We start from the raw sequence: 112,630 nt of genomic DNA on the forward strand, positions 1-112,630 counted from the left end.
CGAATCCACCAGGCGCCGGTCATCGGCCTGATCGCCCACGTTCAGGGGCAAGGCGCCGAACACGCTGCCGGCGGATACCCGCTGCAGGCCGTTGATGCGGATGTCGGCGATCCTGAACGGCGCCGCCTGGGCCAGGGAGGCTTGCAGCAGCAGAAGGGAGAGCAACAGTCGCGGGTAGTTCATCGGGGGTTCCAGACGGGCATTGAGGAGCAGCACGGCGGCTGCCAGGCAGCGGGCGATGAGGATAAGGGCGGGCCATGTTTGGCGCGGTTAACCCAGGGTAAAGATGTGTAAAGTTCGCCCACGACCCGGCGCGACGGGGGGATCATGGCGCCTTTGCAGAACCCGGTTACTGACACCATGATTCCCGTACTGCTGGTCGATGACGACCGCGAACTCACCGAAATGCTCGCCCTTTACCTGGCCCGCGAAGGCTTCCAGGCCACTGCAGTGGCCACCGGCGAAGAAGGTGAGACCCAGGCCTTGAGCGGCCTCTATCACATCGTCGTGCTCGATGTGATGTTGCCGGGCATCACCGGTATCGAAGTGCTGCGGCGCATCCGGGCACGCAGCCAGGTGCCGGTGCTGTTGCTCACCGCACGGGGTGACAACATCGACCGCATCGCCGGGCTTGAACTGGGGGCCGATGACTACGTGCCCAAGCCCAGTTCACCGGGTGAACTGGTAGCACGCCTGCGCGCGATCCTGCGCCGGGTCCAGCCGCAAGCGGTGGCCGAAAGCCTGACTGCCGAGTCCATCGGCAGAGGTGCGTTGACCCTCTGGCCGCAGCGCCGCAAGGCTCAGTGGGGCGCTGCGCCGCTGGAGCTGACCGGCACCGAGTTCAGCCTGCTCGAAGCGCTGGCACGCCAAGCCGGGCAGCTGGTCAGCAAGCAGGACCTGTCGCTCAACGCCCTGGGTCGCCCGCTGACTCGCTACGACCGGCGTATCGATGTACACGTCAGCAGCATTCGCCAGAAACTCGGCCCGCGCGCCGATGGCAGCAGCTGGATTCAGAGCGTGCGGGGCATGGGCTACATGCTGATCGTCGAATGATGCGCCGGCGTCTGTTCTGGAAGCTGTTCCTGGCGTTCTGGCTGGCCAACTGCCTGACCTTTCTGGTCGGTGCCGGGGCTTTCATGCTCGACGAACTGCGTGGCGATACCCCAGGCCTGCGCTCGCTGCTGACCACCGAGTTGAATCTGCTGCACCGCTACGGCGAACAGGCCGGCCGCCAGTTTTTGCAGGTATCGCCACAGCCCGCGGATGTGCAGGTCGGGCTCTATGACGGCACCGGCCACTTGCTGGCCGGCAGGGCCGTGCCAGCGCCGCGTTTCGAGCAGGCGCTGCTCGATCAGCGTGGCCAGGCCCTGGTGCTGCGGGCGTCGGTGGCCGCTGACCTGGGTGAGGCACCACGCCCGCGGGGCATGGGCCCGCTGGTCACCGGCACGCTGATGAGCGCACTGTTCGCCATGCTCTGCAGCCTGTACCTGACCCGGCCGTTGGCCTGGCTGCGCGCCGCCATGGGCCAGGTCGCCCAGGGCCGTTTCGACGTGCGGGTAAAACCGCGCCTGGGCAAGCGCCGCGACGAGATCGTCGACCTTGCCGAAGACTGCGACCGCATGGCCGGTCAGCTCAAGGCGCTGGTCGAGGCCCAGCAGCAGCTGCTGCATGATATTTCCCATGAGCTGCGTTCGCCGCTGACCCGGTTGCACGCCGCCATCGGCCTGCTGCGCCAGCAACCCGAACGCCAGGAAATGCTTGGGCGCATCGAGCGCGAATCGCGGCGCATGGATGATCTGATCGAGCAACTGTTGACCTTGGCCCGCGTGCAGTCGCAGCAGGGCGAGGGCGATTGCGCGCAGCTCGATGTGGTCGAACTGCTGGCGCATATCGTTGAGGACGCACGTTTCGAGGCAAGCATGAAGCGGTGCAAGGTTTCGCTGCAGGCGGCCGCCACATTCGTCACCAGAGGCCACGAAGAGTTGCTGTACCGCGCGTTCGAGAATGTGATCCGCAATGCGGTGCGCTACACCGCTGCCGGTACCGAGGTGCGCATCGAGGCCAGCTTGGTGGGCGCGGGAGATTGGCTGCAGGTAGGTATCGTTGACCAGGGGCCGGGCGTCGACCCGGCACGCCTGCAGAGCATCTTCGAGCCATTCGACCGCGGGGGCGACAGTGGTGGCGATGGTTTCGGCCTTGGCCTGGCCATCGCCCAGCGCGCCATTGGCTTGCACCAGGGGCGGATCACCGCGCAAACGGGCGAGGCGGGTGGATTGAGTATCACGATACTGTTGCCGCGCCTTGTTTGAACAAGGGCGGCCGGCCATCAGTAGGCGTAGCGCAAGGTCGTCATGAAGTTGCGTGGCGCGCCATAGAGCCCCGCAGCCGTGGTGGTGAAGTATTCCTTGTCGAACAGGTTGTTGAGGTTGACCGACGCCGACAGCGCCGGGGTGATCTGGTAGCGCGCCATCAGGTTGACCAGCGCATAGCTGCCTTGGGTAGTGGCATAACTGAGGTCATAGCCACTCGCGCTCTGCCAGTTCACCCCGCCGCCCACAGTCAGCTTGTCCAGCTCACCCGGCAGCCGGTAAGTGGTGAACAGCTTGACGCTGTTGCGCGGGATTTCGGTGACGATACGGCGGTCGTCGTCGTTGAAGCTGACGCTGTACGAGTAGCCGCCGGTGACCTGCCAGTCTTCGCTGAGTTGGCCATTGACCTCCAGCTCGACGCCCTCGCTGGTGGTGCCATTTTCTGCCTTGTAGGCCTGGAAGCCATTGGGCTGCAGCAGGTTACCATCGGCGACCGCCAAGTTGTCCTGCTCGACCCGGAACAACGCCAGGCTGGCGTTCAGGCGGCCCTCATCGAAGCCGGCCTTGAGCCCCACCTCGTAGCCGGTGCCTTCCTGCGGATCGAGCGGTGAGCCATTGACGTCGCGGATGTTGTTGTTCTGCGGGTTGAAGATTTGCGTGTAGCTGGCGTAGGCCGTCCAGGTGTCGTCCAGGTCGTAGACCAGGCCGGCGTAGGGGATGACGATGCCGGTCTCGGTGCGCTCTACCTTGGTGGTGGCGCCGCCATTGAGCCAACTCTTGTTCTCGCGGTGCCAGTCGACCACGCGGGCGCCGACGATCAGGCTGGCAGCGTCGGTGAGGTGCCAGCGCGACGTCAGGTAGGCGGCGTACTGGGTTTCGGTCAGGTCGCTGGCGCCGATTTCATTGAACACCGGTTTCGGCGTATGGCCATCCCAGTTGTAGACATCGGCGATGCTGCCTTGATAACCGGAGGAGGGGCGCTGCCAACCCCCGTAGTTAGGGGTGCCGCGCTCTTCGATGCGGGACAGGGTCACGCCACCGATCAGCTCGTGCTCACGGCCGAGAAAGGGAAACATGCCCGTCACGTAGGCATCGAGGTTGTCCTGCTCGGGTGTCGCCTGCCAGCGGGTAGGCATGATGAACGCGCCGGCGCCGGTGGCCGGGTCAATATCGCCGGACATGTAGGCGATCACCGAGTCATAGTCGTTGCGCGCATGGCTGTACTCCAGCTTGCCACTCCAGCCGTTGTCGAACTGTTGCTCCACAGAGGCAAACAGGGTGCTCTGTTTGCGGTCGTAGTAGCTCCAGTCAGGCGAAGGGTTGAACGAGCGCTTGAAGTCGGTTTTGCCGCCATCGGTGGTGAACAGCGGGAAGCCCGTACGCATCGGGGCGTTGGCGTGGGTCACCTGGTGGCTGAAGCCCACGGTCAGCAAGGTGGTGTCGCTCAGGTCCACTTCGGTGATGCCGTAGAGCGTCGACAGTTCCTGGCTGAAGCGGTCGATCCAGGCATGCTGATCTTTCTGCTCGGCGAGGAAACGCCCACGTACGTTGCCGCTGTCCGTCAGCGCCCCGGCAACATCCACCTGCAACCCGTAGCGGTCCCAGCTGCCTGCCTCGGCCGAGAGCAGTACCTGCGGGGTGCTGGTGGGGCGCTTGCGGATCAGGTTGATGGTCGCCGAGGGAGTGCCCAGGCCACTGATCAGGCCGGTGGCGCCGCGGACCACTTCGATGCGGTCGTACAGGGCGGTGTTCTGGGTGTAGTTGTCCATGCGCGACGAGGTCGGCACGCCGTCGATTTCGAAGTTGCTGATGGGAAAACCGCGCGACAGGTACGTGGTGCTGTCGGCGCCGACGCTTTCGCGCACGACGGTGATTCCGGTCGTGGCGTCCAGGGCATCGGTGAGGTTGTCCAGCTTCTGATCCTGCAGGCGCTGGCGCGTGAGCACGGTGACCGACTGCGGCGTCTCTTTGAGTGACAGGTTCAGGCGGGTCGAGCTGCTGGACGACTCGGTGGTGTAGGACCCGGAACCTTCAGTGGTGGCGCCGGGCGCCTTGCCGGAAATGCTCAAGGGGGTCAGTTCCAGCGCGCTGTCTCCCGACGCACTGGCGGGCATCAGCACATAACTGCCATTGCTCTCTCGGCGAGCCTGCAGGCCGCTGCCTGCCAGCAATCGGGAAAGGCTTTCGTCGATGCTGTACTCGCCTTGAAGGCCTTGGCTGGTCAACCCGGTGGTCTGGGCGCTGGCGAACGACAAGGTGACACCCGCTTGCGTCGCAAACTGGCTCAACACAGTGCCCAGCGGGCCGGGTGCTATCTGGTAGCGGCCAAGCTGCTGCTCGGCGGCAAAAGCGGGTGCGCAGCAGGGCAGGGCGATCAGGCCGGCAACAGCCAGTTGGGTGGCCAGGGCCAGGGGAAGACGGGGCATCGAGGGTTTCCTGATTAGCGTGGCAAACATGCGGCAGTTATCGCCGCTTCATGGTTTGGCCGAATGAGAATGCAAATCAGCAACCCCTGATCATGTTTTTTTTCATGCTGCTTCGATGCGCACCCAATAACGCGTCAGGTAGCGCACGCGAATGGGCAGCGAACTCGCCAGGTTCTGCAGGATGATGTCGGTATCGTCCAGCCGAAAGCCGCCGGTCACGCGCAAGTTGGCCACCGCCTCACTGCAACTCAGAATGCCAGGGCGATAACGTTGCAGTTCGCTGACCAGTGCATGCAGCGGCCAGTCCAGCACGCTCAGCATGCCGTGAACCCAGGCGTCGCTGCCTGGAGCCAGCGCCCGTGGTTGGCCAAGCCGCTGGCGATCGAAATCTGCCTGTTGGTCGGCTTCGAGTCGAAGCACCTGCTGGGGGGTCAGCGCTGGGCGCAACTCGACCGCATGCTCCAGCACCCGCACCTGGCAATGCTCGGCGCCGCTACGCACGACGAAGCGGGTGCCCAACGCACGAATGCTGCCTTGGGCGGTATGCACGATGAAGGCGCGATCGCCGGGATCGTGGGCGGTTTCGATGAGGATCTCGCCATGGTACAGGTGCACCTCGCGTAGCTGATCGGTGTAACTGACATCCACTGCGCTATTGGTGTTGAGGGTCATTCGCCCGCCATCGGCCAGTTGCACCACGCGCCGCTCGCCCTTGCCCGTGCGCACCTGCGCCAGGCGCGCCGGCCAGGGTTCGCTGGCATGCAAGCCCAAACCCGTAGCGCTCGTCACCAGTAGCAGGCCCAGCACCTTGACCACCGCCCGCCGACGTGCGCGGGCACCGGCCAGCGTCGGCAATGCAACGTCACAGGGCAGCACGCCCAGTTGCTGCTGAAGCTTCTGCACCCGCGCCCAGGCCTGGGCATGCCGTGCATCCTGGGCCATCCAGCGCTCCCAGCGCAACTGGTTGGCCTGGCTGGGCGCAGCATTGAGGTGCACGTACCAGGTCGCGGCAGCCTCCAGCACCTTGCGATCGAGCACGTCTTCAGTCCTCCATCAACAGCAGGCACTGGGTCATGGCGCGAACCATGTGTTTTTTCACGGTGGTCACCGACACGTTCAAGCGCTCGGCGGTGGCCACGTAGCTCAGGCCTTCCAGTTGCACGGCGAGGAACACGCTGCGGGTACGCTCGCCCAGGCCGTCGAGCATGGCGTCCACGGCAGTCAGCGTTTCGATGATCAACAGGCGGGTTTCCGGGGAGATATCCAGTGCTTCCGGGCGCAGCGCCAATGCATCGAGGTAAGCCTGCTCGAGTGCGCGGCGGCGAAAGCGGTCGATCATCAAGGCCCGGGCGATGGCGGTGAGATAGCTGCGTGGTTCGCGGATGGTGTCCACATTGCGCGCGCTCAGCACTCGCAGGAAGGTGTCCTGGGCCAGATCGGCCGCATCGCTGGAGTTGCCCAGGCGGGCGCGTAGCCAATTGTTCAGCCAGCCATTGTGCGCTTGGAAGAGCTGATGCAGGGAGGCGGATTGGGAAGAAGGCATGGCAATCTTTTTATGCGAATGATTCTCTATATTGTTGGCTTGAATGGCGCTCGAGGACAAGCCCCGAGTTGGCCGCTGCGGCCTTGCAGAGTGTCAAGGCCGCAGCGGGTGCATGGCGTCTAGCGGCCAAGCATCACGGTTTTCAGCTGGGTCTGGGCCTGTTGCAAGGTCTTGCCTTGGGTGTTCAGGTCGGCCAGCAAGGCATTGAGCTCAGCTTGAACCTTGGGGTCCGACACTTTCACGATCGCGCCATTGACCTCGATCTGCGCCTTGTGCGCGTCAACGTAATCGGCCACCTTCAGGCTGCTGTCGAAGGTGCTGTTGATCTGCGGCAACACCTGCAGGAAGGTATCGGCCGGCACGCTTACGGTGCGGTCGTAGGCTTTGTCGTAGACCACCTTGAGGTCTTCCGGCTGTTTGAGCTGGGCGTGTGCGGTGTCCGCTTTGGCCTTCTGCTCCTGCAGCTGACTGCCCATGTCGTTCAGGCCGGTCTGGACTGCCTTGATGTCATCGCGGCGTGAGGTAATGTCGCTCAGCGAGCGCACCGCGCCTTTTTGCAGCAGTGTGCCCAGCGGTTTCACGGCGTCATCCATGGCGCCGTTGAAGTTGCTGATCACTGCGTAATGGTCGCTGTAAGGGCCGAAGGCCTGCGATTCATCGGGTGTCAGCTTGGGTACGTGCACACCCGGCTTGTCGACGATCCGGGTTTGCAGGAACTCGCTGAAGGCAGCGCGCTGCTTGGGTTCGTTGTCACCGCAGGCGGCGAGTGCCAGGGGCAGGGCGAGGGCAAGCAGCCAGCGGGGGCGCAAAGAGACGTTCATGTCGTTGAAACTCCTGAAATAAGGATACGCCGGGGCGGCGTGGGGGTGCTGCGCGGCGAAACAAGGATAGTGCTTCGCGGGAAGGGATCCAACTTTCTTTCGCTACGCTTGCTGGGCGGGCCGCTGTAGAAGCGGCTTCAGCCGCGAACACCGCTGAAACCGGTGCCATCCACCAGCGTCGCTGGCATCGCGGCTAAAGCTGGGCAAGCCGATTCGCGCAGATTATCAGCTCTGCGCCGTACGCAACGGCACCTCCCGCAACAACCACGACAACCCGAATGCCACCCCGCTTACTACCGCAGCCACCAGAAACACCCCATGCATGGCCCCGGAAAACGCCGCGAGATAAGCCTGCTGCAGCGGCGCCGACAAGGCATGCACTGCCGCTGGGGACAGGCTTGCAGCCCCTCCTGCACCCGCGGCGAAATCGCCAGGCAGCCCATCCAGCAAGGCGCGGGAGAACAACGCGCCAAATACCGACACGCCCACCGAGCCGCCGATAGAGCGGAACAGTGTGGCCCCTGAAGTCGCCACGCCCATATGGCGCCGTTCGACGCTGTTCTGCACGGCCAGGATCAACACCTGCATCACCATCCCCAATCCTGCGCCGAGCAAGCCCATGTACAGGTTCATCTGCCACATCGGCGTATCAAGTTCCAGCCGGCTCAGCAGGCCGAGGGCGATCACCTGCAGCAGCGTGCCGATGATCGGAAAGATCCGGTAGCGGCCCCAATGGCTGATCAGCCGCCCGGTAATGGCCGACACCACCAGCAAGCCGCCCATCAATGGCAGCATCTGCAAGCCGGCACTGGTGGGCGAGGCATCCTTGACCACTTGCATGTACAGCGGCAGGAAGGTCACGGAGCCGAACAGCGATACGCCGACGATAAGGCCAATCAGGCCGGCCAGCACGAAGGTGCGGTGACGGAACAGGTGCAGGGGCATGATCGGTTCGGCGGCGCGGCGTTGCTCGAAAACGAAACCGACCAGGCCGATCACGGTAAACAGCGCCAGGCACAGCACATCCAGCGAGGCCCAGGGCAGCAGGCCGCCGCCCAGGCTGGTGATCAGCACCAGCGAGCCGAGCATCACGGTGAGGAAGAACGCGCCGATGTAGTCGACCACATGTTTGACCGGCGCAACATGCGGGCGGAACACGCTGCCGATCACCACCACCGCCAGCAGGCCCAACGGCAGGTTGATGAAGAAGATCCAGTGCCAGGACAGATGCTCGACCAAAAAGCCGCCGATCAGCGGCCCAACGACGGTAGCCAGGCCGAACACCCCGCCGAACAGCCCTTGATAACGCCCACGCTCGGCAGGTGGGATGACGTCGCCGATGGCCGCCATGGCCACGACCATCAGGCCGCCACCGCCCAGGCCTTGCAGGGTGCGGAACAGAATCAGCTGGGTCATGTCCTGGGCCAGGCCGCACAGCGCCGAGCCCAGCAGGAACAAGGCGATGGCGATCTGCAGAACCCGTTTGCGGCCGAACAGATCACCGAACTTGCCATACAGCGGCACCACCACGGTCGATGCCAGCAGGTAGGCGGTGACCACCCACGACAGCCAGCGCAGCCCGCCGAGGTCGCTGACGATGGTCGGCAATGCCGTGGAGACAATGGTCTGGTCCAGCGCGGCAAGGAACATCACCAGCATCAAGGCGCCCAGCAGCAAGGGAATGGAGGCTTGCGTCTGCGGTTCGGCCGGTGAGGTTCGGGGATTGCGTTCGACCAGGCTCACGGCTGCATACCCTGGCTATACAAGCGGCTGCTTTCCCTCAGCCCTGCCAGCGCGAAGCTGTACAGATGAGCTGCGACATCGTCGGCAGGCATGCCAAGAATTTCATGCAGCGCACCGGAGGCGCCACGCGGGCCAATCAACATCATGGCCCAGGGGGCGGTGACGCACAGGATGCAGCGGATGAGGGCGGGGTGCTCGGGGGCAATCGAGGTGATCTCGCTGAACAGGCCTTTCAGCAGCGCCAGCCGTAATGGCGCCACCGCTTGCAGATGTGCCTGCCCGTGCGGACTGGGGGCGAGGATTTCGGCTGCCAGGACGCGCAGGTGCCAGTTATTGCGCCGTTGCGAAGCCTTGTGCACCACCAGCTCGATCAGGGCACGCAACTTTTCTGTTGCTGGCTGCTCGCCGAGGATGATCCGCTGCAGGTCGGAGATGTCCAGAAATCGGCGCCGCGCCTCGTCGAGCACCGCCAGGTACAGGCCGTTACGGCTACCGAAGTGATAGTTGATCGAGGCCAGGTCGACTTCGGCCTTTGCGGCCACCGCCTTGTTGCTGGTTTCGGCATATCCTGAGGCGGCGAACAGCTCGCCGGCGGCCTCGAGAATACGCATGCGGGTGGCTTCGCCATCCTTGCGTGGTTCGCGTGGGGTACTGGCCATGCTGGAACTCCTGGAAACGTGAGCACAGGCTGATTCATTTTTAAATTAAATTCAATTTAAATTTAGGTTTCGCGATGATCGAAATGGGCTGACCGGACAGCGCACACCGCTAGGGCGAGAGGCCCTACCTATGGTATACAAGCCCCTTAACACCACCACCGGCATCGCCTGGCACCCGGATGCGTCCAAGCATGGCTGGTGATTTTCATGCAACTGCTCCTTTTATTGAGAAACGGAGATTCGAAGATGACCGCCACCGACCGTCTGAGCCTGCTGCAGTATGAGCACCTGGGCCTGGACGATGTTGCCGCCGCTGAATTCAAGGTCGCTCTGGGTGAATTGCGCAAGCTGGCGCTGGGTGACCGCTACGAGCACCATGCTGCCCTTTACCTGGGCGATATCGCCGATGCCGATAACCGCCAGCAACTGGATCAGACCAGGAACTGGGGGATTGGCTTCCTGCAGGGGCTGACCTGCGCCCAGGCGCTTTCCGAAGAGCAGATCAAAGCGCTGCGCGGCGTGTTCCAGGCGGCCGCCAAGCGCTCCTTGGAGCGTTTGCCAAGATGATCCCGGAAGGACTGGCGGCCGGCTGATTCTGGTCCAGACTGTGTAGGACATGCGCACAGCATTACAGCAGTCGTCCACTGGATGTGGCAGCCTTTCGCGACCACGCCTGGTCGCTGAAGGGCGCATGCATCGAGGGTTGAGATGGTTGCGCGCGGCTCTGGCCGGTCCTTGCTGCTTTTACTTGGTCTGTTTCTGCTGCCGCAACTCTCGGCAGCAGACGAAGGCTGTCGGCAACTGACAGCTACCGGCAATCCGGAGTATCCCCCCTACCTGTGGCGCGACCCGCGCAATCCCCAGCAATTGGTTGGCGCCAATGCCGATTTGCTCAAGCACCTGGGCGAGGCGCTTGGGCTACAGATTCAGATAATTTACGGCGGCCCATGGTCGCGGGCCCAGGAGGAGGTGCGCAATGGGCGTATCGACCTGCTGGCTGGCTATTTTCTGACCCAGGCACGTCAGCAGGAAGTGGACTTCGTCAAACCGCCATTCCTGCGGACGCCCAGCGTTGTCTGGGTGCGCCAGGACGCAGCCTTTGCCTATCGCAGTTGGGCAGATCTGCAGGGGCACATCGGCGGGACGCTGGTCAGCAATAGCCATGGCCAGCAGTTCGACGACTATGCCGCGGCCAACCTCAAGCTCGAAGCGGTGCCTAGCGCCAGGCAGGCTTTCGAGAAGCTGCTGCACAAGCGTAATGACTACGTGATCTTCGAGCATTACCCCGGTCTGGCGCTGACGCGCACGCTGGGGATGGACAAGCAGCTGAAAGTCCTTGAACCGCCGGTTTCCAGCGAGGGGTTGTACCTGGCGCTGTCCCAGGAGTCGCCGTGCAACCAGCCGGCGCTGCGCGAACAGCTGGCGCAGAAGATGAAGGAAATCGTTTCTGGCCCGTTGCCGGGGCAGCTGCTGGAAAAAAACCTCGAGCGCTGGAAGCAGGAGCAAGTGCGCCTGCAGCATTGAACTGGCACACCCTGTGGGAGCGGCTTTAGCCGCGAAGCAGACGACGCGGTGGATGGCACCGGCTTCGCCGGTGTTCGCGGCTGAAGCCGCTCCCACAGGACCCTGCGCTGTTAATGATGCTGATGCTTAGATCAGGCAACCGGCAATTTAGCGCGGGTTTCTCCGGTGCGCTTGGCCTGGGTCACATTGACCTCGCCGGGTAGCACCACACCATTCTTGATGGCGAGAATCTCGGCCATCACACTCACCGCAATCTCCGCCGGGGTCTTGCTGCCGATATAAATGCCGATCGGGCCATGCAGGCGCTTGAGGGTGGCTTCGCTTTCACCGAAATGCTCGATCAGGCGCGCACGGCGCAGTTCGTTGTTACGCCTCGAACCTATCACGCCGATATAGAACGCCGGGCTGCGCAAGGCTTCGAGCAGGGCCAGGTCGTCCAGCTTGGGGTCGTGGCTGAGGCCGACGATGCAACTGCGAAGGTCAGGGGTGAACGCTCTGACCACGTCGTCCGGCATGCCAACGATCTTCTCTACCCCTGGGACATTCCAGCCGTCCATGTATTCGGGGCGCGGGTCGCACACTGCCACCTTGAAGCCGTTGAACAGCGCCATGGTCGCCAGGTATTCGGCCAGCACCCCGGCACCGATCAGCAGCATGCGGTAACCAGGGCCCAGGGTATTGATCATGCGCTGGCCGTCGAAGCTGAATTGCTCGGGCGTGTGGGTGGTGGTCAATTGAACGTCACCGCTGCCAAGATTCAGCTCGCGACGTACCAGATTGCCGGCGTCCAGGCGTGGCAGCAGCTGCTCAAGGCTCGGCAATGAAGGGCTGAACTCCAGGATCAACTCCAGGGTACCGCCGCAGGGCAGGCCGAAGCGGTGCGCTTCGTCGGCGCTGACGCCATAGCGGACCACTCGCGGTAGGCCCTCTGGCATGCCGTCGCCCTGGTAGGCGGTGGTGTAACGGTGGACCAGATCATCCTCGATGCAGCCCCCGGACACGCAGCCAATCACTCGGCCGTCGCCACGCAGCGCCATCATCGAACCCACCGGCCTGGGCGACGATCCCCAGGTGCGGGCCACGGTGGCCAGCAGCACACGCTGACCTGCCTGAAGCCAGTCGCGGGCGGTGCGCAGGACCAACAGGTCGATGCTTTCCATGGGCAGGGCTCCTTAACGCATATGCAAAATGATCGGGCTGCTGCTGGCCGGGTCGGTATGCTCGCGCAGCTTGCCGACGGCCTGCGCATCCACCGCACCGCCGTGATTGCCCCAGGTGCTGCGGACGAAACTCAGCACCTCGGCAATCTCCTGGTCCGACAACTGCTCACGGAAGGCCGGCATGCGGTAGGCATCCGGCACGCCAGCGGCGACGATCCGTTGCGAGCCATTGAGGGTGATGTTGATCGCCGAGGCATTCTCCTTGGCCAGCGACGAAGTCGCCCCCGCCAGTGGCGGCATCCACTCGGCCTGGCCTTTGCCGTCCAGGCCATGGCAGGTGGCGCAGCGCGTTACGTAGGTGTGGGCACCGGGGGTGTTCAGGCGTTCGCCGGCCGATACGGCTTGATACTGCCAGGGTGCGCCGTCGCGCTGCGGGTCGCCCGGCAATGTTTTCAGGTAGCGGGCAATCGCCACCAAGTCGTCATCGCCCATGAACTGCGTGGAGTTGTTGAACGCCTCGGTCATCGAGCCGTAAACCACCGCATGCTGGTTGCGCCCGGTCTTGAGGAACTGGACGATTTCGGCCTCGCTCCAGCGGCCCAGGCCGGTGTTGTGGTCGTTGCGCAGGCTGGGTGCGTACCAGCCATCGAGCAGCGCACCGGCCAGGAACGGTTTACCCGCTTCATCCAGGGCTTTTTCATTGAACGCCAGCCCGCGCGGGGTATGGCAGCTGCCGCAGTGGCCAGGGCCCTGGACGATGTAGGCGCCGCGGTTCCACAACGCGTCCTGCTCGGGCTTGGCCGCATAAGGTGTGTCAGCCGAGAACAGGCCGTTCCACAGGGCAATCGGCCAGCGCATGTTCAACGGCCAGGGAATGTCGCTGGGGATGTTCGCCTGTTGCGCAGGCTGCACACCCTTCATGAAGAAGGCATACAGCGCCCGCACATCGTCATCGCTGAGCTTGGCGTACGAAGGGTAGGGCATGGCCGGGTACAGGCGCCGGCCACCCGGCGCGACGCCATGGCGCACCGCGCGGTCGAAGTCGGCGAGGCTGTATGTGCCGATGCCGGTCGCAGGGTCCGGGGTCACGTTGGTGGCGTGGATCGCGCCCAGTGGCGTGGCCATTTCCAGCCCGCCGGCAAACGGCTTGCCGTCGGGCAGGCTGTGACAGGCCACGCAATCGCTGAGCCTGGCCACATATTCGCCACGGCTGACCAGCGCCGGGTCGAAATTGCTGTTTTGGTCAGTGACGAATGGCGAGGCAGGCTCGCGGGTGACATACCAGGCCAACAGGCCTGCCGCGACCAGGCACGGCAGCGCCAGCCAGGTTGCGGTTCTTGCGAAGCGACTCTGGGTCATGGGGCAGTCCTTGTCCGGTCAGCTGAAGGTATGGCGGCTCAATGGCAGGCTGCGCACGCGCTGGCCCGTGAGCTGCGCCACCGCGTTGGCAACCGCCGGGGCCACGGCCGGCAGCGGTGGCTCGCCGATGCCGCCCATCTTCGCGCCGCTTTCGACGATGCGCACATGCACCCGGGCCATGCGCGAGGCCGGCAGGATCGGGTACAGGTCGTAGTTGCGCGCGCGCGGTTTGCCATCGATGAACACCGCTTCCTCGATCAGTGTCTGCGACAGGCCCAAGGCCACGGCGCCATTGACCTGCGCTTCGATGATCGCCGGGTTGACGATGCTGCCTGGATCGATCGCCTGCCAGATGTCGTGCACCTTGACTTGGCCACCCTCAAGCGACACCTCGGCGATTACCGCCGCTTCAGAACCAAACGGCGAAGCCATCGCCACGCCGCGCGCCCGCTTGCTGCCGTCTTCGGCAGTGAACGGCCCGCGCTTCCAACCGCCGGACAGTTCGCCGACCGCCTGCAGCAGGGTGGTCAGGCGTGGGTTGTCGCGCAGCAGGTGCAGGCGCAGCTCGAAGGGGTCCTTGCCGCCTTTGTCGGCCAGTTCGTCGAGGAACGATTCATAGAAGAAGTCGTTCAGCGAGTTGCCTACTGACCGCCAGTAACCGAGCATCGCAGGGCCTTTGACGTAGATCTGCGCGATACGCTTGTTGGCGATGGCGTATGACTTGCCCGACAGCCCCTCAAGCGCGGTCGGGTCGATTTTCTCGCCTTGCTTGCCAGCCAGGGCTTCGGTCGGGCCTTCGGTGGCGCTGACCGCTTCGATGGCCACGGGCAGGCCATCGGCATCGAGCCCGGCGCGGAACTTGACGACGGCCACGGGCCGCAGCACATCGCGCAGAAATTCTTCCTCGCGGCTCCAGATCAGCTTGACCGGGCGGCCCACCGCTTTGGCCAGCAAGATCGCCTGCGGGTAAGGGTTGGCCGAGTCATACAGGAAGTGACGACCAAAGAAGCCGCCCAGCAATGGCGAATGCAGGGTGATCCGCGCAGGGTCCAGGCCGGTACGCTTGGCGATGTCGTCGCGGAACATGTCGGGCGCCTGGTTGGGCAGCCACACCTCCAGCGAGCCGTCCGGGTTGAACCGCGCGATGGCCGACGGCGGCTCCAGTTGCGCGTGGTTGAGGTATTGGTTGTGATAGGTGGCCTCGACCTTGGTCTTGGCGTTGGCCAGTGCGCCAGCGATGTCGCCTTCGTTCTCGTCGTCGCGCGCCGGACCCTGCTGGGCGGCCAGGTGGTCGCGCCAGGCATCACTGGAGAAGTCGGCCGGCATCGGCCGCACCTTGCTGTCGGCACCCGGTTCTTGCCAGTCCACCTGGATGGCTTCGACCGCGCGCTTGGCGTGCCACCAGCGTTCGGCCACCACCGCGACGGCGCCCGGCAACTGATGCACCGAGTGCACCCCCTTCATTGCCTTGACCTGGGCTTCGTTGCGCAGGCCGCCGACGGTCATGCCCAGGCGTGGCGCGTGCTGCACCGCGGCATGGAGCATGTCGTCGACCTTGATGTCGATGGTGTACAACGCCTTGCCGGTGGATTTGTCGTAAGCATCGACACGCCGTACCGGCTTGCCGATCCAGCGGAACTGGCTGGGGTCGCGCAGCTTGATGCTGGCCGGGTCCGGCACCGGCAGGTCCATGGCCCGTTCGGCCAGCTCGCCATAGGCCAGCGATCGGCCGGAGGCGGCATGCAGCACCTTGCCAGGCTCGGTGGACAGCTCGCCCACCGGTACACCCCATTGCTCGGCGGCCGCCTGTAGCAGCATGGCCCGGGCCAGGGCGCCGAGGCGGCGCATGGTCGGGTAGCTGGTGCGCACCGACATGCTGCCGCCGGTGATGCGCATGCCATTGTCCATCACCACATAGGCTTCGCCAGGCGGGGCGCTGTCGACCACGAAGATGGCCGGATCGACGTCCAGTTCTTCCCCGACGATCTGCGCCATGGCGGTGTAAGTGCCTTGGCCGCCTTCCATGAATGGGCAAAGAAGACGAACCGTGCCATCAGGGCGGATTTCCAGGAAAGCAGGAACCTGTGTGCCGCGTTCCGCAGTGGCCGCCGCAGCGGCCTGCACCCGACCGGCGCCCAGCGGCAGGCCGAAACCGAGTACCAGGGCGCCCACGGCGGTACCCGCCAAAAAGCGCCGACGCGACAGGTTGACCGTTTCGCCCGCTGGCAGGTCGAGCAGTGCTGCAGCGATTTCGACAGGCGTGTTCATCAGGCCTTCTCCCCTTGGGCAAGCTCGTGCACGGCGGCGTGGATGGCGTTGTAGGTGCCGCAGCGGCACAGGTTGACCATTGCCGCGTCGATCTGCGCATCGCTGGGTTGCGGGGTGTGCTTGAGCAGCGCGGTGGCGGCCATCACCTGGCCGGACTGGCAATAGCCGCACTGGGGGACCTGGTGTTCGACCCACGCCGCCACCACGCGCTTGCCCACGTCATCCGCCTCGATGGCTTCGATGGTGGTGATTTCACGCCCGACCACCCCCGCCACAGGTGTCACGCAGGCGCGCACCACATTGCCATCCACCAGCACCGAGCAGGCGCCGCACTGGGCCAGGCCGCAGCCATACTTGGTGCCGGTCAGGCCCAGGTCGTCGCGGATCACCCACAGCAGCGGGGTGTCGGCGTCGGCCTCGACCTGATAGGTCTTCTGGTTGATTCGAAGTTCCATGGCTCACCTGCTGATCATCGGTTGTCATCATTTGCGGTCAGGTGGGGAATACGTTGTTCCCCAATCCAGAAACGCTAGCACAGCGCTGTGACCGCCGGTCTGGCAGGGGCTGCAAGTTCAGAGGATCAGGCAAGCAATCCGGTGGAATGCGCAATTGTGCGGGGCAGGCTGCTGCCCCCAAGACTTCCCGGCAAAAAAGCCGGATAATGCCCGCCATTCGTTCCGCACGCTTTCTGGTACCCCCGCATGGAAATCAAGGTCAACTTTCTCGACAACCTCCGTCTTGAAGCCAAATTCGACGACTTCACGGTGATCGCCGACCAGCCGATCCGCTACAAAGGCGATGGCTCGGCGCCGGGCCCGTTCGACTATTTCCTTGCCTCGTCGGCCCTGTGCGCCGCCTATTTCGTCAAGCTGTACTGCCAGACCCGCGATATCCCCACCGAGAACATTCGCCTGTCGCAGAACAACATCGTCGACCCGGAAAACCGCTACAACCAGATCTTCAAGATCCAGGTCGAGCTGCCGGAAGACATCTCCGAGAAGGACCGCCAGGGCATCCTGCGTTCCATCGACCGTTGCACGGTCAAGAAAGTCGTGCAGACCGGCCCCGAGTTCATCATCGAAGAGGTGGAAAACCTCGATGCCGATGCCCAGGGCCTGCTCATGCCGGTGGCCGACACCACCACCTACATCGCTGGGAAGGACCTGCCGCTGGAGCAGACCATCGCCAACATGTCCGGCCTGCTCGCCGGGCTGGGCATGAAGATCGAGATCGCCTCGTGGCGCAATATCGTGCCGAACGTGTGGTCGCTGCACGTGCGCGATGCGCAGTCGCCGATGTGCTTCACCAACGGCAAGGGTTCGACCAAGGAGGCCGCGCTGGCCTCGGCGCTGGGTGAATTCATCGAGCGGCTGAACTGCAACTTCTTCTACAACGACCAGTTCTGGGGCGAGGACATCGCCAACGCGGCGTTCGTGCATTACCCCAACGAGCAGTGGTTCAAGCCAGGGCCGAAGGATGAACTGCCGGCCGAAATCCTCGACCAACACTGCCTGGAAATCTACAACCCGGACGGCGAGCTGCGTGGCTCGCACCTGTACGACACCAACTCCGGCAACACCGAGCGCGGCATCTGCTCGCTGCCGTTCGTGCGCCAGTCGGACGAGCAGGTGGTGTACTTCCCGTCCAACCTGATCGAAAACCTCTTCCTCAGCAACGGCATGAGCGCTGGCAACACCCTGGCCGAAGCGCAAGTGCAGTGCCTTTCGGAAATCTTCGAGCGTGCCGTCAAGCGCGAAATCCTCGAAGGTGAGCTGTGCTTGCCGGACGTGCCGCAGGCAGTGCTGGCCAAGTACCCGGGTATCGTCGCCGGTATCCAGGGGCTGGAAGAGCAGGGCTTCCCCGTGCTGGTCAAGGACGCATCGCTGGGCGGCGAATTCCCGGTGATGTGCGTGACCTTGATGAACCCGCGCACGGGCGGGGTGTTCGCTTCGTTCGGCGCCCACCCAAGCTTCGAAGTGGCGCTGGAGCGCAGCCTCACCGAGCTGCTGCAGGGCCGTAGCTTCGAGGGCCTCAACGACTTGCCACAGCCTACCTTCGAAAGTCATGCGCTGACCGAGCCGAACAACTTCGTCGAGCACTTCATCGATTCCAGCGGCGTGGTGTCGTGGCGCTTTTTCGGTGCCAAGGCCGACTTCGAGTTCGTCGAGTGGGACTTCTCTGGTCACGGCGAAGATTCCAACGTCCAGGAAGCCGCCACCTTGTTCGGTATCCTCGAAGACCTGGGCAAAGAGGTGTACATGGCCGTGTACGATAACCTCGGCGCCAACGCCTGCCGCATCCTGGTGCCGGGTTACTCGGAGATCTACCCGGTCGAGGACCTGATCTGGGACAACACCAACCGCGCCCTGGGCTTCCGTGCCGACATCCTCAACCTGCACAGCCTCGACGACCGCGCGCTGCGCGCGCTGCGCCGGCGCCTGGAAAAATGCGAGGTGGATGACTACACCACCATCACCACGCTGATCGGTGTCGAGTTCGACGACAACACGGTGTGGGGCCAGCTGACCATCCTTGAACTGAAGCTGCTGATCTGCCTGGCGCTGAAGAAGTTCGAAGATGCCAAGGAGCTGGTCGAAGCATTCCTGCAGTTCAACGACAACACCGTCGACCGGGGCTTGTTCTACCAGGCGCTGAACGTGGTGCTGGAAGTACTGCTGGACGATGACCTGGAGATGGAAGACTACGAAGCCAACTTCCGTCGCATGTTCGGCAACCCGCGCATGGATGCGGTGTTGGGCTCGGTGGACGGGAGTGTGCGCTTCCACGGGCTGACCCCGACCAGCATGAAGCTCGAAGGGCTGGACCGTCATCTGCGCCTGATCGAGAGCTACAAGAAGTTGCATGCCGCGCGGGCCAAGGCGGTCTGACAGGTTTGCAAGGGGCGCATGTGGGAGCGGCGGTGCGGCGATCCGACTTGTCCCGCGAATGGGCTGCGCAGCAGCCCTATCCAAGCTATATAGCTTGATGATATGCGCCCTATTACTAATCCGTATTGCCATCCATTCCGTATCGCTTGCCCAGTGCGCGGCGCGGCGCTTAGCTATACCCCGCTCAAACCTATCCAACCCACGGCGCGATAGCCGCCAGAAGGACCTCGGCCGCGCGCAGAACGAGAAGGCGCAGACCATGAGCACTCCTTTGGATACCAATGCCTTGAAGACCCGTCAGCAGGCTGCATGGGCCAGTGGTGATTACGCGGTGATCGGCACTACCCTGCAGCTGGTAGGCGAACGGCTCGCCGAAGCCTGCGACCTGCGCTGCGACGAGCAGGTCCTGGATGTCGCGGCAGGCAACGGCAATGTTACGCTGGCTGCGGCCCGGCGCGGTTGCCGAGTCACCTCTACCGACTACGTGCCCGAACTGCTCAAGCGCGGAGAAGAGCGCGCCCGCGCCGAACACCTCAAGGTTGATTTTCAGGTGGCCGATGCCGAAGCCTTGCCGTTTCGCGACGGCAGCTTCGATGCGGTCGTCTCGACCTTTGGCGTGATGTTCGCCCCCGACCAGGCGCAGGCCGCCCGAGAGATGGCGCGTGTCTGCCGGTCCGGCGGCAGGGTTGGCCTGGCCAACTGGACCCCGCAGGGCTTCGTCGGGCAGATGTTCAAGACCCTGGGCCGGCATGTGCCACCACCCGCCGGCGCGTTGCCACCGTCGCGCTGGGGCGATGAAGAACAACTGCGGACGATGTTCGAGGGTGTCATCGGCGCCATGGATGTCAGCCGCCAACACTTCAACTTCCGTTATCGCTCGGCGGCGCACTTCATCGAGGTATTTCGCACCTGGTACGGACCGGTGCACAAAGCGTTCGCGGCCTTGCCGGCGGAGGCAGCAGCAGCGCTGGAAAGTGACCTTACGGCATTGCTGAATGAGAACAACCAAGGTGGGGCGTCATCGCTGGTGGTGCCCAGTGAATACCTGGAAGTGGTGATCATGAAGCGTTGATCCGAGTTAGCATAGTGTGCCCAACCACCGTCAAGGACGTACTGGTGATCAAGCTTATCAAGCGCCTGAGAGACTGCCTCAAGGCCAAGCCAAGCAAAGCTGTGCCCGTCGAACCTGCTTTTGCGCCGACCCGTGTCGAGCAGAACCTGGCCTGGTTGCCACGAAACCGAGTATTGGAACCGCTCGACCTGCCGCTACCGTTGGCCTTGATCGGCGCACCATTGCAACACCGCTATTGCGCATTCATGGCCCAAATCGCGTCATCGTCCGCGCCGCTGGACGATGACATGCTGCGTGAAGCGGGTCGGCGGCTGGCCGCCGAGCTGTTGACCCAGGCAATCACCCTGGGCGGCAGCAAGGCCCACGAGCAGTCGGACGAGGTCTACTGGCTGGTGCAGAGCGCCGCCGTTGCATCCTTGTTTGCCGATGGGGCGCAAAGCGCCGAGTTCGCGAGGTATCGCCAGCATGTTCAGTCTTATGAATCGGCCTCTCGTATGGCTACCCAGGTCAAGGCATTCGAGCGTTACGTGGCTGCCGATGGCCAGCCGGTTGAAGACGAAGAGATGCTGTCCACTTCAGCGGATGATCATTATCGGATTCTGGTGAAGCCGTGGGAAGCGGCAAATACCCATTGGATCTATTCACCACGGATTGTCGATACTCGTGCAGGCACCTGCCTGCTGCGTTTCAAGGATGCTCGTTGGTCATCGGACATCAGCACCTGGCATACCCTGACAACTGTCGAGCTGGTATTGCGCAAATATCCAGGCGGAAAAGAGGCGAGGGTGCTCATCGACTGTGCCAACCGCTGCGCACGGTTGGAAAAGGGCGGCGAACTCGAACTGACGCAACTGGAGTGCGCACTCGACGCTTACCGGGAAAGTGACTAGTTCTTGCACTTGGCCATGACCACCTGGCACGTATTCGGCGTCCCGCCAGACCGCCCTGCATAGCGGATGCAATTGTTCATGGATTTCTGCCGGGCAATGCTCAACGTGTTGCCCCAAGCCAGGCCCCCTTCGCCCAAGCTGGGCACGGCCTTGGCGAAGCAATTCGAGCCAGGTGCCGCGGCGTAGTAGCGCGCCTTGCTGCTCTTGCTCGAACACCCCGCGTTCACCGCCAGGCTGAGGGCCAGTAGGGCATGGGCAGCCCAGAACGCATAGGGCCGTACTGAGTTCGCGCTCATGCCATTGCCTCTGCAGCGGTGGATTAATGCTTTCAGGATAGGTCAATCAAGCCAAGCGGTGAACTTATCGGACGACAGCGTGATCACTTGCATTGCGCACCCCGCGCACGCCTGATGGACCGGGCATCCACGCCAGGTCATCAGTTCCAGGTCACTGACTGATAAGGAGGCGCCGTGACCGCTACTGAGCAAACCCTCTACCGATGCACGCCCAGCCCGCTGCACGCGATTCTGCTGGCCGGCACGGTTCCGCTGTTTCTCGGCGCCTTGCTGAGCGACATCGCCTACTTCAAGAGCTACCAGATCCAGTGGAGCAACTTCGCCGCCTGGCTGATCGCGGGCGGGCTGCTGTTCTGCGGCCTGGCACTGTTGTTCGCCCTGGTCAACCTGATCCGCGCCGAGCGCAAGGGCGGCAGGCCGACGTTGTACTTCCTGTTGCTGCTGGTGACCTGGGTGCTGGGCCTGGTCAACGCGTTCGAGCATGCCAAGGACGCCTGGGCAGTGATGCCGTCAGGCCTGGTGCTGTCGTTGGTGGTGACGGTGCTGGCCTGCGTGGCGGCCTGGTTGGGGATGAGCAATCTGCGTTCGGGAGGTGAGGCATGAAGCCATTGCAGGCATTGCCAGTGTTGAGCGTAGCGCTGTTGTTGAGCGCATGTGGCGGTGACGGTGAGGCCACTCAGGCGCTCGGCCCAGACCCGAAACTCCCCGCCCCGGAACGGGGCCTGTTGCCGAGCATGAAGATTGCCCAGCCGGCGCAGTGGGGCGAGCAGAAACCTACGGTGCCGGAGGGCTACAGCATTACCGCCATCGCCACCGACCTGAAGATTCCGCGGCAGAGCCTGGTATTGCCCAACGGCGACATTCTGGTGGCCGAAGGCCGCGGTGGCAGCGCCGCCAAACTCAAGCCCAAGGACGTAATCGCCAGCCAGATCAAGGCCAAGGGCAACACCCAGGTCAAGGGCGGCAACCGCCTGACCCTGCTGCGTGACGCCGACGGCGATGGCACCTACGAGGTGCAGACGGTGTTCGCCGAAAACCTCAACGCGCCCTACGGCCTGGCCTTTGCCGATGGCAAGCTGTATGTGGCCAACCAGGATGCATTGGTGCGTTTCGATTATCAGGACGGCCAGACAAAGGCCGGTGGCCCGCCGACCAAGGTCACCGACCTGCCAAGCGAGATCAACCACCACTGGACCAAGGCCCTGACCATTAGCCCGGATGGCCGCTACCTGTATGTGGGTATCGGCTCTAACAGCAACATCACCGAGCGTGGCATGGAGGCGGAGGTCGACCGGGCAATGGTCTGGCAGATCGATGCCGCCAGCGGTGCGCACAAGCCTTATGCCACTGGCCTGCGTAACCCGACCGCGCTGGCCATCCAGCCCGGCAGCGGGCAGCTGTGGACCGTCGTCAACGAACGCGATGAGCTGGGCCCGGACCTGGTGCCGGACTACCTCACCTCGGTGCGCGAAGGCGGCTTCTATGGCTGGCCGTACAGCTACTGGGGGCAGAACGTCGATGAGCGAGTGAAACCGCAGAACCCGGACAAGGTGGCTGCCGCGATCAAGCCGGATTACAGCCTCGGCTCGCATGTTGCCGCACTGGGTGTGGATTTCTCGCTACCCGCCATGGGCGAACGGTTCGCCGACGGCGTGTTCGTGGGCGAGCACGGCAGCTGGAACCGGCCGAACCCGGTGGGTTACAAGGTGATCTTCGTGCCGTTCAGCAATGGCAAGCCTGCCGGTGAGCCGATCGATTTTGCCACGGGCTTCCGGGGCGAGGATGGCAAGACTCGCGGGCGGCCGGTCGGGGTGACGGTGGATCCGAAGGGGGCGTTGATCATTGCCGACGACCTGGCCAATACCGTGTGGCGGGTCACGCGCAATCGGTAACTCCAGCTATGGTGAAAGGGCGGCGCGTGAACCGTTCACGCGTCAGTCCGGTCTTGATCACAGGGAAGCAGGCCTATGAATGCTCTTGGTACACTCGCTCGCGCCGTTGCGCTTGCTACGCTCGTTGGCACCGCCAGTTACGCGGTGCAGGCTGCCGATATACCGATTGCCAGCGAAGCGCTGGAAAGCCATGTCACCACTCAGGTCACGGCCATCGACCAGGCTAATCGCCAAGTTACGGTCAAGGGACCGCACGACAAGGACGTGACCTTCCAGCTCACGGAACAGGCCAAGGCACTGCCCAATCTCAAGGTGGGTGACAAGGTCGACATCTATGTAACCCGTGCGGTGGCTTATGTGCTCAACACCAATGTGGGTGGGGCGCCGAAGGCCAGCGAAGAGTCCGGCACCATCCGCGCCACCAAGGACAATCCCAACCCGGGCGGTGAGGCGTTCCGCCAGGTCAGGGTTACCTCGCAGATCAAGAAGATTGACCTGAATACCCATGAAGTGAGCTTGTTGCCGCCGGAAGGCAAGCTGCAGGTGGTCAAGGTCGAGGACCCTGAGCTGCAGGCGCGGATGAAGAACTTGAAGGTCGACCAGACGGTTGATGCGATCTACACCGAAGTGCTGCGGATCGAGACCTCGCGGTGAGTCAATAACGGCCCTTTCGCGGGGCAAGCCCGCTCCCACAGATTTACATCACCGCTCTCAAGGCTATAGGGCAACCCCTGTGGGAGCGGGCTTGCCCCGCGAAAGGGCCGGCACTGACGAGCGCTAATTATCCACGTGGCGAATAATCTAAGTGCAGGTTTTCGATTTCCATAATCACTATCAATGTATAGATCATGGCTCCATTCCATCGATGAATGAGTACCCCCATGCCTAACAAGGCTCTGCTTATCGCATTTCTTCCTCTGGTTCTAGCTCTGCTGGCCGGGATCGTTCTACCGTATCAAGCCGCCAGCAACGCGGCGGTCGGCCGCACGCTCGGGCACTGGTTATGGGGTGCCTTCACATCGTTGACGATCAGTTCTGTGGTGGTCATCGCGGCACTGCTGATTCTGCGGGTACCCATGCCTGACTTGGGCAAGGCGCTGCAAGGCCCCTGGTGGCTGTGGGTCGGTGGGGTGCTGGGCGCTTTGTACGTGGCGGCTGCCGCGGCGTTGACGCCCAAACTTGGCACTGCGGGTTTTCTGGTGCTGGTGGTGGCGGGGCAGATTCTGACGTCGGTAGTCGTCGATCACTTCGGGCTGATGGGCGTGCCCAGCAAGCCGGTGAGTCTGCCGAGGATTGCTGGCGTTGTCCTGATCCTGGCAGGCGTATTTCTGGTCCAGAGCACCTGGGCAGCAAGTCCGGCTGCTGCTCAGGCAACTGTCGTCAAACAGCCGGAAGGCTGATCACTGCCCGGGTTGGCAGCAGGCCCAGACCGTCTCGCGCAGCCAGCGATGACCGGGGTCGCTGTCTTTTCTCGCGTGCCAGGCCTGTTGATAAGCCAGAGAAGGAATCGCCAAAGGCGGTGCGAATTGTCGCAGTGCCTTGTGTTGCCCCATTGGGCCCACTGCGCGCTTGGCCACGGTGAGGATCAGGTCGGTGCCGCCGAGCACCTCCACGGCGGCGCTCCAGTGCGGCAGCGCCAGTGCAATACGTCGCCGCAAGCCCTGCGCGGCCAGCGCGCGTTCGATCTCGTCATGGGCATCCGGGCGCATGGCCATGAGCACATGCGGGCGCAGCAGCCAATCGTCCAGCGTCAGTCCGCCTTTGGGCGGCAGTACCTGGCGGTCGGCGATGCTGACGAAGGTGTCCTCGAACAAGGTCTGGGCCGTGATGTCTGCAGGCAGCTCGGGGAAGATGCCCAAGGCCAGGTCGAGTTCACCATCGAGCAACTGCGCCATCATCGCCTCGCGGCTGGCCTGGCTGATGGCCAGATCGACACCGGGAGCTGCCTGGCGCAGGTGGCGAACCAACGGCGGCAGGATGATCCGTGAAGAGTAATCGGACAACGACAGGCGGAAACGGCGCTGGGCCAGGGCAGGCTCGAAAGAGGGGGCGGCCAGCAGGCTGTTGAGGCTGCCCAGGGCGTCCTGCAGGGGTTTGATCAGGGATTCGGCGCGTGCGCTCAGGGCCATCTGGCCGTTTTTGCGAATCAGCAGGGGGTCGTTGAAGTAGGCACGCAATTGCGCCAGGGCATGGCTCACCGCTGGCTGACTGCGGTGCAGGCGCAACGCTGCACGGGTCACATGCTTTTCACTTAGAAGGGCGTGGAGGGCCAGCAGCAGGTTGAGGTCGATCTTGCGCAGTTCATCCATGGGGCGAATGACCAGGGTGGCTTGATGGGCTGTGTATCAGCCTAACAGATGTACCGACCTGTTCGCGGGCAGCATTGAATGGCCTGCGGCGCTATAATCGCCGCCCGTTTTACTGTAATCCGAGCATTCCAATGGGTCTTTCCACAACCGCCTCACCCGAACCACGCCGCCTGGGCGCCCCCGTGATCGCCCTGGCCCTGCTGCTGTCCGGTGCCTGGTTCCTCAACCTCAACGCCGGCTTCAAGCAGGTGCTGCTGCTGATCGTTGGCGCCGCACTGGGGCTGACGCTGTACCACGCCGCCTTTGGTTTCACCTCGGCCTGGCGCGTGTTCATCAATGAACGCCGTGGCGCCGGCCTGCGCGCGCAAATGGTCATGCTGACCCTGGCCGTACTGCTGTTCTTCCCGGCGCTTTCCGCCGGCAGCCTGTTCGGCAACCCGGTGACCGGTCTGGTGGCCCCGGCGGGTGTGTCGGTGGTGTTCGGCGCCTTCATCTTCGGCATCGGCATGCAACTGGGCGGCGGCTGCGCCTCGGGCACGCTGTTCACCGTGGGCGGTGGCAATGCGCGGATGCTGGTGACCCTGTTGTTCTTCATCATCGGCTCGGTAACCGCCACGCACCATGCCGACTGGTGGTTCGCCTTGCCGTCCTTCCCGGCGACTTCGATTGTCCAGGTTTGGGGCGTGGGGCCGGCGCTGCTGGTGAGTGTGGCCGTGTTCGCCTTGATCGCCTGGGCCACCGTGGTGCTGGAAAGGCGTCGCCACGGCGCCCTGGAAACCCCGGTCAACAGTGAACATCAGGGCCTGCGCCGTTTCCTGCGTGGCCCATGGCCGCTGCTGTGGGGCGCGATTGCCTTGGCCTTGCTGAACTACGCCACCCTGGCCCTGGCCGGTCGCCCTTGGGGCATCACCTCGGCCTTTGCACTGTGGGGTGCCAAGACCCTCTCCAGCTTTGGCGTAGACGTCGGCAGTTGGGTGTTCTGGCAGGCACCCGCGAATGCCAAGGCACTGGCCGCGCCGTTGTGGCAGGACGTCACCACGGTAATGGACCTGGGCATCGTGCTCGGTGCGCTGCTGGCGGCGGGCCTGGCGGGGCGTTTTGCACCAAGCCTGAAGATCCCGCTGCCGTCGCTGATTGCTGCGGTCATCGGTGGTTTGCTGCTGGGTTACGGCTCGCGCCTGGCCTATGGCTGCAACATCGGCGCCTACTTCAGCGGCATCGCCTCGGGGAGCGTACACGGCTGGTTATGGCTGATCGCGGCCTACACCGGAAACCTGATCGGCGTACGCCTGCGTCCGCTGATCTTTGCCGGCGAGCGCCGGCCAGTGGCGTTGACCGGTTGCTAAAAATCCGTAAAAACAGTGGCTTACGATTACTTCTTGACCGTCGACTCACCACGCAATGCCAGGATGAAGATCTGCTGGCGGTGCGTCCTAGAACTGAAATGAAGTATTTTCTTTAAGCCACTGATAGTTATTAAATTTATCGCTTAGCGATTGCGTGCTGAACGCACTGCTCATAGTACGTTTGCTTGATAGCGGCAGGCTTTAGCCGCGAGCTGCTGTTGTAAGTCTGTTCGGTAATACCGAATGCGGTCATGCGCATCCATGGCTTGGCGAACCGGCGCACCTGCAGCTTCTTGCGCGTGGCATACAGAGTCACGCCGGAAAGCTTGGCCTGCTGGGCCTCGGCGGCAATCTGCGAACCCCAGGTACAGGTATGACGATCGTTCTGGCTCAGCGTTCTGGCCTGGGCGCCGAAGGCAGTCGTGGCCAGCAGGCAGCCGGCCACTGTTGCTAGAAATACTCGCATGTTGCTGTCCTAAGCATATGACGGAGAAGGGAGTTTGCCTTCGCTTCAGTTGGCTGGGGGCCAGTACATCAGGGTTCAGGTGGTGGCGATGCGAGGGCTATTTGCCATCTCGCTGCGCAGGCTGTACAGCGCAAGGCCGGCAACCCACATCACCGACACCGCGTAGTTGAGTCGTTGGTACAAGCCGAATAGCTGGCCGTTTTGCGCGGCGTGTGCAAAGCGCTAGCTTCGAGCCACGCCAGCGCCGTGCCAGGCCCCAGGCGAATAGGGGAAAAGCACAGCGAGCGGGAAGTTGTTGAGCCACGGCGACCAGTGCTGGGTCGGTGCGCCCAGCGCGCCGAGCTGGCTCATGGCTTGCTGCAAATGGTCATAGCCAGGGTAGGCGCGTGCTGTGAGCCAGACGCACAGCAGCAGCCAGAACGGGATGAGCAGGCCGCAGGTAAGTAGAAAGCGGTCGAGGGGTTTCATCAGTTGGTTTCCGTCCGTGGAATATCAATTGCGGGACACAATAGCGCATCGGCTACAAATACCGCGTCGGGTGTATGTGATCGTACAACTGCTTGCGCTATCATGACGGCTGTCTTTCAAGGTGAAATACAGGGCATGACAGAGCAGCAGGTACAGGCAAGGACCCGGCGCAAGCCGCGCAGTCTGGCCCAGGAACTGGTCACGGTGCTGACCGAGCGCATTCGCAGCGGCCAGCTCAAGCGCGGCGACAAGCTGCCGACCGAATCGCAGATCATGGCCGAGGAGGGCGTCAGCCGTACCGTGGTGCGTGAGGCGATCTCGCGGCTGCAGGCGGCCGGGCAGGTCGAGACGCGCCATGGCATCGGCACGTTCGTGCTGGACACCCCGGCTACCGGTGGCTTCCGCATCGATCCGGCGACCGTGGTCACGCTGCGTGAAGTGCTGGCGGTGCTGGAGCTGCGCATCGCCCTGGAGATCGAATCGGCCGGCCTGGCGGCGCAGCGGCGCAGCGACGAGGAACTGGCTGGCATGCGCGCGGCGCTGGACGAACTGAACGAAGGTGCTGCCCATGCTACCGATGCGGTGTCGGCGGACTTCCAGTTCCACCTGCGCATCGCCCAGGCCAGTGGCAACCACTACTTCGCCGACATCATCAACCACCTCGGCACCAGCATCATCCCGCGTACCCGGCTCAATTCCGCACGCCTGGCGCATGATGACCAGGCGCATTACATGAGCCGGTTGATGCACGAGCACGAGGCGATCTATGAGGCGATTGCGCGCAGCGACAGCGAAGGGGCGAAGATGGCCATGCGCATGCACCTGAGCAACAGTCGCGAGCGGTTGCGCCAGGCGCATGCGGAGGCTGAGGCGCAAGGGGTTTAAGCTTCCTCGCGTCAGGCCCGGCCTCTTCGCGGGCAAGCCCGCTCCCACAGGTTTCGAAGTCGCCGCAAAACCTGTGGGAGCGGGCTTGCCCGCGAAGAGGCCAGTACTGCAAAAGGAAAGCCCCGCTAGTTGCGGGGCTTTTTGGCATCAGGGCATTCAGATCGCCCCTTCACTCCACTGACCGTTCACCAACCGGCGCAGGCCCAGCGGATTGCTATCGCGCAGCGCTTCAGGCAACAGCGCCTGCGGATAGTTCTGGTAGCACACCGGACGCAGGAAGCGGTCGATGGCCAGGGTGCCAACCGAGGTGCCGCGCGAATCGGAAGTGGCCGGATACGGTCCGCCATGGACCATCGCGTCGCATACTTCCACGCCGGTCGGGTAGCCGTTGACCAGGATGCGGCCGACCTTTTCTTCCAGCAGCGGCACCAGCCAGGCGAATGCCTCGAAGTCCTCCGGTTCGCCAATCAGCGTGGCGGTCAGCTGACCGCGCAGGCCGAGCAGGGCGGCGCGCAGTTGCGCGTTGTCCTGGGCTTCGACGGCAACGGTAGTCGGGCCGAACACTTCTTCTTGCAGCAGTGGATCGGATTCCACCAGCAACCGGGCGTCGGCCTTGAATAGCTGGGCGCGGGCTTGGCTGCCCTCCTGAGGTTGCCCGGCCAGGTGCTGGATTCCGGCGTGCGCCTGCAGGTGCTCCAGGCCGCTCACATAACTGCGCAGTCCACCGGCGTTGAGCAGGGTCTGGCCGGCTTGCTGGTCCAGGTGCTGGCCGAGCTCGGTCAGCAGCTGGCTGAATTGCGGCGATTGCAGGCCGATCACCAGGCCAGGGTTGGTGCAGAACTGGCCAGCGCCCAGGCACACGGAGCCAGCCAGCTCGCGGGCAATGGCTTCGCCACGCTTGGCCAGCGCGCCTGGCAGGATGATCACCGGGTTGATGCTGGACATCTCGGCGAACACCGGGATCGGCTGTGGACGCTCAGCGGCCATGCGGCACAGGGCGTCGCCGCCTTTGAGCGAACCGGTGAAGCCTACGGCCTGGATGGCCGGGTGCTTGACCAGCCACTCACCGACGCCACCGCCGAACACCATGTTGAACACACCTTTGGGCATGCCGGTGCGCTCGGCAGCGCGGACGATGGCAGCGCCGACCAGATCGGCGGTGGCCATGTGACCGCTGTGGGCCTTGAACACCACCGGGCAGCCGGCGGCAAAGGCTGCTGCGGTATCGCCGCCGGCGGTGGAGAAGGCCAGTGGGAAGTTGCTGGCACCAAATACGGCGACCGGGCCGACGCCGATGCGCATCTGGCGCAGGTCAACGCGCGGCAGCGGTTGACGATCGGGCAAGGCCAGGTCGATGCGCGCACCCAGGTAGTCGCCACGGCGCAGCACTTGGGCGAACAGGCGCATCTGGCCGCTGGTGCGCCCACGTTCACCCTGGATGCGCGCGGCAGGCAGGGCGGTTTCTCGGCAGACGATGGCGACGAAGGCGTCGTCCAACTCGTCCAGTTCAGCGGCGATGGCGTCGAGGAACTCGGCGCGGCGCGCCGGGGCCAGCTGGCGGAATTCGGCGAAGGCCGCTGCGGCTGCTTGTGCCGCTTGATCCACTTCGGCCTCGGTGGCTTGGGCGAAGCTGTAGGGCAGGGCCTCGCCGGTGCTGGCGTCCAGGCTCTGCAGGCGTTGTGCGCCAGCGGCGCTACGCTGGCCGGCGATGAAGTTGTGGCCAAGAATCTCAGGCATGGGGTGCTCCTGTAGGGGGTAGTGAAGAATGAATGGCGATTTGGCTCGCTACTGTGGGAGCGGCTTCAGCCGCGAATACGGGCGCAGCCCGTGCCATGCACCGCAGCGCCTGCTTCGCGGATAAATCCGCGCCTACAGGCATCGCGGTGCGCCGGGAAATCGGGTGAGCCTGCGCCATCAAGTAATGGGTGCCGGATTGAACAGGGTGATGTCGTTGTGCAGGCGGTGCTGTTCGGCCCAGGTCTGCTTGCGGCCGCTGGCCACGTCCAGGTAGTAGTGGAACAGCTCCCAGCCCAGCTCCTCGATGCTGGAGCGGCCACTGGCGATGCGCCCGGCATCGATGTCGATCAGGTCGGGCCAACGTTGGGCCAGTTCGGTGCGGGTACAGACCTTGACCACTGGGGCCATGGCCAGACCATAGGGGGTGCCGCGGCCAGTGGTGAATACGTGCAGGTTCATGCCGGCGGCCAGTTGCAAGGTGCCGCAGACAAAATCGCTGGCCGGTGTGGCACAGAAGATCAGGCCTTTGCGCGCGACTCGCTCGCCAGGGCCGAGCACGCCCTGGATGGCGCCGCTGCCGGACTTGACGATCGAGCCGAGGGATTTCTCGACGATGTTGGACAGGCCGCCTTTCTTGTTGCCCGGTGTGGTGTTGGCACTGCGGTCGGCCGCGCCTTGCTGCAGGTAGCGGTCATACCAGTCCATCTCACGAACCAGCGCCTCGGCGACGTCCTGATTTTCCGCGCGCGAGGTCAGCATGTAGATGGCGTCGCGCACTTCGGTCACTTCCGAGAACAGCACGGTGGCGCCGGCACGCACCAGCAGGTCGGCGGCATAGCCCAGTGCCGGGTTGGCAGTGATGCCGGAGAAGGCGTCGCTGCCGCCGCACTGCATGCCGAGGATAAGCTCGCTGGCCGGGACGGTTTCGCGGCGACGTTTGTCGAGCTTTTGCAGGCGGGTTTCAGCCAGGCCCATGATCTGCTCGATCATCTCGGTGAAGCCGAGGCTGGCGTCTTGCAGGCGATACAGCCACGGATCGCTGAGGTCCACCGAGGGGTCGTTGTCGTGCATCACCTGGCCGGCTTGCAGCTTCTCGCAACCGAGGCTGATGACCAGCGCTTCGCCACCCAGGTTAGGGTTGCGCGCCAGGTTGCGCACGGTGCGGATCGGGATATAGGCATCGCGGGCGTTGATGGCCACGCCGCAGCCGTAGCTGTGGGTGAGGGCGACCACATCGTCGACGTTAGGGTATTTGGGCAACAACTCGGCGCGGATGCGCTTGACCGCGTGCTCCAACACGCCGGTCACGCATTGGACGGTGGTGGTGATGCCGAGGATGTTGCGGGTACCGACTGTGCCGTCGGCGTTGCGGAAGCCTTCGAAGGTAAAGCCCTCCAGAAGCGGCAGCGGCGCGGGCACGGCATCACAGCGCGGCAAACTGTCCAGCTCTGGAGCCGAAGGCATGGCCAGCTGGCTTTCCTGCACCCAGCTACCCTGGCGCAGATCTTCCAGGGCATAGCCGATGATCTGGCCGTAGCGGCGCACCGGCTCGCCCTTGGCGATCGGCACGGTGGCAACCTTGTGGCTCTGCGGCACGGCTTCGACCAGAGTCAGGCCGTCAGGGAAGCGGGCGCCTTCGCCCAGGCCGCCGTCGTTGACCACCACCACGACGTTGTCGTCGTCGTGCAGGCGGACGTAGCGGGGCGAGTCGGAGTGTTCGATCAACTGCATGTTCAGGCCCTACTGGTAGGTTCTCAGGCTTTTGTACATCCGCCCGCACAGGTACTCCGGTGCGGGCGTGTTCACTCAGTGACGCGAGCTGGCCAGGTCGCCATTGGCGGCAGGCTCAGGCTGTGGCTTGGGGGCTTCTTCGCGCAGCTCGATACGCTTGATCGGGCCGACGATCACCAGGTAGCTGAACACCGCCACCAGGGCGTTGGCACCCACATACACCAGGGCCCACTTGAACGAGCCGGTGGCGCTGATGATGTAGCCGATGACGATCGGGGTGGTGATCGACGCGATGTTGCCGAAGGTGTTGAACAGGCCACCGGACAGCCCGGCGATCTGCTTGGGCGAGGTGTCGGCGACCACGGCCCAGCCCAGTGCACCGATACCTTTGCCGAAGAACGCCAGGGTCATGAAACCGACCACCATCCACTCGGCCTCGACGTAGTTGCAGAAGACCATGGTGGTCGACAGCATCAGGCCACAGACGATCGGCAGCTTGCGCGAGAAGGTCAGCGAATTGCCACGGCGCAGCAGCCAGTCCGACAGCACGCCTCCCAGTACGCCGCCAATGAAGCCGCAGATGGCCGGCAAGGAGGCGATGAAGCCTGCCTTGAGGATGGTCATGCCGCGCTCCTGCACCAGGTAGACCGGGAACCAGGTGAGGAAGAAGTAGGTGATGGCGTTGATGCAGTATTGGCCCAGGTACACGCCCAGCAGCATGCGGCTGGTCAGCAGCTGCTTGATATAGCCCCATTTCGGGCCGTCGTTGCCGCGCTTCTGGTCCATGTCCACCAGGCCGCCGTTCTGCTCGATGTGCTCAAGCTCTTGCGGGCTGATGCGGGGGTGCTGGCGCGGGTTGTAGATGGTCTTCAACCACACGGCGGAGAAGATGATCCCCAGTGCACCCATCACCACGAACACGTGTTCCCAGCCGAAGCTGAACACGATCCAGCCCATGATCGGGGCGAACAGCGCGGTGGCGAAGTATTGCGCCGAGTTGAAGATCGCCGACGCCGTGCCGCGCTCAGCGGTAGGGAACCAGGCCGCGACGATTCGAGCGTTGCCCGGGAACGACGGGGCTTCGGCGAAACCGACCAGAAAGCGCAGGGTGAACAGGGTGACGACGGCCCAGGCGACCGGCAGGCCACCGACGAACCCTTGCAGCAGGGTGAACAGCGACCAGGTGAAGATGCTGAAGGCGTAGACGTTCTTGGAGCCGAAGCGGTCCAGCAGCCAGCCACCGGGAATCTGGCCGGCAACGTAAGCCCATCCGAAGGCGGAGAAGATATAACCGAGGGTTACGGCGTCAATGCCGAGGTCTTTCTGCAGGCTGGAGCCTGCGATGGCGATGGTGGCGCGGTCGGCATAGTTGATCGTGGTCACCAGGAACAGCATGAACAGGATCAGGTAGCGCACATGCGTCTTTTTAGTCGCTTGCATGCTGGCAATACTCCCACTAGTTATTTTTGTGCGGGCTCACGAGTTGTAGCCGGAGTGGGGGTTTCCCACTCCGGATGCGGCAAGGGCAGGCCGCAGGGGTGCGCTTATTGCGGACCCATCTTGTCCATCAGAGCTGCGAGCATTTCGTATTCTTCAGCGGTCAGGTCGGTCAACGGAGTACGCACCGGGCCTGCGTCGTAACCGGCGATCTTGGCGCCAGCCTTGACGATGCTGACTGCGTAGCCGGCCTTGCGGTTGCGGATGTCCAGGTACGGCAGGAAGAAATCGTCGATCAGCTTGCCAACGGTGGCGTGATCGTCACGGGCGATGGCGTGGTAGAAGTCCATCGCGGTCTTCGGCACGAAGTTGAACACCGCCGAGGAATAAACCGGCACACCCAGTGCCTTGTACGCCGCAGCATACACCTCGGCAGTCGGCAGGCCACCCAGGTAGCTGAAACGATCACCCAGGCGGCGACGGATCGACACCATCAGCTCGATGTCACCCAGGCCGTCCTTGTAGCCGATCAGGTTCGGGCAACGTTCAGCGAGTTTTTCCAGCAGGTCGGCGTTCAGGCGGCAGACGTTGCGGTTGTACACCACCACACCGATGTTCACCGATTTGCACACGGCTTCGACGTGGGCGGCAACGCCGTCCTGGCTGGCTTCGGTCAGGTAGTGCGGCAGCAGCAGCAGGCCCTTGGCCCCCAGGCGCTCGGCTTCTTGGGCGTATTCGATGGCCTGGCGGGTGGAGCCACCGACGCCGGCGAGGATCGGTACGGATTTGGCGCAGGTGTCGACTGCGGTCTTGATTACCTGGCTGTACTCGCTGGCGGCCAGGGAGAAGAACTCACCGGTGCCGCCGGCGGCGAACAGGGCGCTGGCGCCGTACGGGGCGAGCCATTCCAGGCGCTTGATGTAGCCGGCCTGGTTGAAGTCGCCCTGGGCGTTGAAGTCGGTGACCGGGAAAGACAGCAGGCCGTGGGAGAGGATGGATTTCAGTTCTTGTGGAGTCATTGTTGTTGGCATCCTGTGGCGCTTGGGTGAAGGGTGGTGTGCTGCGATGGAGGTAAGTTATCGTACAACTGGAGTGATGACTAGTCCCCTTTGGGAAATTTTTGGTGGCTTGGGGGCTTGGCTGGGGGGTTGAGGGGATGCTGAAATCGAGCGCCGCCCGCGCGGCGCTTCGCGGGGCAAGCCCGCTCCCACATTTGTTGCAACGTGCCATGGCCTGATAGGCCATAGTTGACGGCCTTGTTGGTACGACACACTTACTCGGCTGGCGCTGCAGCCGCCCCACTAGTCTTTAGCCATGCGCCAAAGCGAACAACCATGGCCTGGCAGGCATAGGCACGTTGCAACAAATGTGGGAGCGGGCTTGCCCCGCGAAGCGCCGCGCGGGCGGCGCTCGATCTGATAGGCGATAAATGTGTCAAGGCGAACACCCAGACAGTCATCATATCTCTGACGAGGAAAAGGCAAAAAAACGACCGCGGAGACAGGCACAAGCCCGCCGCCCGCTTCCACGGGAAGTATTCTGGGACCAGCAGAGGGTGACCGGGGAAGCGGGGGCGACCTTGCGCCGCCCCGCGATCAAAACTAACGAAGCTGAGGGTCAGGCGGCCTGTTGGCGCTTGATCTGGGACTTGCGCACCTGGGCGCGGCAGGCATCGCCGAAGGCCTGGAAGATCTTGATCGAGTCAGGGTTCTTCGCCGCTTGCCACTCCGGGTGCCACTGCACAGCGAACAGGAACGGCGAGATGCTCGGGCCATGGATCGCCTCGACCAGGCCGTCTTCGGCGTGGGCGATCGGCTCGATGCCGGCACCCAGGTTACGCAGGCCCTGGCCATGCAGCGAGTTGACGCGAATCTCGTCGGTGCCGAGGGTGTCGCGCAGCCAGCTGCCCGGCTGGATCTTCACCCCATGCACCTGGGCGTACTGCACTTCGACCGGGTCTTCCGGGTTTTCCCGGTGGTCGTTGAAGCCAGGCTCGGCGTAGACCTTCTGGTAGATGTCGCCGCCCAGGGCCACGTTGATTTCCTGCATGCCACGGCAGATGCCGAAGATCGGCAGGCCGCGCTTGAGGGCCGCTTTGACCAGTGGGATATCGAACAGGTCGCGGTTGACGTCCTGGCCTTTGCCCGGCGTCTGGTTTTCCTGGCCGTACAGGCTCGGCTCGATGTTGCTGCCGGCACCGGTCAGGTACACGCCGTCGGCCATGTCCAGATAGGTCTCGAGGTCATCGACGCCACAGCAAGTGGGCACCAGGACCGGGACGCAATCGGCGAAGTCGACCAGCGGGGTGATGTATTTGTGGGTCATGACCTGATAGTCATGGCCTTTGCGCTCTTGGCTGCCCATGGTCATCAGGACGACGGGTTTGCGCAGGGAAGGTTGCTTGTTGCCAATGTTGCTGTTGGACATATGTCACCTTATGACAGGTTCGACCTGCCGTTGTTGTGCAGGTGCACGGCCCGGGGCCTGTTGTGCTACCTGAAGCCCCGAGCACTGCCGGCTCGTCAGAGGCGACGATTCCGGTCGGGGCTTGTAGATAGCTTGCCAGAGCCGTTCGATATGTCAAACGACTGGAAGGGGTAGGGCAAGGTGTAAAGCGCCAGAATTCGGGCGCTAAAACCCTTGCGCGCCATATGCGGCAAGGGCTTGACCGAGGAGAGGGTCAATAATATTTAACGACGCAATCGGGTCATTGCAACCGTGCAATAAGCCTGGCCACTCCTTCTGGCCCAAGCCCGCAACCGGCGGGCTGAACTTGTAACATGTCTATCAAGCCAGGATAATGGCACTTTGGCTCAACTCAGGAAGGCGTTAAGTCTGTCGTATATGAATGGATCTCAAATTTTTGCTGGTTTATCACTGCTTGCATTACTGGGGACGGTGTATGTCGGGGTCGTCACGCAGTCACTGGTAGTGGGTGTATTGCTGGGTGTTATCGGCTGCATGATCCTCTTGATCCTCAGACCCATGCTAATGCCAGCAGGTTATGGGGCAAATAAGATTAGACTTGCCAGCTTGGTAGGGGTGTTTGCTCTGGCGGGGCTATGGGGGGCGTGGGGAGCAGTGTTCGATGCCGCGGTTCAGCGCTTCGCTACAAGTCCCTGGGTAAAAGCCAATGCGCCTTACTTGGCAGAGATTAAATTCTCGCAAGAGCCATCAATATTTATTCTGGTTTTTGTTGCTGTTGTGGTGATTGCGGTAAATTATTTCATCAGGGAAAGAACTATCGATAATGCCCATCCTCGGTCCATCGATAAAGATTTTCCGGAGGAAGGCTTTGGAAAAAAGCTGGAATCATTTTACTCCGTTCTGGATCGCCACTTGGTGCATCTTGATCTTGAGAGTAACTGGAGCCCTGAGTATTATACTGAGCTCAAAGCTGAAGTCGAGATTGTTTCAAATCGCGGCAAGGTAAAAAGTAAAAAAGTTTTAAATCTACAAAATGCAATTTCCATGGACCGGACGTCACAAGCCTTTTTATTGCTCGGTGTGCCCGGTGCTGGGAAAAGCGTGGCCTTGCGCAAGCTGGCTGGCGATATGCTTGCGCAAGCCAGACGCTCGGGACGCATACCCATTTATATTAATTTGCGTGAATGGCGTACCAAGGGTGGAGCGAGTCTGCCGGTTGACGAAATTACAGTTGACGGTTTGATTCAATTTATGGTGCGCAGCCTGGCGAAGCGAGGTGATGTCTACCATGCGACGTTTGTGAAAGATTATTTCTTCAAGTTGTGGCGTCATGGCAGGTTGTTTTTTATATTTGATTCGTTCGATGAAATGCCTAACCTATTAGACGCTGGTGAGGATTCGGCGGTGTTGGCTGAGTTGTCGACAGTCATTTCGAAAGTGATATCCAGTAGCGTTGAATCTCGTGGGATTTTGGCTTCGCGAATTTTCAGGAGTCCTTCTCACTATTATCAGGCTCAAAAAATACTCGAAATAAGGCCGCTCTCCGAAGTTTCCATATCTGAGGCGCTCGAACGGTTCCCTCACGTATCGCTCGAATTGAAGTCAGAGATCTTCAGGGCTCGCAACGATTTGGTGCCGTTAGCCCGAAATCCATTTTTGATGACCCTGCTAGGCGAGTGGATCAGCGACAAGCAGGTATTGCCAAAAAGTCAGGCGGAAATTTACGAATTTTATTTGCGCAAGCGGCTCGCCTCCTGCGCTGATAAGCTCGATGAAGTTGGCATGGGTGTGGAAGAAGTCTTGGAGGCCACGCGAAAGATAGCGTATTCTGTTTTTTCAACGCCCGCGTTAGGTCTGGAAGCGCCCATTTCTGTGCTGGATAAAAGGCTTCCCTCCGAAAACGTCGAAAAAGTAGTTGATATCCTAAACTATGCCAGAATTGCCAGAGTCAGCGATGGCCCGCAGAAGTCATTTGCATTCGTCCACCGTCGATTCCTCGAGTATTTCGTTACCTTAAGTTTATTGGGCCGTTCGGCTGTCGTTCCGGTTGATCATATTCCCACCGACTCCAGAGGAAGGGATGCGGTGGTCTTATACGCCCAGCATTGTTCTGATGAGGAGGCACAGCGGTTAGCTGAGCTCTGTTGGGCAGAGGTGGAAGAAAATTTCGAGCAGCCAGAAACGCGGATGCGGGCCATTCATTGCCTGCGCTTTATCGTGGAGGCATTCTGCTCCAGAAAGCGAGCCGTACTCACTATCTCCGACCAGTTGGAACGATTCATTGAACATCACTCGGCTGTTGGAGCAGATATCATATTGGCCAAAATTTGCCTGGAAGGAACCGGGCTGATTTCCGAGGCCGGCTCTGTAACGGTGCTGACTCGCGGAATCAGGTATGCAGATGCTTGGCTTCAGGAAACCGCATTTAGAGCATGCAGAGTGTTGCCGAGGTTAGCCTCGGATCTTGAGGCGGGGATTGTTGAATATGTCAAGGAAATACCCATAGTAAATTTCTTTTCATCCTACAATGTACTTTCACGAAGTCTGCTTTTGTCGGACTCGATGGGAGTGGTGTCTCGCGTGGCCAGCGTTCGATGGGTAAATGCGTGGTGTGCGATTGTCAGTTTAGTACTAATCGCGCTGTTATCGCCCGCAGTGGTGGCTTTGGCGTTGGTTTCCAGTTCGGTCGCCATGGTATTTTGTCTGTACGTGTTCTGGGGCGATAGCTTTAATAAGCATTTTGCCGGGTCAATGGCTGCGGCGCTCATTGATTGGAAAATTAAAGTGTTCCGTTTTTTTGTTTTTCTGGCGGCGGTGGCGAACGTAATTAATATGTCGGGCACTGACGGTGGCAAGAAAATAGTGCTAACGGTAGGCGCGGGTGATTGGGTGAGCGCTGGGTATTTTGAAACAGTGTTGAGAGCATTTTTCATTGAAGTTCAGCATGCCTTTCCCGCCTTGTGGGGGGTGTTTGAAGGCCCTCCATTCTTAGTGGCGGTAAGCACGGCGTGCCTGTCCATGCTGGTGTTGGACTGGTTAGGCGTTGTTGATTACTTCAAGAATTTCTGGCAATCGCTTCAGGGCAGGTCGTTTAATCTTCGCTCTGCGTGTTATATTGTGGCAATGGCTGTTATTGTTACGCTTTTTGCCTGGCTGTTAATTGAGTATGAGTTGATAGCCTGGGTTTTCTATTTCATCGTCGTCATGATTGTTTTGATGCTTTTTTGTTATATGGTCGCTGTATCTATTTGGTTGGTTCAATTAACGCTGGATTATTTCTATATGCGTGGTGTGGCTATTCGACCTCAGATGGCGCGCCAGCGAATAGCCGAAGTGATGAAATCGCTAAGAACTCAAAGCGCTAAAATTCGCTTTGTACAGCGTTTGGATGCCGCGAGGACGGAACCTGCCGGCACATGGCCCGACGACTTCAAGCTGAGGGTAGGAGGTGGCGCAGGGTTGTCACAACTGGCTAGGCTGGAAGCGAGGTGGCTCAAACTTGATAGATAAGCAACCCGCTTAATGCTGCCTAGTGTGATAAATCAATTCCAACAAAGGAGCTTCAGATGCCTGCACATCCCGTCCATGCCGCGGTGCGAGTACCCTTTGCTGAACTCCAGGGCCTGCTGCAAACGATCTTTCGGCACCATGGCTGCAGCGAAGCGGTGGCCATGGTGCTCGCCCACAACTGCGCTAGCGCCCAGCGCGATGGTGCCCACAGTCATGGCGTGTTTCGGATTCCCGGCTATGTGTCGACCCTGGCCAGCGGCTGGGTGAATGGGCAGGTGACACCGCGAGTGACCGATGTGGCGGCGGGGTATATCAGTGTCGACGCAGGTGGCGGCTTTGCCCAGCCGGCGTTGGCGGCGGCCCGTTCTTTGCTGGTGGAAAAGGCCCGCAGCGCCGGGATAGCGGTGCTGGCGATCCACAATTCGCACCACTTCGCAGCGCTGTGGCCGGACGTCGAGCCGTTCGCCGATGAAGGCCTGGTGGCGCTGAGCGTTGTCAACAGCATGACCTGCGTGGTGCCGCACGGCGCACGCAAGCCACTGTTCGGCACCAACCCGATCGCTTTTGCCGCGCCCTGTGCGGGGCATGACCCGATCGTCTTCGATATGGCGACCAGCGCCATGGCCCATGGTGACGTGCAAATCGCCGCGCGCGCCGGCCAGCCGCTGCCTGAGGGCATGGGCGTGGACGCTGATGGCCAGCCGACCACCGACCCCAAGGCCATTCTCGAAGGTGGCGCCTTGCTGCCGTTTGGCGGGCATAAAGGCTCGGCGCTGTCGATGATGGTCGAACTGCTGGCGGCGGCGCTGACCGGTGGGCATTTCTCCTGGGAGTTCGACTGGTCGAATCATCCAGGCGCCAAAACACCCTGGACCGGGCAGCTGATCATCGTCATCGACCCGAGCAAGGCCGAAGGCGATCGTTTTGCCCAACGCAGCGCTGCTCTGGTCGAGCAGATGCAGGCCGTGGGCTTGACGCGCATGCCCGGCGAGCGGCGCTATCGGGAGCGGGAAATTGCCGAGCGGGAGGGGGTGGCGTTGACGGCACAGGAGCTGCAAGGCCTGAAGGAACTGCTTGGCTGACAGCGCTGTGCAATCTTGCATAGACAACCTGCACATCAGGTGATGTTCCTTGCCGCCGACTCCGGGTATCCTCAGGGCAGCCATTCCGAACTGTCCTGATCCAAGGAGCTGCACGCTGTGTTCAAACATGTCGATGCCTATGCCGGCGACCCGATCCTCTCGCTGATGGAAACCTTCAAGGCCGACCCGCGCGCCGACAAGGTCAACCTGAGTATCGGCCTGTATTACGATGAGGCCGGCGTGGTGCCGCAGTTGGCGGCCGTGGATGCGGTGGAAAAACGCATCGCCGGCGTTGACCACGAAGCCTCGCTGTACCTGCCGATGGAAGGCCTGGCCAGCTACCGCCAGGCCATTCAGGCGCTGCTGTTCGGTGCCGACCACCCGGCCGTGACCGGCAAGCGCGTGGCCACCGTACAGACCGTTGGCGGCTCCGGCGCGCTCAAGGTCGGTGCCGACTTCCTCAAACGCTACTTCCCGCAGTCCGAAGTCTGGGTCAGCAACCCGACCTGGGACAACCACCGCGCCATCTTCGAAGGTGCCGGGTTCAAGGTTCATGCCTACCCGTACTTCGACCAGGCCACCCGTGGCGTCGACTTCGACGGCATGCTGGCAACCCTGCAGACCCTGCCGGCCAACAGCGTGGTACTGCTGCACCCGTGCTGCCACAACCCCACCGGTGCCGACCTGACCCAGAACCAGTGGCAACACGTGGTGGAAGTGGTCAAGGCGCGCCAGCTGATCCCGTTCCTCGATATCGCCTATCAGGGCTTCGCCGAAGGCCTGGTGGAAGACGCCTACGCCATCCGCGAAATGGCCCGTGCCGGCGTGCCGTGCCTGGTCAGCAACTCGTTCTCGAAAATCTTCTCCCTGTACGGAGAGCGGGTAGGGGGCCTGTCGGTGGTCTGCGACGATGAAGCCACCACCCAGAGCGTGCTCGGTCAGCTCAAGGCCACCGTGCGCCGCAACTACTCCAGCCCGCCCAACTTCGGCGCACAGCTGGTGGCCGGTGTGCTCAGCGATGCTGCCCTGAATGCCCAGTGGGCGGCTGAAGTGGAAGTGATGCGCAAGCGTATCCTCGACATGCGCCAGGCGCTGGTCGACGCCCTGGCCGTGCTGCTGCCGGGCCAGGACTTCCAGTTCTTCCTGCGCCAGCGCGGCATGTTCAGCTACACCGGTTTCAGCGTCGAGCAGGTGCGTCGCCTGCGTGACGAGTTCGGCGTGTACCTGATCGACAGCGGCCGCGTGTGCATGTCCGGCCTGCGTCCTGCCAACCTGCAACAGGTTGCCGAAGCGTTCGCAGCTGTTCAGAAGTAATGTGACACAGGGGCCGCTTCGCGCCTGGTAGGAGCGGCTTCAGCCGCGATCACCGGCGGAGCCGGTGCCATCCACCGCGTCGCGTGCTTCGCGGCTAAAGCCGCTCCCACATGTTCTGAGTTGTACCTGTGGGAGCGGCTTTAGCCGCTCCTTAGGTTACACCTAATTGTCATGACAAGTGCAACCGTCCCTCGGACGGGGCTTCGCAACCGCCCACTTTCAGTGCACAATCGCGCCCCTCTTTTCTGGTTGGGGTAAGCGAAGCGTCTGTTTCGCCACTCCCAGCCCTGTTGCAGTCTTGCGAGTGGAGTTACACCCGGAATGAATGAGCAGGTCCCAAGCGTTGAACAACAATATGAACAATCGACCACGACAGACCTGGGCAGCTGGTCACGTCAAGACACCACCTGGATGCTGGGCCTGTTCGGCACCGCCATCGGCGCAGGCACTCTGTTCCTGCCAATCAATGCCGGCCTCGGCGGTTTCTGGCCACTGCTGATTCTCGCCGCACTGGCGTTCCCGATGACCTACTACGCCCACCGTGGCCTGACCCGCTTCGTGTTGTCCGGGCGCAGTGGTGGCGACATCACCGAAGTGGTCGAGGAGCATTTCGGCATCAAGGCCGGTGCCCTCATCACCGTCCTGTACTTCTTCGCCATCTTCCCGATCCTGCTTATCTATAGCGTGGCGCTGACCAATACGGTCACCAGCTTCATGGAGCACCAGCTGCACATGACGCCGCCGCCACGGGCGCTGCTGTCGTTCGTACTGATCCTCGGCCTGCTGGCCATCGTTCGTTGCGGCGAGCAGGCCACGGTCAAGGTCATGAGCCTGCTGGTCTACCCGTTCATCGTCGCCCTGGCGCTGCTGGGCCTGTACCTGGTGCCGCACTGGACCGGCGGTATCCTCGACAGCGCTAGCCAGCTGCCAACCGGTTCGGCGTTCCTGCACACCGTGTGGCTGGCGATCCCGGTCATGGTCTTCTCGTTCAACCATTCGCCGATCATCTCGGCCTTCGCCGTTGATCAGAAGCGCCGCTACGGCGAGCACGCCGACGAACGCAGCGGCCAGATCCTGGCCCGCGCCCACCTGCTGATGGTGGCCATGGTGCTGTTCTTCGTATTCAGCTGCGTGCTGACCCTCGACAGCGCGCAACTGGCAGAAGCCAAGGCGCAGAACCTGTCGATCCTGTCGTACCTGGCCAACCACTTCAGCAATCCGACCATTGCCTTCGCCGCGCCGTTGATCGCATTCATCGCCATCGCCAAGTCGTTCCTGGGTCACTACATCGGTGCCAGCGAAGGCCTCAAGGGCATCATCGCCAAGACCGGCGCACGCCCAGGCGCCAAGGCGCTGGACCGCGTGGTCGCGGCGTTGATGCTGGTGGTGTGCTGGATCGTCGCCACTCTCAACCCGAGCATCCTCGGCATGATCGAATCGCTCGGCGGCCCGATCATCGCCGTGCTGCTGTTCCTGATGCCGATGTACGCCATTCGCCGTGTCCCCTCGATGCGCAAGTACAGCGGGGCGCTGTCCAACGTGTTCGTGGTGTTGGTCGGGCTGGTTGCGCTGACCTCCGTGGTGTACGGCCTGCTCAGCTGATTTGTTAACTGCTGTAGGAAGTGTCCGGGTCGCTTGTCGCCACCCGGACATTTTTTTGTCCACAGAAATTTGTCCGGCAATGGAACAATTTCACCGTACCCCATAGGCACCCGGCCGCCTTCATGCTTAACTCAGGGTCCTTTTCAAACCCCGCATAAGGATTTCGTCCATGGCTCAAGTGACTCTCAAAGGCAACCCGGTTCAGGTCAAAGGCGAACTGCCGAAAGCCGGTGCCCAGGCGCCTGCCTTCACTCTGGTCGCTGGCAACCTGGCTGATACTTCGCTGAAAGACTTTGCCGGCAAGCGCAAAGTGCTGAACATTTTCCCGAGCGTCGACACGCCGACCTGCGCTACCTCCGTGCGCAAGTTCAACGCCCAGGCCAGCGACCTGGCCAACACCGTGGTGCTGTGCATCTCCGCCGACCTGCCATTCGCCCAGGCGCGCTTCTGCGGCGCTGAAGGCCTGGAGAACGTGCAGAACCTGTCGACCCTGCGTGGCGGCGAGTTCCTCGAGAGCTACGGCGTTGCCATTGCCGACGGCCCGCTGACCGGCCTGGCTGCCCGCGCCGTGGTGGTGCTGGACGAAAACGACAAAGTGCTGCACAGCGAGCTGGTTGGCGAAATCGCCGACGAGCCGAACTATGAGGCGGCGCTGGCTGTTCTGAAGTAAGGATTGCGGGAGGCAGGCCACGGAACTCGCCCCCCTTCAATCCCTCCAAGCAACACCCTGTAACGGCCCGGAACACTTTCCGGGCCGTTTTCATTTAAAGTTCAACCTTTTGGCAACGTCAGGCAATGGTAAACCTCTGGTAAAGGCCCTTTGCTAAAACGATGCCAGTGCTTATCGTTCACCCTTCCCAAGCCGTCATTCCGAACAAGGTTCGTTCAACCCATGCAAGCTTCTGTCTCCCGATCCCCCCGTCGCTGGCTCGTCGGCCTGTTGATCCTGCTGCTGGTGGCCCTGCTGGCCTGGTGGCTGTGGCCCGCCGCAACGCCTGCCCATAAAGAGGCTGGCGGGGGGCGCCCGGGCAAAGGCGTGGGCATGGGCGGGCGCCCGGGCTTTGGTAATTCCACCGAGGCGGTGCCGGTGCGTGTCGAGCCGGTACGCGTCGGCGACTTCCCACTCTATTACAAGGCCCTGGGTACGGTCACCGCGACCAACACGGTCAACGTGCGCAGCCGGGTGGCCGGTGAGCTGGTGAAGATCCACTTCAAAGAAGGCCAGCAGGTCAAGGCCGGCGATCTGCTGGCCGAGATCGACCCGCGCCCTTATCGCATCGCCCTGCAGCAGGCCGAAGGCACCCTGGCGCAAAACCAGGCGCAGCTGAAGAATGCCCAGGTCGACGTGGCGCGCTATAAAGGCTTGTATGCCGAAGACAGCATCGCCAAGCAGACGCTCGATACCGCCGAAGCCCAGGTGGCGCAGTTCCAGGGGTTGGTGAAAACCAACCAGGCCCAGGTCAACGATGCCCGCCTGAACCTCGACTTCACCCAGATCCGCGCGCCCATCAATGGGCGTGTCGGCCTGCGCCAGCTCGACCTGGGCAACCTGGTGGCCGCCAACGACACCACCGCGCTGGTGGTCATCACCCAGACCGAGCCGATCAATGTCGCCTTCACCTTGCCGGAAACCGAACTGAGCACCGTGCTCGAACGCTACCGCAGCGGCGCCAGCCTGCCGGTCGAGGCCTGGGACCGCAACGACAGCAAACTGCAGTCCAGCGGCGTGCTGGGCAGTATCGACAACCAGATCGACACCACCACCGGCACCCTGAAGTTCAAGGGCCGCTTCGAGAACAAGGACTTAGCCCTGTTCCCCAATCAGTTCGTCAACGTTCGCCTGCTGGCCGATACCCTCAAGCAGGTGGTCATGGCCCCGGCGGCGGCCATCCAGTTCGGTAACGATGGCACCTTCGCCTACGTGGTCAATGCCGAGAACACGGTCAATGTGCGCAAGCTCAAGGTGGGCGCCAGTGACGGTGAAAACAGTGTGATCCTCGAAGGCTTGAAGGCAGGCGATCGCCTGGTGCTCGAAGGCACCGACCGCCTGCGCGAAGGCACCCCGGTAGAGGTGGTTGACGACAGCTCGCAAGTGCCAACCACCCCCGGCCAGCACTTGCAGGGCCAGGATGCCAAGGGCTCGGCCCGGGCCGGTGAAGTACAGCCCGGCGAAGCGGCAGGCAAGGCGGGCGCATGAACCTGTCGCGCCTGTTCATCCTCCGCCCGGTCGCCACCACGCTGAGCATGCTGGCCATCGTCCTGGCCGGCATGATCGCCTATAAACTGCTGCCGGTATCGGCCTTGCCGCAGGTCGATTACCCGACCATCCGCGTCATGACCCTGTACCCGGGCGCCAGCCCACAGGTGATGACCAGTGCGGTCACCGCGCCGCTGGAGCGCCAGTTCGGCCAGATGCCGGGCCTGACCCAGATGGCCTCGACCAGCTCAGGCGGCGCTTCGGTGCTGACCCTGCGCTTCAATCTCGACATGAACATGGACGTCGCCGAGCAGCAGGTACAGGCCGCGATCAACGCCGCCAGCAACCTGCTGCCCAGCGACCTGCCGGCGCCCCCGGTATACAACAAGGTCAACCCGGCCGATACGCCGGTGCTGACCCTGGCGATCTCCAGCAAGACCATGCCGTTGCCCAAGCTCAACGACCTGGTCGACACCCGTGTCGCGCAAAAACTCGCGCAGATCGGCGGCGTGGGCATGGTCAGCATCGCTGGCGGCCAGCGCCAGGCCGTGCGGATCAAGGTCAATGTCGATGCGCTGGCCGCCAATGGCCTCAACCTGGATGACGTGCGCACCCTGATCGGCGCCTCCAACGTCAACCAGCCCAAGGGCAACTTCGACGGCCCGACCCGGGTATCGATGCTCGACGCCAACGATCAGCTGCGTTCTCCCGAGGAATACGCCAACCTGATTCTGACGTACAACAACGGAGCCCCGCTGCGCCTGAAGGACGTCGCCGAAATCGTCGACGGCGCCGAGAACGAACGCCTGGCCGCCTGGGCCAACCAGAACCAGGCAGTACTGCTGAACATACAACGCCAACCGGGCGCCAACGTCATCGAAGTGGTCGACAGCATCAAGCAACTGCTGCCGTCGATCACCGACAACCTGCCAGCCGGCCTCGATGTCTCGGTGCTCACCGACCGGACCCAGACCATCCGCGCCGCAGTCAAGGACGTGCAGCACGAACTGTTGATCGCCATCGTGCTGGTGGTGATGGTCACCTTCGTCTTCCTGCGCCGGGTCAGTGCCACGATCATTCCGTCGATTGCCGTGCCGCTGTCGCTGATCGGCACCTTCGGCGTGATGTACCTGGCGGGTTTTTCGATCAACAACCTGACGCTGATGGCCCTGACCATCGCCACCGGTTTTGTGGTCGACGACGCCATCGTCATGCTGGAGAACATTTCGCGGCATATCGAAGAGGGTGAAACGCCGATGCAGGCGGCGCTCAAGGGCGCCCGGCAGATCGGTTTCACCCTGATCTCGCTGACCTTCTCGCTGATCGCCGTACTGATCCCGCTGCTGTTCATGGCTGACGTGGTCGGGCGCCTGTTCCGCGAGTTCGCCATCACCCTGGCGGTGGCGATCCTGATTTCTCTGGTGGTGTCGCTCACCCTGACGCCGATGATGTGCGCGCGCCTGCTCAAGCGCGAGCCCAAGGAAGAAGAACAGGGCCGCTTTTACCGCGCCAGTGGCGCCTGGATCGACTGGCTGATCGAACACTACGGCCGCGGCCTGCAGTGGGTGCTCCGGCACCAGCCGCTGACCTTGCTGGTGGCCGTGGCGAGCCTGGGGCTGACCGTGGTGTTGTACATGGCAGTGCCCAAGGGCTTCTTCCCGGTGCAGGACACCGGAGTGATCCAGGGTATTTCCGAAGCGCCGCAATCGACCTCGTTCGCCGCCATGAGCGAACGCCAGCAGGCCCTGAGCAAGGTGATCCTGCAGGACCCGGCAGTGCAGAGCCTGTCGTCGTACATCGGTGTGGACGGTGACAATGCCACGCTCAACAGTGGCCGTTTGCTGATCAACCTCAAACCCCACGGCGAGCGCGACGTGACCGCCGGTGAAGTGATCAGCCGCCTGCAGCCGCAACTCGATAAACTGGTGGGCATTCGCCTTTTCATGCAGCCGGTGCAGGACCTCAGTATCGAGGACCGGGTCAGCCGCACCCAGTACCAGTTCAGCCTGTCGTCGCCGGACGCCGATCTGCTCGCGCAGTGGAGCGGCAAGCTGGTCAACGCGCTGCAACAGCGGCCGGAATTGCAGGATGTGGCCAGCGACCTGCAAGACAAGGGCCTGCAGGTGTACCTGGTGATCGACCGCGACATGGCCAGCCGCCTGGGCATCAACGTTTCGCAGATCACCAACGCCCTGTACGACGCTTTCGGCCAACGGCAGATCTCCACCATCTACACCCAGGCCAGCCAGTACCGCGTGGTGCTGCAATCGCGCGATGCGGCGAGCATCGGCCCGCAGGCGCTGGAGTCCATCCACGTCAAGGCCAGTGACGGCGGCCAGGTACGCCTGTCGGCCCTGGCGCGCATCGAACAGCGCCAGGCGCAGCTGGCGATCTCGCACATCGGCCAGTTCCCGGCGGTGATGATGTCGTTCAACCTGGCCCACGGTGCCTCCCTGGGCGAGGCGGTCAAGGTGATCGAGCAGGTGCAACAGGACATCGGCATGCCGATCGGCGTGCAGACCAAGTTCCAGGGCGCCGCCGAGGCCTTCCAGGCATCGCTGTCGAGCACCTTGCTGCTGATCCTCGCCGCGGTGGTGACCATGTACATCGTGCTCGGTGTGCTCTACGAGAGCTACATCCACCCGGTGACCATCCTCTCGACCCTGCCGTCGGCGGCGGTCGGCGCCTTGCTGGCGTTGATCATCAGCGGCAACGACCTGGGCATGATCGCCATCATCGGCATTATCCTGTTGATCGGTATCGTCAAGAAGAACGCGATCATGATGATCGACTTCGCCCTGGAAGCCGAACGCCACCAGGGCATGAGCCCACGGGATGCGATCTACCAGGCAGCGTTGCTGCGCTTCCGGCCGATCCTGATGACCACCCTGGCGGCGTTGTTCGGCGCCGTGCCGCTGATGCTGGCCACCGGCTCCGGCGCTGAACTGCGTCAGCCGCTGGGCCTGGTGATGGTGGGCGGCCTGCTGGTGAGCCAGGTACTGACCCTGTTCACCACCCCGGTCATCTACCTGTACTTCGACCGCCTGGCACGCCGCTGGCGCCCGGCCACTGACGTGAAGCAGGCCGAGGCATGAACCTGTCCGGTCCCTTCATTCGCCGGCCCGTGGCGACCATGCTGCTGAGCCTGGCGATCATGCTGCTCGGTGGCGTCAGCTTCAACCTGCTGCCCGTGGCGCCCTTGCCGCAAATGGACTTCCCGGTGATCGTGGTGCAGGCCAACCTGTCTGGCGCCAGCCCCGAGGTGATGGCGTCCACGGTGGCCACGCCGCTGGAACGCAAGCTCGGCAGCATTGCCGGGGTCACCACCCTGACCAGCAGCTCGAACCAGGGCTCGACCCGGGTCATCATCGGCTTCGAGCAAGGCCGCGACATCGACGGCGCGGCGCGCGAAGTGCAGGCGGCCATCAATGCCACGCGCAACCTGCTGCCCAGCGGCATGCGCAGCATGCCCACCTACAAGAAGATCAACCCGGCGCAGGCGCCGATCATGGTGCTGTCGCTGACCTCGGACGTGCTGCAGAAAGGCCAGCTGTATGACCTGGCCGACACCATCCTGTCGCAGAGCCTGGCCCAGGTGAGCGGGGTAGGGGAAGTGCAGATCGGCGGCAGTTCGCTGCCGGCGGTGCGCATCGCGGTCGAGCCGCAACTGCTCAACCAGTACAGCCTGGCATTGGATGACGTGCGCACCGCCGTGGCCAACGCCAACCAGCGCCGGCCCATGGGCTTTGTCGAAGACGGTGAGCGCAACTGGCAGGTGCGCGCCAACGATCAGCTGGAAAAAGCCAAGGACTACGAGCCGATCGTGATCCGCCAGCAGAACGGCACGATCCTGCGCCTCTCCGACGTGGCAACCATCACCGACGGCGTCGAGAACCGCTACAACAGCGGCTTCTTCAACGACCAGAGCGCGGTGCTGCTGGTGGTCAACCGCCAGACCGGCGCCAACATCATCGAAACCGTCGACCAGATCCACGCGCAGCTGCCGGCCCTGCAGTCGCTGCTGCCGGCCAGCGTGCAACTGAACGTGGCCATGGACCGCTCGCCGGTGATCAAAGCCACCCTCGCGGAAGCCGAGCACACCCTGTTGATGGCCGTGGTCCTTGTGATCCTGGTCGTCTACCTGTTCCTTGGCAGCTTCCGTGCCTCCCTGATCCCAAGCCTGGCGGTGCCGGTGTCGCTGGTGGGCACGTTCGCAGTGATGTACCTGTGTGGTTTCTCGCTGAACAACCTGTCGCTGATGGCGCTGATCCTCGCCACCGGCCTGGTGGTGGACGATGCCATCGTCGTGCTGGAGAACATCTCGCGGCACATCGAGGATGGCCAGCCGCCGATGCGCGCCGCGTTCCTCGGGGCCAAGGAAGTCGGCTTCACCTTGCTGTCGATGAACGTCTCGCTGGTGGCGGTGTTCGTCTCGATCCTGTTCATGGGCGGCATCGTGCGCAACCTGTTCCAGGAGTTCTCGATCACTCTGGCGGCGGCGATCATCGTCTCGCTGGTGGTGTCGCTGACCCTCACGCCGATGCTCTGCGCCCGTTGGCTGAAGCCGCACCGCGCCGAGCAGACGCGCCTGCAGCGCTGGAGTGACAAACTGCACAAACGCATGGTCGAGGGCTACGACCGCAGCCTGGGCTGGGCGCTGCGCCACAAGCGGCTGACCTTGATCAGCTTGCTGGTAACCATCGGCATCAATATCGCCCTGTACGTGGTGGTGCCGAAAACGCTGATCCCGCAGCAGGACACCGGCCAGCTGATGGGCTTTATCCGCGGTGATGACGGGCTGTCGTTCAGCGTGATGCAGCCGAAGATGGAAATCTACCGCCGCGCCTTGCTCGCCGACCCGGCCGTGCAGAGTGTCGCCGGTTTCATCGGCGGCAACAGCGGTACCAACAACGCCATGGTTCTGGTACGCCTGAAACCGATCAGCGAGCGCAAGATCGATGCGCAGCAGGTTATCGAGCGTTTGCGCAAGGAAATGCCGAAAGTGCCCGGTGGGCGGCTATTCCTGATGGCTGACCAGGACTTGCAACTGGGCGGCGGTGGCCGCGACCAGACCTCCTCGCAGTATCTTTACACCCTGCAGAGCGGCGACCTGGCGGCCCTGCGCGAGTGGTTCCCGAAGGTGGTCGCGGCGCTGCGCGCATTGCCCGAATTGACCGCCATCGACGCCCGCGACGGCTCCGGCACCCAGCAAGTGACCCTGGTGGTCGACCGCGACCAGGCCAAGCGCCTGGGTATCGACATGAACATGGTCACCACGGTGCTGAACAACGCCTACAGCCAGCGGCAGATCTCGACCATCTACGACAGTCTCAACCAGTACCAGGTGGTGCTGGAGATCAACCCCAAATACGCCTGGGACCCGAGCACCCTGGAGCAGGTGCAGGTGATCACCAGCGACGGCGCTCGCGTGCCGCTGTCGACCATCGCCCATTACGAGAACAGCCTGGCCAACGACCGGGTCAGTCATGAGGGCCAGTTCGCCGCCGAAGACATCGCCTTCGACGTCGCCGAAGGCTACAGCCCGGACCAGGCCATGGCGGCCGTGGAGCGGGCGGTGGCCAAACTCGGCCTGCCCGAAGAAGTGATCGCCAAGCTTGGCGGCACCGCCGACGCTTTCGCCAAGACCCAGGAAGGGCAGCCGTTCATGATCCTCGGCGCACTGGTGCTGGTGTATCTGGTGCTGGGCATTCTGTACGAGAGCTACATCCACCCGTTGACGATTCTCTCGACCTTGCCTTCAGCGGGGGTCGGTGCCTTGCTCGCGCTGTACGTCACCGGTGGCGAATTCAGCTTGATCTCGCTGCTGGGGCTGTTCCTGCTGATCGGCGTGGTGAAGAAGAACGCCATCCTGATGATCGACCTGGCGCTGCAACTGGAGCGCCACCAGGGCATGACCCCGGAAGAGTCCATTCGCCGCGCCTGCCTGCTGCGCCTGCGGCCCATCCTGATGACCACGCTGGCGGCCATTCTTGGCGCCTTGCCGCTGCTGCTCAGCCGTGCTGAAGGCGCGGAAATGCGCCAGCCGCTGGGCCTGACCATCATTGGCGGCCTGGTCGTCAGCCAGGTGCTGACCCTTTATACGACGCCGGTGGTGTACCTGTACCTCGACCGCCTGCGTCACCGATTCAACCATTGGCGCGGCGTGCGTACCGATGCCGCTCTGGAAACTCCGCTATGAACTTCGCCCAGACTCCACTCCACCACGCCCTGCAGCTGCTGACCCGCGGGCGCGGCTCGCGTTTGATCGGCGCCGGGTTGTGCGTGGCGCTGCTCAGCGCCTGTACCCTGAGCCCGGACTACCACCGCCCCGAGCTGAGCACGCCCGCCCAGTTCAAGCAGGCTGAGGGCTGGACCCAGGCCAACCCGTCCGATGCCATCGCTCGTGGCGCCTGGTGGGAGGTCTACGGCGATGCCGGGCTCAATGCGCTGGTCGAGGAGCTCAACCGCAGCAACCAGACCGTTGCCCAATCGGCCGCCCAGTACCGCCAGGCCCAGGCGCTGGTGCGCAGCAGCCGGGCTTCACTGTTCCCAAGCCTCGACCTGACCACCAGCAAGAACCGCTCGGCCCAAGGTACCGGCAGCTCCAGTTCGAGCCTGTCCAACAACAGCAGTGGCATCCGCAACACCTACAACGCTCAGCTCGGCGTGAGCTGGGAAATCGACCTGTGGGGCAAGTTGCGCGAGACCATGAACGCGAACGAGGCCAGTGCCGAAGCGAGCTTCGCCGACCTCGCCGCGATTCGCCTGAGCCAGCAGTCGGAGCTGGTGCAAAACTACCTCCAGCTGAGGGTGATCGACGAGCAGAAGCGCCTGCTGGAGGCGACCGTCGCTGCCTATGAGCGATCGCTTCGCATGACCGAAAACCAGTACCGCGCGGGCGTCTCCGGCCCTGACGCGGTAGCCCAGGCGCGCACCCAGCTAAAGAGCACCCAGGCCGACCTGATCGACCTGATCTGGCAGCGCGCCCAGTTCGAAAACGCCATCGCCGTGTTGCTGGGCAGGGCGCCTGCAGATTTCGCCCTGGCCGACAGCAAGACCATCCCAGGCTTGCCGCAAATTCCGGTCAGCCTGCCGTCGCAGTTACTCGAACGCCGCCCGGACATCGCCTCGGCCGAGCGCAACGTGATGGCGGCCAATGCCAACATCGGCGTCGCCCGCGCGGCTTACTTCCCCGACTTGAGCCTGAGCATGAGCGGCGGCTATTCCAGCAGCACCTTCAACAACTGGATTCAGCTGCCAAACCGCTACTGGTCGGTAGGGCCGCAACTGGCATTGACCCTGTTCGATGCCGGCAAGCGCAGCGCCGAGGTGGACCGCACCGTCGCGGTGTATGACCAGACCGTGGCGCAGTATCGCCAGAGCGTGCTCGATGGCTTCAAGGAAGTCGAGAACTACCTGGTGCAGCTCAAGGTGTATGCCGATGAAGCCGTGGTGCGCCAGGAGGCGCTGGACGCTGCTCGCGAATCACTGCGCCTGACCGATAACCAATACCGAGCCGGGTTGATCGGCTACCTGGATGTGGTCAACGTGCAGACCACCGCGTTGAGCAACGAGCGTAGCGTGCTGAACCTGTTGCAGGGGCGGCTGGTCGCTAGCGTCCAGCTGATCGCCGCGCTGGGCGGTGGATGGGAAACCGAGCAGGCATTCGCTCAGCAGGAGTGAAACCGACAAGTGGCTATTTGATGTCAAATGATGTGGCGAAGGCTCTGATACAGGGCTTTCGTCGCGTTATACAAGGGTTTGGATCCATTCCCATTCGCAAAAAACCCCGTGCGTTTCGGCAACGCTTGAGTACAATCGTCAGCTTTTTCGGGCCACCCTGTCCCGTCGCTGGAACTCCCAATGTTGACCGGAAGCTACTCCCTTTCGCTGGTGTTGATTTCGCTGTGCGTGGCCATCCTTGCGTCCTACACCGCATTGGATCTGACCGGCCGCATCGCCACGGCCAAAGGCCGGGCCATCTACCTATGGATGGGCGGAGGCGCGCTGGCAATGGGCATCGGCGTCTGGTCGATGCACTTCATCGGCATGCTCGCCTTCAGCTTGCCGATCGACCTGGGCTATGACATTGGCCTGACCGCCTTTTCACTACTGATCGCCGTTTTGTCATCGGGTTTCGCCCTGTGGCTGGTCAGCCAGCCGAGCCTGCCTGGGCTGCGTTTGGCCTTTGGCGCGCTGATCATGGGTGCGGGCATCAGTTGCATGCATTACACCGGCATGGCGGCGCTGCGCATGCTGCCAGGCATCGACTATGACCCGACCTTGTTCGGCGCTTCGCTGGCCATAGCGGTCGGCGCTTCGGCAGCCGCCTTGTGGATTGCCTTCCGGCTGCGCAGACACACGCCGTACGTACGCCAGATCCGCGGCCTGGCCGCTGTGCTGATGGGCGTTGCCATCGTCGGCATGCACTATACCGGCATGGCGGCGGCGAACTTCCCGGCGGGCAGTTTCTGCGGTGCGTTGGCGGGTGGGCTGCAGGGGGAGGGGCTGGTCTACCTGGTGCTGATCACCACTTTGGCGGTGCTTGCGGTGGCCTTGCTGACGTCGGTGCTGGATGCGCGTCTGGAAGCGCGTACTGCAGAGTTGGCGCGTTCGCTGACCCTCGCCAATCAGGAACTCACCCAACTGGCGCTGCATGACACCCTGACCGGCCTGCCCAACCGTACACTGCTGTCCGACCGCATCGACCAGGCGATCGGCAAGGTGGCGGAGCAGGGCGGCTGTTTCGCGCTGATGTTCATCGACCTGGATGGCTTCAAGCCGGTCAACGATGCGTTTGGCCATCACGTCGGCGATCTGCTGCTCAAAGCGGTGGCTTCCCGCTTGCGCGGCCACTTGCACAGCCAGGACACCCTGGCGCGGATCGGTGGTGACGAGTTCGTGCTGCTGGTGGAGCTGCAGGAACCGGCTGACGCCATGGATGTGGCGGTCAAGCAGGTCAACCTGGTGTCGCGGGCGTTCCGCGTGGCCGAACATGACCTGCAGCTGACGGCGAGCCTGGGTATCGTCCTGTATCCCGGTAACGGCCAGGACCAGCTCGAACTGCTGCGCAACGCCGATGCGGCCATGTACCACGCCAAGAGCGCCGGCAAGAATGGTTATAGCTTCTTCGACGTGTCGATGAACAGCAATGCGCGCCAGCAGCTGCAACTGTTGCAGGACTTGCGCGTGGCCCTGGAGCAGCGCCAGTTCTGCCTGCATTATCAACCCAAGTTCGACGCCCAGGCCTGCCAGCCGATCGGCGCCGAGGCCTTGGTGCGCTGGCAGCACCCCCAGCACGGACTGCTGCCGCCTGACCGTTTCATCGGTTTGGCGGAGAAGACCGGCCTGATCATTCCGATTGGCGAGTGGGTGCTGGACGAAGCCTGCCGGCAGATGCGCCTGTGGCTAGACCAAGGGCGTAGTGACTGGCGCATGGCGGTCAACCTCTCGGCCATCCAGTTTTGCCATGCCGGCCTGGTCGACAGTGTCGCCCGCGCTTTGCGCGTCAACGGCTTGCCGGCCAATTGCCTGACCCTGGAAATCACCGAAACCACGGCGATGCACGATGCCGATGCCAGCCTGACGGTGCTGCAGCGCCTGTCCGACATGGGGGTGGATCTGTCGATCGACGATTTTGGAACAGGCTATTCGAGCCTGATGTACCTCAAGCGCCTGCCGGCCAACGAGCTGAAGATCGACCGCGGCTTCGTCCGCGATCTGGAGCAGGACAGCGATGATGCGGCCATCGTCTCGGCCATCGTCGCCTTGGGCCAGGCGCTGGGCCTGCGGATCGTCGCCGAAGGTGTGGAAACCGATGGCCAGCAGGATTTCCTGACCCGCCTGGGCTGCGACTCGCTGCAGGGTTATCTGCTCGGCCAGCCTGTGCCGGCTGAACAGTTCATGGGCAAACTGCAGGCGCTTCAGCGGAGCGCCGAAGCGGTAGCCTAGACGGCGTCGCGCAGGGCAAAGACTGGCACGAACGCATCCATCTCGGCCTCGACCGCCTCAATGATGCGTTCGACGTCCGCCGCTGCCATGATGGCGGTGCAGGGGATACCAGCAATCGCCAGCAGGGTTTCTCCAGTGGCGCGGTCGAACAGGCGGGCGATCATGCTGCGCGGCGCATCCATGCTGGCTTCGAAGCCCAGTGGATGGAAATGCCAACGCATCACCTGGCAGGCGTTGGGGAACGTCATCTTGTTCAAGCCAGCCTCCTTGTCCTTGCCTGGACGTGGTGAACGAGGGCCGGGAACACGGCCGCCGGGAAGCTAACGATAGCACCGGCCACGTTACCGTTCTGCGGAAAATACGACAGATGTGCTAATGCATGATCCCTGTCACATAGGCGTCATGCGCACCGTCTGGCGGCAAATGGCCACGCAAACGTTTTCCCTGCCCCAGGTTGGCAGAGGCGCCGGTGGATTCTGCTACTTTTAAGTCCAATCGGCGCACGACGTTTTCGGACGAGCGGTGCGAGCTGGGCAGACAGGGAGACAGTCATGCGCTATTCCACGCTCACGCAACGCATCGCCGGTGAAGCTGCCGCTGCCTGGGATATCCATTATCAAGCGCAGGCTTTGCGCCGCGAAGGGCGCGAAATCTTCCTGCTGTCGGTGGGCGACCCTGACTTCGACACGCCAACGCCCATCGTCGATGCAGCGGTCAGCAGCTTGCGTCGTGGCGATACCCACTACAGTGATGTGCGCGGCAGCCTGGCACTGCGTCAGGCGGTTGCTCGGCGCAGTGGTGCGCAGATCGGCACCGAGCAGGTGATGGTGCTCGCCGGTGCCCAGTGCGCGCTGTATGCCATCTGCCAATGCCTGTTCGAGGCAGGCGACGAAGTGATCGTCGCCGAGCCCATGTACGTGACCTACCCCGCTGTGCTGGGTGCCTGTGGCGCGCGGCCGGTGCAGGTGCCGGTCAGCCCGGAGCAGGGCTTTCGCCTGAACCCGCTGGAGGTGGCCAGGGCCATTACCCCGAGCACCCGTGGGCTGCTGCTGAACACCCCGCACAACCCGACCGGTGCGGCCATTTCGCCCCAGGACATGGCGCAGCTCGCCAAGCTTTGCCGTGAGCATGATCTGTGGCTGATTTGCGACCAGGTCTACAGTGGCCTGCTCTATGACGGCGAAGCGGCAGACCCGGCGAGCCTGCCGGGTATGAGCGAGCGTTGCGTGATCATCGACAGTGTGTCCAAGTCACATGCCATGAGCGGATGGCGGGTGGGGTGGGTGATAGCTCCGCCGATGTTGATCGGACACCTGGCCAATCTGGCCATGGCCATGCTGTTCGGCCTGCCGGAGTTCGTCATGCAAGGGGCCTGTGTGGCGCTTGAGCAGGACCTGGCTGCGGTGCGGCAGATGCGCGAGGCCTATCGGCAACGGCGCGATCGGGTGTGCGCGGCGTTGGCCGATTGCCCTGGGGTGCGCGCCCATCGTCCGGCGGGCGGCATGTTCGTGATGCTCGATATACGGGCTACCGGGCTCAGTGCCCAGGCTTTCGCCCAACGGCTGTTGATGGAGGAGGGTGTTGCGCTGCTGCCAGGGGATGCATTCGGGCCCAGCGCAGCGGGGCATGTGCGCATGGGATTGGTACTTGCGGCCGAACAGCTGGACGAGGTGTGCCGGCGCATCCGCGCCTGTGCCCGACGCGTACTAGCCGAGCAGGCCGGCGGCGATATTGATGGTAAAGCCGAGAATCGCCGTGTTGAACACGAAACCTACCAGTGAATGCGCCAGTACCACCCGGCGCATCCCGCGCCCGCCCACGCCAATGTCGGAGGTCTGCACCGCTACGCTGATGGTGAAGGAGAAGTAGTGGAAGTCCCAGTAATCCGGGTGGCGTTCACCGTCGGCGAAGCGCAAGGCAGGTTCATCCTCGTTGCAGGTATAGAACAAGCGGGCATAGTGCAGGCTGAAGATACAACCGATCAGCAGCCACGAACCTGCGATGGTCAATCCGGTGTAGAGGTAGTGCAGGGCCTGGTCAGTGCCCTGGAGGCCGCGACTGGACACCAGTTGCAGAGTAACCGCAGCAAGGCTGGCGATGGCGGCGATGCACACGGTGAACAGCACCAGGCCGGCGTTTTCATCCTCGATACGTGCAACTTTGCGTACCTTTTCCGGGGACGCTCGCCAGGTCAACCACAGGACCAGCAGGAGGTACGACCAGACCCCAAGGTTCCAGCCGGCAAGAACACGTTGCACGGTGTCGCTGGCGGGGATCAACCATGCCCCAAGGATGCCGACCAGCGCGGCGAAGCTCAGGCGGGGGTGGGTGCGGGTCAGGCGGTGGAAAACCATGGAGGCTCGCTAGCAAAGAATCATGCATACCACTCTAGACCACGGATCACCCCGGCATCCCGTCAACGCGCGGGCGCAGCAGCATCGGCAGGTAATGCCACAGGAACAACAGCAACGCCGCGCTCCAGCACAGCACCGAAACGTCGATGCCGATCGGCGTGACCAGGGTCAACCCGACGCGCGCCAGCGCGGCCAGTTGCATCAGCGCAAAGGCCCAGGCGATACAAGGCGGAACCTGCAACGACCGGCCCGTATGGCCAAGGCTGACCCGTGCCATCATCGCCACGATCAGCCCAGTCATGGCGCCGATCGTAAGCGCGTGGATCACCAGGCTGAGGTTCAGCGTAACCCCAGCATGCCACAGTGCCATGCCCAGGCACGCCAGTGCCATCCAGGCATAGGCGAGGTGCAGCGACCACAGCAGTGGCAGCCGCCACAGGCCACGGTCATGCCACAGCAGCAGGCGCGCGCCGTGCAGCACAAACAGCCCGGCAAACAGCGCAGCCAGGGCTGGCTGAGGGCTATCGGCGAAACCAGCGGCGTAGCTCAGTGGCACGGCCACGCTGAGCAACAGGCACGCCCGGTCCAGCCAGGGCCGCACGGGCGTGGGCGCCAGGTTGCCCAGGCCACGGCGGGTAAAGAAGGGGATCACCCGGCCACCGAGGATGGTCATCATCGCCGCTACCAGCCACAGGCCGGCGAAAATCCCGCGGCGCTGCCAGATTTCATCCTGACGCAGCCAACCCATCAACGTCAGCCATTGGCAGCCGGCGATCAGCAGCAGCAAGCCGACAATCGGGTAATTATTGCGCAGGCGTCGCTGTACGATCGGGCGGGCGAGGGCGACGGCGACCAATGGCAGGAAGCTGCCCTGCAGCGCGATCAGCACACCTGCCGGCAACGGCAGAAACCAGCTTGCCCGACCCAGCAGCCAGAGCAGGAACAGCCCCTGCAGCGGCCGCCCGCTGAGGCCGGGCACGCCGCTCCAATTCTGCACGGCGGTGAGCAGGAATCCCGCGATGATAGCCACGGCAAAACCATAAAGCATTTCGTGTCGGTGCCAGGCGAGCATGCCCCCGGGTGGTGTCGTATGCAGCACTCCCGCCAGCATCCCGGCCCACACCAGCAGGGCGACCAGCGCGAAGATGCTACCGCCTAGAAAGAACGGGCGAAAACCCAGGGCCCAGACGGGCTGGCGTGGACGTGAGGCGATCGGTTGCACGAGCATAGGCAGGCCTTCGGTTCGATCAGGTGGCTTTAATTGAGTTACCATCACGATCCGTGCCATCTACAAAAACCTTGTATTTCAAGGTAATGGCATTGCGCTGGGTCCTAATGACCCTTTAGTAATGTTGTCATTGAGACTTGATGGTGAGTCGATTTGACCTGCTTTACGCTTTGAGTGCTTGTTAAATGGCCCCGAAGCTTTGCTACAGGATTCACGTTTTGTCCGACCTTTCGCAAAATCCGTTGCTGCAGTACCTCGCTCGGCTGGCGCCCTCCAGCCAGCAAACCATGCGCTATATCCTCCAGGACGCTGCCGACCGATTGGGTTTCGTCGAATGCAATCTGGCCGATGTGCCGTGGCACCGGCTCGAACCTGGCCATGTGATCGGCTTGGTGGCGGCACTGCGCACCGATGGCTATGCGCCCAACAGTTCGTCGCTGTACGTCAACGCCATTCGCGGGGTAATGAACGAAGCCTGGCGCCAGGGCCTGATCGACCACGAGCAGTTATTGCGCATCCGCGAGGTGAAGCCTGCGACCGGCAGTCGCCTGCCGCCTGGGCGCAATCTGCGCCGCAGCCTGATTCGCGAGTTGATGGACGTGTGCGCCGCCGATCCACGCCCGCAAGGCGTGCGTGATGCGGCGATCATCGCGTTGCTGTACGGCACCGGCATGCGCAAGTCGGAGTCGGTGGACATCGATCTCGATCAGGTGGATTTCGAGGCACGCAGCCTGCAGGTGCTGGGCAAGGGCAATCGGCAACTGATCAAATACGCCCCGGTGTGGGCCTTCGAGAAGCTCCAGGCCTGGCTTGAGCTGCGCCGCCAGGCCCTACCCGAAGGCGCGTCGGACGACCCATTCCTGTTCAACCGCATCCGCCGTGGCAACCACATCACCCGCGCGCGCATCACCAAGCATGCGATCTACTACATCGCCCGCCAGCGGGGTGCCCAGGTGGGGGTGAAGATCATGCCCCACGATTTTCGCCGGGCGTTCATTACCCGGGTGATCGAAGAGCACGACCTGTCGATTGCGCAGAAGCTCGCGCACCATGCGAACATCCAGACCACGGCCAGCTATGACCGGCGCGATGACAACGAGCGGCGGCGCGCGGTGGACCGGTTTGATTATTGAGGCGCCTGTACCAGCCTCTTCGCGGGGCAAGCCCGCTCCCACAGATCGAGTTGCCATCAAACCTGTGGGAGCGGGCTTGCCCCGCGAAGAGGCCAGAGAACGTTAGTGAATACTCGACGCCAGCTCGAAGATCGGCATGTACATCAAGATCACGATCAGCCCGATCAGCAAGCCGATAAATGTCATCAGCAGCGGCTCGAACAGCTTCACGAACCATTCGACCCAGCGCCCGATCTCCTGGTCATGAAAGTCCGCGCAGCGTTCGAGCATTTCCCCAAGATTCCCTGATTGTTCCCCCGCCCGCAGCAGGCGCAGCGAGACTGGCGTGACCAGTTGCCCGGCTTCCAGCGCCTCCGACAGCGGCAGGCCTTCCCCCACCCGCCGGCTCGCTTGCTCCAGCCCTCGCGCCGCAGCGCTGCCCAGCAGCCCCCGGGCCATGCCCATGGCCGTCAGGATGGGAATGCCGCCTTGCAGCAAAATGCCCAACGAACGATAGAAGCGCGCAAGCTCATACATCATCAATCGTTGATGCAGCGCCGGCATCCGCCGTATCTGGCGAGAGATCCAGCGCCGCAGCAGTGGGTTGCGGCGCAGCAGCACCAGTGCACCGATGCCTCCCGCCGTCGCTAGCAGCAACGGCAATTGATGGGCATGCAGGAAAAGGCCGATCTGCATCAAGACGCGTGAGAGCCACGGCAGCTCGCTGCCCATACCCTCGAACACCAGGCTGAAGCGTGGCACTACATAGCCGAGCAGGAACAACACCACACCACCGCCCACCAGCAGCAACAGCAATGGGTAAACCGACGCCCCCACCAGCTTTTGCCTGACCAGGTCCAGCCGCTGGCGATAACCGATGTAGCGATGCAGGGCGTCGCCCAGGGCGCCGGTGCGCTCGCTGGACTGCACCAGTGCCACGTAAAGCGGTGGGAACACGCGCGGCTGCTGGGCCAGCGCCTGGGACAGCGAGCGGCCTTCGTAGAGCTGGCGAACCAGCGCCGCCAGGACCTTGCGCGCAGCCCCAGCCGGGGCTTTTTCCGCCAGGCTTTCCAGCGCATCGATCAATGGCAGGCCGGCATGCAGCAGCGTGGTCAGCTCCTGGCTGAACAGCACCAGGTCGAACGCTGCCTGGCGGCGCCAGGCCATACCGCGCAAGGCGCCGCCCTGGCCACGTACGCTGACCACCCGCAAACCTTGATCTTCGGCCTGGCGGCGTGCCTGCTCGGCATCCTCGGCATCGATCTGCAATTGCACCACGCCCTGTCTGCCCAGGGCCTTGAGGCTATAGCGCATGCTCGTGCTCCTCATTGCCAGCTGGTGATTTCGGCGTTTTCACCTTCGCCACCGGGTTGGCCGTCCTTGCCCATCGACAGCAAGTCGTACTCGCCGCCATTTTCGCCCGGCTGCCGGTAGATATAAGCGCGTCCCCAGGGGTCCTGTGGCACGGCTTTCTGCAGGTAGGGGCCGGACCAGCGTGCCTCGCCACTGGGTGCAGCCACCAACGCCTGCAAGCCCTGTTCGCTGTTGGGGTAGTGGCCGACTTCCAGTCGATACAGGTCCAGCGCCTTGCCCAGGCCTTCGATCTGCGCACGGGCGACCTTGGCCTCCGAGCGGCCGAGCTGGCTGAAGTACTTGGGTGCGACGATGCCGGCCAACAAACCGAGCACCACCAGCACCACCAGCAGTTCGAGCAAGGTGAAGCCGAATTGATGTTTGCGTTTGCGCTGCATGGTGAAGCCCTCCTGCATGGGGACATGCTTGCCCAGGGTATCGCTGCACCATGCAACAGCCGTGCACGTCTGCCTCGGGGCCTTGCGCCATGGGCCATGGCAAGCGGCACAGTGCTTGCGTCGTTAGCGCAAAGCCCGGGTTTTCCGGGGCATTTCCCCCCACATCGGGGGCACGGCGGGGAGGCGACCGACATGCGTGGGATTATCCTGGGACTGATCTGGCTGGCAGGGGCAAGCGCCCACGCCGATGTCTACATCTCAATCGATGCCAAAGGCGGCTACGTGCTGACCAACGTCCATCGGCCCGGGCGCCACTATGAACGGGTGATCAGCGAACCTATTGCCAAGGCCGGCCCGGCCAATGCGCAACTGATCACCGGTCGGCCATACGCTGACCTTGTGGCCACTGCGGCGCGCAAGCACGATGTGCCCCAGGCGCTGTTGCATGCACTGATCAAGGCCGAGTCCGGCTACAACCCCAAGGCGCGCTCGGCGGCTGGGGCAGTAGGGCTGATGCAACTGATGCCGGGTACGGCAAAAGAAATGGGGGTTGAGGATGCCCTTGACCCTGAGGACAACGTGCTGGGTGGGGCGCGCTACATCAAACGTATGCTGACCCTGTTCGACAACGACATCACCCTGGCCGTGGCGGCCTACAACGCCGGCCCCGATGCTGTCCTGCGCCGTGGGGCGGTCCCGCCGTTCGCCGAAACCCGACGCTATGTGCCCAACGTGTTGCGTGAATACCGCAAGTTACAGGGGCTGGCGGCAGATTCGCCGTTGTGATGACGACGCGCCTTGCATCGGCATGATAAAAATCAGCGCCATGCAATCCCCAACTCTGGGCTATAACCTTTCACAGGTGCTCAGCAGTGGAAGCCGCCATGGACATCGTCCCCCGTTCCGACACACTGGAGACGCTTGCCAGTCCTGACGCCGGCTCCCCGCGCAAGCCTTTCGACCTGCTGCGTTGGTACGCCTGGGTCAGCCTGGCCTTCATTCTGTCAGTGGCGGTCGGGCTGGGCCTGATCTCCAGCCGCTTCATCATCGATGAAAGCGTCGAGCGCGACGCCTTGCTCACCGCCCAGTTCATTACCTCCATCGCCGATGCCGAAGTGCGCCATGTGGCCATCCCCAATGTGCGTACCATGGGCGAGCTGCTCGACCCGCGCACCGACCACGCCGCCTTGCCCGGGGTGTCCCCGCAAGCACGACGCAAGGCGCGCGGGGAGTTTCTCGACCATATCGCCCACCTGCCTGACATGCTCCTGGCCAATATCTACGCCCCGGACCGCACGGTGATCTGGTCGAGCAACCCGGCGTTGATGGGCAAGCTGATCGAAGGTGATGATGACCTGGACCGGGCTTTCGAATACAAGATGCGGGTCTCTGCCAGCTATCACAACTTCGACCAGGCACGCGCCGAGCAAAAATTCGTGACCCCGCCCGAGCATTTGTTCATCGAGAACTACATTCCGTTGTTCGACGCCGATGGCGAACGGGTCACGGCAATGGTGGAGATCTACAAGGAACCCCACGACCTGATCGTACGCATCGAACATGGCCTGATCCGTATCTGGCTGGCCATCATCCTCGGCGCCGGCCTTGTCTACCTTGGCCTCTACGGCATCATGCGCCGGGCCGCCCGGTTGATGGCGGTGCAGCAGAAGCGGTTGATCAGCAACGAAACCTATGTGGCGTTGGGCGAGGTGTCTTCGGCCGTGGCGCATAGCCTGCGCAATCCGCTCGCAAGTATCCGCTCCAGCGCCGAGCTGGCCCAGGTGTTCGACGAGGGCCCCGCGCAGCGCAACATCGATGAAATCATCAGCCAGGTCGACCGCATGTCGCACTGGATTCGCCAGCTGTTGCAATCATTGCGGCCTTTGAATGACGAAGCGGTGGCCGTGGACCTGCTCCAGGCCTTGCAAGACAGCTTGCAGAGCTTTGCCGTGCCACTGGCACGTGGCGGCGTGACCCTGGACCTGCAACCCATGCCAGCAGTGCAGGTACTCGGCCAGCCGGCGCTGCTCGGACAGATTTTCAACAGCCTGATCGACAATGCCCTGGAGTCGATGGAGCAGGGGGGGAGGCTGCGCGTCGAGGTGGTCAAGCAGGATCGGCGCAGCGTCACCCTGCGCCTGTCCGACACCGGTAGAGGCATGAATGAGCGCCAGCAGCGCATGGCCTTCAGGCCTTTCTTCACCACCAAGCAGGGCGGGTTGGGCGTGGGGTTGGTGCTGGTGAAACGCATCATGGAGCGCTTCGGCGGGTCCGTGAGATTGAGCAGCAGCGAAGGGCGTGGCACCCGGGTTTCACTCCATTTCAGGTTGGCTGAGGCTTGCTAATTCTTATCGGGTAAATTGGGTAACGAATACCCAAATGTGGGGGAGTAATCTCGAATCATATACAGGAAAACTCATTAACCTAATGAAATTTATGAGTTTGTATTTTGTATTTTGTTGTGGCTGATTTCTTGCAGCTATCGAAAGCAATCACAGGGCGGGAACGACGCGATGCAGACGTTGGATACCGATGTTTTCGACAAGACTTCTGCGCAAGCCGGCAGCGGCTTGGCCGCTCCCCTTCGCGAGTTCAATCTGCTGCGCTGGTTTTCCGTGATCAGCCTGTTGATCATTGCCTCAGTGGCGGTTGGCCTGGGTTATGTTTCGACGCGCTTCGTGGTGCGTGACAGTGTCGAGCGCGACGCCATGCTTACCGCCCAATTCATCCAGGCCATGGCCCAGGCCGAGGTGCGTCATTCGCAGCTGCCGCCCGGCACCACCCTCGGCGAGTTGCTCGACCCACGGCTGGATCAGCAACACCTGCAGTTCAGCCCCGCGCTGGCCAAGTCGACCCGGGTCGAGTTCCTCGACCATGTCGAGCACCTGCCTGACACCCTGCTGGCCAACGTGTACGCGCGAGACCGTACCATCGTCTGGTCCACCAACCCCGAACTGATCGGCAAGCGTATGGAGGCTGACGGCGACCTGAACCGCGCATTCCGTTCCCGCGAGGCTGTGTCTGCCAGCTACCACAAGGCCGAGGAAGACCGCGAGGAACAGAAATTCCTGCGTGAACCCCAGTACTTGTTCATCGAAAACTATATCCCGTTGTTCGACAGCCAGGGCGAGCAGGTAATGGCGATGGTCGAGATCTACAAAGAGCCACAGGACCTGATCCGGCGCATCCAGCGCGGTTATGTGCTGATCTGGGCTTCAACCTTGGTGGGTGGGGCGCTGATCTACTTCGGCCTGTTCTGGATCGTTCGGCGTGCGGCCTCGATGTTGAGCCATCAGCAGGAGCGGCTGGTGGCCAGTGAAACCTATGTCGCCCTGGGCGAGATGTCATCTGCGGTGGCGCACAGCATGCGCAATCCGCTGGCCAATATCCGCTCCAGCGCGGAACTGGCGCAGGAAATCGCCAGCCCGCAGGCTCAGCAGAACATCATCGACATCATCAGCCAGGTCGACCGCATGTCGCGCTGGGTGCGCGAACTGCTGGTGTCGTTGCGCCCGACCAGCGACAGCGCCGAGGCGGTGGACCTGGTGGCTGCCATTGACGACACCCGCCTGGCGTTCGCCAGACAGATCGAACGCAACAGCGTGCGTTTTGCCTTCCAAGGGCCGCCGGTGCAGTGGGTGGCCAGCCAGCCGCTGCAGTTGTCGCAGATCCTCAACAGCCTGTTCTCCAATGCCATCGAGGCCATGCCTACAGGGGGTGAGTTGCGCGCCCATGTCAGCGTCCAGGATGGCCAGCGTGTCGAATTGCTGCTTACAGACACTGGCAAAGGCATGACCAAGCAGCAGGAACGGATGGTCTTCAAGCCGTTTTTCACCACCAAACAAGGCGGCCTGGGCGTAGGCCTGGCGCTGGCCAAGCGGATCATGGAACGTTTCGGTGGCTCGGTCAGCCTGAGCAGCCGTGAAGAGGAAGGAACCCGCGTCAGCCTCACTTTCAATATCGCAGTGGGAGGGGAACATGGAGCACAGCATCCTGGTAGTCGAGGATGATGAAGTCCTTGCCAACAACATTTCCACCTATCTGAGCCTCAAGGGCTTCGAGGTGACCGTTTGCAGCACTGCGGAGCTTGCGCTGGAGCAGATCAAGCGCGTCCAGCCCGATGCGGTGCTCACCGACAATTCGTTGCCGGGCATGAACGGCCACGACCTGTTACGCACGCTGGTAGTACAGGCACCGGAGCTCAAGGTCATCATGATGACGGGCTACGGCAACGTCGAAGATGCCGTGCAGGCGATGAAAGAAGGCGCTTTCCATTACCTGACCAAGCCGGTGGTGTTGGCCGAGCTCAAGCTGACGCTGGAAAAAGCCCTGGCCACCGAGCGGATGGAGCGCACGTTGACCTTTTATCAGGCGCGTGAGGCGCAGAAGTCCGGGCTGCAGGCGCTGATCGGCGAGTCGCCGGCGATGCTGACGCTCAAGCACACGCTGCGCCAGGTACTCGATGCCGAACGGCGCATGGCCAGTGACGACCTGCCGCCTGTGCTGGTCGAGGGTGAGACCGGCACCGGCAAGGAACTGGTCGCCCGTGCGCTGCACTTCGATGGCTTGCGCAGCAAGGGACCGTTCATTGAGTTCAACTGCGCCTCGATCCCGGCCAACCTGCTGGAGGCCGAACTGTTCGGCCATGAGAAGGGCGCTTTTACGGATGCCAAGGAACGCCGCGTGGGGCTCGTCGAGGCGGCCGATGGCGGCACACTGTTCCTCGACGAGATTGGCGAGATGGACCTGGTGTTGCAGGCCAAATTGCTCAAGCTCCTGGAAGACCGCAGCATCCGCCGGATCGGCGCGGTCAAGGAGCGCAAGGTCGATTTGCGGGTGATCAGCGCCACCAACTGCAACCTGGAGCAAATGGTGCAGCAGGGCAAGTTTCGTCGCGACCTGTTCTTCCGCCTGCGCATCATCGCCCTGAAGGTGCCACGCCTGTATGCGCGTGGGCAGGACATCCTGTTGCTGGCCCGGCATTTCCTCGCCCATCATGGTCGCCGGTATGGCAAGCCTAACCTGCGCTTCAGTGCCGACGCCGAGGCCTTGATGCTGAGTTACAGCTGGCCAGGCAACGTGCGCGAGTTGCGCAATATGCTGGAGCAGACGGTACTGCTGGCGCCGAACGAGGTGATACAGGCGCATCAGTTGAACTTGTGCATGACCTTGGTCGATGAGCCATTGGCCCAGCCGACGGCCACGGTGTATGAAATGCCAAGGCATGAGCCGGAGCCAGGCACCAGCTTGCCGGACATGGAGCGGGACCTGGTGTGCAAGACGCTGGATCGTACGGATTGGAACGTTACCAAGTCGGCGCGGATGCTCGGGCTTTCGCGGGATATGCTGCGCTACAAGATCGAGAAGCTGGGGCTGACCCGGCCTGACAAGCGGCAGTGGTGATGTTGTCTGCACCGGCCTCTTCGCGGGGCAAGCCCGCTCCCACATGTCAGCTCTTGCATCCAGACTTGTGGGAGCGGGCTTGCCCCGCGAAAGGGCCGGCACTGATTACCGCTGTCCGCCGTCCGACCCAGCACCATCACCTTCCGACCCGCTGCCATCCATCCCCGGCAAATCGCGGTTGTCATTCTGCTTGGCTGGCGGACTGTCCGGGTCATTCCCCTGGAGGCGCGGGTCAGTATCCCGTGGCATGGGCTTTTCGATCGGGTTGAGGGTACTGTCCACACCCGGTTTGGGCGCCGGGTTGTGTGGATCGTCGGGATAGGTGGTCCCCGTGCCGACCGCCAGGGCCATCGGCGCGGCGAGCATGGCGGCGAGCAACACACTGGAACGAATCATGGGCAGGCTCCTTTGCGAGGTAGGGCTTGTACTTCTGTTCGGCCCTACCCCAAGCGCCAAGGTGCGATCACCCCGATGAGCGGTCACACCACCGTCGACAGCGCCATGATGAAGATGATGCCCACCACCGACAGGATGGTCTCCATCATGCTCCAGGTCTTGAACGTCTCGGCCACGGTCATGTTGAAGTACTGCTTGACCAGCCAGAAACCGGCATCGTTGACGTGGGACAGGATCAGCGAACCAGCACCGGTGGCCAGCACCAGCAGTTCCCGGTTTACCCCAGGCACCAGGTCGATGACCGGGGCGACGATACCGGCACCGGTGATGGTGGCGACGGTCGCCGAACCTGTGGCAATGCGGATCACCGCCGCCACCAGCCAGGCCAGCATGATCGGGGAAATTTCCGCCTGCACGGCCATTTGCCCGATCACGTTGCCGACACCGGTATCGACCAGCATCTGCTTGAAGCCGCCGCCCGCGCCGACGATCAGCACGATGGCTGCGGTGGGTGCCAGGCTCTGGTCGAGCATCTTCATGATCTGCTGGCGGCTGAAGCCCCGCGCCGAGCCGAAGGTGTAGAAGGCCAGCAGCAGGGCGGCGAGCAGGGCAGTGATCGGGTGGCCGATCAGGTCCATCCACTGGCGGACGATATGCTCGGCCGGCAGCACCACGTCAGCGAAAGTCTTGAGCAGCATCAGCACCACCGGCAGCAGCACGGTGACCAGGGTGATGGTGAAGCTCGGCAGGTTGCTTTGGTCGGACTCCTTGGCAATCTGATCCATCAGTTCCTGCGACGGATTGCCGGGGATGTAACGGGAAATGAAGTTACCGAACAAGGGGCCGGCGATGATTGCCGTTGGCAGCGCCACCAGCAGGCCATAGAAGATGGTCTTGCCGATGTCGGCCTTGAAGATGCCGATCGCCAGCAGCGGGCCCGGATGCGGGGGCACCAGCCCGTGCACCACGGAGAGGCCTGCCAGCAGAGGGATGCCGATCTTGATCAGCGATACGCCCGAGCGCCGGGCCACGATGAACACCAGCGGAATCAGCAACACGAAGCCGATTTCGAAGAACAGCGGGATGCCGACCAGGAAGGCTGCGAACATCATGGCCCAATGTACGTTCTTCTTGCCGAAGGCGCGTATGAGGGTCTGCGCGATCTGGTCGGCGCCACCGGAGTCGGCCATCAGCTTGCCGAGCATGGTGCCCAGGGCAAGGACGATGCCGACGAAACCGAGCACACCACCGAAACCGTCCTGGAACGACTTCATCACCTTGGCCACCGGCATGCCGGAGGTGAGGCCGAGAAAGCCCGCGGCAATGGTCAGGGCGACGAACGGGTGGACCTTGAAATGGGTGATCAGCAGGATCAGCCCGATGATGGTTACCAGGGCATCGAGCAGCAGGTAGGTATCTGTAGCCAGTCCGAACATGGTTTTAAGGCCTCGGTCTTATCGTTGTTTTTGGCGTTGCTTTAATTGAACTTTCGCCGTTTTCAGGCGTCGAGACAGCGCTGTCTTTGGTGAGCTGGAAGAATCGCCGGATTCAGGCGGTTCGCGCCAGGCTCCGCTCACCGCAGGTCTTTAGCCAGTCGTCGACCAAGCCCGCGAGCTTTACGATTGGCTGCGTGGCATCCAGGGCCAGGGTCAGTGGTTCGCCGCGCGGCGACTCAAGGGCGGCGAACTGGCTGTCGATCAGGCTCGCTGGCATGAAGTGGCCAGGGCGGGCGAGTACACGCTTTTCCGCTTCAGCGGGGGTGAGTTCGAGAAACACGAACACCAGCCCCGGCATCGCATCGCGCAGCGTGTCGCGGTAACTGCGCTTGAGTGCCGAGCAGGTGAGGATCGGGCGCTCACCGGCCTTGACCGTAGCTTGCAGTTCCTGACCGAGGCGAACCAGCCAGCCAGCCCGGTCGTCGTCATTCAGGGGCGTGCCGGCACTCATCTTGCGAATGTTTTCGGCAGGGTGGAACGCGTCGCCTTCGATCAGGCGGCCGCCGCTTTTTTCAGCGATGGCGGCGCCCATGCTGCTCTTGCCGCAACCGGCTACGCCCATCACCACAATGGCGGACAGGGGAGAATTCATCAGTACCTCCTGCGGGATGAGATAGCGCTGTCTCGTCGCTGACGAAACGCCACCTCTCCGGTGTTATTGATCTTGTCGTTACGCAGTATGGACGCTTGGCAGAGGGCGTGTAGTGGCCACTACCAAAGATTACATTGCCTGCGTCCTGAGACAGCGCTACCTTAGTGGCCGTTCCCCTCCCTTGCAAGTAGTAAAATTACAACATTCATGTCTCGATCAGGCTCCCGCACCACCGGTCGTCCCACCCTGGCAGAAGTCGCCAGGCTTTCCGGGGTCTCCCCGATTACTGCCTCCCGCGCACTGCGCGGTGTCAGCACCGTTGCCCCGGATCTGGTGGAAAAGGTAGCGGCCGCTGCGGCCAGTCTCGGTTATGTCGCCAACCCGGCGGCGCGGGCGCTGGCGTCGGCGCGCAGCCAGTCGGTGGTGGTTCTGATTCCGTCGCTGTCCAACCAATTGTTCATCGACACCCTGGAGGCCATCCACGAAGTGATGCGCCCTCGTGGGCTGGAAGTGCTGATTGGCAACTACCACTACGATCTTGACGAAGAAGAAAACCTGATCCGCAATTATCTGGCTTATCAGCCGTGCGGCATGCTGCTGACCGGCTTCGACCGCAGCGATGCAGCGCGGCAGATGCTGGCGGCCAGTGGGGTGCCTTGTGTGCACATGATGGAGCTGGGCGGGCAGGCGGGCGCGTTGTCGGTCGGCTTTTCCCAACAACAGGCCGGGCGCGCCGCAGCGCGGCACTTGCTCGAGCGCGGTCGGCGGCGCCTGGCGTTCATCGCCGCGCAGCTCGACCCTCGCGTGATGCAGCGCGCCGAAGGGTTTCGCCAAGCCTTGGCCGAAGCCGGCATGGCCGACACCAAGCTGGAAATCCTGTCGCCGCAACCCTCGTCCATCGCCCTGGGCAGTGAGCTTTTCAGCCAGTTGCTGGCGCAGGCGCCGGACGTGGATGGCATTTTCTTCTGCAACGACGACCTGGCCCAGGGCGCAGTGTTGCAGGCGCTGCGCCAGGGCATCGAAGTGCCACGGCAGGTGGCCATGGTCGGTTTCAATGATTTGCCAGCGTCGGCACATATGGTCCCGCGCCTGACCTCGATACGCACGCCCCGGGCTGCCGTTGGACGGGGCGCGGCCCAGGCTTTGCTGGCTTTGCTCGACGGCAAGCGGGTGGCTATCGAGCAGCAGGATCTTGGGTTCGAGTTGATGGTGCGGGAAAGCTCCTGACTTTTCTTTGTCACTAATGACTAAGTGATAGCAGTGTGCTTGCACGCTAGCAGCGCCGATCTATGCTCAGGAAACCCCGCGCATAAAGGACCCCGGCGCCATGTTCGACTTTCATCGCAAGTCTGATTTGATCGAAATTCAGCGCACTCGCCAAGCCCTGGCCGACACTCAGGCCAAGCTTGCGGCGATCAGTCGTGGCATGGCCATGATCGAGTTCGCGCCTGACGGTACCATTCTCGATGCCAATGCCCAGTTCTGCCAGGCCATGGGTTACAGCGTCGAAGAGCTGCGCGGCAAGCACCACCGGCTGTTCTGCGATCCGGCTTATGCCAAGACCGCCGAATACCAGCAGCTGTGGCGCGAGCTGGGGGAGGGCAAGGCAATCAGCGGCACGTTCGAGCGTCTCGACAAGGACGGCCGCGAGGTGTGGCTCGAGGCGAGCTACATGCCGGTGTTGGACGAACGCCAGCAGGTCACCAGTGTCATCAAGGTGGCAGCCGATATCAGCCAGCGGGTCAAGGATGAGCACGATAGCCAAAGCCTGCTCAAGGCCATTGGCCGTTCCATGGCCGTGGTCGAATTCACCCCCCAGGGCCGGGTCATCAAAGCCAACCAGAACTTTCTCGCAACCATGGGCTATCGCCTGGAGGAGGTGGTTGGCCGCCATCATGGGTTGTTTTGCCTGGCCCATGAGCGTGAATCTGCAGGCTACCGCGAATTCTGGGCTTCGCTGAACCGGGGCGAGTACCACTCGCACCGGTTCGAACGCATCAACAAGCAAGGCCAGACGGTGTACCTGGAAGCCTCCTATAACCCGATCTTCGACAGTAAGGGACGGTTGTATAAAGTGGTCAAGTTCGCCAGCGACATCACTGCGCAAGTCAGCACCCAGCAGAGTGCCGCTGATGCAGCCCATGCCAGTTCAGTACAGACCGATGCCTGCGCCCGCAAGGGCACTGAGGTGGTGCAGCAGACGGTGGAGGTGATCGAGCAGATTTCCCAGGAGCTCAACGACGCGGCGCGCAGCATCGACGCGGTAAGCAAGCAGTCGGATGTGATCGGGCAGATCGTCCTGACCATTCGCGGCATCGCCGACCAGACCAACTTGCTGGCCTTGAACGCAGCTATCGAAGCCGCCCGTGCTGGCGAACATGGTCGCGGCTTCGCGGTGGTCGCCGACGAAGTGCGCAGCCTGGCAGCCCGAACCAGCAAGGCCACGTTGGAGATCGTCGATGTCGTGCGGCAGAACCACGACCTGTCACTCACTGCGGTGGCCAGCATGCAGTCGAGCCTCACCCGCACGGGGCGAGGCGTCGCCCTGGCCAATGAGGCAGGCACGGTGATCATGGAGATCCAGCAGGGCTCACGTCACGTGGTCGATGCGATCAGCCAGATCAACTCGACGCTGCAATTGCACTGAGCGCTTCGTTCAGATCGCGCTGCAAGTGCTGCAGGCTGGTTTTCAGCTGCAGCCTTAACGCGTCGGTGGGCAAACCCTGGGCCTGGGCCTGCTCGATGGCCTCGCAATCGCGCACCACGCCGCGCATCTTGAGCATCTTGGCGCCACCCTTGATGCGGTGGGTGACGGCGCGTACTGCGTCGATGCCCGGCGCCGCGCCGAGGGCGTGCAGGGCGGCGAGGTCTTCGCTCGCGCTGTGTATCAGTTGTTCAAGCAGGCGTCGTACCAGCTGATCGTCGTCCTGGGTCAGGTGGCGCAATTCACTCAGGTTGAAATCGCTTACCGGCTTCAATGGCTTCTGCTCAGGGCTCGCGTGTGGCACGTGGGCGTTGAGTGTCCGCAGGCCAATCGGCTTGAACAGGCAGTCGTCCATGCCACTGGCGAGGCACCGGGCACGCTCCTCGGCCTGAGCGTTGGCGGTGACACCAAGCACCCTGCAAGCGGGCAGTGAGCCCGCACGCTCCAGTTGGCGGATTCTGCGGGTCAACTCATGGCCATCCATCACCGGCATGCTGCAGTCGGTGATGACCAGGTCGAACTTTGCGGCTTGCCACAGCTCCAGCGCCGTTTGGCCGTTTTCGGCCAGGGTTACCTGATGGCCCAGACTGCTCAATTGTTTTTCCAATAGCAGCAGGTTGGCCGGGTAATCGTCGACTACCAGTATATTCAGCGGCTTGCTGGTGCTTTCCTGGAGCGGCGAGGCAGCTTCGACGGGCACGGGGGCTGCACCGACGGGCAGAACCAGTTGGACCAGCACCTTGGTACCCACTTCTTCGACGCTTTGCAGGCTCAGGGTGCCGCCCATCAATTCGGTCAGGGTGCGGCTGATCACCAGGCCCAGTCCAGCGCCCTGGCGTGCCCGGGGGCCATCAGCCTGGGCGAAGGCACTGAACAGCCTCGCCTGGTCCTCAAGGCCGATGCCGATACCGGTGTCGCGCACGTTCAGTTCCACCTGAACACGATTGCCAGTCGTGGCGGGCTTGAGCAGCAGGTCGATCTGGACCTCGCCCTGGTCAGTGAACTTGATGGCGTTGCTGAGCAAGTTGGAGAGGATCTGCTTCAGACGCGTAGGGTCTGCCAGTACCCAGACAGGGCCGTCTGGCAGCTCGCTCTGCAGGCGCAAGCCTTTGGTGCGAGCGTTGCCTTCGAACACTCTCATGGTGCCGCGGACCAGCTCTACCAGGTCGGTGACCACCGGCTGCAGTGTCATGTGACCGGACTCCACGCGCGAGATATCCAGAATATCGCCGATCAGCCCCAGCAGGCCCACGGCGCAATCGTGCGCGGTCTGCAGCGCCAGGGTATCGCTGCGACCGTCCCGGCTATCTTCCAATGCCATTTCGAGCAGGCCGATCACGGCATTCATGGGGGTGCGGATCTCGTGGCTCATGGTCGCCAGGAACGTGCTCTTGGTCTGGCTGGCTTGCTCGGCATCGTCTTTGGCCTGGCGCAGTTGCTCGAGCAAGCCGCGGCTGAGCGCCAGCTGCGCTTGCAGTGCGTGCTGGGCTTCGGTGCGCTGGTGGATCAGCTTACGCAAGTAGCTGTTCCAGAACACCACGCCAGCCAGCAGTAACGCGGCCAGTACCAGTACTTGCAGCGCCAGCGTGCGGTAATTGCGCCAAGGGCTGTCACTGACCAGGGTGCTGGTACGCCAACGGTTTATCAGTTGGTCCAACTCTTCAGGTGGGATGCTCAGCAGGGCCTTGTCGAGTATGGCCTGCAGTTGTGGTTGGTCGGGGGCGACGGCGAACGCGGCAATGGCTGGGTCATCACCCAGCACGCTGGCAATGCGCAACTGGCCCTGGAAGACGTGGTTGATGTAGTACGTCGCATTGATGTGGCTGCTGAAGGCGACATCCGCATCACCGTTGGCCACAGCCTCCATCAACCCCAGCGGATTGTTCACTTCGATTATTTTGGCCAGCGGGTACTGGCGTTGCACATCGGCCCTCTGGGGCGAACCGCGCAGCAGGGCGATGCGCTGCCCGTCCATGCCTGTGGTCTGCAGTGGCCAGGTGGCCTGGCTGCGCGTGACCAGTACTCTGGGGCTGACCAGATAGGGGCGGGTGTAGCGCACGTGCCTGGCGCGCTCGGCGCCATAACCTAGCGCACCGATCATGTACGCCTCGCTGCGGGCCACCTGTTCGACCATGGTCTGCACGGCGTTGCGTTCGATCAGCTTGAACTGCAAGCCTGTACGCAGGGTGATCTGCTTGAGCAGCTCGATGGTGATACCGCTGGGGCGCTGCTGGGCATCGTTGAAGGTCAATGGCGCGAGTGCGGGGTCCATCAATACGCTGACAGTGGGATGGTTGTCTATCCAGGCCTGTTCTTCAGCGGTCAGGGCGGACAGGTGGCGTTCCAGAAGCAGGCTGGTATTGCCGCTGGTCCAGCGGCGCAGGATGCTTAGCCGCTCGCTGTCGTTGATTTTGCCCAGCGCCGCATCGATCAGGCGCCGCAGGCGTGGATTGTCCCTGGCTAGAGCAAAGGAGAAAGTGGCTGCCGGGACTTGGCAGAAATGGTCGATCTTCACCGTGCCCTGGTAGCTTTTGCCGATCAGGAAGTCGGTACTGATGGCGTCGCCCAGGTAAGCGTCCGCCTCGCCCAATTCGACCGCTGCCAAGCCAGCGAGGGTCGAGCGATAGAAGCTCAACTGTGCTTTGGGATAAAGCCTGCGGACCGTTTCGCCCGGCAGGTAGTGATCGACCATGGCAAGGCGCAGGCCCGCCAGGTCTTTGTTCTGTTTCAGAGTGCGCCCTTCGCGGGTGACGATCACTGGCAGGTCGTCGGCATAGGGCAGGCTGAGGCTCAGCTGAGCATCCGCGGCTTCGAATGCGTTGGAACTGCCCAACAAGTCGATGCTACCCGCGCGCAGGGCGGCGATTGCTTCATGGCGGCTGGTAAAGCGCCTGACTTCAACCGGTATGCCCAGCTGCTCGGCGATCAGCCCGGCGTAATCGGCGCTCAGGCCTTCATAGTCGGCCGGGCTGATGTTGATCTCGAACGGCGGATAGTCGGGGCGCGAACTGCCCAGCAGCAAGACCTTGCGCTGCTGCAGCCATTGCCGGTCCTGAGCGTCCAGCTGCAAAGGGGGGGCGGCACTGACGGCTCGCGCCAGCAACTGACGTGGTTCTGCATCGGCCAGGGTCATGGCAGGGCAGCAGGCCAGGCCGATGGCCAGGAGCAGGCCTGTCAGCGCGTGAATCATGGCAATCGCGCTCAGTTGACGTTGTTGCGCTTGGCCAGATCGACCATCTCCACCAGTGACTCGGTCTTGAGCTTGTCCATGATGCGGCCTCGGTAGGTGCTGATGGTCTTGGCGCTCAGGTTCATCTGGGAGCCGATATGCTTGTTGTTTTCACCGTTGGACAGCCGGCGAAGCACTTCCATTTCCCGGTTGGACAGGCTGCCCAGCCGAGTCGGCTCGCTGTCCAGCGTATTACTGTTGACTGCCATTTGCGGAAAGGTGGAGTACCCCTTGACCAAGGCTTTGATCGCAAAAATCAGGGCGTCGAGGTCTTCACTCTTGGTGACGAATGCGCCAATGCCGGCATCCAGGCAGCGACGTACATACAGGTCGGTGGCTTGGCCGGTCAATACCATGATCTTGGGGGCGTGTTCGAGCTGCTGCAGGCGCTTGATCACTTCCATGCCGTCCAGTCCAGGTAGGCCGATGTCCAGGACCACCACATCAGGTTGCAGCTTGCGAGCTACCTGAGCCACTTCGCTACCGTTGTCGACTTCACCAATGACTTGAAAGCGCTCGCGCTCAAGCAGCATGCGTACGGCAAATCGAACGGTAGAGTGGTCGTCGACGATCAGCACGGTTGTCATGAAGATAACTCCTGTCGGAATGTGGGCCAATTCCCTGAGCTAATCAGGAATACGTCTGCAAGATCTTTCTGCAGCGCAGCACGATACGACCATTCCGACGCCTTGGTAATGGCGAGTATAGATCTGTTGACTAATGATGTTGGCGTTGTTGAAAAATCCTACAAAAATGCCTGAAAACAGGCATCTTTGGATCGACTTCGATGTTATCTGCAATGATTGGTTACTTGCAGGCGGTGTGGGATTTCAGAACGCGCTGAGTAGAAGCGGGATTGTTGTGCAACGCCTGGCCGACGCGGGCGGGGCGTTGCAGCAGCTGGCCGGTACAATTGGGGCAGCGGCCGTGGAAGCGGGTTTCGGCACAAAGGCGGCAGAACGTGCATTCGAACGAGCAGATCAGCGCATCAGGGCTATCGCCCGGCAGATCAGCATTGCAGCATTCGCAATTAGGGCGTAGCGCCAGCATGGGCATGACTCCAGTCCGTGGTCAGGAACCTGGAGTCTGCTCCGGCCATTGGGCACTTGGCAACGGTTAGTCGGCTGGCCGATAGAGGTGTGCATGGCCGGCGCGATACAGGGCGGATGCGGCGAACGGCGCGTCTCCCAACACGTGGCCAACGAGGATCAAGGCGGTGCGACGAAAGCCCTTGGCGGCGACTTGCTCGACGATGTCGCCGAGGGTGCCGCGCACCCAGTCCTGGTCCGGCCAGGTCGCGCGGTGCACCACGGCCACAGGGCAGCCGCTGCCGTAATGGGGCAGGAGTTCGTCGACGATGCGTGCCAGGTGCTTGACCCCGAGGTGGATGGCCAAGGTGCTGCCATGCCGGGCAAGATCGCCCAGTTGTTCCCCGGCAGGCATCGGTGAGCTGTCGCCGTAACGGGTGAGGATGACGGTCTGCGCCACCTCGGGCAGGGTCAGCTCGCAGCCCAGCAAGGCGGCGCTGGCAGCGGTGGCCGTCACCCCAGGGATGATCTGGTAGTCGATACCCAGCTCGCGCAGGTGGCGGATCTGCTCGCCGATGGCTCCATACAAGCTGGGGTCGCCACTGTGCACGCGGGCCACGTCCTGGCCTTTTGCATGCGCTGTGCGCATGGCGTCGATGATCTGTTCCAGATGCAGTTCAGCACTGTTGATGAGCGTTTCGGCCTGGTGGCCTTCGAGTACAGCGGCGGGTACCAAGGAGCCGGCATAGATGATCACCGGGCATTGACGGATCAGGCGTTGCCCTTTGACCGTTATCAGCTCGGGGTCACCGGGGCCGGCGCCAATGAAGTAGACCGTCATGAAAAATCCTTGGATGTTGCGATTATTCGCCGCAGGCGAGGGCGAGGGTAGCGGCGCCGAGCGTTTGCCGTGGCACCCGCAGCTGGGTACTGCCGTGATTGAGCTGCGCCAGCGCCAGCGCCGTGCTCTCCGCAACGCCCCAGCAGCCACTGTGGGCAAAGGCTTGCGCGGAGCGATGGCTGAGCAAGGGCTCGAACGCCTGGAGCTGGTTGGCGTAGAAGATCACCAATGGCAGGTTGTGACGTTTGGCGAGTTGTAGCAGGCCAGGCTCGTCGGCTTTCAAGGCGATACTGGCGATGCCCTGCAAGGCTGACAGCGCCAGGCCATGGTTGTCCAGTGCTTGGCGCAGCAGGGTGTCGAGAATGTCCACCGGGCAGCCCCGGCGGCAACCGAAGCCGGCGTACAGCGCCAGCTGCGGTTGTTCGCTGGCCATCACGCCTGGCTGGAGCGGCGATACAGCCAGGCACTGAGCAGCCCCAGGGCCAGCCAGAAGGCGGCATTGGTCAGCCACGAAGCGATCTTGAACTGAGTTTCCAGGGCTTCGGGGGCCAGACTTGCGTGAACTTCGGGCTGTGGTGCGCCGATGACATGGGGCATCACCAGCAATACCACGCCCAGCGCCTTGAGCAGCCAGTGCCGGGCAAATACCAGCAGGGCCAGGCCGGCAGCTGTGCTGGCAGCAGTACCGATCCACCAACTCTGACGCAGGCCGAGGTCGGCGGCGGCAGTACCGGGCAGCTCGGGCGGCAGGCCCAGCGTGGGCGCCAGGCAGAACACGGCGAAGCCAGCCAGGCCCCAGAGCGCACCGGTGCCAACGCGGCCAGGCTCGCGCAGGCTGTAAAGGGCAGCGAGTATCAGTGCGAAGCCGACGGCGACGACCAGATTGCCACCGGTGGTGGAGAGGATGCGCTGCCAGCCGTCTTCTGGCGACCAGGCCTCTTCGCTGTGTTCATGCCCGGCGGCATGTTCATGGGCAACGGCTGCTTCACCGTCATGGCTGTGCTGCTCGACGGCAGGCGCCGCCGATTCGTAGGTTTCCGCCTGCAGAATCAACGGAGCCACCCAGAAACTTTGCAACAGGGTAAGCAGCAAGGCTGCAAGCAGGCCGCTGAACCCGGCGGTGCGGGCAATACGCTTGATCATGGGGCGGTCTCAGTGGCAGGGGAAGGCGGCGCTGTGGCGGGTGTCATGCGCGGCATTGTGCACGGCTTCGAGGTGCGAAAAACCGGCGAAGTAGACCAGGCACAGGCCCAGCAAGCTGGCGGCGGCGGCGATGACCACGCGCTGGCTGAGGGTGACGGGAGTGGCGATAGCGTGCTTGGTGCTGGTGATGGGCATGACGCGTTCCTCTGCTTTGCTTTTGTATGGGCAACGGGGCACAGGCGAGCGCGACAACCCCGGACCTCAAGGCCCAGGGGAATGCGACAGCGCCCGCCCACCGCGGGGTGTTCATGAACGCCAGGCCGGTCTCCGGGCTTGCGAGGAGGAGCAGGGCTCCTGATAAAGCGTCACCTTCCCATGCCGTACTGCGTGGCACAGTGGTCCAGACGTTTCACTCGCTTACCGTTGCGGGGGCAGCACCGGGTTTGTCGCGCCCTGGTGGGGGCCTGCGACGCACCGGTTTCCCGTTTCACCCCCGTGGGGGCACCTGAACGCGAGGTGTAAGGAGAGCACGGGGGAGGGTTTGCGTCAATTGGTTGGGGGCGGTGTGTTCGCTTGAGATTTGTATTGCCCTTGAGATCGAGCGCCGCCGCGCGGCGCATCGCGGATGAATCCGCTCCTACGGTCTACCCACGGCCATTTGTGGCAACGGCGGCCGTGGTGGCCTGTAGGAGCGGATTCATCCGCGATGCGCCGCGGGCGGCGCTCGATCTACAGACCAATACAAATCTCAAGCCATGAGTTGACCATCCCCACCCCCCCGCGTAGCCTTGCCGCTTCGAGGTTCTTCGGCCACGCCGAAGCTAAGACGGGAACGCGGTACAAGCCGCGGCTGCCCCCCGCAACTGTAAGCACCGAAACGGATCGACACAGCCACTGCGCCCAGACGCGGGAAGGCGTCATCCCGCCAGCCCTGTTCAAAGAGGGGCCGGAACGGTGCAAGCCAGGAGACCTGCCTCGCAACGTTTTCGACTTTCAACCGGGCGGGGTGATCCGGTGGCGAACGAGCCCGGCCATCTGGCCCGCGGCTTTCGTCCCGCATGCCCGCGCCATCCTGCCAAGGGCAACGCGACATGAAAACACTGGCCAAGCTCCCCGTCACCATCGTCACCGGCTTCCTCGGCTCGGGCAAGACCACCTTGCTCCGGCACATGCTCGACAACGCCCAGGGCCGCCGCATCGCAGTGATCGTCAACGAATTCGGCGAACTCGGCATCGACGGCGAAATCCTCAAGCAGTGCAGCATCGGCTGCACCGAGGAAGAGGCGAGCGGCCGCGTCTATGAGTTGGCCAACGGCTGCCTGTGCTGCACCGTGCAGGAAGAGTTCTTCCCGGTGATGCGCGAACTGGTGGCGCGCCGCAGCGACCTTGATCACATTCTCATCGAAACCAGCGGTCTGGCCCTGCCCAAACCGCTGGTGCAAGCTTTCCAGTGGCCGGAAATCCGCAACGCCTGCACCGTTGATGCGGTCATTACCGTCGTCGACAGCCCAGCCGTAGCCGCCGGCACCTTCGCCGCCTACCCGGACCAGGTCGATGCCCAGCGCAAGCTCGACCCCAACTTGGACCATGAATCGCCCCTGCATGAATTGTTCGCCGATCAGTTGGCCAGCGCCGACCTGGTGGTGCTGAACAAAGCCGACCTGATCGGCGCCGAGGGCCTGGCCAAAGTACGCGCTGAGGTTGCTGAAGAACTGCCGCCAGCGGTCAAGGTGATCGAAGCCAGCAGCGGGCGCTTGCCGCTGGAAGTGCTGCTGGGCGTGGGCGCCGAGTCGGAGGCGCACATCGATGGCCGCCGTACTCACCATGACTCGCACCACGACGGCGACGATCATGACGATCACGACCATGACGCCTTCGATTCCATTTCCATCGACCTGCCTGAAGCTGACGAAGCCCTGTTGCTCGATGCGCTGACCCAGTTGGTGGTGGAGTTCGGCATCCTGCGCGCCAAGGGCTTCGCGGCCATCCCCGGCAAGCCGATGCGCCTGCTGGTACAGGGTGTGGGCACCCGCTTCGACAAGCATTTCGACCGCGCCTGGCGCGCCGACGAGCCGCGCATCACCCGCCTGGTGCTGATTGGCCAGGACCTCGATGCCGCGCAACTGGAAGCGCGCCTGCGCCAAGCCCTGGGCGCCTGACCCATGCACCTGCTGCGGACCCAGCCCGGCGGCTTCGTGCCGGACGACAGCATCGCCGACCTCGGCCAGACGCCCGCCGAACTGGTGATCCTCTGCAGCGGCGATTCGCACCTGGCCCTGCTCGCCGAAACCGCCGAGCAACTGCCGGATGACTACCCCAGCCTGCGCCTGGCCAACCCCATGCAAGTGCAAAACCACGCCTCGGTCGACTTGTACGTCGACGAGGTCCTGCGCCATGCCAAGGTGATCCTGGTGTCGTTGCACGGCGGCGTCGGCTACTGGCGCTATGGGGTCGAGCAATTGGTCGAACTGGCCTCGCGCGGCGTACAGTTGATCCTGGTGCCCGGTGACGATCGTCCCGACCCCGAGCTGACCGGCCTTGGCACGGTCACGGGCGAGCCGGCCGAGCGCCTGTGGCATTACTTGCGCCAAGGTGGCAAGGCCAATGCCGTCAACCTGTTCAAGTGCCTGGCCAATCAGTGGCTGGGCCGCGATTACAGCTGGGATGCGCCGCAGCCATTGCCACGCACCTCGGTCTACCATCCGCACATCCCCGCAGCCGCCCTGGAGGACTGGTACGCCCAGTGGCACCCGGAACATCCGGTGGCGCCGCTGCTGTTCTACCGCTCGCACCTGCAGGCGGCCAACACCGCGTTCATAGACGTTTTCTGCGAACGGCTGCTGGCCGCTGGGCTCAACCCGTTGCCGATCGCCGTCGCCAGTCTCAAGGAAAGCGCCTGCCTGGAGCAGGTTGAAGGTTGGCTGGATGAAGTAGGCGCCGAGGTGCTGATCAACACGACAGGCTTTGCCCTGTCCAGCCCGGAATGTCCCAACCTGCGACCGTTCCGGCGCGACATCCCGGTGCTGCAGGCGATTTGCGCGCAGGACAACCAGCCCGGCTGGGAGGCCAGCGAGCAGGGCCTTGGTGCCCGCGACCTGGCCATGCACATTGCCCTGCCAGAACTGGATGGGCGCATCATCACGCGCCCGGTGAGCTTCAAGGACATGGCCTGGCGCAGTGAGCGCAGCCAGTCCGACGTGGTCTGCTACCGCGCCCATCCCGAGCGCATGGACTTCGTCGCCGAACTGGCACGGCGTTGGGTCGAGCTGGCGCGCCTGCCCAATGGGCAGAAACGCGTGGCGCTGGTGCTGGCCAACTACCCGACCCGTGATGGGCGCATCGGCAACGGCGTTGGGCTGGATACCCCTGCGGCGGCTCTGAATATCCTCAAAGCCCTGCAAGCCGAAGGCTACCCGCTGGCCGAACTGCCCAGCAGCGGCACGCAGCTGATTCATCAGCTGCTTGGCGGTGTCACCAACGATCTCGAACACCTCGACCAGCGCCCCTGCGCGCAGAGTCTGAGCATGGCGGATTACCAGGCCGCCTTCGACCGCCTGCCCGAAGCGAACCGCCAGGCTGTTCTGGAACGTTGGGGCCCGCCCGAGCAGGACCCGATGTACCGCAGCGGCCGTCTGATGGTCGCCGGCCTGCGTTTTGGCCTGACCTTCGTTGGTATCCAGCCGGCGCGTGGCTATCAAGTGGACCCCAGTGCCGTGTACCACGACCCGGACCTGGTGCCGCCACATGGCTACCTGGCGTTCCATTTCTGGCTGCGCCATGCCTACGCCGCCGATGCGGTCATCCATGTCGGCAAGCACGGCAACCTCGAATGGCTGCCCGGCAAGGGCGTCGGCCTGTCCGCCCAGTGCTGGCCCGATGCGCTGCTGGGCCCGCTGCCGAATATCTACCCGTTCATCGTCAACGACCCGGGCGAGGGGGCCCAGGCCAAGCGCCGCACCCAAGCGGTAATCATCGACCATCTGATGCCGCCGCTGACGCGTGCCGAAACCTACGGGCCACTGCGCCATCTGGAGCAACTGGCCGATGAATTCTACGAAGCGCAGATGCTCGACCCACGGCGCGCCCGGGAACTGCAGGGCGACATTCTTGACCTGGTGAAGGCCAACCACATCGACCGTGAACTGCAGCTGGAAGGCCAGTTGGATGATGCCGCCGTGTGGCTGCCGCGCCTGGATACCTACCTGTGCGACCTCAAGGAATCGCAGATTCGCGACGGTTTGCATGTGTTCGGCGAGTCCCCACAAGCGCGCTTGCGCATTGACACCTTGCTCGCCCTGCTGCGGGTCGAACGCGGCGATGGCCGCGGCGGCAATGCCAGCTTGCTGCGCTCGCTCGCCAAGGCCATGGCGCTGGGCTTCGACCCGTTGGACTGCGACCTCGGGCAGGCCTGGGCTGGCCCACGTCCTGCACTGCTGCAAACCATCAGCGAAGCCGCGTGGCGCACCTGCGGTGACACCCGCGAGCGCCTTGAGTTGCTGGCGCTGCAGATTATCGAGCAAGCGCTCAACGGTACCCTTCAGTTGCCCGTCGAGACCCACTGGCAGCCAGTACACGAGGTGGTGCAAGCCTTGCTGGAGCAGGTAGCGCCCAACCTGGACGCTTGCGGTGCGGCTGAAATCAACGGGCTGCTTGCAGCCCTGGCCGGGCGCTTCGTGCCGGCCGGCCCCAGCGGAGCACCTAGCCGTGGGCGCCTGGATGTACTGCCCACCGGCCGCAACTTCTATACCGTGGATGTGCGCAACTTGCCCACCACCACAGCCTGGCGCCTGGGTTTCGCCTCGGCCAACCTGATCCTCGAACGCCATCTGCAGGACCACGGCGATCACTTGCGCCAGCTCGGCCTGTCGGTGTGGGGCACCGCGACCATGCGCACGGGCGGCGACGACATTGCCCAGGCCATGGCGCTGATGGGTGTGCGGCCAGTGTGGGCCACCGGCAGCCAGCGCGTCGACGATTTCGAGATTCTGCCGTTGAGCCTGCTCGACCGCCCACGGGTGGACGTGACCCTGAGGGTATCGGGCTTCTTCCGCGATGCCTTCGGCAACCTGATTCGCCTGTTCGATGCGGCCGTGCAGGCGGTGGCGGCGCTGGACGAACCGGATGATGCCAACCCACTCGCCGCGCGGGTGCGCAGCGAGCGTGCAGCCCTGCAAGCGCAAGGTGTGGAGGCTGAACAAGCTGCACGCCAGGCCGGTTGGCGTGTATTCGGGGCCAAGCCCGGTGCCTATGGTGCCGGGGTGCAGAATGCCATTGATGGTCGCCTGTGGCACAGCCGTGATGACCTGGCCGAGGTGTACCTCAACCATGGCGGCTACGCCTATGGCGCCAGCGACGAAGGCACACCGGCGCGGGCTCAGTTCGCCCGGCGCCTGGGGCAAGTGCAGGCGGTCCTGCAGAATCAGGACAACCACGAGCACGACCTGCTCGACTCCAATGACTATTACCAGTTCCAGGGGGGCATGCTGGCCGCCTCCGAGACCTTGTCGGGCAGCGCAGTGGCCAGTTATCACGGCGATCACAGCCAGGTGGACCGGCCACGCATCCGCACCCTGAAGGAAGAGCTTAACCGCGTCATCCGCGCCCGCGCCTTGAACCCCAAGTGGATCGACGGCGCCAAGCGCCATGGCTATAAAGGTGCGTTCGAACTGGCGGCTACGGTCGACAACCTGTTCGCCTTCGACGCGACCACGCACCTGATCGACGACCATCATTACCAGTCGCTGGCCGATGCCTATGTGCTCGACCCGGCGACTCGCAATTTCATGCGCGAGCACAACCCCGAGGCCTTGCGTGACCTCACCGAGCGTCTGCTCGAGGCCCAGCAGCGCGGCCTCTGGGAAGCCCCTGGCGAATACCGCGAAGCCCTGGAAGAGCAATTGCTCGACGGCGAGGAACAGGCTTGAAATGAGTGAACCCGTGCAGTTTCCCCTGGCGGCCGTGGTCGGCGCCGAAGCGCTCAAGCTTGCCCTGTGCCTGACCGCCATCGATCCGAAGATCGGCGGGGTCCTGATAGAGGGGCCGCGTGGCATGGCCAAAAGTACCTTGGCTCGCGGCCTGGCCGACCTGCTGGGCGAGGGGCCGTTCGTGACCTTGCCGCTGGGCGCCAGCGAAGAACGTCTGGTCGGCACACTCGACCTCGATGCCGCGCTGGGGCAGGGCAAGGCGCAGTTTTCACCGGGCGTACTGGCTCAGGCCGATGGTGGCGTGCTGTATGTCGATGAAGTCAACCTGCTGCCCGACACATTGGTCGATCTGTTGCTGGACGTGGCTGCCAGCGGCACCAACCGCGTCGAGCGTGATGGCATTTCCCATCGACACAGTGCGCGCTTCGTCCTGATCGGCACCATGAACCCCGAAGAAGGCGAATTGCGCCCGCAACTGCTCGACCGTTTTGGCCTGAACGTTGTGCTCGAAGGTTTGCCCGAACCCGCTGCGCGTCAGCAGATCATTCGACGTCGTCTGGCCTTCGACACCGATCCGCAGGCCTTCTGTGAACAATGGGCCGAGGCTCAGGCGCAGTTGCGGGGGCGCTGCCAGGCAGCCCGGCAGGCCCTGGCGGCGATTGCACTGGATGATCAGGCCCTGGCCTGGATTACCGAGCGTTGCTTTGCCGCCGGGGTCGACGGTTTGCGTGCCGACCTGGTCTGGTTGCGTGCCGCGCGTGCCCACTGCGCCTGGCGCGGCGGCGAGGCCATCGAAGAGGGTGATGTCGAGGCGGTGGCGGAGTTCGCCCTGCGCCATCGCCGTCGTCACTCACCTGCCATCGAGCCGCCTTCGGCGCCACCTCCGGCAGGCGGGCAGGATCAACCGGGTCAGGGCGGGCAGGGCGATTGGGGCGCGCTGCCCGCCCAGCCAGTCGCCAGTGGGGCCCGGCGCGAGGTGCCGAACTGGGCAAAAAAGCCCTGAGCATCCGCCCTCCCGGCAACAAGGTGGCGGATGCCATGCCCATTATCGGTAAAGCGTCTGGCGGCAGCCGTGGCCGTGCGCGTGCGGCGCAAACGGGGCGGGTGGCCTGGCTTGCGACCTTGCTCAAAGGGCGCCCGCGCCTGCGCCAGGACCTTTGCTGGCAGCAGCGCCAGGTTCAGAGCGCAGAATTGTGGCTGGTCATTGTCGATGCCTCGGCTTCTACCCGTCGCCATCAGGCGCTGGCACAGAGCAAAGGCGTGTTGGCCGAGTTGTTCGACCAGGCCTACCGACAGCGTGCTCGACTGGCGTTGCTGACCGCCAGTGGCGGAGCGCCGCAGTGGCAACGTCATGGCCTGAAAGCCTCGGCTTCACTGCAGCCTTGGTTACAAGCCTTGAGTGCCGGTGGCGGGACACCGTTGATCGCTGCTCTGGAGCAAGCCAGGCGCTGGTTGCATGCTCGGCAAAAGGCTCATCCACATGAATTGCAGCGTTGCCTGGTGTTTACCGATGGCCGCTTGCAGCGCTGGAATGCCGTGCAACCCATGCCCTGCGCGACAGTGCTGATAGACATGGAATTGGCGCCAGTTCGCCTGGGCAGAGCGCGGCAATTGGCCACCGCGTTACAGGCCGATTACCAGCATCTTGAGCAATGCAAGGTAAAGGAATGAGTCACGTCGCCCATGACTGCCGCGACACTATGTCGCAATTGAAAAGTTGCCATGAAGGCAACGAAAAAGTTGCAAAAGTGCGTGCTCGGCACGCACTTGCAGGCAGTCATTGATATTACTTGGGCATCGACCAGGGTTGCAGGTCATAGCCTTTCTGGCACAGTTCGGCACGCACTTCCTCGATCAGACTGGCCCATTGTGCCGGGTCGGAATAGATATGCGAGGACACTTGCTTGCTGCCGATACGGGTGCTGGTCCGGTCGATCACTGCCAGGCTCAACTCACCGGTACCATTGGGCGCATCCCAGGCGACGCACTGGAAGGGTTCGAAGGCGTGGTCGGCGATCAGCAAGGCTTCGTTGACACGGAGCGGTGCATTCATGGTTCGGTCTCTCTATGGTCCCAAACATCGAAATTCAAGTCCGCTTTACTGCAACGTCGCTTCAAGGTATCGCGATCTGCAGCGCGGGGTTATTTGTACTGATGCTCCAAGTTAGGGGTGAAGTCACACAGCCTTTGTAAATTTTTAGCGGCGAGACGATTTTTTATTGCGTCACGCCGCCTGTGACGCTGATTGAATTCAAAAATTCCTGACCCACCGAAATGCGACAGCATTGGGCAGACAGACGGTAGTGGGCGCCATCATGTTCGTTGCTACTGTTAAACAGGCGCCGCAACTTGCTGTTTTCACGTAAAAAACCACAATTTGGCGCCAAGGAACGGTCATGCACGAAACCGCCTCCCTACGCCGCTTGCTCATCGTCGATCCCTGCGACGATTGCCACCGTCTGCTGCCGGGCCTTGAAAGTGCCGGCTGGGATGTTCACAGCTGTAGCCTGGACCTGGCCTTGGAGCATCGCTGTGATATCGGCTTGCTGCGCTTGCAGGAGTCGCACCTGCGCCATCCGGATGCGGTCAAGGACATGATCAAACGCAGCAATACCGAATGGATCGCGGTGCTCAATGGTGAGCAACTGCGGATGCAGAACGTCGGTGACTTTGTCTGTGAGTGGTTTTTCGACTTCCATACCCTGCCGTTCGACGTTTCCCGTGTGATGGTCACGCTCGGTCGGGCCTTTGGCATGGCGCGCCTGCGGGGCAAAGGGACGGTGCCGATCGATGGGCTGGAGGACGAATTGCTGGGTGACAGCCGGCCGATTCTCGAATTACGCAAGCTGCTGGGTAAGTTGGCACCCACTGAATCGCCGGTGTTGATCCGCGGTGAGAGCGGCACCGGCAAGGAGTTGGTCGCACGTACCCTGCACCGGCAGTCACAACGCTGCGAAAAGCCGTTTATCGCGATCAATTGCGGCGCGATCCCCGAACATCTCATACAGTCGGAGCTGTTCGGCCATGAAAAGGGGGCGTTTACCGGTGCGCATCAGCGTAAGGTCGGGCGGATCGAAGCGGCCCATGGCGGTACCCTGTTCCTCGATGAAATTGGCGACCTGCCGCTGGAGTTGCAAGCCAATTTATTGCGTTTTCTTCAGGAAAAACACATCGAGCGGGTCGGTGGCAGCCAACCGATCCCGGTCGATGTGCGGGTACTGGCAGCAACGCATGTGGACCTCGAGCGCGCCATCGAACAAGGGCGCTTTCGCGAGGACCTGTATTACCGGCTCAACGTACTGCAGGTGGTGACTGCGCCGCTGCGTGACCGGCATGGCGACCTGTCGATGCTGGCCAACCATTTCTCGCACTTCTACAGCCTGGAGACAGGCCGCCGGCCACGCACGTTCAGTGACCATGCATTGGCCGCGATGGGCCGCCACAACTGGCCAGGCAATGTGCGGGAGCTGGCCAACCGGGTGCGCCGCGGGTTGGTGCTGGCCGAGGGCAGACAGATCGAGGCTCAGGACCTCGGCCTGCATGTTTTGGAGCAGGAAGAACAGCCCTTGGGCACGCTCGAAGACTACAAGCACCGTGCCGAGCGCCAGGCGTTGTGTGACGTGTTGGACCGTCATAGCAACAACATGAGCATCGCCGCCAAGGTGCTTGGGGTGTCGCGGCCTACCTTCTACCGGCTGCTGCACAAGCACCAGATTCGCTGACCCCTCCGAGCAGAGGCAGGCAACGCCTGTCGGTCAGCTCGATTGGGCGATGTGCCCGTCCGACAATTCTTCAACGGTTGCCTCCTCATCCGGCAACGCCGTAATTACGCTGAAATCGCTGATCTCGACCTGACCGCCGCCATACCCCAGCAGGTGGAAGGAAAACGCTTTGCGTACCGTCGGGTTATCGAAACCGAACTCGAGTTCCAGCGGCATGTCGGTGGTTACCCGAATCTCCTCGGGCAAGCCCAGCGGCACGTCCTGTTCGCGCTCCTTGGCCTTGAGCTGGATATAGGCGGCGTGTTGCGGATCGAGTGCGCGTACCTTGACCCGCACTCGGGTGCGTGTGCCTTCTGGCATTTCCATGTACTGCGCGCCAATCAGGTTATCTGCCCAGTCGTCGCGGATCCGTGCCTGGAGCTGAATGGCCGAGGGGCCGCCGAACTGGTAGCGCAGGTTCAGAGGAGTCTGCAACAGGGACTGGTCAAGGACGGCAGCGAGGGCGCCCAGCTGTGGGCCCAGGTTGCGGTCACCGGCACCCAGGAACTTCGCCTGATCGGCAATGAACCCTTCGCTGGCATAGCGGCGGCAGCGTTGCTGGAAGTCGCATTCGGTGAACACACCTTGGCCATTGTGATAGCGCAGCATGCCGTTGGTGTAGGCGATCATCTCCCGGCCAGTGTCGTAGTCGCGGAACATCGAACGCCCGGCCAACGCCATCGGTATCGGCAGTGCGAAGTAGTCGAGCAGAGAGTTGGCCAGATCAACGTGGCCATAGGTGCCGCGTTTGATCTGCGGCAGTTGCGCCTGTTCGGGCGCCAGGGTCAGGTTGAAGCCCCAGGACGATGCCAGCCGTACACCGTCGATACCGTGGGATTCATCTGAAGTCACCACCACCAGCGTGTCTTTGAGCACCCCCTGGCGCTCAAGGTTGTCGAGGAACGTGCCGATCGCATCGTCCAGGTAAGCCACCGCTGCCTGCTTGGCGGTGTCGTAACGTTGCAGGTACTCGGTAGGCGCAGAGTAGGGTTGATGCGTGCCCACGGTCAGCAGCGTGAGCATCCATGGACGTTCCTGCTGCCGTAGATGGCCCACGTAATCCAGCGCCCCTTCGAAGAATGCCCGGTCATCCTTGCCCCAAGGGAACTCCAGGTAATTTTCATTGCTGAACCACTCCAGACCATGCACCGAATCGAAGCCGATGTGCGGCATGATCCGGTCTTTGGCCATGAAGCGCAGGCCCGCACCCTGGAGGTAATGGGTGGTAAAACCTGCCTCGCGCAACTGAGCTGGCAAGCACGACTGGTTGCGCTGCTGCTGGGTGAGCAGCTCCATGCCTTTGGGCGTGCCATTGGCCAGTTTGTCGTAGTCGCCGCACAACATGGCGTACAGGCCACGGATGGTCTGGTGGGTATGCAGCACGTAGTCAGGGGTGTTCATGCCGCGCTCGGCCCAGCGGCTGAGGTTGGGCATCAGGTCTTCGTCAAAGCGGCTGTGCAATGCCTGACGGTTGGGCCTTACATAGGCGCCGGGAATGCCTTCTACGGTAATCACCAGCAGATTGCGCGCGCTACCGGGGGCATCGAGCAGCTTCTGGCCATGCAGGTCGGCTTGGGTCAGCCCGCCGCTGGGTAGCGGGGTGACCGGGGGCGTTTGCCCGGCCCAGTCCAAGGCCCGCTGCTGCAGGACCGTGGCACCGGCGGAGAGGAGTTGGTGGGGGAGGTTGTACTGTCGCCATTGGTCGGCATCGGACGGCGCAAGGTTTTGGCTGCCCCAGTGCACGGCGAACAGTGCCAGCGTGCAGGCCAGAGTCTTGAGCCCTACCGGAATGCCGCGATGGCCTCGGCTGTGCCAGGCCGCCATCGCCCAGGCCAGCAAACCAGCGCCCATGACCCAGGGCAGCCAGGCATGGGCCAGGCTGCCGCCGGTGGAGTTTTCCATGAATTGCGGATCGAACAGGTAACCCAGGTCAGCACTGTTTGGCAGCCGGCCGACAGCGCTGACCAGCTCGGCCGACGCCACCCACAACGCAGCCCACGCCAGCAGTACCGGCAACGCCAGCCACCAGGGGCGACGGTGCAGCAGTAGAACCAGCAGGCCGCCAATGGCGAGGTCGGAGAGGTAGCCCAACGGGTTGGACCAACCCAGCAGGGCGCGCGCAGCCAGGGGAATCACCAGCACCAGGGTCACCAGGGCGACGAGCCGGGCATGCGGGTGGCCAAGCAGGTTCTTCACGAAAACTTTCCTTAATTGCCGTTAAACCGTCACATATCTGTGCGCGATGATAACAGGCTGATTCCAGGAAAGCGGTCGGCTACAAGGTCTGTTACCAAATGCCGGGCCCGCTTGGGGCCCGGCTTCTGGAAGGTTAGAAGTAGTAGGGGAATTTCAGGCTGAACGAGAAGTCCGGAGCATCGTCGGTCAAGCCGATCGCAAGGTTTGGCACGATGGTCAGGTTGTTGGAGGCCGCGAAGGTCATGCCGATGTTGAAGTTGGCAGCGTTGTAGTCGCTGTTGGTGATCGACTGCCAGTCGCCGCCGTCGGGTTTGATCTTGCTCTTGCGTGAGAATTGGTCGGTGACCGAGAACGACATACTCATTTTTTCGTTCAGGGCGAACGCGATACCGCCACCAATCTGCCAGGAGTCGCCCAGTTTCACGTCACCCGGCACCTTGGTGTTGACCTGCGGGCTGATGTCGCTGAACGAATCCTCCATGTTGTAGGTGTAGGACAAGCTACCGAACAGCACGGCCGGGTCGAAGGTCTTGACCAGCGAGATACCGGGGGTGATCGCCCACACGCCGTTGCCGGTGGGGAGGTCTTCGGGGATCGCCAGGTTGTCGTTGCCGGCGACCTGGACCAGTTTGATCCCATAGGGGTCTTTACCGGTCGGTGCCTTGACCCGCAGGGTAGCAACGGCATCAGGCCAGTTCTCCGACTCGTCGATGAACTTGTAGGCCACCCCGAAGTTGATATCGCCAATGGTCGGGTCGCGCGTCACCGTACCGTCCGAACTCACGCCGGCCGCACCGCCCGCGCCACCGGAAGAATAGGTCGACTCGCGATACACGATCGGCACGTTGATGTCGAACTGCCAACGTTGGTCGACGTTGTAGCGGGCCGTGAGGTCCAGCGTCCAGTTGTCGGCCTTGATGCGGTCGATGTTGATATTGCCGAGGAAAATCGAGTCCAGCGCCAGGAAGCCGTTGAGGGTCAAGGCGCGGGTGTCGTAGTGGGTATAGGTCAGGCCGGTTTCGACACTGAATTTGCCGCCGCCGAAGAAGCCACTGGCTTCGTCGTACAGGTTGGACACGCTTTGCGCCGGTTCAGAATTGTCCTGCAGCGATTGGCCGTAGGAACTGCCCGTGGTGCCGGGTGCGCCGGCGGCGACGGTCTGGCCACCTTTGACGCCCTCGGCGGGCGACTTGGTCAGACGCTTCGGTGCCGGTGCCGGTGGGGCTTCCTCCACCTGGCGCAGCCGTTGTTCCAGCACCATCAGTGCGTTCTGCTGCGCTTCGTAGCGCTCCTTGAGCGCGATCAGCTCCTGTTTGAGTGCTTCGACCTGAGGGTCGGTTGCCGCCTGTAGCAGAGTGGCCGGGGCCAGGGTGGTCAAACAAACGATAGCTCTGAACGTCAACAAACGGTGCATGGATTAGCCGTCCCTTCTGACTACTTGTGCGATGAGACTGAGCGTAGATCAGTATCCCGAATTGCGGAGGCCTTTGAGTTGATCGAGGTTGGCATTCATCGAGCCAGCCGACGCCGGGGCATCGCGCAGTACCACATTGAGCTGGGTCAGGTTGCGCACCTGGTTGCTGGCGCCGAGCAGGGTGGTGTTCTGCATCAGGCCGCCCTCACCCAGGCGCTGCAACGTGCTGCCCTGGTTGTTGTTGGCGACGATGCCCAGTTGTACGCCGGTACCGTTGGCGGTAACGCTCAGCGAACCTGCGCCATTGGCGCCGACCAGCGTCGTGCCTGCCGCCAGGGCCTGGCCCTGCGGTTGAGTGGCGGGCGCTTCATTGCCCTTGGTGACATTGATGCCGACGTCGTTGTAGGCGGTGTTGTAGTCCCCGGCGGCGCGCACCACCTGGGTGACGCCTTCGGTGGTATTGAGGCCGCTGCCGCCGGTCACCATACCGGTGCCCTGGTTCTGCTGCCCTGCGCCCATGCCTTTTTCATTGATCATCGACACATAGAACTGCGGTTTGATGGTGTTTTGCTGGATCTGCATCGCAGACGTGGCGCCGATCACTTCACCATTGGCATTTTGCCAGGTGCTGGTCATGACGATGCCGAAGCTGACGATCCGCCCAGGCAGCACGTAGCGCCCACGCAAGTTGTCCAGCTCCTGATCCTTCAGTTCGATGGGTTTGAACGTCTGTGCCTGGGTTGGCAGGCTGGCGGCCAGGCAAAGGGCGGCCAGCCAGATTGAAGTCTTCATGGGGTGCTCCCGGAGCGTCATGCCCACTGTCGTCATTTAGAAGAAGTCGCTTTGGATGAAACCGAAGTCCATCAACTCGGCGTCCTGCACCGGGGTGAAGTTGCTGATGCGGTTCTTGGCGCTCAGCGGCAGCGGCGGGTCGAGCAGGGCATTGGCCTTGTCGTACCCTTGGCCGATCACGGCGAAGATGATGCCGTTCCAGCCTTTGATGAAATCATCGAGTTTGAAGCGTTTGTGGCCAAGCACTGGATCACCGATGTACACCCAGCCCCGGTCGACCTTCTGCATGACCACGAAGTGCTTGTAGCCACGGATGTCCATCAGCACGACCACGGGTATGCGGATGCTGTGTAGCGTATCGGCGGCGACCTTGTAGCCGCGTGCGCGCATGCCGAGGCTTTCGACGTAGCGCTTCATGTCGAGCATCGAGAAGCCTTGGGTGCGAACCAGGTCCTGGTTGGCGTGCTCGAGCATGCCTTCGATCACCTGGTGTTCGTCCACATCCAGCCAGTAGGCCTGGCGCAGGATGGTTGCCAGCGACGCCGCGCCGCAACTGAAATCGGTTTTCTGCTGGACCAGGTCGGCGAACTTGCGCTCGCGGATGCTCTGGATGGGCTTGTAGATCACCGCACCACCCGGCAGGACGGACAACGGCATCTGGGCTGCTTCGCTGACACTGGCCATGCACAGCAAAAACGCCAAGGCGATAATGCGCATGTTCGACGCCCCCCTGCTTTTTCTTGTTAGAAAGAGGCCCCCCGAAGGGGGCCTCAGGCCGCGCGTGTTACATCGAGGTGTTGGAGATGGCCAGCGAGTTGCTTTGCTGGTTGCCGACACCCGCTGCCACGTTGACGCCCAGGTTGCCGCTGCCGCCGTTCACCGAACCACTCAGGGTAGCGGTGTTGGTCACAGGGTTGGCCCAGCCGGTCGGGGTCAGCACTTGGAACGACACGGTGTTGCTCAGCGCATACTCGCTAGACTCGCTGAAGCTCTTCGAGATCGAGTCCGACGATTCAGACGCTTTCTCGCCAGATTTCGCGTAGTCCGAAGCGCTGGCTTTTTCCCACGCAGAGTCGTGTGCCTTCTCGTAGGAGGTATCGCGCGCCTTGTCATAGGACGAGTCGCGGGTACGGTCATACGAAGAGTCATACGCCTTGTCGAAGGACGAGTCGAAGGACTTGTCGAACGACGAGTTGCTGGCCGACTCGTGCGAACGGTCGATCGATGCATCGAGGTTTGCACTGAGCGATGCGTCGAAGTCGGAGCTGCGCGAGCGAGTGAAGTTGCCGAAGGTTTGCGACGACGATGCGCTGCCATTGGCGTCGGCATCGAGCGAAGCGCTCAGCGTAGTGTTGGACGAAGAGCTGTGGTCACGGCTAGCCGAACCACTGGCGTCCCAGCTGTTGGAACCACTGGCGGTCATGCTGTTGGTGCCACTGGCGCTGCTGCTGTTGGAGCCGCTGGCGGTCATGCTGCTCGAACCGCTGGAGCTGCTGCTCTTCGACCCGCTGGCGTTGCTGCTTTGCGAGCCCGCTACGCTGAAGCTCGAGCTGGAGCTCTTGTCGACGCTTGCATCGTACGCACCGCTACGCGAGGCCGAGCCACTTTTCGAAGTGGTGAAGGTCAGCGTGTCGATGGTGTAGGTGCGGTCAGCGCGGTTGTTCACTTCCAGGCCAGGTCCATTCTGGTCAGCCGAAGCACTGGCGCTGGAGTTACCAATAGCCGCGGCATTGTTGGCAATGGCCATGGTATTTTTCTGCTGGTTCAGGTCGCCACCAGCGATGTTGATACCAATGTTGCCACTGGCACCATCAGCCGAGCCACTCATGACTGCGGAGCTTTGAGTCGACCAGTTGTTGACGACGTTGTTGTTGCTGCGCTGGACGACCTCGGCGCTGGCGGTGGCGGTGCCGAAGACGAAGCTGTTGTCGATATCGGCGTTATCGGACGAGGTGTTGGCGATTGCCGCGGCGTTGTCCTGCTGGTTGCCGTTACCGGCTGCCACGTTGACGCCGACGTTGCCGCTGGCGCCTGCCCCGGAACTGCTCATTTCGGCTTCGTTGATGGTGCCTTCGTTGCGGATGGAGTTGCCAGTGCTCCGTTGGGAGTCAGTGGCAGTGGCCTCGGCGGTGGTGTAAACCGCCCGGTCCATCTGCTGGTGGTTGTTGTTACCGTGGCCGTGGCCACCCCGTCTATCGTTCTGATCCGCTTGTGCAGCAACAGCCATGACCGCAGCAATTGCGAAAACCAGAGGCTTGATTGCCATCGAAGGTTTCATGGTGTTTCTCCGTCTTCTTTAGGTTAAGTGTTGTTCTTACCTTCATCGGGTCAATTGGCGACCCGCACGCTCAGGGTGTTTGCCGTCTGGTTGCCCACCCCGGCGCTCTGATTCAACTGGATGACCCCGCGGCTACCGGTGAATGCCTGGTCACCGGTGGTGACCTGGCGATAGCCGGGGGAGCTGTCAGTTGGATCGGAGCTGTTGACCAGCGCCACGTTCTGTTGCAACAGGACGCTGTCATCGATGCTTTGCGGTTGTGTACTGAGACTGATGCGCAGGGCATTTGCCTGCTGGGTACTGGCGCCCGCGCTCTGGTTGACGCCCAGTGCGCCGCTGCCATGGCTGAAGGCATTGCCCTGGATGCTGGCGCTGGCCCCCATGTTGGGGTCGACGATGGACAGTTGGCGTTGGCGGATCTGCGTGGTGGCGGCCGCCTCGTGGCCAGTGGCGATGGCTCGGGCGTTGGCCTGCTGCTGTTGGTCGCCCGCCGCCTGGTTGACGCTGAAGTTGCCTTGATATTGCGCGCCGGAATTGTCGATGTTGGCGTTGTTGATCACTGGAACGGGAGATTGGGCGAGGGCCGATGCACTGCACAGCGTGGCGAGGATGAACAGCGTCTGCCTCATGTCATTTGCCTCCGGTCAGGATCTGCAGGGGCGCAAGGCCGCGCTGCACGCTGGAGTTGACCATGTTGGAAATGCCGTTGCCGGACCCTGTGCCCCGGCCTGCTGCCATGTTGGGCAGCTGGTTCTGGTTGCTGATGTTGCCGCCGAGGTTGTCGGTCTGCTGGGTGATCAGCGAAGAGATGCCGGTGCCGCTGGTGATGTTGGCGAAGTCACCGTCACTCAGCTCGTTGGTTTGCTTGATCACGTAAGCGGACGGGTTGGCGTTGGCGGTGGTCGGATTGGGGTCGGGCGCCAACGGTGCGCGGATGGCCATGCGCGGTTGCACATCGCGGGTGATCACGATGATGCCATCGGCAGCCTGGGCTGACAGGCTTAAACCGGTGCTCAGTGCGCAACTGACCAGCAGGAGGCGAGTGATGCCTTTGTCCGTTTTCCTCATGATGGCAATTCCTTCTTCGAGCGCTGGCCGGGTGCAGCGTTGCGAGGAGGAGAGCAGGAGGCGTGCCGCTTTTGGATAATGCTTTGCATTCAGCAGCTTGCCGAATCTGGCGGGATGCGGCTTGAAGTTGGTGTATCAGTGCTGAGACAGATCTGGTGCAAATCGCCGTTTTGCCCGTTGTAGACGCTGCCCGAGGCGCTTTTCTCAGTGCTGTATCACGGCTGTGACACTCACCCGGGAATCGGTGGAGGAGCGCGCAAATACGGGGGTCAAGGCTTGGCGGGGTGTGTCACCGGCTTAACACTCGGTGGGGCAAACCGGTATTTTTCCTTGCAGTAGACACTGTACGGCCGACAAGGCGGCCGCGCTGCGTTGCGGCCAGTCGCCTTCGATGATTTGCAGCGTTTGCTGGTGATGTTGCAGCCACAGCAGGCTGTCATCGAAGAATTTTTGACGGTCTGCCAGAGCCGGTTGGCAGCGCAGAGGGTCGGCTACCCAATCGACCCCCTGCGGGCTGAGCAACAGGTGCAGGTCGTAATGACGGGATAGCAAGGCCTGCTCGAGCCATGCGGGGCAATCCTGGAACAATGCGCGGCTCCAGAGCATGTTGCTGAGCAAGTGGGTGTCGAGGATCAGCAATTGCGGCGCCTGCCCCCGGGCCTGGTCCTCCCAGGCCAGCTGGCCACGAGCGATGGGGGTGATATCGGCGTAGCAGGTATCGCGGCCCACCTGGTCAATGAAGTGGCGCACGTACTCGCTCACCACCACGCCGCCGAAGTGCGCCTGAATTTCGCCGCTGAGCCAGCTTTTGCCGCTGGACTCGGGGCCGCACAGTACCAACACCTTCATGCTTGCACCTTTGCGGCCTTCAGGGCCGGGTCACGGTGCCACTCCAGCCAACCACGCACGGCGATCAGGGTAAGCACGACGAAGAAACCGGCCGTGAAGTAGAGCTGCTGGTGCAGGTACTGGCCGACGTAAGCCACATCCACTACCAGCCATAGTGGCCAGCATTGAACGCGTTTTTGCGCCATCCACAACTGCGCGACCAGGCTGAAGCCAGTCAGCGTGGCGTCGAGCCAGGGCAGGGCGGCATCGGTCCAGTGGGCCATGGCCGCGCCGAGGGCGACGCTGAGCACCAGCCCCGCCGCCAATCCGCGCAACACAGCTCGCCCTGGCAGGCGCGACACCACGCGCGCATCCTCGGTGCGGTCCGGACGCTTCCATTGCCACCAGCCGTAGAGCTGCAACACCGCGTAGGCCATCTGTAGCAACATCCCCGAGTACAGCTTCACTTCGAAGAACAGCCAGCCATAGATAAGCACCATCACCAGGCCGATCGGCCAGCACCAGGCGTTCTGCTTGACGGTCAGCCACACGGCGGTGACGCCGAGCACGGCAGCGATGAGTTCGAGGCCGGACATCGGCGATCCTTGGAAAGGGGAAGGGCCGCGATTGTAGCGTGTGAGCAACGTGGGTAACAGCTATGTCACATTTCATGCGCGCGTGCACTCATACGCGAAATTGCCGCAACAGTTGCTCGAGCTCTTCGCTCAACTGCCCCAGCGCCACCCCGGCGTCGCTGGACTGGCGCGCCGCCTCTGCGGTCTGCTGTGACAACCCGGCGGTATCCAGCACATTGCGGTTGATCTCCTCGACCACATGCGACTGCTGCAGGGTGGCGCTGGCAATGGTGGCGTTGAGCAGGGTGAGCTTGTGCAGCGCCTGGCTGATGGCGTCCAGGCTGGAGCCAGCCTCGCGTGCCTGTTCCACGGTCTGGCGCGACGCTTCGCTGCTGGTGTCGATGGCCTTGACCGCCGCATCCGATTGCCCCTGCAGGTGCTCGATCATGGTGTGGATCTCGGCGGTGGACTGCGCACTGCGCTGGGCCAGCAGCCGCACTTCATCGGCCACTACCGCGAAGCCGCGGCCCTGCTCGCCGGCACGGGCGGCTTCGATGGCGGCGTTGAGCGCGAGGAGGTTGGTCTGCTCGGCGATGGAGCGGATGACGTCCAGCACCCCGCCGATTTTCGTGCTGTGCCCGGCCAGGCCGCGGATCACCTGCACGGCCTGGTCGATGGTCGCCGAAAGCCGGTCGATCTGTTGCAGGCTGCCGTGGATGGCTTGCTGGCCATGTTCCACCTGCTGCTGCGCCGCACGCATCTCGCCAGCGGCCTGTTCGGCCGTCTTGGCCACGTCCTGCACCGCATAGGTCACTTCATTGACCGCCGTTGCCACCTGGTCCATCTGCAGCGACTGCTGGGCGCTGTGCTGCTGCGCGGCACCTGCGTTGTCACCGACCCGGCCAGCGGACTGCGCCAACGAATGCGCCGCACCTTGCAGTTGGCCAACCACATCCTGCAATTTGCCGTTGAAGCGGTTGAAGTGCTCGCCCAGGTAGGTGATTTCGTCGTGGCCATGGGTGTCCAGGCGCCGGGTCAGGTCGCTCTCGCCACTGGCGATGTTGCCCATGGCCTGCACCGCCTCCTGCAACGGCTGGGCGATGCTGCGGGCAATGAGCATGACCACCAGGGCCATCAGCAGGGCGATACCCAGGCCGACCAGCGAGGCATCGCGCAACTGGCGGGCGAACTCGGCCTGGACGTCGTCGATGTACACGCCGGAGCCGATGACCCAGCCCCAGGGCTTGAACAATTGGATATACGAGGTCTTGGCCACGGGCTCGCTGGCGCCTGGCTTGGGCCAGCGATAGTTGACCGGGCCTGCGCCCTGGCTGCGGGCGAGGGTGGCCATTTCGTTGAACACGGCAAAACCGTCGGGGTCGCGAATGGCCGAGAGGTCCTGGCCGTCCAGTTTGGGGTTGGCCGGGTGCATGATCATCTTCGGCCCGAGGTCGTTGATCCAGAAGTAATCGTTCTGGTCATAGCGCAGCGCCCGCACTACCTGAAGGGCCTGTTGCTGCGCGGCCTCGCGGCTGAGGGTTCCGGCGGTTTCAAGGCCTTGGTAATAGGCCAGCACTCCGGCAGCGGTCTGCACCACATGGCGGGTTTTCTCCGCCTTGGCCTGGTACAGGTCGCCATGGATCTGAGGCAGCATCAGCAGGCCAAGAATCGCCAACATGGCTACGGCCACCAGCAGAATCAGCCACAACCGGCGACTGATCGACATCGACCTCAAGGTCTTCATGAACGGCACTCCCGCATTGTTCTTTTTATTAAGGTGCATCGAAGCATGCTTTGGCGCTGGCGACCTACCCGACTAATGGCTAAGTGCTAGTTGCCGTCTAGTCTGCAACATGCCGCGCAAGCGATTGCAACGCCGCTTTGCTAGGATCTCGGCCGCGCAAGATGAAACCTTTAGGCTGGCTGAACTTTTCTGCTGGCATTGGTCCCAGCAGTCGCTGTAAAAATGCCGCGCCGCGTGCGGCAATCACAAGCAAATCAAGAACAAGGGGCCTGCAAGCAGCAGCGCTCCAACCGGGGGAATGATGGATTTTTGGACTGCCTTCCAGGCAATCATCTTAGGCGTGGTCGAGGGGCTGACAGAGTTCTTGCCGATCTCCAGTACCGGCCACCAGATCATCGTCGCCGACCTGATCGGTTTTGCTGGCGAACGGGCCATGGCCTTCAACATCATCATCCAGCTGGCGGCGATCCTGGCGGTGGTGTGGGAGTTCCGGCGCAAGATTCTCGATGTGGTGTTCGGCCTGACCAGCCAGCCAACCGCGCGGCGTTTCACGGCCAACCTGCTGCTGGCGTTCCTGCCGGCCGTGGTGCTGGGTGTGCTGTTCGCCGACCTGATCCATGAATACCTGTTCAACCCGATCACGGTGGCGGCGGCCCTGGTGGTCGGTGGGGTGATCATGCTGTGGGCCGAGCGCCGCACGCACCGCGTGGAAGTCGACCACGTCGACGACATGCGCTGGTCGCATGCGCTGAAGATCGGCTTCATTCAATGCCTGGCGATGATCCCGGGCACTTCGCGCTCCGGCTCGACCATCATCGGCGGCCTGCTGTTCGGCCTGTCGCGCAAGGCCGCCACCGAGTTCTCGTTCTTCCTGGCGATGCCGACCATGGTCGGCGCGGCGGTTTACTCGGGCTACAAGTACCGCCATCTGTTCGAGCCGAGCGACTTGCCGGTGTTCGCCATCGGCTTCGTGACCTCGTTCATCTTCGCCATGATCGCCGTGCGCGCGCTGCTCAAGTTCATCGCCAACCACAGCTATGCCGCATTCGCCTGGTACCGCATCGTCTTTGGCCTGCTGATCCTGGCGACCTGGCAGTTCGGCTGGGTCGACTGGTCGACGGCGCACGGCTGATATGGCACGGGTGCAAACGGCAAGGGAGGAGGGCGTACGCAATGTGCGCCTGAAGCTGCTGGCGCTGGGCTTGCTTTGTCTGCTGCCGCTGGCAGGTGCCGCGCAGATGGCCTGGCGCGGGCAGTCCTGGCTGCCACTGGGAGTCTATCCGGCGATGAGCCTGATCACCCTGCTGCTGTACTGGCAGGATAAGCACCAAGCGCGTAATGGCGCCTGGCGCACCCCCGAGAAAGTGCTGCATGCCGCTGAGCTCCTCGGTGGCTGGCCTGGAGCACTATTGGCCCAACAGCTGTTTCGGCACAAGACCCGCAAGGTTTCGTATCAGCTGGTGTTCTGGGCCATCGTGATGGTGCACCAGGTGTTCTGGTTTGATCAGCTGATTTTGGGCGGGCGCTTTCTGCCGCTGAGCTGACAACTCAAATCAGCAACCCCAGCTGCAATCGCTTAGCCAGGCGCCGCACCACCAGTTGGTGCGAGCGCTGCAGCAGATCGCACAGTTCTTCCCCGCCCATGGGGTAGGGGGCCACCATGCTGATCCACCGCGCCCGCGCCAGGTAAGGCGCCGGGCGCACGCCGGGACGGTCGCAGTAGCCTAGAAACAGCTCATCGGCCACCTTGAACGACAACCCCGCCCCGGCCAGGTCGAGCACCGCGAACATCTTGTTGCCGGCCACCGAGAACACCCGGATGCCGCCCCATTTGTAATCTTCTCGTGCCCCGGGAAGGCTCAGGCAGAACGCCGCGACCTGCTCCTCGGTCATCTTCTGTCTAGACATAACGTTCTCCACACGCCTCGAACGACGCTGCCAGATGGTCGATCCATACCCGCACGGCCGGCAACAAGCCCCGCCGATGAGGGTAAACCGCCTGCAAGTAGCCACCTGGCAGCGACCAGTCCGGCAGCAGCCGCACCAGTTCGCCCCGTTCCAGTTCTTCCTCGCAGAACATGCTCGGCAGCGCGGTAAACCCCAGCCCTGCCTTCACGGCCGCATTGCGCACGACGAAATCATCGATGGCCAGGCGCGGCTCCAGGGCGATGTCCTGCTGGCGGCCATCCGCCCCGAGCAGGCGAAAATGCACCAGCCGATCGGCTTCGGCGGCGCCCAGCACAGGTAATGCAGCCAGCTCGGACGGCTCGCGGACATGGTCGGCAAACCCCGGTGCGGCCACCAGCTGCATCTGCGCCTGGCGCAGCCGACGAGTGACCAGCGCCGGGTCTTCGTCGCCCAGGTCGCGCACGCGCAAGGCAACGTCGATACCCTCGGAAATCAGGTCGACACGGCGGTTGAGCAGCACCATGTCCAGTTGCACCTGCGGGTACTGCTGCAGAAAGCGGCTGATCACATCCGGCAGGAACGCATGAGCCAGCGCCACCGGGCACGACACCCGCAAGCGCCCGCGCGGCTCGCTGCTCATGCTCGCTACCACCTCGTCGGCAGCCTCGGCTTCCAGCAGCATGGCCTGGCAGTGGTGCAGGTAGCGCTCGCCCACTGCGGTCAGTTTGAGTTGCCGGGTGGTGCGCTGCAGCAGCCGGGTGCCCAGGCGCTCCTCCAACTCGGCAATGCGCCGCGACAAGCGTGATTTGGGAATGCCCAACTGGCGCCCGGCGGCGGCGAAACCACCGGCTTCGACCACCTGGGCAAAGTAGAAGAGGTCGTTGAGGTCTTGCATGGCGCTGTCTCACTGTTCTATCTGTGGGACAAACTAACGCATTTTTGCCGACTTATCAGCTATTCGCCGCCCCGGTAGGATTCTCCCCATCGTGATCGCCCAACGCTGCGGTCTTCATTCACAGGAGAGTCCCATGAAACTGTTGCATATCGATTCGAGCATCCTGGGCGACAATTCCGCCTCCCGCCAGCTGAGCCGCGAAGTGGTCGAAGCCTGGCAAGCCGCCGAGCCAGGCCTTGAAGTGGTCTATCGCGACCTGGCCGCTGATGCCATCGCCCACTTCTCGGCCGCCACCCTGGTCGCCGCCGGCACCCCGGAAGACGTACGCGATGCAGCCCAGGCGTTCGAGGCCAAGCTGAGCGCTGAAACCCTGGAAGAATTCCTCGCCGCTGATGCGGTAGTGATTGGCGCGCCGATGTACAACTTCACCGTGCCGACCCAACTCAAGGCCTGGATCGACCGCGTCGCCGTGGCTGGCAAGACCTTCCGCTACACCGAAGCAGGCCCGGAAGGCCTGTGCGGTGACAAGAAAGTGGTGCTGGTATCGACTGCTGGCGGCCTGCACGCTGGCCAGCCGAGCGGCGCTGGCCACGAAGACTTCCTCAAGGTGTTCCTCGGCTTCATCGGCATCACCGACCTGGAAATCGTCCGTGCCCACGGCCTGGCCTACGGCCCGGACCATCGCAGCAAGGCCATCGATGCCGCCCAGGCGCAGATTGCCAACGAACTGTTCGCCGTGGCCTGATCGGCTGGCGTAAATAAACCGGCTGTCGCCTGTGCGCCAGCCGGTTTTTCATCCAGTTTTCATCTGCACCTACCGGGTCTGGTTCTATCCTGACGCTATCCACTCGCTGCGCGTGGGATAGTGGCCAATGAACATCTCCCGTTACATGCTGGCACTACTCCTGCTCGGTGGCCTGATGGCCCACGCCGAGGCGGCGTCCTGGGTCGCGGGCCTGCACCCTATGACATTGACCGACCCTGTCGATGCCCGCCCTATGCAGGCGCTGGCGTTCTATCCGGCACAAGGTACCACCCACGGCACGCGGATCGATGGCTACCCCGTCGATGTCGCCGAAGAAGCCCCTGTCGCGCTCGGCCAATTCCCGCTGTTGGTGCTGTCGCATGGCAATACCGGCAGTCCGTTGGCGTTGCACTACCTGGCAACATCCCTGGCCCGCGAGGGGTTCGTGGTGGTGGCGGTGGTGCACCCAGGTGACAACGCGCGGGACCACAGCCGCCTGGGCACCCTGAGCAACCTCTATGGCCGACCCTTGCAGATCAGTGCGGCGATTACGGCCGCCCGCGATGACGCCTTGCTCGGCCCTTATCTGAACAGCGGCAAGGTTGGCGTGATCGGCTATTCGGCCGGTGGTGAAACGGCGTTGATCCTCTCCGGCGCCCAGCCCGACCTTGATCGCTTGCGCCGGTATTGCCTGGAGCGCCCGACCGATGTCGATGCCTGCAAAACCCACGGCGTGCTGATCGCCGACCGCAGCGAGTTGGCGCCCAAGGCAGATTCCAGGGTGGGCGCTGTGATGCTGATGGCCCCGTTGAGCCTGATGTTTGGCCGCCACGCCTTGGCCAGTGTCAAGGTGCCGGCACTGATCTACAGCGGCGACAATGACCAGTTGCTAGCCGTGGACCGCAATGCCGAGGCGCTGGCACGCAAGCTGCCAGTGACGCCGGATTACCGTCTGCTGGCAGGCGCCGGTCACTTCGTGTTCATGGCCCGTTGCGACGAAGAACAATGGGCGCGCATGGCGGCGCTGTGCAAGGACGCAGCAGGCGTCGATCGCCGGCATATCCATCACTCGCTGCAACGCGACACTGCGGCCTTCTTCAGCCAGGCCCTTGGCGCGCCGGAGCACGCCGAACGTTCAGCCGCGACGGCTGCGCCGCGCCAGCAGTAACGTCAGGCCAACCCCGGCCAACGCCAGCAGGGCCGCGACGCAGAAGATCGAGGCATAGCCCAAATGCACCGCCACGGCCCCCATCAGTGGGCCGGCGACTGCCAATGCCATGTCGAAGAACACCGCATAGGCACCCAGCCCTGCGCCGCGGCTGCTGCTGGGTACCTGCTTGATCGCCTCGACGCCCAGCGCCGGGTAAACCAGCGACAGGCCGAAACCGGTGAGGCCGGCGCCAAGCAGCGCCCACACGGGCGAGGGCGCCAACCACAGCAGGCTCAAGCCGAGCACTTCCGTGGCCATGCAGGCGACCGCCACGTTGTAGCCGCCAAAACGGTTGACCGCATTGACGAACAGTAGCCGTGAAATGATGAAGCACAGCCCGAAAGCACTCAGGCACCAGGCTGCGCCCATCCATCCGCGCTCCAGGTAATACAGGGTGACGAACGTGGTCAGGGTGCCGTAGCCGATCGACGCCAGGGTCAGGCCCAGCCCGCACGGCGCGACGCGGCCGAACGCCGACCAGAACGGTAGCCGCTCACCGCGTACCACCACCACATCCGGCCGTTGGCGCAGTACCAGCAAGGCCAGCAGGGCCAGCACCAGTAGCGCCGGGCCGAGAACTGCGAAATCCAGGCTATCGACCGCCAACACGCCAACGGGTGCACCGATGGCGATCGCGCCGTAGGAAGCGATACCGTTCCAGGAAATCACCCTGGCAGTATGTTCAGGCCCCACCTGGCTGATGCCCCAACTCAGGGTGGCAACGCCAATCAGACCCTGGGCAAGCCCCAGCAGCAAGCGTCCACCCAGCAACAGCGCCAGGCTCAGCAACGGCGCGCTCACGGTCCAGGCCGAAGCGAGTGTCAGCACACCGCAGGCAGCGATACCCAGCAAGCCATAGCGGATCGCCTGCTTGCCGCCCAAGGTATCGGCCACGCGTCCGGCGAATGGCCGGCTGAGCAGGGTGGCCAGATACTGCAGGCCGATGGTCACCCCGGCGATCACCGCGCCGAAGCCCAACTGGTCATGGACATAGCTGGGCAGCACCGCGATCGGCAGGCCGATGCAGAGGAAGGCAATGAAGGTATAGAAGACGATCGACAGGATCTGCAGGGTGATACTGAAGGTGCTGCTGGAGGCGGGCTGTTGCGCGGTCATGGGCTCGTTCGCGGGCGGGCGGTTGGGCGTGGCCTCATCATGGGCGTTGTGCGAAGGAAATGAAAGCAGGCTAACGAATTATTCGTCGGTGGCCTGGCCATCCGAAGATGGCCAGGCCGGGTCAGCTAACTCAGACCAACACACCCTGGCTGCGCAGGTAGTCGTCATAAGTGCCGCTGAAGTCCACCACACCGTCCGGCGACAGTTCGATGATGCGGGTCGCCAGCGACGACACGAACTCACGGTCATGGCTGACGAACAGCAGCGTGCCCGGGTAGTTCTCCAGCGCCAGGTTCAGCGCTTCGATCGATTCCATGTCCAGGTGGTTGGTGGGTTCGTCCATCACCAGCACGTTTGGCTTCTGCAGGATCAGCTTGCCGAACAGCATGCGGCCCTGCTCACCACCGGAAATCACCTTCACCGACTTAAGGATCTCGTCGTTGGAGAACAGCATGCGCCCCAGGGTGCCACGGATGATCTGCTCACCGGAGGTCCACTGGCCCATCCAGTCGAACAGGGTCAGGTCGTCTTCGAAGTCGTGCGCATGGTCCTGGGCGTAGTAACCCACCTCGGCGCTGTCGGTCCACTTCACCGAACCTGCATCCGGCTTCATCTCGCCCACTAATGTGCGCAGCAAGGTGGTCTTGCCGATACCGTTGGGGCCGATGATCGCTACGCGCTCGCCGGCTTCGACGGTAATGTCGAAGTTCTTGAACAGCACCTTGTCGTCGAAGGCCTTGGCCATTTTCTCGACGACGACGGCCTGGCGGTGCAGCTTCTTGGTCTGCTCGAAGCGGATGAACGGGCTGACCCGGCTCGAAGGCTTGACCTCGGCCAGCTGGATCTTGTCGATCTGCTTGGCGCGCGAAGTGGCTTGCTTGGCCTTGGAGGCGTTGGCCGAGAAGCGGCTGACGAAGGTCTGCAGCTCGGCGATCTGGGCTTTCTTCTTGGCGTTGTCCGACAGCAGTTGCTCACGCGACTGGGTGGCCGCGGTCATGTACTCGTCGTAGTTGCCCGGGAACAGGCGCAGCTCACCGTAGTCCAGGTCGGCCATGTGCGTGCACACACTGTTGAGGAAGTGACGGTCGTGGGAAATGATGATCATGGTGCTGTTACGCGCCGTCAGAATCGTTTCCAACCAACGAATGGTGTTGATGTCCAGGTGGTTGGTCGGTTCGTCGAGCAGCAGTACGTCCGGATCCGAGAACAGCGCCTGGGCCAGCAGCACACGCAGCTTCCAGCCGGGTGCCACTTCGCTCATCGGGCCGAAGTGCTGTTCCAGCGGAATGCCCAGGCCCAGCAGCAGTTCACCGGCGCGCGATTCGGCGGTGTAGCCGTCCATTTCGGCGAATTCGGTTTCCAGCTCGGCGACGGCCATGCCGTCTTCCTCGGTCATTTCCGGCAGCGAGTAGATGCGGTCACGCTCGGCTTTGACCTTCCACAGCTGGCCGTGGCCCATGATCACCGTGTCGATGACGGTGAATTCCTCGTAGGCGAACTGGTCCTGGCGCAGCTTGCCGAGGCGGGTGTTCGGCTCGAGCATGACCTGGCCACCGGACGGCTCCAGGTCGCCACCGAGGATCTTCATGAAGGTCGACTTGCCGCACCCGTTGGCGCCGATCAGGCCGTAGCGGTTGCCGTTGTTGAATTTGACCGAGACGTTTTCGAACAGCGGCTTGGAGCCGAACTGCATGGTGATGTTGGCGGTGGAGATCAAAGGGCTTACCTATCAGTAACTTACGACGCTGGATTGTCAGCTGATACCGATTTGATACCAATCTAGAGTTTTTCCAGCTCGCTCCAGTTGGAGCTTGAGTTGAGCCAACGGGCATACGTCGACAGCAGCATCTGCACGCTGTGACCCAGCTGTTGGGCGATAAATGCGGGGTTGAGGCCGGACATTAAGCATATTGTCGCATAGGTGTGACGGCAGTTGTATGGGGGACGACGCCTGATCCCCAATTCGTTCAGCACTGGCACCCACTGCTTGTGCAGATCAGACGTCTGTTTCACGTGCTCAGCGTTCTTCGACGGCGGGAACACGAACGGCGTTTCGGTCACCACTCCCTTCCCATGCCTGCGGCGATCCGCGTACTCCCTTGCGAACTGGATCGCCCTCAAGGCCCGATCATTCAGCGGGACAAACCGGTCCCTGCCGGTTTTCGTCCTTTCTTCTGCCTTGCCCAGCGCACCAGCAGGGGCGTCTCGATCTTGCCGAAGCTGATCGCGCGCTCTGATCAGGGCCTTGATTGCGGTTGAAATGTTGCGGGGCCCCTGCTCGATGGTGATGGCGACGCATATAATGCGTCAGGGATCACCTCAGCCCGGCTTTTGGCCGAGCCAAACCCGCCTGGAACGGCACCACGCCGGACGGGCTATCACTCAGGGAAATGAGAACAATGAAGACCGCTATCAAGGCCGGTATCGCAGGCGCGGTGCTGGTAGTAGTGGGCCCAGCCCGCGCCGAGCTGCACGGGGAAGAAGCAGAGATTGCAGCACGGGATGCAGCGGTGCGTCAGTACGCGGCGAAGCTGGAGGCCGATTGGCAGCAGTGCTTGAGGAAGCCGGAGACCAAAACCACTCAGGATTCAGGTCTTTGCGCATATGCAATGCGCGAGGCAGCCAAAGACGCGGTGAAAGAGAAGTACCAGAAGGCCCTGGCCTCCGCAAAGGGGTACGCCGATGAAGGCTCGCTTCCGAAAGATGTGCCGGACATGATGCCCCAGGCGCAGGCAGCGTGGGAGAAGTTCGTAGAGGCAGATTGCGGTGTGGTCGGTGCTCTGACCACTGGGACCGCGAGCGCTACCTATCAGATACTCTGCGAGTACAAGCACCAGATACAACGTCTCCACGACCTGGACGAATGGTGATTTTGATGGTGATTGATAGGCGCAGGTCTTCGCAGTCAGGCCGGTCGCTCGATTTCGCCGCCTCGATGATTTCTCCGACAGTTTTCATGGCTTGTCTCCAGCGGCCAGGGCCTCAGCCTTCAGTGAGGCGTACGCCACGCCATCCAGCGCGCTGTCCTCGTGGTATTTGTCGGGGTTCTGCCACTGGCGCACGTCCTTGACGATCTGCATCAGCAGCCAGCCTTCTGCTTCGGTGAGATCGCGGCCGGTTATGGCGTTGAAGGCTTGGACCGTCTTCACCATGCTGCGAGTGCCGTCCGGTGCGTCGTACTGCTTGCCGCGCTCGGCCTGCATCTCGATGGCGGCCTGCAGGAAGTAGGTTGAGTTCTTGGCTACCAGGCGGGTTGACCAGGAGTCGACCGCCGCCGCCCCACCCAGCGCAGCGTTTTCAGTCCGTAGCTGCTCAATGACGGCCTTGTAGTGCTCGATTTCGCGGCGAAGTGCGGCGTTTTCCATGCACTTGTCCATCTGAGCTGATACCTCTCATCAATCCAGCGCCCAGGCGCCAGTGCGGGTGTAGGTTCGGGTTGTGTTTCGTGCGGGGAGAGCTGGCGCTGGTTGCCGGCCTGCAGCTGGCTGTCGGGTATGCAGCTGATGCCGACCCCGTTGAGCAGGTAGCAGGTGACGCCGCGCTGGCTGTCGTGCTGCACGTCGATGACGTTCTCGGTTGCGCTGGCGCCGGTGGCCAGCAGCAGGAGGCAGAGGGCGAGGCGGGTCATTGCTGGATCCTCTTGAACTCGATGGCCCAGACCCACGGATTAGCGTCCCAGCTTTCTGGGCCATTGATGGATCGCCATAGGCCCGCGAAAGCTTTAGAAGCATGGGTTTCTAGCGGAGTCTTGCCATCATCCGGGTCAGCCATGTACCCGGTGCAAATAGGCCACCCGTCATCAGGACGGAATGGCACGCCAACAATCCCCTCGGCAATTGCCTGCTGTTCGCTGATGTCCTGCAGTCGCTCGACGCGCACATCGGTGATCTCCAGCAGGATGCGGCTAGCCCAGCGGGGCATGTGGATCGATGGACGCCCTCGGCCCTGCGAGACCATTGCGCATCCTGTCTGCCGGACGCTTCCATCTGCTGGATACATGATTGGCTCGCCCTGGCTCAGGTTGCGCGGCACGATCGAATCGAGTTGAGCATCTGCCAACCAAGCCTCGCGCACCCACAGACGGTCACCTGGCCGGCCATAAGGGCAGGCCTTGCCCAACTGTGCAGCATCGGAGGTTATGTCTATCGAGCCACTGCCTTTCGGCTGGGTCGCTTCCCAGCCCGACCTAAAATACGAGGCCTCGACGACGTTCTTGGCTGCACGCCTGGTTACCGTCTTCCGGCCTTCCAGAATGGCGCGGACCATTGGCCCGCTGAACAAGATCGGGCGTTCCTTTGCTTCAGACATAGCTTCGCCTTGGCAGCCATATCGCGGCAGTGAATAGAGGGGAGAGGGGTTACATCTGAGTGGAGTACAAATGTACTCTGATCAAAAAACGTACAAATTAATGCGGGCGATGTTCTAGATCCGGTATTCTCGGTTGTCACCAATCAAAGAGAGGTGGTTATGAAATATCGAATCAAAGAGTTGAAGCTGGATAACGACGTAACCGTCGAGTACGTCGAATGCGTGAAGCAAGAAGGGAGGGTCAGCATGTGTCAGCTCATCCACCTTCGGCGCTTTACCGAGGAGCAGATCCAGTCGATACGCGCCACGGGCGCGATCTAGACCTGCTGGCCGCCGGCCACGTCAGCTTTTCGTTGGTCGGCCGGCCGCCCCAAATCCAGTAGCGGCCCTATGGGAGTCACTGGCAGCCCTGTCGCCGCCGCATCCCGCTCTGCCTCTTCTTTGGTCCACCAGAAGGCAGTACCAACCATCCACGCTATAGGCTCGGCGTGGGGGTGCGGGGCTGGCTGTTGAAAAACAGCCTCTGCAATCAGCTCGCAGCCCAAGTCATGCAGACTCTGCACCTTATCCAAGGAAGCGGAAAGAGAGCTTTCGGTGAAGGTCAACGTCATCTCGGTGTTGCTGGATCGGTTTTCTGTGGGCATGGGGAACCTCGGCGCGTATGATTTCGGCGTCTTGAAAGGGGGGGAAAGATGCTCAACGAACATGGGAAGAGCCTGTTTAAGCCATGGCTTTCTGTCCAGAACGTGGTACTAGGTCTTGCAACCCTGTTTTGTGCAGCCCTAACGATTCGCATTTATTCGCTGAATAGCTCTGAAATAGCGAGCTGGGTTCAGGCGTTCGGCTCCATAGCTGCAATATTGGGTGCATTCGCTATTAGCAACAATCAGGCTAAACACCAGAGAGATCTCGCCTCAGCCGAGGAACAGAAAAAGAGGGATAGATTCAAATCTCTGCTCGTCCTCTTGGCCCTGGGGCACTACGAAGGGATCAGGTCTCTTAAGAGGGCGGTGCAAAAGGCGAACTATGAGACAGGAACTTTAAGGCCATATTTTGAAGGCGGGCTCGATTTGAAGTGGCCGAGCCACCTTGAGGCGCTTAAGAGCATCGATGTAAATCAGCTTGATCCCAACCATTTGAGCGTGTTGATGGAGATGCAAGTTGCTGCTCAGTATGCGTTGAAACTATGCGATTCTGTCGGGGCGGACTGGAGCCCATTCGGAGAGGGCGAAACAAGGATAATGGAGCGTCTAGAGCATTTCAGTACCGAAGCTAAAGATAATTTAGCCTACCTCCAATCGAGCAAATGGGATTTGTGATCCTGACTTAGTCGCCGCAAAAGCAGTCGACGTCTTCTGCCAGGTAGTCGAAATCAAAATCCGTCTGCCTGGCGCGCTGATCCGCTGACCAGGCCAGCGCTCGATAGTTGGGCCGGTCCTGCCGGAAACCCCTGACCGAACCGCTCCTCGGTGCCAGACCACCAGATCACCCGCGCCGGGTCTTCCTGGGTGGTCCTGATCAGCTTGGCCTCGTTCTTCTTCCAGCACAGGTCGCAGTTGCCGTAGTCCGAGCCCATGCCCCGGTCGAATGGCTGTGCGGCCCAGAAGGCCGACACGTCCTCCTTGATGATGCCCGCTACGTAGGAGGGGCAGACGCTGTCCCAGCGGGCATTAACTCGCTCCTTGGCGGTCATCATCCGGCTGTAGCGGCGGGGCTCGTCGTAGCGGATGCCGACGATGCAATCCCAATTGTCGTAGCCCAGGGCGCGCATGTGCTTCTCGCCGATCTTCACCTTGAGGTAGGCGGTGCACATGTTGTTGCTGAAGTTCGGCAGCACCGCCGGCAGGTTCTTCTCAGCTTTCCGGTATTCCTGGTAGTACTCGAGCATCATCGTGAACGGCTCGCCGTTGCGGCTGGCTGTCTCGAAGTCGACGATCTTATACCAGGGCGCGTCGTCCGGCTGGCCGTACACCCGGCACCACTCCATCCATACGATGTTTACGCCCCAGTGCTTGGCCATGGCGTCGATGAAGATCAGCGTTTCCTCGCGCTCTTTACCGGCGTTTTGGAAGAAGGCGTGCACGTCTGCCGGTAGCTTGCCGCCGTGGGCCTCAAGGATCTTCCAGAGCATGTGCCCGCTGGTGCGGCCACCACTGACGCCTATCTGCGCCGGCCCAGTGATCTGGTAGGGGTTCATGGCAATCTCCCTTGCAGGCGCCGCCCTCGCCAGGGAGGCGCGATTCTGATTGGGCTAGAGTTGAGTTGTTGAGAGGAGGGCGGCTAATGCTTAAGAGCGGTGAAGACACAACATGGATGGGCGAGTACTACGACTACATTCGCGACGGGTGCGCAAAAGAAGCGTACGCACTGCTGATCGGAACCCTCGTCTGCATGAAATCCGTCTCCTGCTACCGGAAGCCTCAGGGTGAGGTCCGATCCGTAGGAATCCACGTTGACGGAGAGTGCGGATTCGCACTTATGCCTACCCAGAAATGGCTGACATTCCAATGGCGGCCTCCGGTGACCAGGGCACAAAGGTACAGCGCCGATCATGTTCGATCACGATTTCCGGACAGCTTCATGCTCCCCCAGCATGAGCACTGGGCGGTGCGGATCAAGACGATCGAGGATGCTTTGCTTTTGCTTCTGATCCTTGATCTATCCTGACGCCGAATTGGTGTCATCTTTGAATAGGGGAAGGCGCTGGCGGGCAGCGGGTAGTGATATCATTTGCCGCCTACCAAACAAGGAGTGTGGGAATGCGGTTGAAGGGAATAATCGAAATGCTGCCGGGATGGCTCACACCGCGACGGATCCGCTACACCGGCTTCACGCTCTTTGGCATCTGGGGAGGTTTGTCGTCGATGTACTCTGGCGGCTCCCTCATCTGGCTGGCCGTTGTCGCCTCGTGCATCTTGGCCTTTTCGTTTATCGCTGAGCCGAAAAGGCATCGCTGAGCCGGTGGCGGGCAGCGCCGGGGTCAGGCGGCGTATCGGGTTCGTAGTGCGGCGGCGATACGAGGGTCCGACTGAGTCTCCGCATAGGCAATTGCAATCCGGCGCTTGTGCTCTCGCCACGCCTGGTGAGCTTCAGGCCCTAGGCTCTGTATGAAAAGTTTTGTGGGAGCGGCGGTGCGGCGATCCGACTTGTCCCGCGATGGAGCGCGAAGCGCTCCCAAATCAGCGTAAGCGTCTGTAGAAGTCACCTTGCTCCTTCAATGGATGCCCCGCTGACCTGCGGTAGAATTTTGCCCATAAGCTTACGGTGCGGGTGACGCTA

General features: G+C 62.6%; 96 protein-coding genes, 6 pseudogenes and 2 riboswitches. Of the genes and pseudogenes, 46 read left to right on the forward strand and 56 right to left on the reverse strand.

Annotation, left to right across the window (positions count from 1 at the left end; all coding sequences use genetic code 11):
• Positions 1–183: pseudogene (locus tag ACIPZF_RS21790) on the reverse strand (outer membrane assembly protein); the annotation flags it as partial.
• Between the two features lie 177 nt (positions 184–360).
• Here ACIPZF_RS21790 and ACIPZF_RS21795 point away from each other — a divergent pair.
• Positions 361–1,053 carry a response regulator gene (locus ACIPZF_RS21795; RefSeq protein WP_400803303.1) on the forward strand — a complete coding sequence of 231 codons (693 nt, stop codon included), beginning with the start codon at positions 361–363 and terminating at the stop codon, positions 1,051–1,053.
• The gene (locus tag ACIPZF_RS21800; protein ID WP_400803080.1) at positions 1,050–2,309 is read left to right on the forward strand and encodes an ATP-binding protein; all 1,260 of its coding nucleotides are present in this window, start codon (positions 1,050–1,052) and stop codon (positions 2,307–2,309) included. Before ACIPZF_RS21795 ends, ACIPZF_RS21800 begins: the two co-directional genes overlap by 4 nt.
• Positions 2,310–2,326: 17 nt before the next feature.
• Here ACIPZF_RS21800 and ACIPZF_RS21805 read toward each other — a convergent pair whose 3' ends face one another.
• From ACIPZF_RS21805 to ACIPZF_RS21830, 6 genes are all read right to left on the reverse strand, one after another.
• Positions 2,327–4,735 carry a TonB-dependent siderophore receptor gene (locus tag ACIPZF_RS21805; protein WP_400803083.1) on the reverse strand — a complete coding sequence of 803 codons (2,409 nt, stop codon included), beginning with the start codon at positions 4,733–4,735 and terminating at the stop codon, positions 2,327–2,329.
• A gap of 102 nt (positions 4,736–4,837) precedes the next feature.
• Positions 4,838–5,773, reverse strand: coding sequence for a FecR domain-containing protein (locus ACIPZF_RS21810; RefSeq protein ID WP_400803086.1), 936 nt, complete (start codon positions 5,771–5,773; stop codon positions 4,838–4,840).
• A gap of 4 nt (positions 5,774–5,777) precedes the next feature.
• On the reverse strand, positions 5,778–6,278 hold the full coding sequence (locus ACIPZF_RS21815) for a sigma-70 family RNA polymerase sigma factor (RefSeq protein ID WP_400803089.1): 501 nt from the start codon (positions 6,276–6,278) through the stop codon (positions 5,778–5,780).
• Positions 6,279–6,397: 119 nt separating this feature from the next.
• Positions 6,398–7,099 carry a DUF3053 domain-containing protein gene (locus ACIPZF_RS21820; RefSeq protein WP_400803091.1) on the reverse strand — a complete coding sequence of 234 codons (702 nt, stop codon included), beginning with the start codon at positions 7,097–7,099 and terminating at the stop codon, positions 6,398–6,400.
• A gap of 225 nt (positions 7,100–7,324) precedes the next feature.
• Positions 7,325–8,842 (reverse strand): MDR family MFS transporter, encoded by a 1,518-nt coding sequence (locus ACIPZF_RS21825; protein WP_400803094.1) that lies wholly within the window; start codon positions 8,840–8,842, stop codon positions 7,325–7,327.
• Positions 8,839–9,501, reverse strand: coding sequence for a TetR/AcrR family transcriptional regulator (locus ACIPZF_RS21830; RefSeq protein ID WP_400803097.1), 663 nt, complete (start codon positions 9,499–9,501; stop codon positions 8,839–8,841). Before ACIPZF_RS21830 ends, ACIPZF_RS21825 begins: the two co-directional genes overlap by 4 nt.
• A 246-nt stretch (positions 9,502–9,747) precedes the next feature.
• Between ACIPZF_RS21830 and ACIPZF_RS21835 the strand changes: the two genes are divergently transcribed.
• Both ACIPZF_RS21835 and ACIPZF_RS21840 read left to right on the forward strand, forming a co-directional pair.
• Positions 9,748–10,068, forward strand: coding sequence for a hypothetical protein (locus ACIPZF_RS21835; protein ID WP_400803100.1), 321 nt, complete (start codon positions 9,748–9,750; stop codon positions 10,066–10,068).
• Between the two features lie 141 nt (positions 10,069–10,209).
• A complete protein-coding gene (locus ACIPZF_RS21840) occupies positions 10,210–11,025 on the forward strand; it encodes a substrate-binding periplasmic protein (protein ID WP_400803103.1) in 816 nt (271 codons plus the stop codon).
• Between the two features lie 131 nt (positions 11,026–11,156).
• On the opposite strand, the gene ACIPZF_RS21845 is transcribed toward ACIPZF_RS21840, so the two are convergent.
• The 4 genes from ACIPZF_RS21845 to ACIPZF_RS21860 are packed head-to-tail and all read right to left on the reverse strand — an operon-like array spanning position 11,157 to position 16,267.
• Entirely contained in the window at positions 11,157–12,185 is a 1,029-nt protein-coding gene (locus ACIPZF_RS21845) for an XdhC family protein (protein ID WP_400803105.1), read from the reverse strand.
• A 12-nt stretch (positions 12,186–12,197) separates the two neighbouring features.
• Complete coding sequence (locus tag ACIPZF_RS21850) at positions 12,198–13,544, reverse strand: c-type cytochrome (RefSeq protein WP_400803108.1); 1,347 nt, start codon at positions 13,542–13,544, stop codon at positions 12,198–12,200.
• A gap of 18 nt (positions 13,545–13,562) precedes the next feature.
• The gene (locus ACIPZF_RS21855; RefSeq protein WP_400803110.1) at positions 13,563–15,812 is read right to left on the reverse strand and encodes a molybdopterin cofactor-binding domain-containing protein; all 2,250 of its coding nucleotides are present in this window, start codon (positions 15,810–15,812) and stop codon (positions 13,563–13,565) included.
• The gene (locus ACIPZF_RS21860) at positions 15,812–16,267 is read right to left on the reverse strand and encodes a (2Fe-2S)-binding protein (protein WP_400803113.1); all 456 of its coding nucleotides are present in this window, start codon (positions 16,265–16,267) and stop codon (positions 15,812–15,814) included. The genes ACIPZF_RS21855 and ACIPZF_RS21860 overlap by 1 nt, the downstream gene beginning before the upstream one ends.
• 246 nt (positions 16,268–16,513) lie before the next feature.
• Between ACIPZF_RS21860 and ACIPZF_RS21865 the strand changes: the two genes are divergently transcribed.
• From ACIPZF_RS21865 to ACIPZF_RS21875, 3 genes are all read left to right on the forward strand, one after another.
• Complete coding sequence (locus tag ACIPZF_RS21865; RefSeq protein ID WP_400803115.1) at positions 16,514–18,700, forward strand: OsmC domain/YcaO domain-containing protein; 2,187 nt, start codon at positions 16,514–16,516, stop codon at positions 18,698–18,700.
• A 259-nt stretch (positions 18,701–18,959) separates the two neighbouring features.
• Positions 18,960–19,772 (forward strand): class I SAM-dependent methyltransferase, encoded by an 813-nt coding sequence (locus tag ACIPZF_RS21870; RefSeq protein ID WP_400803117.1) that lies wholly within the window; start codon positions 18,960–18,962, stop codon positions 19,770–19,772.
• A gap of 44 nt (positions 19,773–19,816) precedes the next feature.
• The gene (locus ACIPZF_RS21875) at positions 19,817–20,662 is read left to right on the forward strand and encodes a hypothetical protein (RefSeq protein ID WP_400803120.1); all 846 of its coding nucleotides are present in this window, start codon (positions 19,817–19,819) and stop codon (positions 20,660–20,662) included.
• Here the strand turns inward: ACIPZF_RS21875 and ACIPZF_RS21880 are convergent.
• On the reverse strand, positions 20,659–20,958 hold the full coding sequence (locus tag ACIPZF_RS21880; protein ID WP_400803122.1) for a hypothetical protein: 300 nt from the start codon (positions 20,956–20,958) through the stop codon (positions 20,659–20,661). The two genes, ACIPZF_RS21875 and ACIPZF_RS21880, sit on opposite strands and share 4 nt — an antisense overlap.
• A 174-nt stretch (positions 20,959–21,132) precedes the next feature.
• Here ACIPZF_RS21880 and ACIPZF_RS21885 point away from each other — a divergent pair, with 174 nt between their 5' ends.
• The 4 genes from ACIPZF_RS21885 to ACIPZF_RS21900 all read left to right on the forward strand — a co-directional run bounded on the left by ACIPZF_RS21885 (position 21,133) and on the right by ACIPZF_RS21900 (position 24,250).
• Positions 21,133–21,561, forward strand: coding sequence for a DUF2231 domain-containing protein (locus ACIPZF_RS21885; RefSeq protein WP_400803124.1), 429 nt, complete (start codon positions 21,133–21,135; stop codon positions 21,559–21,561).
• Positions 21,558–22,850, forward strand: a complete 1,293-nt coding sequence (locus ACIPZF_RS21890; RefSeq protein ID WP_400803127.1) for a PQQ-dependent sugar dehydrogenase — start codon at positions 21,558–21,560, stop codon at positions 22,848–22,850. Before ACIPZF_RS21885 ends, ACIPZF_RS21890 begins: the two co-directional genes overlap by 4 nt.
• 75 nt (positions 22,851–22,925) lie before the next feature.
• A complete protein-coding gene (locus ACIPZF_RS21895) occupies positions 22,926–23,504 on the forward strand; it encodes a hypothetical protein (protein ID WP_400803130.1) in 579 nt (192 codons plus the stop codon).
• A gap of 227 nt (positions 23,505–23,731) precedes the next feature.
• On the forward strand, positions 23,732–24,250 hold the full coding sequence (locus tag ACIPZF_RS21900; protein ID WP_400803133.1) for a DMT family transporter: 519 nt from the start codon (positions 23,732–23,734) through the stop codon (positions 24,248–24,250).
• On the opposite strand, the gene ACIPZF_RS21905 is transcribed toward ACIPZF_RS21900, so the two are convergent.
• A complete protein-coding gene (locus tag ACIPZF_RS21905; protein ID WP_400803134.1) occupies positions 24,251–25,159 on the reverse strand; it encodes a LysR family transcriptional regulator in 909 nt (302 codons plus the stop codon). It abuts the gene before it with no gap.
• Between the two features lie 131 nt (positions 25,160–25,290).
• Between ACIPZF_RS21905 and ACIPZF_RS21910 the strand changes: the two genes are divergently transcribed.
• Positions 25,291–26,505: a YeeE/YedE family protein gene (locus ACIPZF_RS21910; protein WP_400803136.1), complete on the forward strand. Its 1,215-nt coding sequence runs from the start codon at positions 25,291–25,293 to the stop codon at positions 26,503–26,505.
• Between the two features lie 136 nt (positions 26,506–26,641).
• On the opposite strand, the gene ACIPZF_RS21915 is transcribed toward ACIPZF_RS21910, so the two are convergent.
• Positions 26,642–26,971 (reverse strand): hypothetical protein, encoded by a 330-nt coding sequence (locus tag ACIPZF_RS21915; protein ID WP_400803138.1) that lies wholly within the window; start codon positions 26,969–26,971, stop codon positions 26,642–26,644.
• 75 nt (positions 26,972–27,046) lie between these two features.
• Positions 27,047–27,439 (reverse strand): annotated as a pseudogene (locus ACIPZF_RS21920) (DUF998 domain-containing protein).
• A 135-nt stretch (positions 27,440–27,574) separates the two neighbouring features.
• On the opposite strand from ACIPZF_RS21920, the gene ACIPZF_RS21925 reads away from it, so the two are divergent.
• Positions 27,575–28,324 (forward strand): FadR/GntR family transcriptional regulator, encoded by a 750-nt coding sequence (locus ACIPZF_RS21925; protein WP_400803141.1) that lies wholly within the window; start codon positions 27,575–27,577, stop codon positions 28,322–28,324.
• A 156-nt stretch (positions 28,325–28,480) separates the two neighbouring features.
• On the opposite strand, the gene ACIPZF_RS21930 is transcribed toward ACIPZF_RS21925, so the two are convergent.
• The 5 genes from ACIPZF_RS21930 to ACIPZF_RS21950 all read right to left on the reverse strand — a co-directional run bounded on the left by ACIPZF_RS21930 (position 28,481) and on the right by ACIPZF_RS21950 (position 35,656).
• Complete coding sequence (locus ACIPZF_RS21930; protein ID WP_400803143.1) at positions 28,481–30,061, reverse strand: aldehyde dehydrogenase (NADP(+)); 1,581 nt, start codon at positions 30,059–30,061, stop codon at positions 28,481–28,483.
• A 177-nt stretch (positions 30,062–30,238) separates the two neighbouring features.
• Positions 30,239–31,792, reverse strand: coding sequence for a galactarate dehydratase (gene garD, locus ACIPZF_RS21935; protein ID WP_400803146.1), 1,554 nt, complete (start codon positions 31,790–31,792; stop codon positions 30,239–30,241).
• Positions 31,793–31,867: 75 nt separating this feature from the next.
• A complete protein-coding gene (locus tag ACIPZF_RS21940) occupies positions 31,868–33,232 on the reverse strand; it encodes an MFS transporter (protein WP_400803149.1) in 1,365 nt (454 codons plus the stop codon).
• Between the two features lie 104 nt (positions 33,233–33,336).
• Complete coding sequence (gene kdgD, locus ACIPZF_RS21945; RefSeq protein WP_400803151.1) at positions 33,337–34,248, reverse strand: 5-dehydro-4-deoxyglucarate dehydratase; 912 nt, start codon at positions 34,246–34,248, stop codon at positions 33,337–33,339.
• Positions 34,249–34,846: 598 nt separating this feature from the next.
• Complete coding sequence (locus ACIPZF_RS21950) at positions 34,847–35,656, reverse strand: gamma-glutamyl-gamma-aminobutyrate hydrolase family protein (protein WP_400803152.1); 810 nt, start codon at positions 35,654–35,656, stop codon at positions 34,847–34,849.
• Between the two features lie 381 nt (positions 35,657–36,037).
• Between ACIPZF_RS21950 and ACIPZF_RS21955 the strand changes: the two genes are divergently transcribed.
• From ACIPZF_RS21955 to ACIPZF_RS22000, 10 genes are all read left to right on the forward strand, one after another.
• Entirely contained in the window at positions 36,038–39,166 is a 3,129-nt protein-coding gene (locus tag ACIPZF_RS21955; protein WP_400803154.1) for an NACHT domain-containing protein, read from the forward strand.
• 56 nt (positions 39,167–39,222) lie between these two features.
• On the forward strand, positions 39,223–40,248 hold the full coding sequence (locus ACIPZF_RS21960; protein ID WP_400803155.1) for an Ldh family oxidoreductase: 1,026 nt from the start codon (positions 39,223–39,225) through the stop codon (positions 40,246–40,248).
• Between the two features lie 117 nt (positions 40,249–40,365).
• On the forward strand, positions 40,366–41,562 hold the full coding sequence (locus ACIPZF_RS21965; protein ID WP_400803158.1) for an aromatic amino acid transaminase: 1,197 nt from the start codon (positions 40,366–40,368) through the stop codon (positions 41,560–41,562).
• 321 nt (positions 41,563–41,883) lie between these two features.
• Positions 41,884–43,164 (forward strand): serine/threonine transporter, encoded by a 1,281-nt coding sequence (locus ACIPZF_RS21970; RefSeq protein WP_400803161.1) that lies wholly within the window; start codon positions 41,884–41,886, stop codon positions 43,162–43,164.
• A gap of 169 nt (positions 43,165–43,333) precedes the next feature.
• Positions 43,334–43,834: a thiol peroxidase gene (gene tpx, locus ACIPZF_RS21975; protein WP_400803163.1), complete on the forward strand. Its 501-nt coding sequence runs from the start codon at positions 43,334–43,336 to the stop codon at positions 43,832–43,834.
• 222 nt (positions 43,835–44,056) lie between these two features.
• Positions 44,057–45,361 (forward strand): MdtA/MuxA family multidrug efflux RND transporter periplasmic adaptor subunit, encoded by a 1,305-nt coding sequence (locus ACIPZF_RS21980; protein ID WP_400803166.1) that lies wholly within the window; start codon positions 44,057–44,059, stop codon positions 45,359–45,361.
• Positions 45,358–48,456, forward strand: coding sequence for an MdtB/MuxB family multidrug efflux RND transporter permease subunit (locus ACIPZF_RS21985; protein ID WP_400803167.1), 3,099 nt, complete (start codon positions 45,358–45,360; stop codon positions 48,454–48,456). The genes ACIPZF_RS21980 and ACIPZF_RS21985 overlap by 4 nt, the downstream gene beginning before the upstream one ends.
• The gene (locus ACIPZF_RS21990) at positions 48,453–51,560 is read left to right on the forward strand and encodes an efflux RND transporter permease subunit (RefSeq protein WP_400803169.1); all 3,108 of its coding nucleotides are present in this window, start codon (positions 48,453–48,455) and stop codon (positions 51,558–51,560) included. The genes ACIPZF_RS21985 and ACIPZF_RS21990 overlap by 4 nt, the downstream gene beginning before the upstream one ends.
• Positions 51,557–53,044 carry an efflux transporter outer membrane subunit gene (locus ACIPZF_RS21995; RefSeq protein ID WP_400803171.1) on the forward strand — a complete coding sequence of 496 codons (1,488 nt, stop codon included), beginning with the start codon at positions 51,557–51,559 and terminating at the stop codon, positions 53,042–53,044. The genes ACIPZF_RS21990 and ACIPZF_RS21995 overlap by 4 nt, the downstream gene beginning before the upstream one ends.
• Before the next feature lie 180 nt (positions 53,045–53,224).
• Positions 53,225–55,312, forward strand: a complete 2,088-nt coding sequence (locus ACIPZF_RS22000) for a putative bifunctional diguanylate cyclase/phosphodiesterase (protein ID WP_400803172.1) — start codon at positions 53,225–53,227, stop codon at positions 55,310–55,312.
• Here ACIPZF_RS22000 and ACIPZF_RS22005 read toward each other — a convergent pair.
• The gene (locus ACIPZF_RS22005; RefSeq protein WP_400803175.1) at positions 55,309–55,569 is read right to left on the reverse strand and encodes a DUF1652 domain-containing protein; all 261 of its coding nucleotides are present in this window, start codon (positions 55,567–55,569) and stop codon (positions 55,309–55,311) included. The genes ACIPZF_RS22000 and ACIPZF_RS22005 overlap by 4 nt on opposite strands.
• A 294-nt stretch (positions 55,570–55,863) precedes the next feature.
• Here ACIPZF_RS22005 and ACIPZF_RS22010 point away from each other — a divergent pair, with 294 nt between their 5' ends.
• Positions 55,864–57,093 carry a pyridoxal phosphate-dependent aminotransferase gene (locus ACIPZF_RS22010; RefSeq protein ID WP_400803178.1) on the forward strand — a complete coding sequence of 410 codons (1,230 nt, stop codon included), beginning with the start codon at positions 55,864–55,866 and terminating at the stop codon, positions 57,091–57,093.
• Here ACIPZF_RS22010 and ACIPZF_RS22015 read toward each other — a convergent pair.
• Together ACIPZF_RS22015 and ACIPZF_RS22020 are read right to left on the reverse strand one after the other, a co-directional pair.
• Positions 57,019–57,666 carry a DUF1345 domain-containing protein gene (locus ACIPZF_RS22015; RefSeq protein WP_400803180.1) on the reverse strand — a complete coding sequence of 216 codons (648 nt, stop codon included), beginning with the start codon at positions 57,664–57,666 and terminating at the stop codon, positions 57,019–57,021. The two genes, ACIPZF_RS22010 and ACIPZF_RS22015, sit on opposite strands and share 75 nt — an antisense overlap.
• A gap of 46 nt (positions 57,667–57,712) precedes the next feature.
• On the reverse strand, positions 57,713–58,894 hold the full coding sequence (locus ACIPZF_RS22020) for an NnrS family protein (RefSeq protein WP_400803183.1): 1,182 nt from the start codon (positions 58,892–58,894) through the stop codon (positions 57,713–57,715).
• 218 nt (positions 58,895–59,112) lie between these two features.
• On the opposite strand from ACIPZF_RS22020, the gene xerC reads away from it, so the two are divergent.
• Positions 59,113–60,027 (forward strand): tyrosine recombinase XerC, encoded by a 915-nt coding sequence (gene xerC, locus ACIPZF_RS22025; protein WP_400803185.1) that lies wholly within the window; start codon positions 59,113–59,115, stop codon positions 60,025–60,027.
• 102 nt (positions 60,028–60,129) lie between these two features.
• On the opposite strand, the gene ACIPZF_RS22030 is transcribed toward xerC, so the two are convergent.
• Positions 60,130–61,320: a type II secretion system F family protein gene (locus ACIPZF_RS22030; RefSeq protein ID WP_400803187.1), complete on the reverse strand. Its 1,191-nt coding sequence runs from the start codon at positions 61,318–61,320 to the stop codon at positions 60,130–60,132.
• A gap of 11 nt (positions 61,321–61,331) precedes the next feature.
• Entirely contained in the window at positions 61,332–61,757 is a 426-nt protein-coding gene (gene gspG, locus ACIPZF_RS22035; RefSeq protein ID WP_400803190.1) for a type II secretion system major pseudopilin GspG, read from the reverse strand.
• A 192-nt stretch (positions 61,758–61,949) separates the two neighbouring features.
• On the opposite strand from gspG, the gene ACIPZF_RS22040 reads away from it, so the two are divergent.
• From ACIPZF_RS22040 to ACIPZF_RS22055, 4 genes are all read left to right on the forward strand, one after another.
• Positions 61,950–62,543 carry a transglycosylase SLT domain-containing protein gene (locus tag ACIPZF_RS22040; protein ID WP_400803192.1) on the forward strand — a complete coding sequence of 198 codons (594 nt, stop codon included), beginning with the start codon at positions 61,950–61,952 and terminating at the stop codon, positions 62,541–62,543.
• 98 nt (positions 62,544–62,641) lie between these two features.
• Positions 62,642–64,102, forward strand: coding sequence for a sensor histidine kinase (locus ACIPZF_RS22045; protein WP_400803195.1), 1,461 nt, complete (start codon positions 62,642–62,644; stop codon positions 64,100–64,102).
• 168 nt (positions 64,103–64,270) lie between these two features.
• On the forward strand, positions 64,271–65,767 hold the full coding sequence (locus tag ACIPZF_RS22050) for a sensor histidine kinase (protein ID WP_400803197.1): 1,497 nt from the start codon (positions 64,271–64,273) through the stop codon (positions 65,765–65,767).
• On the forward strand, positions 65,736–67,160 hold the full coding sequence (locus tag ACIPZF_RS22055) for a sigma-54-dependent transcriptional regulator (protein ID WP_400803200.1): 1,425 nt from the start codon (positions 65,736–65,738) through the stop codon (positions 67,158–67,160). Before ACIPZF_RS22050 ends, ACIPZF_RS22055 begins: the two co-directional genes overlap by 32 nt.
• 105 nt (positions 67,161–67,265) lie before the next feature.
• Here the strand turns inward: ACIPZF_RS22055 and ACIPZF_RS22060 are convergent, their stop codons facing one another.
• The 3 genes from ACIPZF_RS22060 to ACIPZF_RS22070 form a co-directional block, all read right to left on the reverse strand.
• Positions 67,266–67,556: a hypothetical protein gene (locus ACIPZF_RS22060; protein WP_400803202.1), complete on the reverse strand. Its 291-nt coding sequence runs from the start codon at positions 67,554–67,556 to the stop codon at positions 67,266–67,268.
• A gap of 83 nt (positions 67,557–67,639) precedes the next feature.
• Entirely contained in the window at positions 67,640–68,992 is a 1,353-nt protein-coding gene (locus ACIPZF_RS22065) for a GntP family permease (RefSeq protein WP_400803204.1), read from the reverse strand.
• Between the two features lie 112 nt (positions 68,993–69,104).
• Entirely contained in the window at positions 69,105–69,644 is a 540-nt protein-coding gene (locus ACIPZF_RS22070; RefSeq protein WP_400803206.1) for a gluconokinase, read from the reverse strand.
• A 207-nt stretch (positions 69,645–69,851) separates the two neighbouring features.
• Here ACIPZF_RS22070 and ACIPZF_RS22075 point away from each other — a divergent pair, with 207 nt between their 5' ends.
• The 3 genes and pseudogenes from ACIPZF_RS22075 to ACIPZF_RS22085 all read left to right on the forward strand — a co-directional run.
• A complete protein-coding gene (locus ACIPZF_RS22075) occupies positions 69,852–70,871 on the forward strand; it encodes a LacI family DNA-binding transcriptional regulator (protein ID WP_400803208.1) in 1,020 nt (339 codons plus the stop codon).
• Between the two features lie 199 nt (positions 70,872–71,070).
• Positions 71,071–71,754 (forward strand): annotated as a pseudogene (locus ACIPZF_RS22080) (PAS domain-containing protein); the annotation flags it as partial.
• A 105-nt stretch (positions 71,755–71,859) separates the two neighbouring features.
• Positions 71,860–72,291, forward strand: a pseudogene (locus ACIPZF_RS22085) (methyl-accepting chemotaxis protein); the annotation flags it as partial.
• Here the strand turns inward: ACIPZF_RS22085 and ACIPZF_RS22090 are convergent.
• The 7 genes from ACIPZF_RS22090 to ACIPZF_RS22120 all read right to left on the reverse strand — a co-directional run bounded on the left by ACIPZF_RS22090 (position 72,266) and on the right by ACIPZF_RS22120 (position 78,784).
• Positions 72,266–75,538, reverse strand: a complete 3,273-nt coding sequence (locus ACIPZF_RS22090; protein ID WP_400803211.1) for a transporter substrate-binding domain-containing protein — start codon at positions 75,536–75,538, stop codon at positions 72,266–72,268. The pseudogene ACIPZF_RS22085 and the gene ACIPZF_RS22090 overlap by 26 nt on opposite strands.
• An 11-nt stretch (positions 75,539–75,549) precedes the next feature.
• Entirely contained in the window at positions 75,550–76,164 is a 615-nt protein-coding gene (locus ACIPZF_RS22095; RefSeq protein WP_400803213.1) for a response regulator, read from the reverse strand.
• A gap of 220 nt (positions 76,165–76,384) precedes the next feature.
• Complete coding sequence (locus ACIPZF_RS22100) at positions 76,385–76,627, reverse strand: DUF1272 domain-containing protein (RefSeq protein WP_400803214.1); 243 nt, start codon at positions 76,625–76,627, stop codon at positions 76,385–76,387.
• A 66-nt stretch (positions 76,628–76,693) separates the two neighbouring features.
• Positions 76,694–77,446: a precorrin-4 C(11)-methyltransferase gene (cobM, locus tag ACIPZF_RS22105; protein WP_400803217.1), complete on the reverse strand. Its 753-nt coding sequence runs from the start codon at positions 77,444–77,446 to the stop codon at positions 76,694–76,696.
• A gap of 22 nt (positions 77,447–77,468) precedes the next feature.
• Positions 77,469–77,879: a cobalamin biosynthesis protein gene (locus tag ACIPZF_RS22110; protein ID WP_400803219.1), complete on the reverse strand. Its 411-nt coding sequence runs from the start codon at positions 77,877–77,879 to the stop codon at positions 77,469–77,471.
• On the reverse strand, positions 77,879–78,589 hold the full coding sequence (locus ACIPZF_RS22115; RefSeq protein ID WP_400803221.1) for a CbtA family protein: 711 nt from the start codon (positions 78,587–78,589) through the stop codon (positions 77,879–77,881). Before ACIPZF_RS22115 ends, ACIPZF_RS22110 begins: the two co-directional genes overlap by 1 nt.
• Positions 78,590–78,598: 9 nt before the next feature.
• Positions 78,599–78,784 (reverse strand): CbtB-domain containing protein, encoded by a 186-nt coding sequence (locus ACIPZF_RS22120; RefSeq protein ID WP_400803223.1) that lies wholly within the window; start codon positions 78,782–78,784, stop codon positions 78,599–78,601.
• A gap of 105 nt (positions 78,785–78,889) precedes the next feature.
• Positions 78,890–79,113: riboswitch (cobalamin riboswitch) on the reverse strand.
• A gap of 258 nt (positions 79,114–79,371) precedes the next feature.
• A riboswitch (cobalamin riboswitch) is annotated at positions 79,372–79,582 on the forward strand.
• Positions 79,583–79,680: 98 nt separating this feature from the next.
• Between ACIPZF_RS22120 and cobW the strand changes: the two genes are divergently transcribed.
• From cobW to ACIPZF_RS22140, 4 genes are read left to right on the forward strand one after another with little or no spacing between them, the layout of a single operon-like run.
• Positions 79,681–80,748 carry a cobalamin biosynthesis protein CobW gene (cobW, locus tag ACIPZF_RS22125; RefSeq protein ID WP_400803225.1) on the forward strand — a complete coding sequence of 356 codons (1,068 nt, stop codon included), beginning with the start codon at positions 79,681–79,683 and terminating at the stop codon, positions 80,746–80,748.
• Between the two features lie 3 nt (positions 80,749–80,751).
• Entirely contained in the window at positions 80,752–84,513 is a 3,762-nt protein-coding gene (gene cobN, locus ACIPZF_RS22130; RefSeq protein ID WP_400803227.1) for a cobaltochelatase subunit CobN, read from the forward strand.
• Between the two features lies 1 nt (position 84,514).
• Positions 84,515–85,516: an ATP-binding protein gene (locus tag ACIPZF_RS22135; RefSeq protein ID WP_400803230.1), complete on the forward strand. Its 1,002-nt coding sequence runs from the start codon at positions 84,515–84,517 to the stop codon at positions 85,514–85,516.
• Between the two features lie 35 nt (positions 85,517–85,551).
• Positions 85,552–86,184 carry a VWA domain-containing protein gene (locus tag ACIPZF_RS22140; protein ID WP_400803232.1) on the forward strand — a complete coding sequence of 211 codons (633 nt, stop codon included), beginning with the start codon at positions 85,552–85,554 and terminating at the stop codon, positions 86,182–86,184.
• A gap of 115 nt (positions 86,185–86,299) precedes the next feature.
• Here the strand turns inward: ACIPZF_RS22140 and ACIPZF_RS22145 are convergent, their stop codons facing one another.
• Positions 86,300–86,566, reverse strand: a complete 267-nt coding sequence (locus tag ACIPZF_RS22145; RefSeq protein ID WP_400803234.1) for a hypothetical protein — start codon at positions 86,564–86,566, stop codon at positions 86,300–86,302.
• 343 nt (positions 86,567–86,909) lie between these two features.
• On the opposite strand from ACIPZF_RS22145, the gene ACIPZF_RS22150 reads away from it, so the two are divergent.
• Positions 86,910–88,235 carry a sigma 54-interacting transcriptional regulator gene (locus ACIPZF_RS22150; protein ID WP_400803236.1) on the forward strand — a complete coding sequence of 442 codons (1,326 nt, stop codon included), beginning with the start codon at positions 86,910–86,912 and terminating at the stop codon, positions 88,233–88,235.
• A gap of 33 nt (positions 88,236–88,268) precedes the next feature.
• Here ACIPZF_RS22150 and ACIPZF_RS22155 read toward each other — a convergent pair whose 3' ends face one another.
• The 10 genes from ACIPZF_RS22155 to ACIPZF_RS22200 all read right to left on the reverse strand — a co-directional run bounded on the left by ACIPZF_RS22155 (position 88,269) and on the right by ACIPZF_RS22200 (position 99,169).
• Positions 88,269–90,470, reverse strand: a complete 2,202-nt coding sequence (locus ACIPZF_RS22155; RefSeq protein ID WP_400803239.1) for an LTA synthase family protein — start codon at positions 90,468–90,470, stop codon at positions 88,269–88,271.
• A gap of 133 nt (positions 90,471–90,603) precedes the next feature.
• A complete protein-coding gene (locus ACIPZF_RS22160; protein WP_400803242.1) occupies positions 90,604–91,884 on the reverse strand; it encodes a hypothetical protein in 1,281 nt (426 codons plus the stop codon).
• 48 nt (positions 91,885–91,932) lie between these two features.
• On the reverse strand, positions 91,933–92,676 hold the full coding sequence (locus tag ACIPZF_RS22165; RefSeq protein WP_400803244.1) for a hypothetical protein: 744 nt from the start codon (positions 92,674–92,676) through the stop codon (positions 91,933–91,935).
• Positions 92,677–92,712: 36 nt separating this feature from the next.
• The gene (locus ACIPZF_RS22170; protein ID WP_400803247.1) at positions 92,713–93,393 is read right to left on the reverse strand and encodes a C39 family peptidase; all 681 of its coding nucleotides are present in this window, start codon (positions 93,391–93,393) and stop codon (positions 92,713–92,715) included.
• Between the two features lie 67 nt (positions 93,394–93,460).
• Positions 93,461–94,954 (reverse strand): heme utilization protein, encoded by a 1,494-nt coding sequence (locus ACIPZF_RS22175; RefSeq protein ID WP_400803250.1) that lies wholly within the window; start codon positions 94,952–94,954, stop codon positions 93,461–93,463.
• Between the two features lie 50 nt (positions 94,955–95,004).
• The gene (locus tag ACIPZF_RS22180) at positions 95,005–95,583 is read right to left on the reverse strand and encodes an adhesin (protein WP_400803253.1); all 579 of its coding nucleotides are present in this window, start codon (positions 95,581–95,583) and stop codon (positions 95,005–95,007) included.
• A gap of 1 nt (position 95,584) precedes the next feature.
• A complete protein-coding gene (locus tag ACIPZF_RS22185; protein WP_400803255.1) occupies positions 95,585–96,022 on the reverse strand; it encodes a hypothetical protein in 438 nt (145 codons plus the stop codon).
• A gap of 297 nt (positions 96,023–96,319) precedes the next feature.
• Positions 96,320–96,871: an AAA family ATPase gene (locus ACIPZF_RS22190; protein WP_400803256.1), complete on the reverse strand. Its 552-nt coding sequence runs from the start codon at positions 96,869–96,871 to the stop codon at positions 96,320–96,322.
• On the reverse strand, positions 96,868–97,446 hold the full coding sequence (gene pnuC / locus ACIPZF_RS22195) for a nicotinamide riboside transporter PnuC (RefSeq protein ID WP_400803258.1): 579 nt from the start codon (positions 97,444–97,446) through the stop codon (positions 96,868–96,870). The genes ACIPZF_RS22190 and pnuC overlap by 4 nt, the downstream gene beginning before the upstream one ends.
• 88 nt (positions 97,447–97,534) lie before the next feature.
• Positions 97,535–99,169 carry a methyl-accepting chemotaxis protein gene (locus ACIPZF_RS22200; RefSeq protein WP_400803260.1) on the reverse strand — a complete coding sequence of 545 codons (1,635 nt, stop codon included), beginning with the start codon at positions 99,167–99,169 and terminating at the stop codon, positions 97,535–97,537.
• Positions 99,170–99,470: 301 nt separating this feature from the next.
• On the opposite strand from ACIPZF_RS22200, the gene ACIPZF_RS22205 reads away from it, so the two are divergent.
• Both ACIPZF_RS22205 and ACIPZF_RS22210 read left to right on the forward strand, forming a co-directional pair.
• Positions 99,471–100,301 carry an undecaprenyl-diphosphate phosphatase gene (locus ACIPZF_RS22205; RefSeq protein WP_400803261.1) on the forward strand — a complete coding sequence of 277 codons (831 nt, stop codon included), beginning with the start codon at positions 99,471–99,473 and terminating at the stop codon, positions 100,299–100,301.
• A gap of 1 nt (position 100,302) precedes the next feature.
• The gene (locus ACIPZF_RS22210; protein ID WP_400803263.1) at positions 100,303–100,713 is read left to right on the forward strand and encodes a DUF1294 domain-containing protein; all 411 of its coding nucleotides are present in this window, start codon (positions 100,303–100,305) and stop codon (positions 100,711–100,713) included.
• 4 nt (positions 100,714–100,717) lie between these two features.
• Here ACIPZF_RS22210 and ACIPZF_RS22215 read toward each other — a convergent pair whose 3' ends face one another.
• On the reverse strand, positions 100,718–101,077 hold the full coding sequence (locus tag ACIPZF_RS22215; protein ID WP_400803265.1) for an MmcQ/YjbR family DNA-binding protein: 360 nt from the start codon (positions 101,075–101,077) through the stop codon (positions 100,718–100,720).
• Positions 101,070–101,972, reverse strand: coding sequence for a LysR substrate-binding domain-containing protein (locus ACIPZF_RS22220; RefSeq protein ID WP_400803268.1), 903 nt, complete (start codon positions 101,970–101,972; stop codon positions 101,070–101,072). Before ACIPZF_RS22220 ends, ACIPZF_RS22215 begins: the two co-directional genes overlap by 8 nt.
• 133 nt (positions 101,973–102,105) lie before the next feature.
• Here ACIPZF_RS22220 and ACIPZF_RS22225 point away from each other — a divergent pair, with 133 nt between their 5' ends.
• Together ACIPZF_RS22225 and ACIPZF_RS22230 are read left to right on the forward strand one after the other, a co-directional pair.
• Positions 102,106–102,717, forward strand: a complete 612-nt coding sequence (locus tag ACIPZF_RS22225; RefSeq protein WP_400803271.1) for an FMN-dependent NADH-azoreductase — start codon at positions 102,106–102,108, stop codon at positions 102,715–102,717.
• 127 nt (positions 102,718–102,844) lie between these two features.
• Positions 102,845–103,885, forward strand: a complete 1,041-nt coding sequence (locus tag ACIPZF_RS22230) for an alpha/beta hydrolase family protein (RefSeq protein WP_400803273.1) — start codon at positions 102,845–102,847, stop codon at positions 103,883–103,885.
• Here ACIPZF_RS22230 and ACIPZF_RS22235 read toward each other — a convergent pair.
• The 3 genes and pseudogenes from ACIPZF_RS22235 to ACIPZF_RS22245 form a co-directional block, all read right to left on the reverse strand.
• On the reverse strand, positions 103,853–105,043 hold the full coding sequence (locus ACIPZF_RS22235; RefSeq protein ID WP_400803276.1) for an MFS transporter: 1,191 nt from the start codon (positions 105,041–105,043) through the stop codon (positions 103,853–103,855). The two genes, ACIPZF_RS22230 and ACIPZF_RS22235, sit on opposite strands and share 33 nt — an antisense overlap.
• A 130-nt stretch (positions 105,044–105,173) precedes the next feature.
• Positions 105,174–106,760: an ABC-F family ATPase gene (locus tag ACIPZF_RS22240; protein WP_400803278.1), complete on the reverse strand. Its 1,587-nt coding sequence runs from the start codon at positions 106,758–106,760 to the stop codon at positions 105,174–105,176.
• A gap of 62 nt (positions 106,761–106,822) precedes the next feature.
• Positions 106,823–107,233, reverse strand: a pseudogene (locus tag ACIPZF_RS22245) (tyrosine-type recombinase/integrase); the annotation flags it as partial.
• Between the two features lie 209 nt (positions 107,234–107,442).
• Here ACIPZF_RS22245 and ACIPZF_RS22250 point away from each other — a divergent pair.
• On the forward strand, positions 107,443–107,913 hold the full coding sequence (locus ACIPZF_RS22250; RefSeq protein ID WP_400803281.1) for a lysozyme inhibitor LprI family protein: 471 nt from the start codon (positions 107,443–107,445) through the stop codon (positions 107,911–107,913).
• An 84-nt stretch (positions 107,914–107,997) separates the two neighbouring features.
• Here ACIPZF_RS22250 and ACIPZF_RS22255 read toward each other — a convergent pair whose 3' ends face one another.
• From ACIPZF_RS22255 to ACIPZF_RS22265, 3 genes and pseudogenes are all read right to left on the reverse strand, one after another.
• Positions 107,998–108,408, reverse strand: a complete 411-nt coding sequence (locus ACIPZF_RS22255; RefSeq protein ID WP_400803283.1) for a hypothetical protein — start codon at positions 108,406–108,408, stop codon at positions 107,998–108,000.
• Between the two features lie 14 nt (positions 108,409–108,422).
• Positions 108,423–108,671 (reverse strand): annotated as a pseudogene (locus ACIPZF_RS22260) (hypothetical protein); the annotation flags it as partial.
• Positions 108,668–109,351, reverse strand: coding sequence for a hypothetical protein (locus ACIPZF_RS22265; protein WP_400803285.1), 684 nt, complete (start codon positions 109,349–109,351; stop codon positions 108,668–108,670). The pseudogene ACIPZF_RS22260 and the gene ACIPZF_RS22265, both read right to left, overlap by 4 nt.
• 159 nt (positions 109,352–109,510) lie before the next feature.
• Between ACIPZF_RS22265 and ACIPZF_RS22270 the strand changes: the two genes are divergently transcribed.
• Positions 109,511–109,672 (forward strand): hypothetical protein, encoded by a 162-nt coding sequence (locus ACIPZF_RS22270; RefSeq protein WP_400803288.1) that lies wholly within the window; start codon positions 109,511–109,513, stop codon positions 109,670–109,672.
• On the opposite strand, the gene ACIPZF_RS22275 is transcribed toward ACIPZF_RS22270, so the two are convergent.
• Positions 109,669–109,995, reverse strand: a complete 327-nt coding sequence (locus tag ACIPZF_RS22275; protein ID WP_400803290.1) for a hypothetical protein — start codon at positions 109,993–109,995, stop codon at positions 109,669–109,671. The two genes, ACIPZF_RS22270 and ACIPZF_RS22275, sit on opposite strands and share 4 nt — an antisense overlap.
• A 48-nt stretch (positions 109,996–110,043) precedes the next feature.
• On the opposite strand from ACIPZF_RS22275, the gene ACIPZF_RS22280 reads away from it, so the two are divergent.
• Positions 110,044–110,670: a hypothetical protein gene (locus ACIPZF_RS22280; RefSeq protein ID WP_400803292.1), complete on the forward strand. Its 627-nt coding sequence runs from the start codon at positions 110,044–110,046 to the stop codon at positions 110,668–110,670.
• A gap of 53 nt (positions 110,671–110,723) precedes the next feature.
• Here the strand turns inward: ACIPZF_RS22280 and ACIPZF_RS22285 are convergent, their stop codons facing one another.
• Positions 110,724–111,548 carry a hypothetical protein gene (locus ACIPZF_RS22285; protein WP_400803295.1) on the reverse strand — a complete coding sequence of 275 codons (825 nt, stop codon included), beginning with the start codon at positions 111,546–111,548 and terminating at the stop codon, positions 110,724–110,726.
• A gap of 86 nt (positions 111,549–111,634) precedes the next feature.
• Between ACIPZF_RS22285 and ACIPZF_RS22290 the strand changes: the two genes are divergently transcribed.
• Positions 111,635–112,018 (forward strand): hypothetical protein, encoded by a 384-nt coding sequence (locus tag ACIPZF_RS22290; protein WP_400803297.1) that lies wholly within the window; start codon positions 111,635–111,637, stop codon positions 112,016–112,018.
• A gap of 92 nt (positions 112,019–112,110) precedes the next feature.
• Positions 112,111–112,308: a hypothetical protein gene (locus ACIPZF_RS22295; RefSeq protein WP_400803300.1), complete on the forward strand. Its 198-nt coding sequence runs from the start codon at positions 112,111–112,113 to the stop codon at positions 112,306–112,308.
• Positions 112,309–112,630 lie beyond the last annotated feature (322 nt).

It is taken from the genome of Pseudomonas sp. NPDC089752, from assembly GCF_044748725.1.
Taxonomy (GTDB): domain Bacteria; phylum Pseudomonadota; class Gammaproteobacteria; order Pseudomonadales; family Pseudomonadaceae; genus Aquipseudomonas.

What these genes read in the sequence shown, in the direction of transcription:
- ACIPZF_RS22175 (WP_400803250.1), bottom strand. Translation starts at nt 94,954, where the DNA reads ATGAAACCTTCGATGGCAATCAAGCCTCTGGTTTTCGCAATTGCTGCG.
- ACIPZF_RS22205 (WP_400803261.1), top strand. Translation starts at nt 99,471, where the DNA reads ATGGATTTTTGGACTGCCTTCCAGGCAATCATCTTAGGCGTGGTCGAG.
- ACIPZF_RS22090 (WP_400803211.1), bottom strand. Translation starts at nt 75,538, where the DNA reads ATGATTCACGCGCTGACAGGCCTGCTCCTGGCCATCGGCCTGGCCTGC.
- ACIPZF_RS22060 (WP_400803202.1), bottom strand. Translation starts at nt 67,556, where the DNA reads ATGATTCGTTCCAGTGTGTTGCTCGCCGCCATGCTCGCCGCGCCGATG.
- ACIPZF_RS21915 (WP_400803138.1), bottom strand. Translation starts at nt 26,971, where the DNA reads ATGCGAGTATTTCTAGCAACAGTGGCCGGCTGCCTGCTGGCCACGACT.
- ACIPZF_RS22165 (WP_400803244.1), bottom strand. Translation starts at nt 92,676, where the DNA reads ATGAAGACTTCAATCTGGCTGGCCGCCCTTTGCCTGGCCGCCAGCCTG.
- ACIPZF_RS22065 (WP_400803204.1), bottom strand. Translation starts at nt 68,992, where the DNA reads ATGTTCGGACTGGCTACAGATACCTACCTGCTGCTCGATGCCCTGGTA.
- ACIPZF_RS21940 (WP_400803149.1), bottom strand. Translation starts at nt 33,232, where the DNA reads ATGCAAGCGACTAAAAAGACGCATGTGCGCTACCTGATCCTGTTCATG.
- garD (WP_400803146.1), bottom strand. Translation starts at nt 31,792, where the DNA reads ATGCAGTTGATCGAACACTCCGACTCGCCCCGCTACGTCCGCCTGCAC.
- tpx (WP_400803163.1), top strand. Translation starts at nt 43,334, where the DNA reads ATGGCTCAAGTGACTCTCAAAGGCAACCCGGTTCAGGTCAAAGGCGAA.
- ACIPZF_RS22220 (WP_400803268.1), bottom strand. Translation starts at nt 101,972, where the DNA reads ATGCAAGACCTCAACGACCTCTTCTACTTTGCCCAGGTGGTCGAAGCC.
- ACIPZF_RS22040 (WP_400803192.1), top strand. Translation starts at nt 61,950, where the DNA reads ATGCGTGGGATTATCCTGGGACTGATCTGGCTGGCAGGGGCAAGCGCC.
- ACIPZF_RS22050 (WP_400803197.1), top strand. Translation starts at nt 64,271, where the DNA reads ATGCAGACGTTGGATACCGATGTTTTCGACAAGACTTCTGCGCAAGCC.
- ACIPZF_RS22250 (WP_400803281.1), top strand. Translation starts at nt 107,443, where the DNA reads ATGAAGACCGCTATCAAGGCCGGTATCGCAGGCGCGGTGCTGGTAGTA.
- pnuC (WP_400803258.1), bottom strand. Translation starts at nt 97,446, where the DNA reads ATGTCCGGCCTCGAACTCATCGCTGCCGTGCTCGGCGTCACCGCCGTG.
- ACIPZF_RS22095 (WP_400803213.1), bottom strand. Translation starts at nt 76,164, where the DNA reads ATGACAACCGTGCTGATCGTCGACGACCACTCTACCGTTCGATTTGCC.
- ACIPZF_RS22285 (WP_400803295.1), bottom strand. Translation starts at nt 111,548, where the DNA reads ATGAACCCCTACCAGATCACTGGGCCGGCGCAGATAGGCGTCAGTGGT.
- ACIPZF_RS21930 (WP_400803143.1), bottom strand. Translation starts at nt 30,061, where the DNA reads ATGCCTGAGATTCTTGGCCACAACTTCATCGCCGGCCAGCGTAGCGCC.
- ACIPZF_RS22015 (WP_400803180.1), bottom strand. Translation starts at nt 57,666, where the DNA reads ATGGTTTTCCACCGCCTGACCCGCACCCACCCCCGCCTGAGCTTCGCC.
- gspG (WP_400803190.1), bottom strand. Translation starts at nt 61,757, where the DNA reads ATGCAGCGCAAACGCAAACATCAATTCGGCTTCACCTTGCTCGAACTG.
- ACIPZF_RS21985 (WP_400803167.1), top strand. Translation starts at nt 45,358, where the DNA reads ATGAACCTGTCGCGCCTGTTCATCCTCCGCCCGGTCGCCACCACGCTG.
- ACIPZF_RS21805 (WP_400803083.1), bottom strand. Translation starts at nt 4,735, where the DNA reads ATGCCCCGTCTTCCCCTGGCCCTGGCCACCCAACTGGCTGTTGCCGGC.
- ACIPZF_RS22210 (WP_400803263.1), top strand. Translation starts at nt 100,303, where the DNA reads ATGGCACGGGTGCAAACGGCAAGGGAGGAGGGCGTACGCAATGTGCGC.
- ACIPZF_RS22185 (WP_400803255.1), bottom strand. Translation starts at nt 96,022, where the DNA reads ATGAGGAAAACGGACAAAGGCATCACTCGCCTCCTGCTGGTCAGTTGC.
- ACIPZF_RS22180 (WP_400803253.1), bottom strand. Translation starts at nt 95,583, where the DNA reads ATGAGGCAGACGCTGTTCATCCTCGCCACGCTGTGCAGTGCATCGGCC.
- ACIPZF_RS22010 (WP_400803178.1), top strand. Translation starts at nt 55,864, where the DNA reads ATGCGCTATTCCACGCTCACGCAACGCATCGCCGGTGAAGCTGCCGCT.
- kdgD (WP_400803151.1), bottom strand. Translation starts at nt 34,248, where the DNA reads ATGACTCCACAAGAACTGAAATCCATCCTCTCCCACGGCCTGCTGTCT.
- ACIPZF_RS21835 (WP_400803100.1), top strand. Translation starts at nt 9,748, where the DNA reads ATGACCGCCACCGACCGTCTGAGCCTGCTGCAGTATGAGCACCTGGGC.
- ACIPZF_RS21925 (WP_400803141.1), top strand. Translation starts at nt 27,575, where the DNA reads ATGACAGAGCAGCAGGTACAGGCAAGGACCCGGCGCAAGCCGCGCAGT.
- ACIPZF_RS21865 (WP_400803115.1), top strand. Translation starts at nt 16,514, where the DNA reads ATGGAAATCAAGGTCAACTTTCTCGACAACCTCCGTCTTGAAGCCAAA.
- ACIPZF_RS21830 (WP_400803097.1), bottom strand. Translation starts at nt 9,501, where the DNA reads ATGGCCAGTACCCCACGCGAACCACGCAAGGATGGCGAAGCCACCCGC.
- ACIPZF_RS22295 (WP_400803300.1), top strand. Translation starts at nt 112,111, where the DNA reads ATGCGGTTGAAGGGAATAATCGAAATGCTGCCGGGATGGCTCACACCG.
- ACIPZF_RS22280 (WP_400803292.1), top strand. Translation starts at nt 110,044, where the DNA reads ATGCTCAACGAACATGGGAAGAGCCTGTTTAAGCCATGGCTTTCTGTC.
- ACIPZF_RS21820 (WP_400803091.1), bottom strand. Translation starts at nt 7,099, where the DNA reads ATGAACGTCTCTTTGCGCCCCCGCTGGCTGCTTGCCCTCGCCCTGCCC.
- ACIPZF_RS21795 (WP_400803303.1), top strand. Translation starts at nt 361, where the DNA reads ATGATTCCCGTACTGCTGGTCGATGACGACCGCGAACTCACCGAAATG.
- ACIPZF_RS22000 (WP_400803172.1), top strand. Translation starts at nt 53,225, where the DNA reads ATGTTGACCGGAAGCTACTCCCTTTCGCTGGTGTTGATTTCGCTGTGC.
- ACIPZF_RS21905 (WP_400803134.1), bottom strand. Translation starts at nt 25,159, where the DNA reads ATGGATGAACTGCGCAAGATCGACCTCAACCTGCTGCTGGCCCTCCAC.
- ACIPZF_RS21950 (WP_400803152.1), bottom strand. Translation starts at nt 35,656, where the DNA reads ATGTCCAACAGCAACATTGGCAACAAGCAACCTTCCCTGCGCAAACCC.
- ACIPZF_RS22230 (WP_400803273.1), top strand. Translation starts at nt 102,845, where the DNA reads ATGAACATCTCCCGTTACATGCTGGCACTACTCCTGCTCGGTGGCCTG.
- ACIPZF_RS22265 (WP_400803285.1), bottom strand. Translation starts at nt 109,351, where the DNA reads ATGTCTGAAGCAAAGGAACGCCCGATCTTGTTCAGCGGGCCAATGGTC.
- ACIPZF_RS21970 (WP_400803161.1), top strand. Translation starts at nt 41,884, where the DNA reads ATGAATGAGCAGGTCCCAAGCGTTGAACAACAATATGAACAATCGACC.
- ACIPZF_RS22030 (WP_400803187.1), bottom strand. Translation starts at nt 61,320, where the DNA reads ATGCGCTATAGCCTCAAGGCCCTGGGCAGACAGGGCGTGGTGCAATTG.
- ACIPZF_RS22115 (WP_400803221.1), bottom strand. Translation starts at nt 78,589, where the DNA reads ATGATCAAGCGTATTGCCCGCACCGCCGGGTTCAGCGGCCTGCTTGCA.
- ACIPZF_RS22275 (WP_400803290.1), bottom strand. Translation starts at nt 109,995, where the DNA reads ATGCCCACAGAAAACCGATCCAGCAACACCGAGATGACGTTGACCTTC.
- ACIPZF_RS22270 (WP_400803288.1), top strand. Translation starts at nt 109,511, where the DNA reads ATGAAATATCGAATCAAAGAGTTGAAGCTGGATAACGACGTAACCGTC.
- ACIPZF_RS22020 (WP_400803183.1), bottom strand. Translation starts at nt 58,894, where the DNA reads ATGCTCGTGCAACCGATCGCCTCACGTCCACGCCAGCCCGTCTGGGCC.
- ACIPZF_RS22255 (WP_400803283.1), bottom strand. Translation starts at nt 108,408, where the DNA reads ATGGAAAACGCCGCACTTCGCCGCGAAATCGAGCACTACAAGGCCGTC.
- ACIPZF_RS21845 (WP_400803105.1), bottom strand. Translation starts at nt 12,185, where the DNA reads ATGGAAAGCATCGACCTGTTGGTCCTGCGCACCGCCCGCGACTGGCTT.
- cobM (WP_400803217.1), bottom strand. Translation starts at nt 77,446, where the DNA reads ATGACGGTCTACTTCATTGGCGCCGGCCCCGGTGACCCCGAGCTGATA.
- ACIPZF_RS22235 (WP_400803276.1), bottom strand. Translation starts at nt 105,043, where the DNA reads ATGACCGCGCAACAGCCCGCCTCCAGCAGCACCTTCAGTATCACCCTG.
- cobW (WP_400803225.1), top strand. Translation starts at nt 79,681, where the DNA reads ATGAAAACACTGGCCAAGCTCCCCGTCACCATCGTCACCGGCTTCCTC.
- ACIPZF_RS22190 (WP_400803256.1), bottom strand. Translation starts at nt 96,871, where the DNA reads ATGAAGGTGTTGGTACTGTGCGGCCCCGAGTCCAGCGGCAAAAGCTGG.
- ACIPZF_RS22145 (WP_400803234.1), bottom strand. Translation starts at nt 86,566, where the DNA reads ATGAATGCACCGCTCCGTGTCAACGAAGCCTTGCTGATCGCCGACCAC.
- ACIPZF_RS21995 (WP_400803171.1), top strand. Translation starts at nt 51,557, where the DNA reads ATGAACTTCGCCCAGACTCCACTCCACCACGCCCTGCAGCTGCTGACC.
- ACIPZF_RS22070 (WP_400803206.1), bottom strand. Translation starts at nt 69,644, where the DNA reads ATGAATTCTCCCCTGTCCGCCATTGTGGTGATGGGCGTAGCCGGTTGC.
- ACIPZF_RS21990 (WP_400803169.1), top strand. Translation starts at nt 48,453, where the DNA reads ATGAACCTGTCCGGTCCCTTCATTCGCCGGCCCGTGGCGACCATGCTG.
- ACIPZF_RS21890 (WP_400803127.1), top strand. Translation starts at nt 21,558, where the DNA reads ATGAAGCCATTGCAGGCATTGCCAGTGTTGAGCGTAGCGCTGTTGTTG.
- ACIPZF_RS22150 (WP_400803236.1), top strand. Translation starts at nt 86,910, where the DNA reads ATGCACGAAACCGCCTCCCTACGCCGCTTGCTCATCGTCGATCCCTGC.
- ACIPZF_RS21900 (WP_400803133.1), top strand. Translation starts at nt 23,732, where the DNA reads ATGCCTAACAAGGCTCTGCTTATCGCATTTCTTCCTCTGGTTCTAGCT.
- ACIPZF_RS22290 (WP_400803297.1), top strand. Translation starts at nt 111,635, where the DNA reads ATGCTTAAGAGCGGTGAAGACACAACATGGATGGGCGAGTACTACGAC.
- ACIPZF_RS22215 (WP_400803265.1), bottom strand. Translation starts at nt 101,077, where the DNA reads ATGTCTAGACAGAAGATGACCGAGGAGCAGGTCGCGGCGTTCTGCCTG.
- ACIPZF_RS21910 (WP_400803136.1), top strand. Translation starts at nt 25,291, where the DNA reads ATGGGTCTTTCCACAACCGCCTCACCCGAACCACGCCGCCTGGGCGCC.
- ACIPZF_RS21840 (WP_400803103.1), top strand. Translation starts at nt 10,210, where the DNA reads ATGGTTGCGCGCGGCTCTGGCCGGTCCTTGCTGCTTTTACTTGGTCTG.
- ACIPZF_RS21895 (WP_400803130.1), top strand. Translation starts at nt 22,926, where the DNA reads ATGAATGCTCTTGGTACACTCGCTCGCGCCGTTGCGCTTGCTACGCTC.
- ACIPZF_RS21800 (WP_400803080.1), top strand. Translation starts at nt 1,050, where the DNA reads ATGATGCGCCGGCGTCTGTTCTGGAAGCTGTTCCTGGCGTTCTGGCTG.
- ACIPZF_RS21870 (WP_400803117.1), top strand. Translation starts at nt 18,960, where the DNA reads ATGAGCACTCCTTTGGATACCAATGCCTTGAAGACCCGTCAGCAGGCT.
- ACIPZF_RS22045 (WP_400803195.1), top strand. Translation starts at nt 62,642, where the DNA reads ATGGACATCGTCCCCCGTTCCGACACACTGGAGACGCTTGCCAGTCCT.
- ACIPZF_RS22110 (WP_400803219.1), bottom strand. Translation starts at nt 77,879, where the DNA reads ATGGCCAGCGAACAACCGCAGCTGGCGCTGTACGCCGGCTTCGGTTGC.
- ACIPZF_RS22100 (WP_400803214.1), bottom strand. Translation starts at nt 76,627, where the DNA reads ATGCTGGCGCTACGCCCTAATTGCGAATGCTGCAATGCTGATCTGCCG.
- ACIPZF_RS22140 (WP_400803232.1), top strand. Translation starts at nt 85,552, where the DNA reads ATGCCCATTATCGGTAAAGCGTCTGGCGGCAGCCGTGGCCGTGCGCGT.
- ACIPZF_RS22200 (WP_400803260.1), bottom strand. Translation starts at nt 99,169, where the DNA reads ATGAAGACCTTGAGGTCGATGTCGATCAGTCGCCGGTTGTGGCTGATT.
- ACIPZF_RS21855 (WP_400803110.1), bottom strand. Translation starts at nt 15,812, where the DNA reads ATGAACACGCCTGTCGAAATCGCTGCAGCACTGCTCGACCTGCCAGCG.
- ACIPZF_RS21880 (WP_400803122.1), bottom strand. Translation starts at nt 20,958, where the DNA reads ATGAGCGCGAACTCAGTACGGCCCTATGCGTTCTGGGCTGCCCATGCC.
- ACIPZF_RS22075 (WP_400803208.1), top strand. Translation starts at nt 69,852, where the DNA reads ATGTCTCGATCAGGCTCCCGCACCACCGGTCGTCCCACCCTGGCAGAA.
- cobN (WP_400803227.1), top strand. Translation starts at nt 80,752, where the DNA reads ATGCACCTGCTGCGGACCCAGCCCGGCGGCTTCGTGCCGGACGACAGC.
- ACIPZF_RS22170 (WP_400803247.1), bottom strand. Translation starts at nt 93,393, where the DNA reads ATGCGCATTATCGCCTTGGCGTTTTTGCTGTGCATGGCCAGTGTCAGC.
- ACIPZF_RS21960 (WP_400803155.1), top strand. Translation starts at nt 39,223, where the DNA reads ATGCCTGCACATCCCGTCCATGCCGCGGTGCGAGTACCCTTTGCTGAA.
- ACIPZF_RS22135 (WP_400803230.1), top strand. Translation starts at nt 84,515, where the DNA reads ATGAGTGAACCCGTGCAGTTTCCCCTGGCGGCCGTGGTCGGCGCCGAA.
- ACIPZF_RS21815 (WP_400803089.1), bottom strand. Translation starts at nt 6,278, where the DNA reads ATGCCTTCTTCCCAATCCGCCTCCCTGCATCAGCTCTTCCAAGCGCAC.
- ACIPZF_RS22160 (WP_400803242.1), bottom strand. Translation starts at nt 91,884, where the DNA reads ATGCACCGTTTGTTGACGTTCAGAGCTATCGTTTGTTTGACCACCCTG.
- ACIPZF_RS21980 (WP_400803166.1), top strand. Translation starts at nt 44,057, where the DNA reads ATGCAAGCTTCTGTCTCCCGATCCCCCCGTCGCTGGCTCGTCGGCCTG.
- ACIPZF_RS21850 (WP_400803108.1), bottom strand. Translation starts at nt 13,544, where the DNA reads ATGACCCAGAGTCGCTTCGCAAGAACCGCAACCTGGCTGGCGCTGCCG.
- ACIPZF_RS22120 (WP_400803223.1), bottom strand. Translation starts at nt 78,784, where the DNA reads ATGCCCATCACCAGCACCAAGCACGCTATCGCCACTCCCGTCACCCTC.
- ACIPZF_RS21860 (WP_400803113.1), bottom strand. Translation starts at nt 16,267, where the DNA reads ATGGAACTTCGAATCAACCAGAAGACCTATCAGGTCGAGGCCGACGCC.
- ACIPZF_RS22055 (WP_400803200.1), top strand. Translation starts at nt 65,736, where the DNA reads ATGGAGCACAGCATCCTGGTAGTCGAGGATGATGAAGTCCTTGCCAAC.
- ACIPZF_RS22225 (WP_400803271.1), top strand. Translation starts at nt 102,106, where the DNA reads ATGAAACTGTTGCATATCGATTCGAGCATCCTGGGCGACAATTCCGCC.